The following is a 113,218-nucleotide window of genomic DNA, read 5'->3' on the forward strand; positions in this document are numbered from 1 at the left end:
ATTCGACGGCGTATCCGTCAGCACGAAAGCCAGCGTCTATTTCGACGGCAAGTGCGTCAGCCACGCCATCGTGCTGGCCGACGGCACGAAGAAATCCGTCGGCGTGATCCTGCCGGCCACGCTCACCTTCAACACCGGCGCGCCCGAGAAGATGGAATGCGTGGCCGGCGGCTGCGAATACCGCCTCGACGGCAGCAGCGACTGGGTCGCCTCCGGCCCCGGCGACATCTTCTCCATCCCCGGCAACTCCAAGTTCGACATCCGTGTCGGCGAGGCCTATCACTACATCTGCCACTTCGGCTGATCGGCAACCCACCATGGCCACCATCCTCCAGCACCTCCCCATCGGCCAGAAGGTCGGCATCGCCTTCTCCGGCGGCCTCGACACCAGCGCAGCCCTGCTCTGGATGAAGCAGAAGGGCGCCCTGCCCTACGCCTACACCGCCAATCTCGGCCAGCCCGACGAGCCGGACTACGAAGAGATCCCGCGCAAGGCCAAGCTCTACGGCGCCGAACTGGCCCGCCTGATCGACTGCCGCCAGCAGCTCGCCGCCGAAGGCCTGGCCGCGCTGCAGGCCGGCGCCTTCCACATCTCGACGGCCGGCATCACCTACTTCAACACCACGCCGCTGGGCCGCGCGGTCACCGGCACCATGCTGGTGGCGGCCATGAAGGAGGACGAGGTCAACATCTGGGGCGACGGCAGCACCTTCAAGGGCAACGACATCGAGCGTTTCTACCGCTACGGCCTGCTGGCCAATCCCTCGCTGAAGATCTACAAGCCCTGGCTGGACCAGCTTTTCATCGACGAGCTCGGCGGCCGCTCGGAAATGTCGGCCTTCATGACGGCCAACGGCTTCGGCTACAAGATGTCGGCCGAAAAGGCCTATTCCACCGACTCCAACCTGCTGGGCGCCACCCACGAGGCCAAGGACCTGGAGAGCCTGGGCAGCGGCATCCGCATCGTCAACCCGATCATGGGCGTGGCCTTCTGGAAGGAAGAAGTCGCGGTCAAGGCCGAGGAAGTGACCGTGCGTTTCGAGGAAGGCCGCCCGGTCGCCCTGAACGGCGTGGAATACCCCGACCTGGTCGAGCTGATGCTGGAAGCCAACCGCATCGGCGGCCGCCACGGCCTGGGCATGAGCGACCAGATCGAGAACCGCATCATCGAGGCCAAGAGCCGCGGCATCTACGAGGCGCCCGGCCTGGCGCTGCTGTTCATCGCCTACGAGCGCCTGCTGACCGGCATCCACAACGAGGACACCATCGAGCAGTACCGCGACAACGGCCGCAAGCTCGGCCGCCTGCTCTACCAGGGCCGCTGGTTCGACCCGCAGGCCATCATGCTGCGCGAAGCCGCCCAGCGCTGGGTGGCGCGCGCCGTGACCGGCGAGGTGACGGTGGAGCTGCGCCGCGGCAACGACTATTCGCTGCTCGACACCAAGTCGCCCAACCTGACCTATGCGCCGGAACGCCTGAGCATGGAGAAGGTGGAAGACGCGCCCTTCTCCCCCGCCGACCGCATCGGCCAGCTGACCATGCGCAACCTCGACATCGTCGACACGCGCGAGAAGCTGGCGATCTACAGCGGCGTGGGCCTGCTGTCGCAGGGCGGCACCTCCATGCCCAAGCTGCAGGGCGGCAAGGACTGAGTCCCGCCGGCTCGACCGTACCGTCGAGGTAAAGAAGCTTCAGCGCGGGGCCCGGACTGCCGATTCAACTGGCAGTCCATCCACGCCTGGAGCCTTCCATGCAGATCTCCGCCTCTTCCTCCACTTCCTCGGTCAGTTCCAGTTCGTCCTCCTCGGGGGCGAGCAGCAGCGCGTCGGACATCGCCAAGCTGCAGGCGCAGCTCAAGGACCTGACGGCCCAGCTGAAGGAAGCCGCCACCGACAGCACCCTGGGCGCGGAGGCCAAGCAGCAGAAGCAGCAGTTGCTGCAGGCGCAGATCGAGGCGATCCAGGCGCAGATCGCGGCGGCGCAGGCCAAGGCCACCCAGGATGCGCAGCAGAAGGCCGAAGCCAAGAAGCAGTCCGAAGGCGGCACACCCGCGGCGCCGACGGTGCGCAAGCCCGACGACAGCACGCTGGGCAACAATCTCGACGTCTACGCCTGAGCGGCCGCGCCCTCGACATCCACCAGCTTCATCCGCCCCGAAGCCCCGCTGCGGATGCTGACCGCGGCCTTGCGGCAGCCGAAGGCCTCGGCGACCAGGGCGATCAGCTCGGCATTGGCCTTGCCGTCCACCGGCGGCGACTTGAGCTGCGCCAGCCAGCTACCGTCTTCGGTCCGGCTCAGCTGACTGACCCGAGCGTTCGGCTTGACCTTCACCTGCAGGGTCAGGCGCCCCGTCGTCGCCATGCGGGCTCAGCCCAGCCGGGACAGCAGCGCGCGTGCGTGCAGATAGGCCGGATCCTTTTGCAGCGCATCCCAGGACAAGGCCTCGCCACGCGGTAGCAAGGACAGGCGGCGCCGCTCGCTCTCGGCATCCAGCACCGTGCCCGAGGCACAGGCCGCGGCCACGCCCTCGATCAGCGCATCCACCGCCTTGCCGTCGCCCAGGCTCTGGTTGCAGAGCAGCGCGAGGTCGCAACCGGCGGCGAGCGCCAAAAGCGCTGCATCGACATGGCCGATGGCGCGACCATCGACACGCCGGGCGCCTTCCATGCTGAGGTCGTCGCTGATGACGGCGCCGTCGAAGCCCAGACGGCCGCGCAGCACGTCCTTCAGCCACTTCTTCGAGAAGCCGGCCGGCAGGCCGTCCACCTTTTCATAGACCACATGCGCGGGCATCACCGCCGTGAGGGTGCTGCTGAGCCAGGCATAAGGCGCGCCGTCGTCGGCCAGGATGGTTTCCAGCTCGCGGTCGTCGCTGGGATGGCCGATGTGCGAATCGGCCTGCACATAGCCATGGCCGGGAAAATGCTTGCCGCAGTGTTGAACGCCCGCGCGCAGCAGGCCGTGGGCCACGCAGCGCGACAGCGCCGTCACCACATGCGGATCGCGGTGGAAGCTGCGGTCGCCGATGACGCTGGAAGCGCCATGGTCCAGGTCCAGCACCGGGGTGAAGCTGAAGTCGATGCCGCAGGCGCGCAGTTCCGAGGCCAGCACCTGGCCGGCGGCGCAGGCGGCGTCCATGGCGCGCACGGCGCCGGTGGGTTCGGGGCCGGCGGCGTCCTCGCCCCAGACTTCGCCGAAGCGGCGCATCGGCGGCAGGTGGGTGAAACCGTCGCTGCGGAAACGCTGCACCCGGCCGCCCTCGTGGTCCACGCACAGCAGGATGTCGGGGCGGATCTCCTTGATCTCGGCCGACAGCGCGGTGATCTGCGCCCGGTCGTGCCAGTTGCGGCCGAAGTAGATCAGGCCGCCGACCAGCGGATGGGCGATGCGGCGGCGGTCGTCGGCCGTGAGTTCCTTGCCGGCGATGTCGATGATGAGGGGCGAAGTCATGGCGGGTTCTGCTCCACGACCACGAAGGTCACGGCGTAGTCGGTCTCGTCGGTCACGGTGACATGGGCCGACAGGTGGCGGGCCTCGAACCATTCCTTGAGGCCCGCATGCAGCACGATGGCCGGCTTGCCGCTGGGCTGGTTGAGGATCTCGCACAGGCTCCAGGCCATCGGCGTGCGGATGCCCAGGCCGATCGCCTTGCTGAAGGCTTCCTTGGCCGAGAAGCGAGTGGCCAGGTAGCGGATGCCGCGGTCGGGCCAGCGGGCGCCGCGCGCGCGCCAGGTGGCCAGCTCGGACGGGCCGAGCACCCGTTCGGCGAAGCGGTCGCCATGGCGCTCCAGGCTGGCGCGAATGCGGCGGATGTCGCAGATGTCGGTGCCGATGCCGTAGATCATGCGGAAACCGGCCTCAGGCGCCCGCGGCTTCGATGGCGCGCAGATAGGACTTGATGGTCTCGGTGTAGCCCAGCTCCAGCGCATCGGCGATCAGCGCATGGCCGATCGAGACCTCGCGCACCTGCGGCACGGTGCGCAGGAAGGGCGTGAGGTTGTCGCGGTTGAGGTCGTGGCCGGCGTTGACGCCCATGCCGCAATCCAGCGCGGCCTGGGCCGCTTCGGCGAAACGCTTGAGCTGCACTTCGGCCTCGGGCGTGCCGTGCGCGGCGGCATAGGGCTCGGTATAGAGCTCGACCCGGTCGGCGCCCACCGCCTTGGCGGCGGCCATGGCGGAGGCATCGGCATCCATGAACAGGCTCACCCGCACGCCGAGCGACTGGCATTCGGCGATCAGCGGGCGCAGGCGTTCGGCGTCCTGCGGGAAACGCCAGCCGTGGTCGCTGGTGAACTGGTCTTCGCTGTCGGGCACGAAGGTGGCCTGGTTGGGCCGCAGTTCACGGATGAAGGCCATCAGGTTCTGGAAGGGATTGCCTTCGATGTTGAACTCGACACGCGGCCATTTCAGCAGCAGCTCGGCCAGGTCGTGCACATCCTGCTGGCGGATGTGGCGCTCGTCCGGCCGGGGATGCACGGTGATGCCCTGGGCGCCGGCCTCCAGGCACAGCGTGGCGGCGCGTGTCACGCTGGGGATGCCCAGGTGGCGCGTGTTGCGCACCAGCGCGACCTTGTTGAGGTTGACCGACAGGGCCGTGGCGATGGAAGAGGCGTTTTCGGTCATAGCTTTTGCAGGTCGATCATCATCTGGCGCGTCTTCAGGGTCGCGACGCCGGTATGGTAGTGCAGCAGGTTGCGCAGCTGCAGCTTGAGGTCTCCCACGGCGAGCGAGGCGGCCACGGCCCGCAGCGTGGGCAGGAAGGCGGCGCGCTCGGCCATCGCCGCATGCAGGTTCAGCCAGTGCTCGCCGGTGAGCGCGCCGCGCTCCTCGGGCGCCGCCGGGCGCAGGCCGCCTTCGGCGACCAGCAGGTAGCGGGTGGCGGCGGACAGGGGCTGCTGGGTGCTGGTCTGCTTGTCCAGGCCGGGCAGCAGTCCGACCTCGCGCAGCAGCAGCAGCTCGAAGGCGCGCAGCACCGGCTGCAGCGCCTCGCCGTGCTCGGAGGCCAGCACCCGCACGGCGACGGTGTAGGCATCGAACAGCCCCGGATGGGAGTCGTCGCGCGCCAGCAGGCGCAGCAGCAATTCGTTCAGGTACATGCCCGACAGCAGCGCCTCGCCGGTCGGCATCACATGGCCGCCCACCCATTCGGCGCCGCGCAGGTTGTGGATGTCGGCATCCTCGCCGCCGGTCACGGTCCAGCCCAGGCGCAGGGGCTGCAGCGGCAGCAGCACCGGGCGGAAATTGGAGGTCGGCCGCTTGGCGCCCTTGGCCACCAGGGCGATGCGGCCGTGGTGGCGGGTGAAGGTCTCCAGGATGAGGCTGGATTCGCTCCAGTCGTAGCGATGCAGGACGAAAGCGGGTTCGTCCGAGATGCGTTTCTTGGCGGCCGCCACGGGGTCCGGCTGCGGGCTTTACTCGTAGCCGAAGGAGCGCACGCGCGCCTCGTCGTCGGCCCAGCCGGAGCGGACCTTGACCCACAGCTCCAGGAACACCTTGGCATCGAAGGCCTTCTCCAGCTCCTGGCGAGCCTCGGTGCCGATGCGCTTCATGCGCTCGCCCTTATCGCCGATCACCATGGCCTTGTGGCTGTCGCGCTCCACCACGATGGTGGCGGCGATGCGCACCATGCGTTTGTGGGTCTTGCTGGCCTCTTCCTCGAACTTGTCGATGATGACGGTGGAGGTGTAGGGCAGCTCGTCGCCGGTGAAGCGGAACAGCTTCTCGCGCACCGTCTCGCTGGCGAGGAACTTCTCGCTGCGGTCGGTCAACTCATCCTCGCCGTACCACCAGGCCTGCTCGGGCAGGTACTTCTCGCAGATGCCGAAGAGGCGCTGGATGTCGCCCGCGTTCTTGGCCGACATGGGCACGAACTCGGTGAAGGGATGGCGCTCCTGCATGGTCTTGAGCCAGGGCGCGATCTCGGCGCGGCGGTGCACGTTGTCGAGCTTGTTGGCGATCAGCAGGCAGGGCACGCCGGGCTTGAGCAGGGACAGCACCTTGGCATCGGCCAGGGTGAAGCTGCCGGCCTCGACCACGAAGAGCACCAGGTCCACGTCGCCCACGGCGCCCAGCACCGTCTTGTTGAGCGACTTGTTGAGCGCGGTGTTGTGCCGCGTCTGGAAGCCCGGCGTGTCCACGAAGATGAACTGCGTGGCTTCCTGGGTGCGGATGCCGGTGATGCGGTGGCGCGTGGTCTGGGCCTTGCGCGAGGTGATGCTGATCTTCTGGCCGACCAGGGCATTGAGCAGCGTCGACTTGCCCACGTTGGGCTTGCCGACGATGGCGATCACGCCGCAGCGCTGGGTGCGGCCGTCGGCCGTCACGCCGCCACCGACGGTGGCGACACCGCCGCCCACGGGCGGGAACGGCGGGATCTCGGGCATGGGCGGCAGGGCCGCATCTTCGGGAGCGGCGCTGCCGTCCGGTGCTTCGCCCGGGGCGGAGGCCGCGTCATGCGGTGCTTGGTTCATGGATTCCTTGATTTCAGATAGGCCAGCATGGCGGCGGCCGCGGCCTGTTCGCCGGCACGGCGCGATCCGCCAATGCCGCGTTCGCTGCGTTCGATTTCGGTGACCTCGCATTCGACGTCGAAGGTCTGCCGGTGCGCCGCCCCCAGCACCGCGACCACGCGGTAGGCCGGCAATTTCATTTTGCGGCCCTGCAGCCACTCCTGCAACTCGGTCTTCGGGTCCTTCTCGGCGGCGCGCATCTCGGGCGCCAGCTCGAACCTGGCGAAGAGCCGGTGCACCAGGGCCACGGCCTTGTCGAATCCGGCGTCGCAGTAGACGGCGCCGATCAGGGCTTCCAGCACGTCGGCCAGGATGGACGGCCGCTGCTGGCCGCCGGAGCGGAACTCGCCCTCGCCCAGGCGCAAGGTCTCGGGCAACTGCAGGCCCAGAGCCAGCTCGTGCAGCGTCTCCTGGCGGACCAGGTTGGCGCGCACGCGCGAAAGCTCGCCTTCGGACAGCCCGCCCAGCTTCTGGTAGAGCAGGTCGGAGATCGCCAGGTTGAGGACCGAGTCACCCAGGAATTCGAGCCGCTCGTAGTGGTCGGTCGAAAAGCTGCGGTGCGTGAGGGCACGCAGCAGCAGTCGGGTATCGGAGAAGTCGTGTTGCAGCCGCTTCTGCAGGGCTGTCTGTGCCGCGCTCAGGACGGGCGTCATCGGAGAAGAGAAATCATGCAGCGCTTCAGTGCGCGTTACCCGTGTAGTCGAGGACCAGGGAGGCGGGGCCGAACAGGTGCATCTCCTTGCGGTAGGCGAAGGAGACGTTGAAGCCCGGCACGTTGGTGGGGTTGGGGGTGATCTCGAGATCCTTGCCGCTGATGGACACGATGTCGTCGATCTGCGCGGCCCGGTCGAAGGCCGAGCGCACCGCCGCCGGCGTGGGCTGCAGCTTGGAACGCTCGATCGCCTTCAGCACGGCCTGGTATTCGATGGCCGACGGCAGCACACGCATCGCCAGCAGCGCGGCCGAGCCGATCACGAACAGCACGAAAAGCAGGCCGATCAGGGTCAGGCCGCGCTGGGCCGCCGGACGTTGGTGCAATGCAGTCATCTTCGCCTCCACGAAAGTCAGGGCTTTCAATCGAAGCGGCCGATCCGCTTGAGATTGGTGAAGTTCATCCAGATCATGAAGGCCTTGCCGATGATGTTCTTGTCCGGCACGAAGCCCCAGAAGCGCGAGTCCAGCGAGTTGTCGCGGTTGTCGCCCATCATGAAGTAGTAGCCGTCCGGCACCTTGCAGGTAACGCCTTCGACGGTGTAGCGGCAGTTGCTGCGGAACTCGAAGTCGGATGCGCCGGGCACGTAGGCCGGGCGCTCGTCGTCGTTGAGCACCCGGTGCTTGTGGGTGCCGAGCTGCTCGTCGAACTGCTTGAAGTAGCGCATCGCGTCTTCGTCGAAGAAGTCGCTGGTGGGCTGGGTGGGCACCGGCTGGCCGTTGATGGTCAGGCGCTTGTTGAGGTAGGCCACCTCGTCGCCCGGCACGCCCACCACCCGCTTGATGTAGTCCACGCTGGGCTGCGGCGGGTAGCGGAACACCATCACATCGCCGCGCGCCGGCGGCGTGCCTTCGGTGATCTTGGTGTTGAGCACCGGCAGGCGGATGCCGTAGGTGAACTTGTTGACCAGGATCAGGTCGCCCACCAGCAGCGTCGGGATCATCGAGCCGGACGGGATCTTGAAGGGCTCGAACAGGAAGGAGCGCAGCACGAACACGATCACGATGACCGGGAACAGGCCTGCCGTCCAGTCCAGCCACCAGGGCTGGGCCAGGATGCGGCCGCGCGCCTGCGCCAGGTCGGCATCGTCGCTGCCGTCGACCTGGGCGATGCCCATGCGGCGCAGCTCCTCGCGGCGCGCGATGGCCGAGGCGGCCAGGGTCTCGGCGGCGCGGCGGCGGCGCGGCAGGAAGATGAAGCGTTCGGCGAGCCAGTAGCAGCCGGTGACGACGGTGGCCAGCAGCAGCAGCAGCGCGAAGTTGCCTTCGAGCATGCCGAAGTACCAGGCGCCGGCATAAGCGACGAAGGCCGCGAGGATCGCGGTGGTGAGAATCTGCATCCGGGTTCGTCCGATAGGGCTTTTTTTAATCTTCGACTTGCAGGATCGCCAGGAAGGCTTCCTGCGGCACTTCGACAGAGCCGATCTGCTTCATGCGCTTCTTGCCCGCCTTCTGCTTCTCGAGCAGCTTCTTTTTGCGGGACACGTCGCCACCGTAGCATTTTGCCAGCACGTTCTTGCGCAGCGCCTTGATCGTCTCGCGGGCGATGATGTTGGCGCCGATGGCCGCCTGGATGGCCACGTCGAACATCTGGCGGCTGATGATCTCGCGCATCTTGGCCACCACCGCGCGGCCGCGGTACTGGCTCTGGCTGCGGTGCACGATGATGGAAAGCGCATCAACCTTCTCGCCGTTGAGCAGGATGTCCACTTTAACCACGTCGGACGCGCGGTACTCCTTGAACTCGTAGTCCATCGAGGCATAACCCCGGCTGACCGACTTCAGCTTGTCGAAGAAGTCCAGCACGATCTCGCCCAGCGGCATCTCGTAGGTCAGCATGACCTGGCGGCCGTGGTAGGCCATGCTCATCTGCACGCCGCGCTTCTGGTTGGCCAGGGTCATGACTGCGCCGACGTAGTCCTGCGGCATGTAGAGGTGCACCGTCACGATCGGCTCGCGGATCTCCTGCAGCCGGCCCTGGTCGGGCATCTTGGACGGGTTCTCCACCATGATGACTTCGCCGTCGCCCTTGACCACTTCGTACACCACGCTGGGCGCGGTGGTGATCAGGTCCTGGTCGAACTCGCGCTCCAGGCGCTCCTGCACGATCTCCATGTGCAGCAGGCCGAGGAAGCCGCAGCGAAAGCCGAAGCCCAGCGCCTGCGACACCTCGGGCTCGTACTGCAGCGAGGAGTCGTTGAGCTTCAGTTTCTCCAGCGCGTCGCGCAGCGAGTCGTATTCGCTGGACTCGGTCGGGTACAAGCCCGCGAAGACCTGCGGCTGGATCTCCTTGAAGCCCGGCAGCGCCTCGCTGGCGGGGCCGAGGTTGTTGGGCAGCTTCTTCTCGAGCGTGATGGTGTCGCCGACCTTGGCGGCCTGCAGCTCCTTGATGCCCGCGATGATGTAGCCCACCTCGCCCGCCTCCAGCGAGTCGCGCGGCGAGTTGGCCGGCGTGAAAACGCCCAGGTTGTCGGCGTTGTAGACGGCTTCCGAGGCCATCATCTTGAAGCGCTCGTGGCGTGCCAGCCGGCCATCGACCACACGCACCAGCATCACCACGCCGACATAGGTATCGAACCAGCTGTCCACGATCATGGCGCGCAGCGGCGCATCCGGATTGCCCTTGGGCGCGGGGATCTTGGCGACGATGGCTTCGAGGATCTCGTCGATGCCCATGCCGGTCTTGGCCGAGCAGGGAATCGCATCGGTGGCATCGATGCCGATGACGTCCTCGATCTCGGCCTTGGCGTTCTCGGGATCGGCCTGCGGCAGGTCCATCTTGTTGAGCACCGGCAGCACTTCCACGCCCAGTTCGAGCGCGGTGTAGCAGTTGGCCACGGTCTGTGCCTCGACCCCTTGCGAGGCATCGACAACCAGCAGCCCGCCTTCGCATGCGGAGAGCGAGCGCGAGACCTCGTACGAGAAGTCCACGTGGCCCGGCGTATCGATCAGATTGAGGTTGTAGACCTGCCCGTCGAGGGCCTTGTAGTGCAGCGCGGCGGTCTGTGCCTTGATGGTTATCCCACGCTCTTTTTCGATGTCCATCGAGTCCAGGACCTGGGCTTCCATCTCGCGGTCCGCGAGGCCGCCGCAGCGTTGGATGAGCCGGTCCGCGAGGGTCGATTTGCCATGGTCGATGTGCGCAATGATGGAGAAATTTCTGATGTGCTTCATCAACGAGAGAACTTAAGTAATTGATTTATCTGGCGCGCACAAAGAAAAAAGGGCGCGTCGAGTGGCGACGCGCCCTGAACCAACAATCTATGGCAACTGCGATAGCTGGAATTTCATTGTAGGCAAAAAGGCCGGTTCGTACAGGTCGCCGTGCGGGGCACGAAGCCGTTGCGGAGCGACAACGGAAAAGATATCAACAGCTTAACAACAGGATGATCCAGGCTTCTCATGAACAACATGTGGGCGGCCTGTGGATCGCCTGTGCACGAATGGCTGCCGTACCGCATCGTGGATTCTCACCGGTTTCTTATACCGTGAGAGGCCGGTCACACGCGCGATTCTATCCAAATCATGCATGATGATTTTGACCCCATGAGTCAACACTCACTACCGAGTCGTCCGAAAACTGATGAAAAAACCAGGGAAAGACCCTTTGACCCGCTCGGATCAAAAGGTCTTGGCCCCTTTATTTGGTCGGGCGGATCAGCAGGTACTGGGCCCACTCGCCACGCCGCACCAGCACGCTGGCGACCTTGCTGCGGTCGAGCTTGGCCAGGGCCGCCTCGAATTCCTTGACGTTGGCGACCTCGGTATTGCCGACGGCCAGGATCACATCGCCCTCCTTCACGCCGGCGCGCGCGGCGCCGTCGCTGGCGGTTTCCACCCGCACGCCGCCCTTGAGCTTGAGGTCCTTCTTCTGCGCCGCGGTCAGGTCGCTGACGGTCAGGCCGAGCACCTTGCCGACGCTGGAGGCCGGCGGTTTCTCGGCCTTGGAGGGCGCGGCGGAGGCTGTGGTTTCGTCCGGCTCGATCTCGGCGATGGTCACCGCGATGTCGCGGCTGGTGCCGCGGCGGAACACGGTCAGCGTGCTGCGGGTGCCGGGCTTGGTGCCGCCGACCAGGCGCGGCAGGTCGCTGGTGCGCTCGATGGTCTTGCCGTCGAACTTCAGGATGATGTCGCCGGCCTCGACGCCGGCCTTCTCGGCGGGCGAGCCGGCCTGCACGCCGCGCACCAGGGCGCCGCGGGCGGTGCCCAGGCCGAGCGATTCGGCGACCTCGCGGCTCACCTGGTCGATCTCCACGCCGATGCGGCCGCGCGAGACACGGCCGGACTGGCGCAGCTGGTCGCTGACACGGATCGCCTCGTCGATCGGGATCGAGAAGGAGATGCCCATGAAGCCGCCGGAGCGCGAATAGATCTGGCTGTTGATGCCGACCACCTCGCCGCGCATGTTGATCAGCGGGCCGCCGGAGTTGCCGGGGTTGATCGCCACGTCGGTCTGGATGAAGGGCAGGTATTCGCCGGTGTCGCGCTGCTTGGCGCTGACGATGCCGGCGGTGACGGTGTTCTCCAGGCCGAAGGGCGAGCCGATGGCCATCACCCATTCGCCCACACGCAGGCGGCTCAGGTCGGGCGCGACGCGCACGGCGGGCAGGCCGGTGGCCTCGATCTTGACCACGGCCACGTCGGTGCGTTTGTCGGCGCCGACGATCTTGGCCTTGAACTCGCGTTTGTCGGTGAGGGTGACGATGACCTCGTCGGCGCCGTCGACCACATGGGCATTGGTCATGACATAGCCGTCGGCCGTCAGCACGAAGCCGGAGCCGACGCCACGCGGCTGCTCCTCGTCGGGCTGGGCCTGGGGCGAGGGCTGGTTGCGCGGCTGGCGCTGCTTGGGCGCGGCCTTGGGCACGGGGATGCCGAAGCGCCGGAAGAACTCCAGCATGTCCTCGTCCATGTCGCCGGGCTGGGCGTTGTTCGAGACACGCTCCAGCGTGCGGATGTTGACCACCGAGGGGCCGACCTGTTCGACCAGGTCGGCGAAGTCGGGCAGCGTGCGGTTGGGCGCCACCGCCACGGCGGGCGCCGGCGGCGCGGCCTGGGCCTGTGCCGGCATGACTGGCGCCAGCAGCACGGAAGCGGACACCATGGCCAGCAGGCCGCGGGCCGCGCCCGCACGCAGGTTCTTGCGATCGATCAGCAACGTCTTCATCTTGTCCAATCAGGGACGCCGCGCCAGGGTGGCGGCAAAAGCATCGAGGGTCTGGGGTGGCACTTCGCCCATGGCGGTGAGCCACCAGTCGTGGGCCACGCGGCGTCCGACCATCTGGGTCATGCCGGCCGTGCTGCGCCACTCCTGGCGGGGCTTGGCGCCATAGGGTTCGATGAACAGCGACACGGTCGCCAGTCCATCGGAAAAAATCCATTGGACGGCACCACGCGGCGCGCCCGGTGCCCGTTTGTAGCAATCCATGGCTTCGAAGCCAGGCACGCCGGCCCGCATCAGCCAGCCCTCGGCCTCGGCCGTGGTGCGGATGCGTTCGAGCTTCTCGACCTTGTAGGCGGCGGTGTTGCCCAGCGCCTGCTGCATCTTGTCGGCCTTGAGCGGCACGTCGAACTGCAGGTCGGAGAAGGCGGCCTGCTCCAGCACATGGCCGCTGCGGTCCATGGTCTGCAGCTGCACGGCGAAGCCGTTGCGGCGCTCCACCCACAGGCGGTAGCCGTAGCGCATGCCGTCGCGCGGCATCAGCTGGAAGACATCGGTATCGAAGCCGGCCACCCGCTCGGTGCCGGTGCTCTGCACCAGGTAGAACTCGCCGAGCGAGCCCTCGTGCATGCGCGAGAGGTGCGGGAACAGGCCGAAGGTCTCGCGCCGTTCGGAACGGGCGATGTGGCTCTCCGGCAGATAGGTGGTGACCTGATCGTTGCGGCGGAACACCAGCCGCGGCGTGCCGGTGAGCGACTCCATGCGCTCGACCTGCTGCCCGCCATCGGCCAGGTGCCAGATGCGCGAACTGGCCATGGCGCCGTTGGCCGAGAGCACGATGAAAGTGCCGGTGTAGGTCTTCCTGAGAGCGGCTTCGCGCGCCCGCTGCAGCACCACGGCGACATCGCCCGGCTCCGCCGCCACCGGCGGCCGCGCCTCGGCGCTGGCCGGCAGCGCTTCGGCCGCTTGTGCACCCGCGCCGACGCCGGCACACAGGCCCAGCAGGCAGACGACACGCAGGCGCGCGGCCAGCGCTCGCAGCAGGATCGGGGTCATCGACTGGACAGGTGGCTCGCCTGGCATGTGGAGGGGCTCAGCGGGCGATGTCTTCGCTGATGCTGACATTGCGCAGCAGGCGCGCCTGGCTCTGCAGCGCCGATCCGCCGATCGCGCGGTTGTGGGCCGCGAGCAGTTCGTCGAGCTGGGCATTGCGCATCATGACCGGCGGCGCTTCGGAGAAACCGCCGCTGGGCAAGGTCCCGCCCACGCTGACCGCCTGGAAGCCGCCGGGCGCGGCCGCGATGGACTGCATCGGCGCCTGGGCCTGCGCCATCACCGGCGCGGCGGCCGGCAGCTGCGCCTGCAGGACCTGCCAGCCGATCGCCGCCACGGCGGCCACCGAGGCGAAGCCCGCGGCGAGCTTCCAGCGGAACACGCTGGCATTGGCCGCCTCGCGGCGCACGACAGCCACGACTGCCGGTTCGGGCTGCGTCGCCAACACGACCGGGGTCACCGTCTCCTGCGCCAGGCGTGCCTCGAAACGGGCCAGGAAATCCAGGCCGCCGCTGCAGTCCGCCAGATCCTTGGAACGCAGCACATCGCCGACGAGGTGGTAGGTGTGCCAGCGCGCTCGCAGGCCGTCGTCGTCCTGCATCTGCGCCATGGCGCTGGCGAAGGCCTCGCCCTGCAGCGCACCGTCGGCCAGGGCCGAGACGGCATCGTCCGGGAGATTGCTTGTCGTGTGTTGCTTGCTCATGCTGTGAGTTCCTACCAACGTTTGCCCGACTGGTTTTCGAGCAGAGGCTTGACCTTGGCCGATATCGCCTCGCGCGCCCGGAAGATGCGGGAACGGACGGTTCCGATCGGGCACTGCATCACTTCGGCGATCTCCTCGTAGCTCAGGCCTTCGATTTCCCGCAGTGTCACCGCCTGCCGCAGATCGTCGGGCAAGGATTCCATGGCCGTGTTGACGGTCTCGGCGATTTCCTTGGCGGCGAAAACGGTTTCCGGCGTCTCGTCGGTACTTAGTTCGTAGCCGAAGGCGGAAGTTTCATCGTCATCCGCGCCCGAGCGCAATGCGTTCTCGGAAATCACCGGATTGCGGCGCAGGTCGACCAGCGATTTCTTGGCCGTGTTGACCGCGATCCGGTAGAGCCAGGTGTAGAACTGGGCGTCGCCGCGGAACTGGTGCAGGGCGCGATAGGCGCGGATGAAGGTTTCCTGGGCGATGTCCTCGATCAGCTCGGCATCGCGCACCATGCGGCCGATCAGCCGCTCGATGCGGCGCTGGTATTTCAGCACCAGCAGGCCGTAGGCGCGCTGATCGCCGGCGACCGTGCGCTGGACCAGCAGCAGGTCGCTGTCGCTGGCCAGCGCCGGGCCGTCCGGTATCTGCGGAGGGCCGACCAGCGGAGGGATTTCTCCGTTTTCGCTCACAGCGCGGGCTCCTGTGCGGCCGGCATGCATGCGGCCGGGGCGAAGGCTGCGCAGCGCAGGCCGTGCCAGCGTGCGGCCACGGCCGATCGGTCGACGAAAAGCCAGCGCGCACGGCCGCCCTGCGGAGCCAGCCGCAGCAGCATGAGCGATTGGAGATCGAGCGCCACGCTCAGACAGCCGTCCGCGACCAGCCAGCGATCGTGCGGGCCGTCGTCTTCCGAAAGAGACCAGGCCTGGCCATCCCAAACCAGCAGCAGCGCTGCAGTACGCCACCAGCCGATGCAGGCAGCGGCGATGGCGCCCAGGGTCCAGCCCGCCAGCGCGAGACGCAGGAGGCCTGGCGCCGGCACCGCGACCATCCACCAGGCCACGGGAAGCACACCGAGCCCGCAGAGCGCGGCCAGCAGCCATCCTGCCCTGCGCGAACGCCGCACCGGATAGGCGACCGATGCGGCGCTGTGCATGGGTGTAGGGCTTGCAGTGCGGGGCTCAGGATGCGTGCGTGCAGCTCGGGCCCGGATGCGCGATCAAGCGAAACGCTTGAACACCAGCGAGCCGTTGGTGCCGCCGAAGCCGAAGTTGTTCTTCAGCGCCACGTCGATCTTCAGGTCCCGGGCGGTGTTGGCGCAATAGTCCAGGTCGCAGGCAGGATCCTGCTCGAAGATGTTGATCGTCGGCGGGCTCTTCTGGTGGTGCAGGGCCAGGATGGTGAACACGCTCTCGATGCCGCCGGCGCCGCCCAGCAGGTGGCCGGTCATCGACTTGGTGGAGTTCACCACCGTCTTGTAGGCATGCTCGCCCAGCGCCGCCTTGATGGCATTGCTTTCGTTGACGTCGCCAATCTGCGTGGAGGTGCCATGGGCGTTCACGTAGTCGATCTGGTCGGCGTTGACGCCGGCATTACGCATCGCCATTTCCATGGAACGCTGCGGGCCGCTGACGCTAGGCGAAGTCACGTGATAGGCATCGGCGCTCAGGCCGAAGCCGCCGATCTCGGCGTAGATCTTGGCGCCGCGCTTTTTGGCGTGCTCGTACTCTTCGAGCACCACCACGCCGGAGCCTTCGCCCAGCACGAAGCCGTCGCGGTCCTTGTCCCAGGGGCGGGACGCGGTCTTGGGACTGTCGTTGCGGGTGGAGAGCGCGCGCGGCGCGGTGAAGCCGCCGATGCCCAGGGGCGAGACCGTGGCCTCGGCGCCGCCGGCGATCATCACGTCGGCATCGCCGTACTCGATCATCCGGGCCGACATGCCGATGGCATGCAGGCCGGTGGTGCAGGCGGTGACGACGGCCAGGTTGGGGCCCTTGAAACCGTAGCGTATCGAGACATGGCCCGAGATCATGTTGATGATCGAGGCCGGCACGAAGAAGGGAGAGATGCGGCGCGGGCCGCGCGACTCCAGCTCGGAATGCGTGCGTTCGATCAGCGGCAGGCCGCCGATGCCCGAGCCGATGTTGCAGCCGATGCGGGTGGCGGATTCCTCGTCCAGCGCATCGCCCGTGGGCAGGCCGCTGTCCTGGACCGCCTGCACGGCGGCAGCGATTCCGAGATGGATGAAACGGTCCATATGCCGCGCTTCCTTCTCGGGCATGTAATCCGTCACTTGGAAGCCTTTGACTTCGCCCGCGAACTTGCAGGCGAAATTGCTTGCATCGAACTGGGTGATGAAGTCGATGCCGGGGTTTCCGGCAAGGAGGTTGGTCCAGGAGTCCGCCACCGTGTTGCCCACGGGGGAGACGCAGCCCAGACCGGTCACGACGACACGGCGACGGCTCATGCGAGAAAGACCTTATTCAGGGGAAGCGCAAAAAAATGCTGGGGCCCGCAGGCCTTCAGGGGACTTGATTCGGCTGCCACCGGCCCAGGCGCTCAAAAAGGGGCCGGGCGATGCTGCAGCTGAATCGGCCGTCCTCAGGCCTTCTGGTGGGTGTTGGCGTAGTCGATCGCGTTCTGCACCGTGGTGATCTTCTCGGCGTCTTCGTCCGGAATTTCGATGCCGAATTCGTCTTCGAGCGCCATCACGAGTTCGACCGTGTCGAGCGAGTCGGCGCCCAGGTCGGCCACGAAAGCCTTTTCGCTGGTCACTTGGGACTCTTCCACGCCGAGTTGTTCGGCGATGATTTTCTTGACACGTGATTCGATATCGCTCATGGATTCCCTCTTAGGGTTGTAGATGAAACCGGGATTTTAGCCGGCGGGCCCTGGAGGCCCGCTCAGTCGCCGCCCGGATGGAACGGCGGGGTTTACGTGAAGGCTTCGCGCCTGCGGTCAGGCCATGAACATGCCGCCGTTGACATGCAGTTCCTGGCCGGTGATGTAGGCCGCCTGCGGGCTCGCCAGGAAGGCCACCGCATGGGCGACGTCGTGCGGCTTGCCCAGGTGGCCCAGGGGGATCTGGCCGAGCAGCGCCTTTTGCTGCGCTTCGGGCAGCGAGGCGGTCATGTCGGTATCGATGAAGCCCGGGGCGACGCAGTTGACGGTGATGTTGCGCGAACCCAGTTCGCGCGCCAGCGCCCGCGCCATGCCGGCCAGGCCCGCCTTGGCGGCGGCGTAGTTGGCCTGGCCCGGATTGCCGGACGCGCCCACCACGCTGGTGATGTTGACGATGCGGCCGTAGCGCTGCTTCATCATCGGGCGGATCACGGCGCGCGAGGCGCGGAAGACGGCCTTCAGATTGGTGTCGATGACGGCATCCCAGTCGTCGTCCTTCAGACGCATGGCCAGGTTGTCGCGGGTGATGCCGGCATTGTTGACCAGGATCTGCAGGCCGCCGTGGGCCGAGACGATGCCGTCGACCATCGCATCGAGCGCGGCGGCGTCGGTCACGTCCAGCACCCGGCCCTGGCCGCCGCTGGCCGACAGGGCGGCCTCGATGCGGTTGGCGCCGTCCTGGCTGGTGGCCGTGCCTATCACTTTCACGCCGCGGGCGGCCAGTTCGGCGGCGATGGCCGCGCCGATGCCGCGGGTGGCCCCGGTGACGAGCGCGACCTGGCCGGCGTAATGGATGTCGGACATGCTGAGAGGTTCCTTAAACTCGAATTCGCGAAACAGCCATCAGGCCAGCGCGGCGCGGGTCTCGGCCAGCGAGGCGGGATCGAAGATGGCGCTGGCGGACAGGCTGGCGTCGATGCGTTTGATCATGCCGCTGAGCACCTTGCCCGGACCGCATTCGACCACATGGCCGATGCCCCGGGATTTCAGCGCCGCGATGCACTCCACCCAGCGCACCGGGCCGAAGGCCTGACGATACAGGGCATCGCGGATCGCGTCGGGCGCATTCTGCACTGCGACGTCGATGTTGTTGATGACCGGGATCACCGGCGCCGCGATCCCGGTGGCCGCCAGGCGCTCGCGCAGCCGCTCGGCGGCCGGCTTCATCAGGCTGGAATGGAAAGGCGCCGACACCGGCAGGGGCAGCGCCCGCTTCGCGCCGGCCGCCTTCAGGGCCACGCAGGCCTGGTCGACCGCGGCCTTGGTGCCGGCGATGACGGTCTGGCCCGGATCGTTGAAATTGACGGCTTCGGCGGTCTCGCTGCCGCCCAGCTCCGCGCTGACCTGCGCGCAGACTTCCGCCACCCGTGCCGCGTCCAGTCCCAGGATGGCCGCCATGGCGCCGACGCCGACCGGCACGGCTTCCTGCATGGCCTGGGCCCGGAAACGCACCAGGGGCGCGGCCTGGGCCAGCGTCAACGCGCCGGCCGCCACCAGGGCGCTGTACTCGCCCAGGGAATGGCCGGCGACGGCCACCGGATCTGCACCGCCCTCGGACTTCCACACGCGCCAGGCGGCCACGGCGGCCACCAGCATCACCGGCTGGGTGTTGGTGGTCAGCGCCAGCGCTTCCTTGGGGCCTTCGTGGATCAGCCGGCCGATGTCCTCGCCCAGGGCATCGGAGGCTTCCTTCAATGTCTCCGCGACGACCGGATGGTCGCCCCAGGCGTCGAGCATGCCGACGGCCTGCGAACCCTGGCCCGGAAAAACGAAAGCGAACGATGTCATGGAACGAAATCCTGAACGAAAAATGGAAGTGAAGAGTCGGACGGCAGGCCGACCGGAGCGCCGATGCTAGAGCGTCAGCAGCACCGCGCCCCAGGTGAAACCACCACCCACGCCTTCGAGCATGACGGTGTGGCCCGGCTGCACCTTGCCGGAACGCACCGCCGCATCGAGCGCCAGCGGGATCGAGGCGGCCGAGGTGTTGCCGTGCTGATCGACGGTGACGACCAGCTTGTCCAGCGGCAGCTTCATGCGTTTGGCCGTGCTCTGCATGATGCGGATGTTGGCCTGGTGCGGAATCAGCCAGTCGATGTCGGCATCGGTCTTGCCGGCCTTGGCCAGCGCCGCCCGGGCCGCGCTTTCCAGCACGCCCACGGCCAGCTTGAAGACGGCCTGGCCGTCCATCTTGAGCAGCGGGTCGCCCAGCACGTTGCCGCCCGAGACATTGCCCGGCACGCACAGGATGCCGACATGGCGGCCATCCGCGTGCAGGTCGCTGGCCAGGATGCCAGGCGTTTCGCTGGCTTCGAGCACCACGGCGCCGGCGCCGTCGCCGAACAGCACGCAGGTGGTGCGGTCGTTGAAATCGAGGATGCGCGAGAAGACTTCCGCCCCGACCACCAGCGCGCGCCTGGCGGCGCCGGTCTTGATCATGGCGTCGGCCACCGTCAGCGCGTAGACGAAGCCGCTGCACACCGCCTGCACGTCGAAGGCCGGGCAGCCCAGGATGCCGCGCGCCGCGTCCGAGGTCTGCGCCAGCTTGTTCTGCAGGATGCAGGCGGTCGAGGGGAAGACCATGTCCGGCGTGGAGGTCGCCACGATGATCAGGTCGATGTCGGCCGGGCCGATATTGGCCGCCTCCAGCGCACGCAGGCAGGCCTGCAGGCCGAGATCGCTGCTGGCCACGTCGGGCGCGGCGAAATGGCGCGCGCGGATGCCGGTGCGCTCGACGATCCATTCGTCGGAGGTCTCGATGCCACGGGTGGCCAGTTCGGCGGCCAGGTCGGCGTTGGTCAGCCGGCGCGGCGGCAGGTAGCTGCCGGTGCCGACGATGCGGGAATAGGTCGTCATGTGATGGTGCCGAGCTCGGCGGCGGGCGAGGCGGCATCGCGCGGCCGCAGCAGCGGCGCCGCGTGGGCGATGCGCGCCTGCACGCGTTCGAGCAGGTTGTTGCGCGCCGCATCATAGGCGCGCTCGAGCGCCTGCTCGAAAGCCACCTCGTCGGCCGAGCCGTGGCTCTTGAACACCAGCCCGCGCAGGCCCAGCAGGGCCGCGCCGTTGTAGCGCCGGTAGTCCATGCGGCGCTTGAGCGCCGACAGCACCGGGTAGGACACCAGCGCCGCCAGCTTGGTCAGCGGATTGCGCGAGAACTCTTCCTTGAGGAAACCGACGATGACGCTCGCCAGCCCCTCGCTGGCCTTGAGCGCCACGTTGCCGACAAAACCGTCGCACACGACGATGTCGACCGTGCCCTTGAAGATGTCGTTGCCCTCGACGTTGCCGTAGAAGTTCAGGTCGCCCGAAGCCCCCGCGGAGCGCAGCAACTCGCCCGCCTCCTTGATGACTTCGCTGCCCTTGATGGCTTCCTCGCCGATGTTGAGCAGCCCCACCGTCGGCTGGTCGTCGCCGTTGATGACAGAGGCCAGGGCCGAGCCCATCACCGCGAACTGCAGCAGGTGCTCCGCCGTGCAATCGACGTTGGCGCCCAGGTCGAGCACCGTCGTGGCACCGCCCTTGGCGTTGGGCATGCGGGTGGCGATGGCCGGGCGTTCGATGCCGTCCAGGGTCTTGAGCAGATAGCGGGCGATCGCCATCAGCGCGCCGGTATTGCCCGCGGACACGGCCACCTGGGCCGCGCCGTCCTTGACCTGGCGGATCGCCACACGCATGGACGAATCCTTTTTGCGGCGCAGGGCGGTCTCGACCGTATCGTCCATGGCCACGACCTCGGTGGCGGCGACGACGGTGGCGCGCGGGTGCGAGAAAGCGCCCAGCTTGTCGGACTGGCCGACCAGCAGCAGGGCCACCTCGGGATGGCGCTCCAGGAAATTCCGGCAGGCGGGCAGCGTGACACGCGGCCCGTGGTCACCCCCCATGCAATCGACGGCGAGCGTGATCATGGGAGATACCCCTCGAAGCGGCGCCTGTGCACGCTGGGCACGGCGCACGAAAACCAGAAAGTGACGGCCATCAAAACAAAGGCCCGGGCTACAAGTGATGTAGCACGGGCCTAGGCGATCCGGGCGATCAGGCTTCGGACTTGTTCTTCAGCACCTGACGGCCGCGGTAGAAACCGTTCGGGCTGATGTGGTGACGCAGGTGGGTTTCGCCGGTGTTGGCTTCCACGGCGATGCCCGGCACGGTCAGGGCGTTGTGCGAACGGTGCATGCCGCGCTTGGACGGGGACTTCTTGTTTTGCTGAACTGCCATGATGGCTCCTGAATTCGGTAGGTGAGTGGGGATGCGCCTGAAGTCCGCCGTTGAAGGATCGCCTGTAAAGGCCAACCCGCATCCACAAGCTTCAAGATATTGCGCGCAGCCAACGATTATAGCCCGCGTCGCCGCGACTAGCCAAGCTTGCCCTTGTTGAGGCCCGCGAGCACGGCGAAGGGATTGGCTTTTTTCTCTTCCGCGGCGGTGAATTCCGCGTCCTCCACCGCGGTGGGCAATGCCACCGGGCAGACCTCGTGCACCGCCACCGGCGGCATGGCCAGCAGCAGTTCGTCCTCGACCAGTTCGCGCAGCGGGAAATCGCGGCGGATAACCAGCAGGTCCTCGTCGGACTCCTCGTCCTCGGTCTCGGCGGTGCGCTCGTCGGGGACGAAGCGGAAGTCGGTCTCGAAGCCCACCTCCACATCCACCGGCTGCAGGCAGCGCTGGCAGGTCATGGGCAGGGTCGCCTCGCCATCCAGGTGCAGCCAGGGCTGGCCGGCGCTGCCGGTGGCGGCGCGCCATTCGCCGGCGGCCTTCCAGCGGACTTCGAAACCGTCGGGCGAACCAGCGATGTCTTCGACCAGGCGGGGGTAGCGTGCAAGGGGGTCGGCGCCTGCGAGTTCGGCGCCGGCGCGTGCAAAAGCCGGGATGTCCAGGCTGTCGGGCGCAAAGTCTTTTTCCATGGGGTCAGTGTAAGAGAATCGGCCGCATGGCCTCCATCCCCACCCTGCCCTCCGCCAGCCTGCTGACCCGGCCCTCGGGCGGCCGCCGCCTGGTGCTCGGTTCCACCTCCATCTATCGCCGCGAGCTGCTGCAGCGGCTGCGCCTGCCCTTCGACGTGGCCGCGCCGGATGTCGACGAGACACCGCAGCACGGCGAATCGCCCGAGACGCTGGCCCGCCGGCTGGGCCTGGCCAAGGCGCGCGCCGTGGCGCGGCTGCATCCGGACGCCATCGTCATCGGCTCCGACCAGGTCGCCGACCTCGACGGCGAGCCCCTGGGCAAGCCGGGCGACCATGCCCGCGCCGTTCAGCAGCTGCGCCGCATGCGCGGACGCACCGTGATCTTCCAGACCGCCGTGAGTGTGGTCTGCGCCGCCTCGGCCTTCGAGGCTTCGGACCTGGCGAGCGTCAAGGTGCGTTTCCGCGACCTGTCGGACGACGAGATCGAGCACTATCTCCAGGCCGAGAAACCCTACGACTGCGCCGGCAGCGCCAAGAGTGAGGGCCTGGGCATCAGCCTGCTCGACGCCATCGACAACGATGACCCGACCGCTCTCATCGGCCTGCCGCTGATCCGCACCTGCCGGCTGCTGCGCGCCGCGGGCCTGGTGATCTGATGACGACGAGCAAACACGGCCGGCTCTACCTGGTGCCGGCGCCGCTGGATTTCGGCTGCGGCACCCAGGCACCGCTGTCGGACGCCCTGCCCGACGCCACCCTGCGCCATGCCGCGGCCATCACCCACTGGATCTGCGAGAACGCCAAGAGCGCCCGCGCCTATCTCAAGCGCATCGACGCCGTCCATCCGCTGGCCGCACCCCTGCAGGAACAGCAGATCACCGAACTGCCGCGCGAAGTCCACAAGAAGGGCGACCACCAGGGCGGCTTCGATGCGAAGCCGCTGCTGGCCGCAGCCCTGCAAGGCCACGATGTCGGACTGCTGAGCGAGGCCGGCATGCCCGCCGTGGCAGACCCGGGCTCTTCGGTGGTGCGCGCCGCGCACGACCTGGGCATCGAGGTGGTGCCGCTGGTCGGCCCGGTCTCGCTGCTGCTGGCACTGGCCGCGAGCGGCATGAACGGGCAGAACTTCGCCTTCGTCGGCTACCTGCCGCAGGACGCCGCGCAGCGCACCGAACGCATCCGCGCGCTGGAGGCACTGGCCCTGCGCACCGGCCAGACCCAGCTCTTCATCGAGACGCCCTACCGCAACGCCGCCCTGCTGCAGGGGTTGCTGGCGACGCTGCAGCCCAATGCGCGGCTATCGGTGAGCTGGGGACTGACACTGGCCGACGCCCGCACCCGCAGCGCGGACGTCAAGACCTGGAAACGCGCATCGGACGGCCCGACAACCACACCCCGGCCGTCTTCGCGATCGGTCGTTAACGCAAGGCCGGCAGGCGGCCCATGGTGTGCACCATGGTCTCGCCCATGGCGGCGCCGAACTTCTTGGCCAGGCGCTCGGCCACGTTGTCGTGGCGGGTGTAATCGACCACGTCCTCGGCCTTGACCACCTCGCGCGCCACGTAGTCCAGGCTGCCCAGCTTGTCGGCCAGGCCCATGGCCACAGCCTGCTGGCCGGTCCAGAACAGGCCGCTGAACATCTCCGGCGTTTCCTTCAGCCGGTCGCCGCGGCCCTTGCGCACCACGTCGATGAACTGGGCGTGGATCTGGCCCAGCACCTCCTGCGCATAGGCGCGCTGCTTGTCGCTCATGGGGCTGAAGGGGTCGAGGAAGCCCTTGTTCTCGCCGGCGGTGAGCAAGCGGCGCTCCACGCCGAGCTTGTCCATCAGGCCGGTGAAGCCGAAGCCGTCCATCAGCACGCCGATGCTGCCGACGACGCTGGCCTTGTCCACGAAGATCTGGTCGGTGCCGGCGGCGATGTAGTAGGCGGCGGAGGTGCAGCTCTCCTCCACCACCGCGTAGATCGGCTTCTTGTACTGGGCCTTCAGGCGGCGGATCTCGTCGTTGATCATGCCGGCCTGCACCGGGCTGCCGCCGGGCGAGTTGATGAGCAGCACCACCGCCTGTGCGCCATCGTCCTCGAAGGCGCTGCGCATGGAGGCGTTGACGAATTCGGCGCTGGCTTCGGCGCCATCGGCGATCTCGCCCTTGATGTCGATCACGGCGGTGTGCGGCGTGGTCTTGGCGCTGCTGGGCTGGGCGCGGTGCAGCAGCATCCAGCCGGCGACCAGGATGATCACCAGCCAGGAGATGCGCACGAAGTTCTTCCAGCGGCGGGCCGCGCGCTGTTCGGCGATGGCGGAGAAGGCCAGCTTTTCCAGCGTGTTGCGTTCCCAGTTCTGGCTGTCGCTGGCCCGGCGGCCGACCGGCGGGGGCGGCGGCGGTGGAGGCGGCGGGGCCGGCGGCTCCAGGGGGTCACGGAAATCAGGATCGGACGACGACATCGCGCTTAGAACTCGGCTGGTTGGAGGTTGTAGGCAGTATGCCAGCGCACCACGCCCGCACGTTCGCTCAGTTGTATCTTGACCAGGCCGCCGCGGCAGGGGCCGCCGGCACAGGCGCCGGTGGCCGGCTCATACGCCGCGCCGTGCACCTGGCAGAGCAGCCAGCGGCCGCTGTCGTCGAAGACGCGGCCGGGCCGGGCGTCGAGCTCCATCGCCACATGGGTGCAGCGGTTGAGGTAGGCCACGGGTTCGCCGCGATAACGCACGGCGAAGGCGGTGCAGGTCTGGCCGCCGTAGCGCACGTCGAAGGGGACCGCCATGCCGCCCTCCACCAGATGGGCGCTGTTGCACAGCGGGATGCCGGGGGCAGCGGGCTCGTCGTCTTCGAACATGCCACGCCCTGCTCGCCCGTCTCAGCCGTTGACGGCCAGCCAGGCGGCCAGATCGGCCACCGAATGCGCCACATGCAGCGGCCCGAGTTCGCCGAAGGCCTCCGGCGTGTGCGCGCCATAACTCACGCCGATGCTGGCGCAGCCGGCGTTGCGGGCCATCAGCAGGTCGTGGGTGGTGTCGCCGATCATCAGGATGCGGTCCTGCGGCACGTCGAGGTCGGCGGACAGCTCCTTCAGCATCAGCGGATCGGGCTTGCCGGCGGTCTCGTCGGCGGTACGCGAGCCGTCGAAGACGCCACGCAGCTCCACCGAATCCAGCGCCTCGTCCAGACCGCGCCGGCTCTTGCCCGTGGCCACGGCCAGCAGGTGGCCGCGCTTGCGCAGCGCATCGAGCATGGGCAGCACGCCGTCGAACAGGCTCAGGTCGTCGTGGTGCTTGCGGTAGTGGTGCTTGTAGCGCTCGCCGAGCTGCGGATAGCGCTCGGGCGGCACGTCCGGCGCCGCATGGGCCAGCGCCTGGTTCAGGCTCATGCCGATCACATAGGCGGCGGCGCGGTCGTCGGGCACGGTGCCGCCCACGTCGCGCACCGCCGCCTGGATGCAGCGCACGATGATGCCGGTGGAGTCGTAGAGGGTGCCGTCCCAGTCGAAGACGACCAGGGAGTAGCGCGGCGCGGTGGTGGGGCTCGGGGCGGATTCAGGCATGTGGCGCGACTATAAGACGGCGCGAGGCAGGGCTCACCCCGCCGCCGGCTCCCAGCGGGCCAGTTCCGGCGGCAGTTCGGCCTGCAGGGCGATGCGCTCGCCGCTGGCCGGATGGTCGAACTGCAGCCGCCAGGCATGCAGGAACATGCGGCCCAGGCCGGCCTTCTGCAGCCGGCCGTTGAGGTCGAAGTCGCCGTACTTGTCGTCGCCCGCGATGCCGTGGCCGGCCGAGGAAAGATGCACCCGGATCTGGTGGGTGCGCCCGGTCTTGATCGTCACCTCCAGCAGGCTGAGCGCCGGCAGGCCCTGCAAGGTGCGCGCCGGCGCGACCGAGCGCAGCTTCACGAGGGTGATCGCCCGCATCGCCTCCGGATCGTCGGCAGTGGTCACACGCACCCGCCGCTCGCCGTCGGGCAGCAGGTATTTGCGCAGCGGCTGGTCCAGCACCTTCTGGCGCGCCGGCCAGGTGCCCTGCACCAGGGCGAGATAGGTCTTGTCGGTGGCGCGTTCGCGGAACTGGTCCTGCAGCCGGGTCAGCGCCGAGCGCTTCTTGGCGATGAGCAGGATGCCCGAGGTGTCCCGGTCCAGCCTATGCACCAGCTCCAGGAAACGCGCCTCGGGCCGCGCCCGCCGCAGCTGCTCGATGACACCGAAACTCACCCCGCTGCCGCCATGCACCGCCGTACCGGCGGGCTTGTCGATGGCCACGAGCGCATCGTCCTCGTACAGAACAGGGAATTCGCGCGGCGGCACCGCACGCACCGCCTCCTCGGTCGGCGCGGCGGCGACACGCACCGGCGGCAGGCGCACCTCGTCGCCCTCCTGCACCCGCGTGTCCGCGGCCACGCGCCCTTTGTTGATGCGCACTTCGCCGCTGCGGATGATGCGGTAGACATGCGTCTTCGGCACCCCCTTGAGGTGCCGCATCAGGAAGTTGTCGAGGCGCTGCCCGGCAGATTCCGCATCGACCGTCACGATTTTTACCGCTGGCGTCACCGCCGCGGATTTGCCCCCTATAATGCCGTTCACCTTTTAGCCACCGTAAGTGTTTGATTTTTCTGGATTTTAGTCCAGTCACACTTGCAGGAGCGAAAAGGCAGGTCGATGCCACCTGCGGCTTTGCCGGAACGATCGCACCCTTTTTCCCCGGTGCATCGCCCCCCAGACCCGCCGGACGAGCCGGCTCCTTGAAACACCCGAACCGGAATACCAACCGGCCCGCGTCGCGCCCCAGGCCCGTCGCCGGTCGGCGGATTAGCGAGACTTCCCCCGTGTTGATCGCACTGCTCTCCACCTTCTGGCGCTGGCTGATGCCACCGCCCGTCGGCGTGCCTGCAGCTGACTCGACCGTCGTGTGGGCCGACGCCGCCCACCCTGCCGCACCCTCGCGGCAGCGACCCCTCCTCGCCCCCATCCACGAGCCCCCGCCCCGTCGACCGAGCTGACAAGTTCATCGGTCGGCAGGGCTTTTTGGCTTTTGCAGGTAGTTCCCCGTTCGTTTCAGGCGCCAGTTCGGCATCAGAAGGCCCACCCCAGGGCATGTTCCGGTCATCCGGTTCGGCAAGGCAGCCGCCATTCCAGGCTCGCCGCGCCGGCTGACCACTGATACGAAAAAAGGTACGCCTCATGAAGCGGATGTTGATCAATGCCACGCAGCCGGAAGAACGCCGCCTGGCCATCGTCGACGGGCAGAAGCTCCTCGACTACGAGATCGAAATCGAAGGGCGCGAACAGCGCAAGGGCAACATCTACAAGGCCGTTGTCACCCGGGTCGAGCCCTCGCTCGAAGCCTGTTTCGTGGACTACGGCGAAGACCGCCACGGCTTCCTGCCGTTCAAGGAAATCTCCCGCCAGTACTTCGCTCCCGGCGTGCCGGCAGGCCAGGCGCGCATCAACGAAGTGATCCGCGAAGGCCAGGAGCTGCTCGTCCAGGTCGAGAAGGAAGAGCGCGGCAACAAGGGCGCGGCGCTCACCACCTTCATCAGCCTGGCCGGCCGCTACGTGGTGCTGATGCCCAACAACCCGCGCGGCGGCGGCGTCTCGCGCCGCATCGAGGGCGAGGACCGGGCCGAGCTCAAGGAGAACATGGACCAGTTGGAATACCCCAACGGCATGTCCATCATCGCGCGCACCGCCGGCATCGGCCGCTCGGCGCCCGAACTCCAGTGGGACCTGAACTACCTGCTCAAGCTCTGGACCGCCATCGAAGGCGCCTCCAAGGGCACCAAGGGCGCCTTCCTGATCTACCAGGAATCCAGCCTCGTCATCCGCGCCATCCGTGACTACTTCAATCACGACATCGGCGACATCCTGATCGACACCGACGACATCTTCGAGCAGGCGCACCAGTTCATGGCGCACGTCATGCCCGAGCATGCCGGCCGCGTGAAGCGCTACCGCGACGACGCCGCCCTGTTCAGCCGCTTCCAGATCGAGCACCAGATCGAATCGGCCTACGCCCGCACCGTGCAGCTGCCCTCGGGCGGCGCCATCGTGATCGACCACACCGAGGCGCTGGTCTCGATCGACGTCAACTCCGCGCGCGCCATCAAGGGCAGCGACATCGAGGAAACCGCCACCCGCACCAACCTGGAAGCCGCCGACGAAGTGGCCCGACAGATGCGCCTGCGCGACCTCGGCGGCCTGATCGTCATCGACTTCATCGACATGGACGAGAGCAAGAACCGCCGCGAGGTCGAGAACCGCCTGCGCGACGCGCTGCGGCAGGACCGCGCGCGGGTGCAGTTCGGCACGATCAGCAAGTTCGGCCTGATGGAAATGAGCCGCCAGCGCCTCAAGCCCGCGCTGTCCGAAGGCTCCTCCATCCCCTGCCCGCGCTGCGGCGGCTCCGGCCACATCCGCGACACGGAAAGCTCGGCCCTGCAGACGCTGCGCATCATTCAGGAAGAGTCCATGAAGGACAACACCGCCGCCGTGCACGTGCAGGTGCCGGTGGAAGTGGCCTCCTTCCTGTTGAACGAGAAGCGCAACGAGATCACCAAGATCGAGATGAAGCAGCGCGTCAACGTGATGCTGGTGCCCAACAAGTCGCTGGACACCCCGCACTACCGCCTGGAACGCCTGAAGCACGACGACCCGCGCCTGGACAACATCGACGCCAGCTACAAGCTCGCCGACGAGATCGAGGACCCGACCACCATCACCCGCCGCTCGCAGGAGCCGACCAACCGCCAGACGCCGGTCATCAAGGGCGTGCTGCCCGATGCACCCGCGCCGCAGCCGGTGGCCCGGCCGGCCGCGCCGGTGGCGCAGGCACCGGTCGCCGCTCCGGCACCGGCACCGGTGGCAGCACCGGCCGCGACGCCGGTCGAGATCGGCTTCTGGGGCTGGATCAAGAGCCTGTTCGCCGCACCGCCGGCCGCGGCACCCGCACCGGTGGCAGCGCCCGCGCCCGCCGCGGCGCCTGCCGACGAGCAGCGCCGTGGTGGCCGTGGCCCGCGTCGCGATGGCCGCGGTGAGGGCCGCGGTGAGGGCCGTGGCGAAGGCCGCGGTGAAGGCCGTGGCGGTGAAGGCCGCGGCGACGGACGTGGCGGACGCCGCGACGGTCGCAACGGCGAAGGCCGCAGCCCTGAAGGCCGCGGCGACCGCAACGAAGCCAACGGCGAACGCGCCGAACGCAGCGAGCGCACCGAGCGTGGCGAGGCCCGTCCTCCCCGCGGCGGTGAACGTGGTGAACGCGGCGAGCGTGCAGACCGCGGCGAACGCGTGGAACGTGGCGAACGCGCCGAACGCGCTCCCCGTGAAGGCGGCCGCGGCGGCCGTCCCCCGCGTGACGGCGAACGCCTGGCACCCGCACCGGAAGCCGTGGCGGACGCAGCCGCCCTGGGTGCCGTCGGCGCCGACGCAGCCGTCGTGACCGAAGCGCCCCGCCGTGAACGTGGCGAACGCCCCGAAGGCGGCCGTGGCCGCGGACGCGGCGGCCGTGGCCCGCGCAGCGAAAACGGCGAACAAGGGCAAGCCGCCGGCGACGAGCCGCGTGCCGAAGGCAACACCGCCCCGGTCGACAACATCGACAACGGCGACGGCACCAACGCCCCGCTGACGGCCGAGGGCGAACGCCCCCGCCGTTCGCGTGACCGTTACGGCCGCGACCAGCGCCGTGACCGTGGCGAACGCGGCGAGCGCGCTCCCGCGGAAGCCGGCGAAGCCGCTGCACCGGATGCCGGCGAACATGCCGACTCCGGCCAGGGCGGCATCTTCGATGCCTTCCGTGCACCGGCCCCGGCAGCCGCCGAGCCGCAAGGCGCCGCATCGGCCCAGCCGGCCGACGCAGCCGAAGGCGAGGAAGCCCCGGCGGCCCGCCCGCCGCGTGCCCGCCGCGAACGTTCGGACCGTGGTGAGCGTTCGGAACGCGGTGAACGCAGCGAGCGTGGCGAACGCGCCCCGCAAGCGGCCGAACCCGCCGTCAGCACCGAAGCACTGCCGCTGGAAAGCGCCGTGGCCGCGCCGGCTCCGGCAGCGCCTGCCGTCTCCGAGCCGGCCCCCGCCGTGTACGCGGAACCGGTTGTGGCCGTCGCCACTCCGGTGGCGGCACCTGCCGTTGCTGCGGCTCCGGCTGCGCCGGTCGCACCGGTCGCGGAGGCCGCACCGGCTCCCGTCGCCGCACCGGCAGCCCCGGCGGTCGTCGCAGCGCCCGTGGCAGCCCCGGCCGCCACGGCCTTCGTCCTGCCGATCGACGATCTGCACCAGATCGCCCAGGGCAGCGGCCTGCAGTGGGTCAACTCCGACAGCACCAAGATCGCCGCCGCCCAGGCTGCGATGGCCGCCGAGCCCCAGCCGGTCCGCGTGCCGCGCGAGCGCCCGCCGGCCGTGGTGCTGGACGAGGGCCCGCTGGTGCTGGTGGAAACCCGCCGCGACCTCGCCGACATGAAGCTGCCTTTCGAGCAGCGCTGAGCCCGGCCACGGCGACAATCGCCGTGTGACGCCCGCCCGCGTGGCGGGCGTTTTGCATTCCGGGCCACGCGGCCCGACCCGATCAACGTCCAGCCCCTCCAGATCGCGATGCTCTTCCTGCTCTCTCCCGCCAAGTCGCTCGACTACGAAACACCGGCGCCCGCCGGCCTGCGTGCGACCACTCCGCAGTTCATCCCGCAGGCCGAGACCCTGATCGAGGTGCTGCGCGAATATTCGCCGCAGCGCATCGCCTCGCTGATGTCGCTGTCGGATGCGCTGTCGGCGCTCAACGTCGGCCGCTACCAGGCCTGGTCGCCGCGTTTCACCGCGGAGAACTCCAAGCAGGCGGTGCTGGCCTTCAACGGCGATGTCTACGAAGGCCTGGCCGCCGCCAGCCTCAGCGAAGACGAACTGGAATGGGCCCAGTCGCACATCGCCATCCTGTCGGGCCTGTACGGCGTGCTGCGGCCGCTCGACCGGCTGCAGCCCTACCGCCTGGAGATGGGCACCCGCCTGCCCACCAATGCCGGCGCCGACCTCTATCACTTCTGGGGCCGGCAGATCGCCGACCACCTCAACAGCCAGCTGCAGGCCGACCGCACGCCGGTGGTCATCAACCTGGCTTCGCAGGAATACTTCCGCGCGGTCGACACCAAGGTGCTGAAGGCGCGTGTCGTCGAATGCGTGTTCCAGGAATGGAAGGGCGGCCTCTACAAGATCATCAGCTTCCACGCCAAACGCGCGCGCGGCCTGATGGCGCGCTACGCCGTGCGGCACCGGCTGCAGACACCCGAGCAGCTGCAGGCCTTCGACCTCGAAGGCTATGGTTTCGACGCCGCCGCCTCCACGCCCGAGCGCCTGGTGTTCCGCCGCAAGACGGCCTGATACGAATATCCGCCGCCGCGCCGCTATCCTCGCCCGCCATGACGACGACCGACTCCGCCCATTCCGCCCAGGCCGTGACGCCCGAACTGCGCCGGTGGATCATCGAACAGGCCGAGGCCGGCTTCGCCGCGCCGGTCATCCTGCGCTCCATGGTCGATGCCGGCTGGCGCGAGGACACCGCCGCGCAGGCCATGGAATCCACGCTGCGCAGCCACCTGGCGGTGGGGCAGGAAGCGGCTGCCGACATGCCTGCGGGCGTGCAGGTGCCGGCACCCGCGCTGGACGACGCCCCGCTCTACATCGACGCCGGCGACCGGCAGGTGCATGTGCTGCAGTCCATGAGCTCGCCGCATGTGGTCGTCTTCGGCAACCTGCTGAGCGATGCCGAATGCGACGCGCTGATCGCCGATGCCCGGCCGCGCATGAAGCGTTCGCTCACCGTGGCCACCAAGACCGGCGGCGAGGAGGTCAATGCCGACCGCACCAGCGACGGCATGTTCTTCGCCCGCGGCGAGACGCCGGTGGTGCAGGCCCTGGAAGCGCGCATCGCCCGCCTGGTCGGCTGGCCGCTGGCCAACGGCGAAGGCCTGCAGGTGCTGCGTTACCCGCCCGGCGCGGAATACAAGCCGCACTACGACTATTTCGACCCGGCCGAGCCCGGCACGCCCAGCATCCTCAAGCGCGGCGGCCAGCGTGTGGCCACGCTGGTGATCTATCTCAACGAGCCGGCCCGCGGCGGCGGCACCGTGTTCCCGGACATCAACCTGACCGTCGCCCCCAAACGCGGCAACGCCGTCTTCTTCAGCTACGACCGGCCGCATCCCGCCACCCGCACCCTGCATGGCGGCGCGCCCGTCATCGAGGGCGAGAAGTGGATCGCCACCAAATGGCTGCGCGAACGCGAATTCACATGAGCACACCCCAGGCACCCGCCGCCAACACCCCGGAACAATCGCTGCTCGGCAAACCCGCGCCCTATGCGGCGCAGTACGACCCCGGCCTGCTGTTCCCCCTGCCGCGCGCGGACAAACGCGCCGAAATCGGCATCGAGGGCGCGCCGCCCTTCTTCGGCGCCGACCTCTGGACCGCCTTCGAGATCAGCTGGCTCAACAGCCGCGGCAAGCCGCAGATCGCGCTGGCGCATTTCACAGTGCCCTGCGAGACACCCAACATCGTCGAGAGCAAGTCCTTCAAGCTCTACCTCAACAGCTTCAACGACAGCCGTTTCGACAGCGCCGACGAGGTGCGCGCCCGCATCCGCGCCGATGTCTCCGAAGCCGTCTGGCGCGGCGCAGCCCAGCCCTCCACCATCGGCGTGCGGCTGGTACTGCCCGAGGAATTCGGCCGCGAACGCATCGAGGACCTCGAAGGCCTGAGCCTGGACCGGCTGGACCTCGACTGCGAGCGCTACACGCCGGCGCCCGAGTTCCTCACCGCCGCCTTCGACGAAACCCCGGTCAACGAAACGCTGGTCAGCCACCTGCTCAAGAGCAATTGCCTGGTGACCGGCCAGCCCGACTGGGGCAGCGTGCAGATCCGCTACAGCGGCCCGCAGATCGACCAGGCCGGGCTGCTGCGTTATCTCATCAGCTTTCGCAACCACCACGAGTTCCACGAGCAGTGCGTGGAGCGCATCTTCATGGACATCTGGCAGCGCTGCCGGCCCGGCAAGCTGGCGGTCTTCGCGCGCTACACACGCCGCGGCGGACTCGACATCAACCCCCTGCGCACCAGCCATCCGCAGGCCCTGCCCGGCACCGCGCGCACCGCCCGGCAGTGACCATGCGCACCGCCGGTTTGCCCCCTGCACGCCTGTGTCTTTTGACGCCAAAGTGCCCGTCACCCGCTGATACACTGGCCGGTTAATGCCTCCCCAGCCAACGCCGTCGCTTACTGCGCACATGCCTGCGCCATCGCCCGTGCCGTCCCAGGCTGTGCAGGCGGTCGATGCCCTGGCCGCGCTGCGTGCCGCCACCGCGGACCAACACGCCCGACTCGACAGCCGCCTGCCCATCGCCCGCGACGGCGCGCAGCCGGCCGACTATGCGCAGCACCTGGCCATCATCGGCGACTGGCTGGCCGAAATCGACCGGCTGCCCCTGGCCCGCACGGACCTGCCCGGCGGCTGGCCAGAAGCCCAGCGCGCCCGCCGCGAACGTATCGCCGCCGACCTGGCCGACTTTTCCGCCGCCCCCGCTTCCGGCACGCCCGCCAGCCAGCCGCCGGCAACGCCGCCCGCCGGCTTCGGCTGGGGCGTGGCCTATGTGGTCGAAGGCTCGCAGCTGGGCGGGCTGATGCTGTACCGCCGGCTGCGCGAATCGCTCCAGCCCCATGCCCTGCGTTATCTGCAGGGCGATGGCGGCAGCGGCGCCTGGCCGCGTTTCCTGGGCGAGCTGCGCGCGGCCATCGCCACGCCCGCCATGCTGGACGGCGCACGCACCGGCGCCGAATGGGCTTTCGCCAGCCTGGGCGAGCGCTTCGAAGATGTCGGAGCCATGGCATGAGCCTCGCCGTCACGCACATCCCGCAGCCCCGGGCGACCCTGGAGAGCTGCGACCGCGAGCCCATCCACATTCCCGGCGCGGTGCAGTCGCACGGCGTGCTGCTGGCCTTCGGCCTGGACGGCAGCCTGCGCTTTCGCAGCGCCAATGCGGCGCGGGCGCTGGGCCTTCTTCCCGAACTGGGCGAGCGGCTGGCGCCCGGCCATCTCGATGCCGACAGCGAGATCCGCGTGCTGATCGAAGAGGCCCTGGAATCGTCGCGGCTGGAACCGATCCAGCCCATGTCCAACGAGGTCTCGGTCGGCGAACAGATCTACGACCTGATCCTGCACCAGTCCGGCGATCTGCTGGTGGCCGAGTTCGAAAGCCGCGGCGAGGATGCCGACACCCTGGCCAGCTTCGCCCTGAAGGCGCACCGCGCCATGGACCGGCTCAAGCGCCAGCGCTCCATCGAGAGCCTGCTGGCCTCCGCCACCGAGGACATCCGCCAGCTGACCGGCTTCGACCGTGTCATGGCCTACCGCTTCCGGACCGACGAGAGCGGCGAGGTGATCTCCGAAGCGCGCAATCCGGCGCTCGATGCCTTCCTCGGCCGGCGTTATCCCGCCAGCGACATCCCGGCCCAGGCCCGGCGCCTGTACGTGGTCAACACCCTGCGCATGATCGCCGACGTGGGTTCGCAGCCGGTGGCCATCGAGGGCCTGGCCGATGCCGAGCCGCTGGACCTGAGCCATGCGGTGCTGCGCGCGGTCTCGCCGATCCACATCGAATACCTGGGCAACATGGGCGTGGGCGCCTCCATGAGCGTTTCCATCGTGGTGCAGGGGCGGCTCTGGGGCATGCTGGCCTGCCACCACATGACGCCGCGCCAGGTGCCCTATTCGGTGCGCATGGCCTGCGACGTGATCGCTCAGATCCTGGCCGCCAATGTGCACACGCTGATGGCGCGCGCCCAGGCCCAGCGCGTGGCCGCCGCCGCCACCCTGCGGGCCCGCCTGGTCGAAGACCTGCTGCATGCCGACGACTCGCTGGCCGCGCTGGCCCCGCATGCCGCCACCCTGGCCGCCAACTTCGGCGCGCATGCCGCCTTCATCACCGAGAACCACAACATCGCCGTCGAGGGCGAAGTGCCGGTCGAGACCGCCCGAGCCCTGGCGCGCTGGCTGGCGCGCCATCCGCACAACGACGATTCGGTGATCGGCATCAGCGCGCTCGCCGGCTTTCCCGGCTACCTGCATCCCCTGCTCGACATCTGGTGCGGCATGCTGGCCCTGCGTTTCGACACCAATGCCGACGGCTGGCTGGTGCTGCTGCGCAAGGAGCAGGTCGAGACCATCAACTGGGGCGGCAAGCCCGAGAAGCATTACGTGCACGGCCCCAACGGCCCGCGCCTGACGCCGCGCGGCTCCTTCGACCTGTGGCGCGAGACGGTGCACGGCACCTCCGAAGCCTGGGACGAGGCCGACTTCACCATCGGCCGCCAGATCAGCGACGAACTCGGCCGCGCCACCGCCACCCGCGTCGGCGAGATCAACCGTGCCCGCAACCAGCTGCTGGCGGTGCTCGGCCACGACCTGCGCGATCCGCTGCACTCGATCAGCATGGCCGCGCGGGTGCTGGAAAAGGCGCCGGAGCAGGCCAGTGGCCGCATCGGCCAGCGCATCCAGTCCTCCAGCAGCCGCATGCAGCGGCTGGTCAGCCAGGTGCTGGACATGTCCCGGCTGCAGGGTGGCCTGGGCCTGGGCCTGCAGCTGGAGCCCACCCTGTTGGCGCCGCTCATCGTCGACCTCAGCGAAGAGGCCTGCGTGGCCCATCCGGGGCTGACGGTGCACCACGAACTCGACGCGGGCGTGATGGCCCATGTGGATGCCGACCGGCTCTCCCAGGTGGTCACCAACCTCCTCAGCAACGCCCGCCAGCACGGCGTGCCGGGCGAGCCGGTGGTGCTGCGCCTGCGCGAAGCCGGCGACTCGGTCGAGCTGCAGGTGCGCAATGCCGGCGAGCCCATCCCCGACGACCTGGCCGACACCCTGTTCAACCCCTTCAAGCGCCAGTCGCTCGGCAATCCGCGCAACCGCACCGGGCTGGGCCTGGGGCTGTACATCGCCGACCAGATCGTGCGCGGACACGGCGGCAGCATCTATTATTCTTTCGAGGAGCCGCAGGTCGTTTTCAGCGTGCTCCTGCCACGCGGCAAGCCACAGCCGGCCGACTCCATTGCCTAGGGTTCTCACGTGACACTCAATATCCTCATCGTCGACGACAACCGCGAAGCGGCCGAGCTGTTCCAGGAGCTCCTGGAAATGCAGGACTACGCCGTGCGCTGCGCCTTCACCGGCCAGCAGGCGCTGGACCTGGCGCGCAACGAGAAGGCCGACGTCTACCTGGTCGACCTGACCCTGCCCGATGTGCACGGCACCGACCTGGCCCGCCAGCTGCGCGAGCTCGCCGGCGAGCCGCAACCCATGGTCATCGCGGTGACCGGCCTGGCCTCCGACGGCAGCGAGGAAATGGCGGTGTTCAACCACTTCCTGCAGAAGCCGGTCGATTTCGAGAAGCTGGAACGCATCCTGGCAGGCGCCGCAAAGCTATGAGCGATTCGAACAGCACCGCATGGCTGGCCGCGGGTGTGCGGCATGAACTCTTCATGCGGGTGCTGCCCGCCTTGCGCCACGACATGGCGGGACCGCTGTCGGTAGCGCGCATGGGTGCCACGGTGCTCAAGCGCTACATCGCGGCGCAGCCCTTCGATCCGGCGCTCTGCCTCAAGCGCATGGAGCAGACCGACGAGCAGCTCAACCAGCTGCTGCTGTCGATCCGCACCCTGTCGCGCTGGGACGTGGAAAGCACCGACCGGGTGATCCCCACGCCGGCGCTGCATGCCACCCTGCACCTGGCCCGCCCGATGCTCGACCTGCAGGGCATCGTGCTGGAGACCACCGAGGTGGATGCCCCCGCCAGCTGGCCGCAGCTGCAGCCGGCGCGCGCGCTCTACATGGTGCTCGGCGTGCTCAGCCAGCTGCAGGACAGCGGCCAGGGCCCGCGCAGCATCACCGTGGTGCCCGAGGGCGACACCCTGCGCCTGAGCATGCAGGCCGTCACCCCCACCCTGCCCGGCGACCACCAGCCGGCGCAGCGCCACATGCGTGTCGATGCCCAGGCCCTGCAATGGCTGGCCGACGACCTGCGCTGGCCGATCGAGATCTCCGCCGACACGGTCGTGCTCGGCCGCCCCGACGAGCAATAAGCCCCCCGCTGCGGACGACGGCATCCCGTGCCCCACGATCCGCAGCCTGGCGCCGACGCCTCCCCATCCAAGCGGCCCTCCGGCTGGCTGAGCCGCCTGGGCCCGGGCCTGATCACCGGCGCCGCCGACGACGACCCCAGCGGCATCGCCACCTATTCCCAGGCCGGCGCGCAGTTCGGCCTGGCCACGCTGTGGACCCTGCTGCTCACCTATCCGCTGATGGTGGGCATCCAGGCGGTCAGCGCCCGCATCGGCCGCGTCACCGGCCATGGCCTGGCCGGCAATATGCGGCGGCACTATCCGCGCTGGCTGCTGCAGGCGACCGTGGCCCTGCTGCTGGTGGCCAACGTGGCCAATATCGCGGCCGACCTGTCGGCCATGGGCGACGCGGCCCGGCTGGTGCTGGGCGGGCCGGCGCATCTCTACACCGTGCTCTTCGGCCTGGTCGCGCTGCTGCTGCAGGTCTTCGTGCCCTATGCGCGGTATGTGCGTTTCCTGAAATGGCTGACCCTGGTGCTCTTCGCCTATGTGGCGGTGCTGTTCAGCCTGCAGATTCCCTGGGCGGATGTGGCGCGGGCGACCTTCTGGCCGCGGCTGTCGACCGATACCGGCTATGTCACCACCGTGGTCGCCATCCTCGGCACCACCATCAGCCCCTATCTGTTCTTCTGGCAGGCCTCGCAGGAGGTGGAAGACATGCAGGGCAAACGCCCGCCGGAACGTTCCCTGCTCGAAGCACCGCAGGAGGCGCAGCAGAACTTCCGCCGCATCCGGCTGGACACCGGCTTCGGCATGGCCGTCTCCAACGCCGTGGCCTTCTTCATCATGCTGACCGCGGCGCTCACCCTGCACCGCCATGGCGTGACCGACATCCAATCCTCCGCGCAGGCGGCCGAGGCGCTGCGGCCGATCGCCGGCGAGCTGGCCTTCGGCCTGTTCAGCCTGGGCATCATCGGCACCGGCATGCTGGCGATTCCGGTGCTGGCCGGCTCCGCCGCCTATGCCATGGCCGGCGCCTTCGGCTGGAGCGGCAGCCTGGAATCCAGCCTGCGCGAAGCCAAGGCCTTCTACTCGATCATCGCGGCCGCCATGGTGGCCGGCATTGCGCTCGGCTTCTCGCCGCTGGATCCGATCAAGGCGCTGTTCTGGAGCGCCGTGCTCAACGGCGTGATCGCCGTGCCCATCATGGTGGTGATGATGCTGATGGTGGCCAACCGGCAGGTGATGGGCCGCTTCGTGGCCTCGCGCCGCCTGAAGGTGCTGGGCTGGGCCGCCACCGCGCTGATGGGCGCGGCGGTGCTGGTCATGCTGGCTTTTTGAGCTTGCGGCGGATCTCCCGCGCCAGCTCCTTGTGGTGCTCGCGCAGGAAGCCGAGCAGGCGGTGCTCGGCGGCATGCAGGCGGCGCGGTGTCTTCTGCTTGCCGGTCACCCGCTCCCAGAAGGCCATCATGTCGGACTCGGCGCCGGCCGCCAGGGTCTGGCCGACCTGCAGCACGGCCGGATGCACATAAGACTTCTTGCACACCGCCGGCGTGTTGCCCAGCTGGCGGGCCACTTCGGCCAGCACCGCCTTGGCGCTGTAGGCCTGCTCGCCGCAGCCGCCGCAGGCCAGGCGGGTCAGCTCCAACGCCTGCACCGTGCCGTGCCAGGTGCGGAAGTCCTTGGCGGTGAAATCGGCGCCGGCGGCCTCGCGCAGGTAGTCGTTCACATCCGATGAATCGACCCGGTGCGGCTGGCCGTCCTCGTCCTCGTACTGGAAGAGTTCCTGGCCGGGCAGCTGCTGGCAGACGCGCACCACCCGCGCCACGCGCGGGTCGTCGAGCTTCACCTGCTGCTCCACGCCGCTCTTGCCGCGGAACTTCAGCGTCAGCACGCTGCCGCGCACACCGGCATGCGGCGTGCGCAGCGTGGTCAGGCCGTAGGAGCCGTTGGTCTCGGCGTATTCCTCGTTGCCCACCCGCAGGTAGGTGGTGTCGAGCAGGCGCACCAGCGTGGCCAGCACCACGGTGCGCGAGGGCGCCTTGCCGCGCAGCGGCCGCAGGTCGCGCGCCACCCGGGCGCGGATGCGCGGCAAGGCCTTGCCGAAGGCCTCGATGCGCTCGAACTTGCCTTCGTCGCGCAGCAGGCGCCACTGGGCGTGGTAGCGGTACTGGCGGCGGCCGCGGGCATCCAGGCCGGTGGCCTGCAGATGGCCGTTGGGCAGGGGGCAGATCCACACATCGGTATAGGCCGGCGGGATCGCCAGGCTGTCGATGCGTTTGACCTCCGCCGCATCGGCAATGCGTTTGCCGTCCTGGCGCCGGTAGGCGAAACGCTTGCCGCTGCGCACCCGGGAAAAACCGGGCATCAGCGGGCTGACATACATCAGCCCGCCGGCCAATGGCGCGGGGGCCGGCACCGGTGTGTCCTCGGTCGGGGCGTGGGGGGCGGCGTCGTACATGGCGGCTTTGCGGGTATCGGTTGATACCGGGTGTAGCCCGCCGCCCGCCGCGCATTTGTAGGACGCCGGCAGCAGCCGCGGCGGGAGGCGCTCCGTTCAGCCGGCAGGCCAGCGATCGGTGAAGACGAATTCCTCCAGCGCCCTGCCCTGGCGCCAGCCCTCGATCTCCAGCATCGGCTGCGGATAGAAGGCCGGCACCGGGCCGATGCACAGCACCGCCACCGCCTGCGCGCCCTCCGGCAGGTCCAGCACCGCGCCGAGCCGCGCCGGATCGAACAGCGAGACCCAGCCCATGCCCAGGTTCTCGACCCGCGCCGCCAGCCAGAGGTTCTGGATCGCACAGGCCACCGAACACAGCGCCATGTCGCGCGGCATGGTGCGGCGGCCGAAGACGGTGCCGTCGTCCGGCGCCAGCACGGCCACCAGCAGCAGCGCGGCTTCACGCACGCCTTCCACCTTCAGGGCCAGGAACTCGTCGGAGCGCAGGCCCATGCAGTCGGCCGTGGCCAGGCGTTCCTGCTCGACCAGGTCGGCGATGCGTTCGCGCTGCGCCGCATCCTGGATGCGCAGCAGCCGCCAGGGCTGCATCAGGCCGACCGAGGGCGCCGTGTGCGCGGCCGCCAGCAGGCGCTGCAGCACCTCGTCGGCGACGGTCTGGCCGGGCAGGAAATGCCGCATGTCGCGGCGGGTGGACAGGATCTGGTGGAGGGTTTCGCGCTCGGCTGCCGTGAAGGCGGTGGCGGCGGGAGCGGCGGAATCAGCGGAATCGGCGGGGCACATCGGCCGAGCTTAAAGGCTCAGCGCGGCCGCCGCCTCAGAACAAGGCCGGTGTATGTCCGCGTTGCGGCTCGGCTTCGGACGGTGCCGCGTCCGCCTCATCGCCCCGCACCAGCGTGCCGGCGCGCACGCCCAGCAGGCGCAGCCGGCGCTCCAGCGGCACACGCTTCAGGCACTGGCCCGCCAGGCGGCGGATCTGCACCGCGTCGTCCACCGCCACTTCCACCGTCAGGTCGCGGGTGGCGATGCGGAAATCGTCGTAGCGCAGCTTGATGCCGATGGTCTTGCTGCGGTAGCCCTTGCGCTGCAGGTCCTCGGCCACCTTCTCGCAGAGCGCGGTGAAGATGCGGCCGAGTTCCTCCCGGTCGCGCACCGCGTGCAGGTCGCGCTCGAAGGTGGTCTCGCGGCTCATCGAGACCGGCTCGCTCTCTGTCGTGACCGGCCGGTCGTCCTGTCCCCAGGCCACGCGGTGCATCCAGGCGCCGGTGGACTTGCCGAAGTGGGCGATCAGCCATTCGGGCGTCTGCGCCGCCAGCTCGCCGATGGTGCGGATGCCGAGCGTCTCCAGCTTGGCATCCGCTTTGGGGCCGATGCCGTTGATCTTGCGTGCCGGCAGCGGCCAGATGCGCGGCTGCAGGTCGGCCTCGTACACGATGGAGATGCCGTTGGGCTTGTCGAACTCGCTGGCCATCTTGGCCAGCAGCTTGTTGGGCGCCACGCCGATCGAGCAGGTCAGGCGCGTGGCCTCGAAAATCTGCCGCTGGATCAGCCGCGCCAGCACCTTGCCGCCCTCGCGCTGGCCGCCCGGCACCTCGGTGAAGTCGATGTAGACCTCGTCCACCCCGCGGTCCTCCATCAGCGGCGCGATGTCGGTGACGATGCCCTTGAAGGTGCGCGAGAAATGCCGCACCCGCTCGAAGTCCACCGGCAGCAGGATTGCCTGCGGGCACAGCTTGGCGGCCTTCATCAGGCCCAGCGCCGAGCCCACGCCGAACTGGCGGGCTTCATAGGTGGCGGTGGTGGCCACGCCGCGGCCGGTGTAGCCGCGCAGGCGGGGGAAGGCGTCGATGGGGATGTCTTCCAGCGCACGTCCGTCGGGCGGCGTGACCAGGGCGCCGTCCACCGCCCGGCGCCCGCCGCCGATCACCACCGGCAGGCCTTTCAGCTGCGGGTAGCGCAGCAGTTCGACGGACGCGAAGAAGGCGTCCATGTCGAGGTGGGCGATGCGGCGCAGCGGAAGATCGGAAGACACGCCGGCGAGGATAAAGCCAGGCGCACCAGCCGAGGTGCACGGGGGCTTCCGGCGCTCAGGTTCTCCAGAGCCAGCCTTGATCGAGCAGCCGCCGCCCGAGCAACATCAGCGCCGCATCGCGGCCCCAGGCCAGCGGGCCGGTGGCGTGGAAGATGCGCGACTGGCGCCGCGCCCGCGCCTGCACCTGCCCCACCCGCTGCCAGCGGTGCAGGGCGTAGCGGGCCAGGCAGAGGCGCACATCGTCGATGTCCATGGCCAGCACCCGCTGCAGCTCGGCGGCGTCTTCCAGCGCCATGGCCGCGCCCTGGGCCAGGTAGGGCAGCATGGGATGGGCGGCGTCGCCCAGCAGGGCGATGCGCTCCCTGGCCAGGGCCTGCGGGCCGGCGACCGGATCGCGGTCGTGCAGCATCCAGCGGCGCCAGTGCGGCGCGGCCCCGGCCAGGTCGCGCAGACCGGTGCCGGCATGCGCCAGCAGCTGCGCCACTTCCGCCGGGGCGGCTTGGGCGTTCCAGTCCTGCGGCGCGGTGCCGCGGGCCGATGCGGGCAGGCCTTCGGCCAGCACCACCAGATTGAGCAGTTCGCCGCGGCGCACCGGATAGGCCACCACATGCAGGCGCGCACCCAGCCAGACATTCACGCCCGCGTATTCGCAGCGCAGCGGGGCCGGCAGGGCATCGCGCGGGATCAGCGTGCGCCAGGCGAACTGGCCGGTGGGAAGGGGCTCGCCGTCGCCCGCGCCGGTCACCTGCCGGCGCAGGCGGCTCCAGACGCCGTCGGCGACGATCAGGGCCTCGCCCTCGGACCGGCCGGCATCGCTCGACGCGCGCCGACAGGCCAGGGCCAGGCTTTCCGGCGTCGCGCCGGACGGCGCGGCATCCAGGGCCTCGGTGCCCAGGTGCAGCACCGACTCGCCGCTCGCTTCCACCGCGGCCAGCAGCAGGCCGTGCAGATCGGCCCGGTGCAGCGCCGCATAGGGCGCCCCGTAGCGCGCCGCCACCTCGCGGCCCAGCGGCATGCGGCCCAGCACCCGGCGGCCCGTCGCGCTGCGCACCGTGATCGAGTCGGGAAAGAAGGCCACCGCCTGCAGCGCATCCGACAGGCCCCAGTCCTGCAGCACGCGGGTGGCGTTGGGGCCCAGCTGCAACCCCGCACCGACTTCGCCGAATGCCTCGGCCCGTTCGAACACCCGCGCGCGCCAGCCGGCGCGGTTGCAGGCCAGCGCCGCCGCCAGCCCACCGATACCGCCGCCGGCGATCAACATCTCACGCGAATACGCAACCGCCATCGGTCAGTCGAGCAGGCCCTGCTGCTGCTCCATCTCGCCGATCGGCAGCGGCCGACCGAAGAGATAGCCCTGGAAGGAGCGGCAGCCGTGGCGCCGCAGGAAGTCGAACTGCCCTTCGGTCTCCACGCCCTCGGCCACCACCTCCAGCCCCAGGCTCAGCGCCAGGCCGAGCGTGGTGCGCACGATGGCGGCGTCGTTGGGATCGGTGAGCAGGTCGCGCACGAAGGACTGGTCGATCTTCAGCTGGTCCAGCGGCAGGCGTTTCAGGTAGCTGAGCGATGAATAGCCGGTGCCAAAATCGTCCAGCGAGAAACCCACGCCGCGCGCCCGCAGCCGGCCCATCTTGCCGAGGATGTCCTCGACGTCGTGGAACAGCAGGCTTTCGGTGAGTTCGAACTTCAGCCTGCGCGCATTGGCGCCTGTGGTGCCGAGCACTTCCTCGACCTGGTCGATGAAGTCCGGATGCCGGAACTGCCGGGCACTCACGTTGATCGCGATGTTGAGGTGCCGCGTGGCCGCGCGCCGGTCCCACAGCACCAGCTGCTGGCAGGCCTGGCGCAGCACCCATTGGCCCAGCGGCAGGATCAGCCCGCTCTCCTCGGCCAGCGGGATGAAGGCCAGCGGCGGCACCAGGCCGCGGGTGGGATGCATCCAGCGTACCAGGGCTTCCGCGCCCAGGATGCGGCCGCCGGCATCGACCACCGGCTGGTAGTGCAGCCGCAGCTCGTCCCGGCCCAGGCCCAGCCGCAGGTCGGCCTCCAGCACCGAGCGCTCGCGCAGCCGCGCCTGCATCTCCGGGTCGAAGAAACGCACGGTGTTGCGGCCGGCGGCCTTGGCCTGGTGCACCGCCAGGTCGGCGCGTTTGAGCAACTCGTCGGCCGGCAGCGCCGTGCCGCCGCCGAACAGGGCCACGCCGATGCTGCCGCTGGCATGGTGCTGGCGCTCGCCGATGGAAAACGGGCCGTGCAGCTGCGCCAGCAGTTCGGCGGCGATGCGCCGGGCCTCGGCCAGGGCCGGCTCGATGTCGCTGCCGAGGTTCTCGCAGATCAGCACGAACTCGTCGCCGCCGAAGCGCGCCGCGCTGCGGCCCGGCGCGGCGCGCTCCACCAGGCGGCCGGCGATCTGCTGCAGCAGCTGGTCGCCCGCGGCATGGCCCAGGATGTCGTTGAGGTCCTTGAAATGGTCGATGTCCAGGAACAGCACCGCGCCGTGGTGGCCCAGTTGGGCGGCCTCGTCGAGCGCGGCCTGCAGCCGGCTCAGCAGCAGGCGCCGGTTGGGCAGGCCGGTCAGGGCGTCGTAGAAGGCCAGGCGTTCGACCTCGTGCTCGGCACGCTTGCGGTCGGTGACGTCGCGGGCGATGCCGATCAGGCCGGAGACCTTGCCGCGCGCATCCAGCACCGGCGTCTTGATGATGTCGAACACGCCGCTGCGGTGAACGCCGCGCAGCGTTTCCTCGCCGCGGTAGGCCTGGCCGGTGCGCATGGCGGCGAGGTCCTCGTTGCGCGAGCGCTCGGCGGTGTCCGGGTCGTAGAGATCGCCGTAGCTGCGGCCGACGAGCTCGCCCTGGCGCAGTCCGTAGAAAGCCTCGAAGGCGCGGTTGCAGGCCCGGTAGATGCCTTCGGCATCGCGGTAGAAGACCATGTCGGGGACGGCTTCGAACAGGCCGCGCAGCTCGGCCTGCTTCTCGGCCAGGGCGATCTCGGCGCGGCGGCGCACGCTGTCGTCGATGGCGATGGACATGACGCCGCGCACGCTGCCGTCGGCCGCCCGCTCCGGCACCATGGAGTTGTAGCGCCAGTGCGTGACGCCGTCGCGCTGCAGCTGGTTCTCGAAGACGCTGGGCTGGCCCCGAAGCGCCGCCTGCAGGCGCGGCTCCAGGGCGGCGTAACGGGTCGGCCCGATGAACTCGTCGAGCTTGCGCCCCACCATCTCGGCGGCCGGCCGGCCGTACCAGCGCGCATGGGCATCGTTGACGAAATGCAGCCGCAGCGAGGTGTCGAAGAGGCTGACGCAAAAGGGCAGGCGGTTGAGCGCGTCGAGCCAGACGGCGTCCTCGCCCAGCCGGGGATCGGTCTCGTCCGGGCCGAGGTCGAGCAGCACGCCGTCCCATTGGGTGGAGTCGGAGCCGGGCAGCGGTACGGCATGCAGGCGCATCCTGCGCAGCGTGCCATCGGCGCGGCGCAGGCGCAGGGCCAGCGCCACACCCTCCTGGCGGGCCTGGGCCGCACGCAGGGCCTTGATCAGGGTGGCACGTTCGGAGTGTGGCAGCAGGCGCCAGCCGCGCCGGGCCTCGGCCATCAGCTCCGGGACCGTCACGCCGCAGGTCTGCGCCAGGCCATCGCCCAGGCTGAGGAAGCGGCCGGCGGGGCCGCCGCCCGCCTGCCAGCGGAACAGCACCGCACCCGGCAGGCCCTGGCCAAGCCAATGCGCCGTCGATGGAGGCGACGCTTCTGGTGTGCCGCGGTCCTTACCGCTGGCGGGGGCTTGCTTCATCCGGACGCTTCCTCGCTGGGCGGAACCGCTCAAAGCGGCCCCGGCCCGATGGAGTCTAACGCCGGAGTGCCCCGCCTCCTGCGGGGGTGGGCCTCAGTGCGACGGAAAGATCCGCACCGTCTTGCGCTCGCCGGCCTGGGTGCCGCCGGAGCCCGGTTTGCCGGGCGTGGCGCAGCTGCCGCAGCTGTCGCAGGAGCTGCATCCGGGTGCATCGGCCACCGCCCGCGCGATGCGGTCCGCACCGCTTTCGCCCAGGCCCACTCGCATGCCGCCACGGCCCAGCGCGGCCGCCAGCTTGCGCCGCCAGGGCGCCGGCATCCAGTACCAGGCAGCCCAGCCGAAGGCAAGCAGAACGATCAGGGTGACGATGGCCTCTTGAAGCATGCTGACTCCTAGCTCCTAGCCGCCGCCGAGTGCCAGCGTGACCCGGTAGGCGATGAAACTGGCGCCGTAGGCCAGGGCGAACAGATAGCCCGCCATGATCAGAGCGTAGCGCCAGGAATTGGTTTCCCGCTTCACCGTGGCCAGGGTCGACAGGCACATCGGCGCGAACACATACCAGACCAGCAGCGAGATCGCGGTGGCCATCGACCAACTGGCGGCGATCACCGGCTCCAGCTGCGCCGCAGCGTCGTCGCCGGTGGCCGACATGGCGTAGACCGTGCCCAGCGCACCCACCGCCACCTCGCGCGCGGCCAGGCCCGGCACCAGCGCGATCGAGATCTGCCAGTTGAAGCCGATGGGCGCGAAGATCACTTCCAGCGCCCGGCCGATCATGCCCGCCAGGCTGTACTGGATGGCCGGGCCGGTGGCGCCCTCGGGCGGGCCGGGGAAGGTGGAGAAGAACCACAGCAGCACCGTCAGCGACAGGATCATGGTGCCCACGCGCTTCAGGAAGATGCGCGCCCGCTCCCACAGGCCGATGGCCAGCTGGCGCGGATTGGGCCAGCGGTAGGAGGGCAGCTCCATCATCAGCGGCGACTGCGCATGGGTGCCGCGCATCAGCTTGAAGACCCAGGCCACGCCCATGGCCGACACGATGCCGCCCAGATAGAGCGCGAACAGCACCAGCCCCTGCAGATTGAAGATGCCGCCGACCTGGCGCGCGGGGATGAAGGCGGCGATCAGCAGCGCATACACCGGCAGGCGGGCCGAGCAGGTCATCAGCGGCGCGATCATGATGGTGACCAGCCGGTCGCGCCAGTTGGTGATGGTGCGGGCCGCCATCACGCCGGGAATCGCGCAGGCGAAGCTCGACAGCAGCGGGATGAAGGAGCGGCCCGACAGGCCCACCGTGCCCATCAGCCGGTCGAGCAGGAAGGCCGCGCGCGGCAGGTAGCCGGAGTCCTCCAGCGCCAGGATGAAGAAGAACAGGATCAGGATCTGCGGCAGGAAGACCAGCACGCCGCCGACGCCCGCGATGATGCCGTCCACCACCAGGCTGCGCAGGATGCCGTCGGGCAGGTGCGCCTGCACCAGCGCGCCGAGCTTGCCGGTGGCCGACTCGATCATGTCCATCGGCACCTCGGCCCAGCTGAACACCGCCTGGAACATCAAAAAGAGCAGCACCGTCAGGATGGCCATACCCCAGACCGGATGCAGCACCAGGCGGTCGATGCGGTCGTCCCGCGCCAGGCGCGAGACCGGCTCCACCACCGCGGCGGCGAGGATGCGGCGCACCTCCTGCTGGGTATCTAGCACCTCGGCGATGCCAGGCGCGGTCCAGTCGCCGGGGCGGCCGGCCTCGGTGTCGGGCTGGGGCAGGTAGTCGCTCAGCAGCGCCACCAGGTTGGCGGCGCCATCGCCGCGCACGCCCACCGTCTCGATCACCGGCATGCCGAGTTCGCGCGACAGCGCGGGGATGTCCACCAGCACGCCCTGCTCGCGCGCCATGTCGGTCATGTTCAGCGCCATCACCATCGGCAGGCCCAGGCGCCGGGCTTCCAGCACCAGGCGCAGGTTCAGGCGCAGGTTGGTGGCGTCGGTGACACAGACCAGCAGATCGGGCAGCGGCTCGCCCGGGCGCCGGCCGGTGACGATGTCGCGGGTCACCGCCTCGTCGGCCGACAGCGCGTTGAGGCTGTAGGCGCCGGGCAGGTCGAGCACCTCGATGCGCCGGCCCGCAGGCGTGCGCAGCAGGCCGACCTTGCGTTCGACCGTCACACCCGCATAGTTGGCGACCTTTTGCCGGCTGCCGGTCAGCAGGTTGAACAGCGCGGTCTTGCCGCAGTTGGGATTGCCCAGCAGGGCCACCCGCAGGGAGGAGGCAACAGCGTTCATGCCAGCACCACCTGCACCAGCGCCGCCTCGTGCGCCCGCAGCGCGAAGGTGCTGCGGCCGATGCGCACGGCGATCGGCTCGCGGCCGGGGAAACCGTAGGCGATCACCCGGACCGGCTCCCCGGGCACGAAGCCGATCTCGCTCAGCCGCAGCATGCGCTCGGCATCGTCGACCTGGCCCAGGCTGCGCAGCTCCACCACCACGGCGGGGGTGTGGCGCGCGAGCCGGGCGAGGGAGAGTGTCTGCCCGGAAGCAGGCAGGACGGGACTGGACGGTGCGGTCGGAAGCGTTACAGCGGACACGGATGGACAGGCGGCTACGGTGCGGACGGGGAAACAAGAATTATTCTTGAAAACGTCCGCCAGTGTAGCCCGAGGGGTCATGGCCGCCCGGCCGAAACCGGGGTTCCGGCGGGGCATAAAGCCAATTGTCAGGCGGCTTGCAGCAGCTGGCGCAGCACGTAGGGCAGGATGCCGCCGGCGCGGTAGTAATCCACCTCGACCGGGGTGTCGATGCGCAGGATGACCTTGGTTTCGGTGCGGTGGCCGTCCGGACGGGTGACGACCAGCGTGGCCTTGCTCTGGGGCTTCAAGTCCGGGTCGGCCACGATGTCGATGGTCTCGTCGCCCTTCAGGCCCAACTCCTGCCAGGATTCGCCGGCCGCGAACTGCAGCGGCAGCACACCCATGCCGACCAGGTTGGAGCGGTGGATGCGCTCGAAGCTGCGCGCCACCACCGCCTTGATGCCGAGCAGCTGCGTGCCCTTGGCCGCCCAGTCGCGCGAGGAGCCGGTGCCGTATTCCTCGCCCGCGAACACCACCGTCGGCTGGCCGGCGGCCATGTAGCGGGTGGCGGCGTCGAAGATCGAGATCTTCTGGCCCTTGGACTCGCCCTCGCCCTGGTAGAGCGTCACGCCGCCCTCCTCGCGCGAGCCGTCTTCCTGCGCCGGGATCATCAGGTTCTTGATGCGCACATTGGCGAAGGTGCCGCGCACCATCACGTCATGGTTGCCGCGGCGCGCGCCGTAGCTGTTGAAGTCGAGCTTGGCGACGCCGTTCTCCTGCAGCCAGGTGCCGGCGGGCGAGCTGGCCTTGATGTTGCCGGCCGGCGAGATGTGGTCGGTGGTGATCGAGTCGCCGAACAGCGCCATCACCCGTGCGCCTTCGACCTTGGAGCTGGGCGCGTCCTGCTGCCTGGCCGGATCGAGTTCGAAGCCGTCGAAGAACGGCGGCTGGGCGATGTAGGTGCTCTCGGGCCAGGTGTAGGTGTCGCCGGAGACGCCATGGATCTTGCCCCACAACTCGCCCGGATCGGACTTCACCCGGCCGTAGCTGGCGCGGAAGGCTTCGCCGTCCATGGCGAACTTCAGCAGGCCGTGAATTTCCTCGCTGCTCGGCCAGATGTCCTTCAGATGCACCTCGCGGCCGCCCGTGCCCTTGCCCACCGGTTCGGTGGTCAGGTCGCGCAGCATGGAGCCGGCGATCGCATAGGCCACCACCAGCGGCGGGCTGGCCAGGAAGTTGGCCTTGAGGTTGGGATGGATGCGTGCCTCGAAATTGCGGTTGCCCGAGAGCACCGCTGCGCACACCAGATCGCTCTTGGTGATGGCTTCGTTGAGTTCCGGCGCCAGGTCGCCCGCGTTGCCGATGCAGGTGGTGCAGCCGTAGCCGGCCAGGGCGAAGCCCAGCTTTTCCAGATAAGGCAGCAGGCCAGTCTTGACTAGGTATTCGGTCACCATGCGCGAGCCGGGCGCCAGCGAGGTCTTGATGTGCGGCTGCACCGTCAGCCCGGCTTCCACCGCCTTCTTCGCGAGCAGGCCGGCGGCCAGCATCACGCTGGGGTTGGATGTGTTGGTGCAGCTGGTGATGGCGGCGATCAGCACGTCGCCGTTGCCCAGCGTGATGCCGGTGGCGTCATGGCCGTCGTCGGGCGTGACTTCGGACTGCGCGGCGGCCAGGGTCGGCTTGTTGCCTTCCATCTCCACCACCGGAAGCGCGGCGCCGGGCTCGGTGGGTGGATTGCTCGGCACCTTGTCGGTGGGCTCCTCGCCGGCATGGTGCACCAGCTGGCGGGTCAGCAGCAGTTCGGACGGCCGGTTGAAACCGTTCTCGCCGATCGGCTTGCTGAACAGCGAGCGGAACTGGCTGGCCACATGGCCGAGTTCGATGCGGTCCTGCGGCCGCTTGGGGCCGGCGAGGCTGGGCGTGACGTCGCCCAGGTCGAGCTTGACCACCTGCGAATAACCGATGCTGCCGGCCTGCGGCACGCCGAACAGGCCCTGGGCGCGGAAGTAGGCCTCGAAGGCCTCCACCTCGGCATCGGTGCGGCCGGTGCCGCGGAAGTATTCGACCGTCTTCTCATCGACCGGGAAGAAGCCCATGGTCGCGCCGTATTCCGGCGCCATGTTGCCGATGGTGGCCCGGTCCGGCACCGGCAGGGTGCTGGTGCCTTCGCCGAAGAATTCGACGAACTTGCCCACCACTTTCTGCTTGCGCAGGATTTCGGTGACGGTCAGCACCAGGTCGGTGGCGGTCACGCCTTCGCGCAGGCGGCCGGTCAATTCGAAACCCACCACGTCGGGCGTCAGGAAATAAACCGGCTGGCCCAGCATGGCCGCCTCGGCCTCGATTCCGCCCACGCCCCAGGCGACCACACCAATACCGTTGACCATGGTGGTATGGCTATCGGTACCGACAAGGCTATCGAAATAATAAATACCGTCCGTGGACGCGTGCACACCGCGCGCCAGATATTCCAGATTGACCTGATGGACGATGCCGAAGCCCGGCGGCACCACGCCAAAGGTTTCGAAAGCCTGCATGCCCCACTTCATGAACTCATATCGCTCGCGGTTGCGCTGAAATTCGAGCTTCATGTTCAAGTCAAGCGCCGAGGGTGTTCCGTAGTAATCCACCATGACCGAATGGTCGACCACCAGATCCACGGGAACCAGCGGTTCGATGCGCTGCGGATCTTTTCCCAGCCGGGCGGCGGTACTGCGCATTGCCGCGAGATCGGCCAGCAGGGGAACACCGGTGAAATCCTGCAAAACCACACGCGACACCACGAATGGAATTTCTTCCGTGCGGTTTGCCTGCGGTTGCCAGCCGGCGAGCTGGGCCACGTGTTCGGCGGTGATCTTGCGCCCGTCGCAGTTGCGCAGCACCGATTCGAGCACGATTCGGATCGATACCGGCAGGCGGGCAATATTGGGAAATTGCCGGCTCAACTCGGGCAGCGAAAAGAAGCGGCCTTCGGTGCCGGAAGCGGTTTGAAAGGATTTGACGGTGCTGGAGAAATCGTGGGGGGCTGGGGCAGCCATGGGAACTCCTTGGACCTTGGTATGGAAACGACGGCGGCTTTTATTCTGTCAGGACACCCAAGGCTTGTCGCAACCTGGGGTTACCGCGCAGCCTCCCACCGCCCGTCTCCCCCGTGGCCGCCGCCCCCGAACGGGCGACGAGTAAAGACCAGGCAAAGAAAAACCCCCGGGCTCCAGAGGGCGACGGGGGTTTTGCTTTTGCCGGCAAGCCTGCCGGCAAAAGGCCCTGGCGGGGCTTAGATCGCGAACGCGGAGCGGTCGGTGGTGCCGGCAATCCAGCGCGGAGCCTTGCCGCGGCCGGTCCAGGTGGCACCGGTGGCGGGATCGCGGTATTTAGCGGCGACCTTGCCGCCTTTACCGGAAGAAGGACCGCGGCCACGTGCCGGCGGGAAAACATCATTAGCCGTCAGGCCGAATTCTTCGATAAGGCCGCGCACGCGCGAAACTGCGTCGGACAGCTCGCGTTGGCGGGCATCGGAGATTTGCGCTTCGAGGGCTTCGCGCTGCTTCAGGAGTTCTTTATAGGTCGTCATGCCGTTTCCACAGGAGTTGGTGGCGCGATTATAGGCACGTCGTCCCGCGGTTTCAGCGCGGCTGGATTAATTTTTACAATCCAGGCAAATTCTGAAGATTATCCGTGGGGCCGGCCTCGGCCAGCATCGCCAGGACCTTGTCGATTCGCCGTCCGTCCAGATCGACCACCTCGAATATCCAGGCGCCGCAGGGAATGCGCTCGCCCACCGCCGGCAGATGGCCGGACTCCGATAACAACAATCCGGCCAGCGTGTTGTACAGGCCGCGGTCTTCCTGCGGGAGTTCCCGAATATCCAGGCGGGATTTGAGCTCGGCCAGCGGCATCAAACCGTCGAGCAGCCAGGAACCATCGGCGCGCTGCACCGCCCAGGCTTCGGTTTCTGCACCGGGCTGGAGTTCTCCGGTGATGGCTTCGAGCAGATCGCGCGGTGTCATCAAACCCTGCACCACGCCATATTCATCGACGACAAAAACCATTCGGCCGGATTGCGCGCGAAACTGCTCCAGCAATTCCATGCCGGAGAGAGTTTCCGGCAGGAAGCTGGCCGGCAGCGTATAGGCCGCCAGTTCGGCCGAGGCATCGGCGCCGAGCAGGCGCGCCAGGCTCACCACGCCGATGACGTCGTCGAGCGAGCCGCGGCAGACCGGATACCAGGAATGCGCCCGGCCGCCGGAGGCCTGGCGCAGGCTTTCCGCCACGCTGCTGCCCGCCTCCAGCCAGTCGATGTCGCCGCGCGGCACCATCAGCGAGGTCAGCGGGCGGTCGTCGAGGTGGAAAACGTTCTGCACCATGCGGTGCTCCTGGCGCTCGATGACACCGGCGTCCAGGCCCTCCTCCAGGCTGGCGGCGATCTCTTCCTCGGTGACCGGGCGGTCGGCGTTGTTGTCGACACGCAGCAGCTTGAGCACGCCCTGGGTGCTCATCGACAGCAGGCGCACGAAGGGGCTGGCGATACGCGCCACCCATTGCATGGGCCGGGACACCCAGCGCGCGACCGGCTCCGGATGCAGCTGGCCGATGCGCTTGGGCACCAGTTCGCCGAAGACGATGGTGATGAAGGTGATGATGGTCACGACCAGCGCGGTCGCCAGGTATTCCGAGCCCTGCTGCGGCATGCCGGCGCGGCGCAGCAGTGCGGCGACGTCGTCGCTGAAGGCCGCCTCGCCCAGGATGCCGTTGAGCATGCCGATCGAGGTGATGCCCACCTGCACCGCCGACAGAAAGCGCGTGGGTTGCGCCAGCAGCGCCAGCGCCGCCTCGGCGCCGCGGTCGCCCGCCTCGGCCATGGCCGCCAGCCGGGACTTGCGGCTGGATGCCAGCGCGAGCTCGGACATGGCGAAAGCGCCGTTGAGCAGGGTCAGCAAGGCGATCAGCGCGAAATCCATGGAGGGGGAAGAGAGAATGGGGGAATGGCAATTTACCTGATGGGCGACCTGCAAGGCTGCGAGGCGCCCCTGGCGCAGCTGCTGCAGGAGACGGGCTTCTCGCCGAGCCGCGACACCTTGTATGTCCTGGGCGACCTGGTCAACCGCGGGCCGGACTCCGCCGGCACCCTGCGCCGACTGGCCGCATTGGGGGATGCAGCGCACTGCCTGCTGGGCAACCACGACCTGCATCTGCTGGCGGTGATCCACGGCGTGCGCAAGGCGGGCCGGCGCGACACGCTGGCCGACCTGCTCGCCGCGCCCGACCTGGGCACGCTCACCGACTGGCTGCGCCACCGCCGCATGGCCATGCGGCTGCGGCACGGCGCGCAGGACATCCTGATGGTGCATGCCGGCGTGCTGCCGGACTGGGATGCCGGCACGGTCCAGGCCCTGGCCGCGGAAGTGGAAGCGGTGCTGCGCGATGCGGAACTGCCCGGTTTCCTCAAGCAGATGTACGGCGACCAGCCGGATGCCTGGCGCGCGGACCTGCGCGGCGCGGACCGGCTGCGGGTGATCGTGAACGCCCTCACCCGGCTGCGTTTTTGCAGCGCCGACGGGCGCATGGATTTCGGCAGCAGCGATTCACCCGAGGACGCGCCGCCCGGCCTGATGCCCTGGTTCGAAGTTCCGGGCCGCAAGACCGCCGCGCAGACGGTGGCCTTCGGCCACTGGTCGCAGCTCGGACTGCTGCTGCGGCCGGGCCTGATGGGACTGGATACCGGTTGCGTCTGGGGTGGCTGCCTGAGCGCCGTGCGCCTGGGTCCAACCGCCGCGGACAACGAGACGATACAGCTGCGCTGCCCGCAGGCGCAGGCGCCCGGCTGAGCAGCGGGCGGGGGCGGTTTCAGCCTGCCTGCTCGGCCGGAGCAGGCGCCGGTGCGGGCTCGGCGGCCGGCATCGGCTTGAGCAGCATCGCCACCTTGCGCTTGGGCTTGATGTTGGCGGAGAAAGCGCGGGCGGCGGGCGCCACCGCCTTCTGGGTTTCCCAGGCGGGCGCGGCCTCGCTGCTGGATTCATAGGGCTGGTCGAAGAAAGGATCGCGTGCCGGCGCCGGTGCGGCCTGGAAGCCGCCACGGGCGCGCTGCGGCGCTTCGCCGAAACGCGGTGGGCGCGCCTCGCCGCCTTCGCTGTAGAGGCGGCGGCCGTCGTTGAAGCGGCCGCGCGGGCGCTCTTCCTCGAATTCGAAAGGCTCGTGCTCGATCTTCTTGTTGATCAGCTTCTCGATATCCGCCGCCAGCCGCGCATCGTTGCGGCTGTCGAGGCCGACGAAACTCACCGCCAGGCCGGAGGCGCCGGCGCGGCCGGTGCGGCCGATGCGGTGCACATAGTCTTCGGCGTTGAAGGGGATGTCGAAGTTGAACACCGCCGGCACGTCCTTGATGTCCAGGCCGCGGGCGGCCACGTCGGTGCAGACCAGCAGATCGACCTCGCCCTTCTTGAAGGCGTCCAGCGCCTTCAGGCGCTCGTCCTGGCTCTTGTCGCCGTGCAGCGCCGTGGTCTTCAGGCCTTCATGCTCCAGCGCGCGCGCCAAGCGGGCGCAGCCGAGCTTGCTGTTGACGAAGACGAAGGCCTGGCGGATGCCGCGCTGGCGCAGGATCTGGTGCAGCGCGCGGCGCTTGTCGGCCTCGTTGACGGCGAAGAAATGCTGCTCGACGGTGGAGGCCGTGGCATTGGAGCGGGCCACCTCGATGGTGACCGGGTCCTGCAGGTAGCTCGATGCCAGGCGCTTGATCTCGGGCGAGAAGGTGGCCGAGAACAGCAGCGTGGTGCGGGTCTTGGGCAGGTAGGAGAGGATGCGCTGCAGGTCGGGCAGGAAACCGATGTCGAGCATGCGGTCGGCCTCGTCGAGCACCACGTATTCGACCTGGTTGAGCACCGCGTTCTTGGCCTCGATATGGTCGAGCAGCCGGCCGGGCGTGGCCACCAGCACTTCGACGCCCTTCTTCAGCTCCAGCGTCTGCGGCTTCATGTCCATGCCGCCGAAGACCACGGCGCTGCGCATCTGGGTGTGTTTGGCGTAGAGCTTGATCTGCTGGGCGACCTGGTCGGCCAGTTCACGCGTGGGCAGCAGCACCAGGGCGCGCACCGGATGGCGGGCCGGCGACGTCGAGGCGTTCTCGTGCTTGAGCAGGCGCTGCAGCAGCGGCAGCGAGAAAGCGGCCGTCTTGCCGGTGCCGGTCTGCGCCGCGCCCATGACGTCGCGCCCTTCCAGCACCACCGGAATGGCTTGTGCCTGGATGGGCGTCATGTGCTCGTAGCCCATTTCGGCCACGGCTCGTGCCAGCGGTTCGGCTAGCTTCAGTTCGGAGAAAGATGTCGTCATGCAGCCGCGGATTGTCGCATCTGCGCGTAAATCGGGCAAAACCCGGGATCGGGGCGGCATAAAACGCCGTTTCCACGCCGCTTCGGCCGCCTGGCGCCAGTGCCCTACAGCGTGCGTGCGCCGAAGGTGTCGCAGCCCTGCACCGTGCCGCCCTGGAAGCCCTGCATGAACCAGTGCTGCCGCTGGGCGCTGGTGCCGTGGGTGAAGCTGTCGGGCACCACGCTGCGGCCGGCCGAGCGCTGCAGGGCGTCGTCGCCGATCTTCTGCGCGGCGTTCATGGCCGAGGCGATGTCGTCCGGGTCCAGCCAGTGCTTGGACTCCTGCGAGTGGTGCGCCCAGACGCCGGCGAAGCAGTCGGCCTGCAGTTCCACCCGCACGCTCATCGCGTTCTGCTGCTTTTCGTTCAACCGGCCGCGCATGCCGTCGACCTTGGCGGTGATGCCGAGTTCGTCCTGCACATGGTGGCCGACCTCGTGGGCGATCACATAGGCCTGGGCGAACTCGCCCGGGGCGCCGAGGCGGTCGCGCAGGGTGTCGTAGAAACTCAGGTCGATATAGACCTTCTTGTCGCCGGGGCAATAAAAAGGCCCCATGGCCGATTCGCCGGTGCCGCAGGCGGTGGGATAGGCGCCGCGGAACAGCACCAGCCGCGTCGGGTGGTAGGTGCCGCCGGCCTGCTTGAAGACATCGCCCCAGACCACCTCGGTGTTGCGCAGCACCGTGGAGACGAAGGTCGCCTCGCGGTCGTTGGCCGGCGGCTTCTGCGCCGGGCCCTGCTGCTGCTGGACCTGCGGCGCGCCGCCGCCGCTGAGCATGCTCAGCATCGTCATCGGGTTGATGCCGAAGATCCAGCCGGCGATCAGCGCCACCGCGACGGTGCCCAGCCCGACGCTGCGCCCGCCCAGGCCGAAGCCGCCACCGCCGCCGCCGCTTTCGCCCCGGCGGTCCTCGACGTTTTCGGATTGCTCGTTACCTTCCCAGCGCATATTTCCCCTTTGCGGACTGTGTACGGACACGCTTCGCGTTGCCTTCGCGCATCGTTACACGCCATCCTGTTCTTAATTCGCGCAGTGGACACGTGCCATACGACGTAGCATCGGACTTGTTGCCTTTGCTTGCAAATCTTCCAACTCCACTACTGTGAATCTTAGATTCTCGGAACGCAGCCTCGCCACCCAGATGGCGGTGGTCTTCGGCGTTCTGGCCACCCTGCTCGCGCTGCTGCTGAGCTTTTCCTTCGGGGAAATGCTGCGCGGCCGTATCCGCAATGATGCGGGCGCTGCGCTGCGCGTGGTCACTTATACGGTGGCCCATCAGTTCGAGGCGCAGCTGAGCAGCCGCAACGAGCAGGTCACCGTGCTCTCGCGGGCGCCCGGGCTGTGGGAGCAAGGCCTGGACAGCCCGGCGGTGGCGCAGCTGCTGGCGCGCATGCAGAACCTCACGCCGGACAACCGCTGGATCGGCGTGGCCGATGCGGACGGCGTGGTGCACAACGCCACCGGCCACCTGCTGCAGGGCGCCTCGGTCGCGCAGCGGCCCTGGTTCAGCAAGGGCCTCGAAGGGCCTTATGTGGGCGACATCCATCCGGCCGTGATGCTGAGCAAGCTGCTCGGCGCGCCGGCCGAGGGCCACGAGACCGCCGAGCCGCTGCGTTTCGTCGATTTCGCCGCCCCCGTCGTCGTGGCCGGCAAGACCATCGGCGTGCTGTGCGTGCACGCCAGCTGGGAATGGGCCGACCAGGTGGTGAAGCTGGCGCTGCCGCCGGAAGCGCGCAGCACCGGCTTGCAGGTTTTCGTTTTCGACCGCGACGGCCGGGTGATCTTCGCCCAGGGCCAGAAGACCAGCGCCCTGCTGGCCCAAGGCTTCCGCGGCCCGGATGTGCCCACCAACAACGAAGGCCTCTATACCGGCGTGCTCGCCTGGAACGACGGCGTCGAATACCTGACCTCGGCCGCGCCGGTGCCGGCCGCCTCGGCGGTGACCGACCTGGGCTGGCGCATCGTGGTGCGCCAGCCGATCAGCCTGGCCTATTCGCTGGTGCGCGATGCGACTTCCGCCGTGTTGCTGATCGGCGCCGTGGCCAGCGTGATCGCCTCGCTGCTGGCCTACCGCGCCGCCCGCAGCCTGAGCCGCCACCTGCATGGCATCGCCCTGGCGGCGCGTCGCGTGGAAGCCGGTGCGCCCGGCGCCGGCATGCCGGTGTTCGGCGGCAGCAGCGAGGTGACGGCGCTGTCCTCTGCGCTGCGCAACATGACGGTGCAGCTGCTGGCCTCCAACAGCCGCATGGAGCAGCAGGTGCGGGTGCGCACCCGCGAGTTGCTGTCGGCCAATTCGGCGCTGGACCGCCAGGCCCGCAGCGATCCGCTGACCGGCGTGCTCAACCGCCGCGGCCTGGAAGAACGCCTGCGCCTGGCAGTCGCCAGCGCCCGGCGCGGCCTGCGTCCGCTGTCCGTGGCCATGCTGGACGCCGACTACTTCAAGCGCATCAACGACCAGTTCGGCCATGAAGTGGGCGACGCGGTGCTGCGCCAGCTGGCCGAGATCCTGCGCACGCGGCTGCGCGCCTCGGATGCGGTGGCGCGGCTGGGTGGGGAGGAATTCATCGCCGTGCTGCCCGATACCGACCTGGAGGGCGCCATGGCCCTGGCGGAATCCTTGCGTCATGCCATCGAGACGCATATCGACAAGGTCTACGGCAACATCACCGTGAGCATCGGCGTGGCCGTGGGCATGGGGACGGAAGTGGACGGCGCCTCGCTGCTGCGCGCCGCCGACGAGGCGCTCTACCGCGCCAAGGCCGAGGGCCGCAACCGGGTCTGCGCGGCCAGCGGCTCGACGGCGGAAGCGCCGGCCTCGTCCTGAGCCGAACGGCTCAGCGCATCGCGACCGACTGGACCTGCGGCTGCACGCCGCGCGCGCTGTCTGCCTGGAGATTGCAGGCGGCGAAGCTTTCACGGCCCTGGGCACCCAGGCACTGCATGCGCGCCATGCGCTGTTCGCGCACGCCGGCCTCGCGTTGCGCGGCCCGGTCGACCTGGGATTGCACCAGCATGCCGAGCGCTCCGAGCTGAAGCACGATCAGCACGGCGGCCACACCGCCGACGACGATGGCGAGCGGGGCATCCAGGACTTGCAGAAGGGATTTGAGGGACATGGCGGCCTCTTGTTGAACTGCCGCCATGCTATGAATGTAACAATCGCTGCAAACCTGCCAAGCCGCTCAGTCGGCCGTAGGACAAGGGCTTGTACCGGCCCTCTCCAATGGAATCAGCCGAAGATTCAGGCCCGGGGCAAGGTCACGCCGTGCTGGCCCTGGTACTTGCCGCCGCGGTCTTTGTAACTGACGTCGCAAACTTCATCGCTCTCGAAGAAGAGCACCTGGGCGCAGCCCTCGCCGGCGTAGATCTTGGCCGGCAGGGGGTGGTATTGCTGAATTCCAGGGTCACATAGCCTTCCCATTCAGGCTCGAAAGGCGTCACGTTGACGATGATCCCGCAGCGCGCATAGGTGCTCTTGCCCAGGCAGATCGTCAGCACGTTGCGCGGGATGCGGAAGTACTCGACGGTGCGCGCCAGCGCGAAGCTGTTGGGCGGGATGATGCAGTAGTCGCCATGCATGTCGACGAAGCTCTTCTCGTCGAAGTTCTTCGGATCGACCACCGTGCTGTGGATGTTGGTGAACACCTTGAATTCCGGCGCGCAGCGGATGTCGTAGCCGTAGCTGCTGGTGCCGTAGCTGATGATCTTGCGGCCCTCGCGCTCCCGGATCTGGCCCGGCTCGAAGGGCTCGATCATGCCGTGCTGCTCCGCCATGCGGCGGATCCATTTGTCGCTCTTGATAGTCATCCCGGGATTCTAGGCTGGGGGCCCATTCGGGCGACTACCCGGCCTGCGAGATCACCGTGCGTTCGATCAGCCGGTCGTCGCCGAGCACGATCATGGCGAAGAGCAGCTCGTCGAGATTGCGTGCCCCGCGTGTCTTGCGCGAGAGCAGCGGCGTGGCGTCCGGGTTCAGCACGACGAAGTCCGCCTCGCAACCCGGCGCCAGGTTGCCGACTGTGCCGGCCAGGCCCAGCGCCTGCGCGCCGCCGCCGGTGTGCTGCCACCAGAGCTGGCCGGGCGTGAGCGACAGACCCGTCTTGGTCTGCCCTTCGCGGCCCACGTAGTAAGCCGCCAGCATGGTGTGGAAGGGGCTGAAGCTGGTGCCGCCGCCCACGTCGCTGGCCAGGCCGTAGGCGAAGCCGGCGCGGTCGGCGCCGGCGTAGTCGAAGAAGCCGCTGCCCAGGAACAGATTGCTGGTGGGGCTGACGGCCGCGGCCGTGCGACGCTCCTGCATCAGGGCGCGGTCCGTGTCGTCGAACCAGATGCAGTGGGCATAAATCGCACGCTCGCGCATCAGGCCGAATTCGTCGTAGACGGCGAGATAGCTGCGCGATTCGGGGAACAGCTGCCTGACCCACTCCACCTCGCCGAGGTTCTCGGCCACATGGGACTGGATCCACACGTCCGGATATTTCGCCGCCAGCTCGCCCGCGCCGCGCAGCTGCGCCGTGGTGCTGGTGGGCGCGAAGCGCGGGGTGATCGCGTAGCCCAGGCGGTCCACGCCGTGCCATTTGCGGATCAGGGCCTCGGTGTCGATCAGGCTCTGCTCGGTCTGGTCGCGCACGCCGTCGGGCGAATTCCGGTCTTGCAGCACCTTGCCGGTGATCAAGCGCAGCGAGCGCTTCTGCGCCTCTGCAAAAAGCGCCTCGACGGAGGACGGATGCGAGGTGGCGAAGGCCAGGGCGGTGGTCACGCCGTTGCGCAGCAGCTCATCGACGAAGACCGGCGCCAGCTCGGCGGCATGGGCCTCTTCGGCATAGCGGCTCTCGTGCGGGAAGGTGTAGTTCTCCAGCCAGGGCAGCAGGCCTTCGGCCGGCGCGCCGATCACATCGGTCTGGGGAAAGTGGATGTGCAGGTCGATGAAACCCGGGGCGATGATGCGGCCCGGCAGGTGTTCGACGGGAACTTGCGGGTACTGGCGCGACAGGGTGGCGTGGTCGCCGACGGCCAGCACCTTCTGCCGGCCCTCGGCGTCCGGCCCCACCACCAGCAGGCCGTCTTCGTCGAACAGGGGCTGCTGGCTGGCGGGGTCGAAACGCAGGATGCGGGAGCGATAGGCTTTCATGGGGCGAGAGCTTAAAGGCCCTGCCCTGCACCGCCATACGGCGGCGCGGATAAGCGCTATCGGATCAGGCTGCGGCGGTCAGGCCATCGACCTGGGCCAGGGCGGCGGCGATGGCCGCGTCGCGGGCTTCCGGGCCCATGCCGATGCCTTCGGCGCGGATCACCGTCACGTCCTTGATGCCGAAGAAACCCAGCACGCCGCGCAGATAGGCTTCCTGGTGGTCCAGCGCTGCCTCGAAGGGCATGCCGGCGTACTTGCCGCCGCGCGAGGACACGATCACCACCTTGCGGTCGCCGACCAGGCCTTCGGGGCCCGAGGCGCCGTAGCGGAAGGTGCGGCCGGCCTGTGCCACGCGGTCGATCCAGGCCTTGAGCTGGCTGGGCACGCTGAAGTTGTACATGGGCGCGCCGATGACGATGGCTTCCGAGGCGAACAGCTCGGCCAGCAGGGTCTCGTTCAGGGCCAGCTCGGCCTTGACGGCCGCGTCTTCGGGCGGCGTGGCGCCGGGTGCGGGACGCATGGCGGCGATCAGATTGCCGTCGAGGTGGGCGATCGGCTGGGCGGTCAGGTCGCGGTAGACCACGCTGCCCGAAGCGCCGGCCAGTTCGGCAGCGACGGCGGCGCCGATCTGGCGCGAGACGGAAACGGCGCCCAGGGAGCTGGAATCGAGGTGCAGGACTTTCATGGCGTTCTTTCTGATGGAAAGGGCGGCGGAATTCGCCGTCATGGGTCCCATGCTATTGCCACTCGAATTCAGGATAAAGACGGCAGCCAGCAAATCATCTTCCTGCCATTGCAATAATCCTGAGCATGAAAACCCAGGCCGCGCAATTGCCGGAAGAACTTCCGGACCTCAACGACATGGCTTATTTCGCCAAGGTGGTGGAGTACGGCGGCTTCAGCGCTGCGGCGCGCGCGCTGGGCCTGCAGACCTCCCTGCTGAGCCGCCGGCTGTCGGCGCTGGAGGCCCGGCTGGGCGTGCGCCTGCTGCAGCGCAGCACCCGGCGCATCGCCCTGACGGACGTCGGCCACCAATACCTGCAGCACTGCAAGGCGCTGATGGCCGAGGCGCAGTCGGCGCAGGCCGTGATCGAGGCCACGCACGAGACGCCGCGCGGCCTGGTGCGCATGTCCTGCCCGCTGGGTTTCCTGGAGAACGGCGTCGGCCGCATCCTGGCGCGCTACCTGGCCGACTGGCCCGAGGTGCGGCTGCAGGTCGAGGCAAGCAACCGCCGGGTGGACGTGATCGAGGAAGGCTTCGACATCGCCTTGCGGGTGCGCCGGCCGCCGCTGGAAGATTCCGGCCTGGTGGTGCGCACCCTGATCTCCGGCGGCGCCATCCTGGTCGGCAGCCCCGCCCTGCTGGACCGCTGCGGCCGTCCGGCCAGCCTGGAAGACCTGGAACGCATGCCCAGCATGGGTTTCGGCTGGGTGGCCGGCCGGCACAGCTGGCATCTGGTGGCGCCCGACGGCAGCACCCATGTGCACGCCCATACGCCGCGCCTGACGGTGGACGACTTCACCACCCTGCGCCAGGCCGCGCTGGACGGCGTGGGCATCGTCAGCCTGCCCGCCTATGTGGTGCGCCAGGCGCTGGCCGAGGGCACGCTGGAGCAGGTGCTGCCCCAGTGTCACCTGGGCGAAGGCATCGCCCATGCGGTCTTCCCGACCCGGCTCGGGCTCTCGCCGGCGGTGCGGCTGCTGATCGATGCGCTGGTGGAGGGTTTCGCCACCAGCATCCGCATCTAGCGGAAGGACTCGAAGACCGCGTCGAGCTGCGCGATATAGCCGCGCTTCAACTCATCGCTGGCGAAGCTGCCCTCGAAGGCGTTGCGGCCCAGCTGGTAGGCATGGCGTGCATCCAGGCCGGTGGCGGCGAAGACCTGCAGGAAGTTGTCGTTCATGTAGCCGCCGAAATAGGCCGGGTCGTCCGAATTGACGGTGGCGCATAGGCCGGCGTCCAGCAGTGCGCGCAGGTTGTGGTCGGCCAGGTCGGGGAAGACGCAGAGCTTCTGGTTGGACAGCGGGCAGACCGTCAGCGGAATCCGCCCGGCCGCCAGGCGCTGCATCAGCACCGGATCGTGCACCGCCTGCACGCCGTGGTCGATGCGTTCGGCATGCAGCACGTCGAGCGCGCTGCGGATATAGGCCGGCGGTCCCTCCTCGCCGGCATGGGCCACGCGGTGCAGGCCGAGTTCGCCGCAGCGGGCGAATACCCGGGCGAACTTCTCCGGCGGATGGCCGACCTCGCTCGAATCCAGGCCCACGCCGATGATCTTGTCGAGATGCGGCAGCGCCTGCTGCAGCGTCTCGATCGCCTCGTCCTCGCTGAGGTGGCGCAGGAAACACAGGATCAGCGCCGCGTCGATGCCGAAGGCCGCCTTGGCATCCACGCAGGCGCGGTGCAGGCCGTCGATGACGGTCGCCATCGGCACACCGCGCGCCGTGTGGGTCTGCGGATCGAAGAAGAGTTCGGCGCGCAGCACCTTGTCGGCCGCGGCACGCTCGAAGTAGGCCATCGCCATGTCGTGGAAGTCCTGCTCCTTCAGCAGCACGCTGGCACCGGCGTAGTAGATGTCCAGGAAACTCTGCAGATTGCTGAAGGCATAGGCCTGGCGCAGCGCCTCCACGCTGGCGTAGGGCAGGCTCACGCCATTGCGCTCGGCCAGGGCGAAGATCAGCTCGGGCTCCAGCGAACCCTCGATGTGGATGTGCAGCTCGGCCTTGGGCATGGCCCGCAGCAGATCGGGCAGGCGGGCGGCCGGCACGGCGGGAATGTCGAAGGCGGGCTGGTTCATCGTGGGGTCCGTGGTTCGCGAGTCGGTCTGTTCTCAGTAGGTGCCGCCGTAGGCGCCGCCGTCGGCCAGCACGTTCTGGCCGGTGATGTAGGCGGCCTGGGTGCTGCAGAGGAAGGCGCAGATCTCGCCGAACTCCTTGGGTGTGCCCAGGCGCCGCGCGGGGATGCCCTGCTTGCGTTTCTCGGCGATGGTCTCGATGTCGGTGCCGGCCTTCTTGGCCGCGCCGGCCATGGTGGTGCGGATGCGGTCGGTGTCGAAGGAGCCGGGCAGCAGGTTGTTGATCGTCACGCCCTTGGCCGCCACCTCGCTGCGCGCCACGCCGGCGACGAAGCCGGTCAGGCCGCTGCGCGCGCCGTTGGACAGGCCCAGCACCTCGATCGGCGCCTTCACCGAGCTGGAGGTGATGTTGACGATGCGGCCGAAGCCGCGCGCGGCCATGCCGTCGATGGTGGCCTTGATCAGCTCGATCGGCGTGATCATGTTGGCGTCCACCGCCTTGATCCAGTCCTCGCGCTGCCAGTCGCGGAAATCGCCGGGCGGCGGGCCGCCGGCATTGGTGACGACGATGTCGTAGTCCTTGCGGAAGGCGAACACGGCCGCGCGGCCTTCGGCGGTGGTGATGTCGGCGGCGATGGCCTTGATCTCGCCGCTGGAAGTGGTGCGCAGCTCGGCCGCGGCCTTCTCCAGCAGTTCGGCGCCGCGCGCCACGATCACCACGTTGACACCCTCGCCCGCCAGCGCGGTCGCGCAGCCCAGGCCCAGGCCCTTGCTCGCGCCGCACACCAATGCCCATTTGCCGGTCAAACCGAAGTCCATGCGATCCCCTTGTTGGAATGGTCGAAAAACTGCAAAACGAAAATCATACGGGCCGCGCGCCCGCCAGCGCCGCGCTCAGGCTTTCGCGCGGGTGAAGACCAGGATGCCGGCGATCACCAGCACCGTGCCCGCCGCCAGCCAGGCGGTGAAGGGCTCGTCCAGCAGCAGCACCCCCAGCAGGATGGTGGAGACCGGGCCGATCATGCCGCTCTGCGCCGTGAGCGCCGGCCCGATGCGCTCGACCGCCATCATCACCAGCAGCACCGGTACCACCGTGCAGGCCGTGGCGTTGAGCAGCGACAGCCACAGCACCGCCGGCGCCACCGCCAGCACCGAATCCAGCGGCCGCAGCAGCGCGAACTGCAGCAGGCAGCACAGGCAGGCCACCGTGCTCGCCAGCCCCACCAGCCGCAGCGAGCCCAGGCGCCGCACCAGTTGCCCGCTGTAGAGCAGGTAGACGGCATAACTCAGCGCGCTCGCGAACACCAGCGCCGCACCCCATACCGCCGCCCCGCCCGCGCCGTGCAGCTCCCGCCCGAAGACCAGCACCACGCCGCCGTAGCTGATCGCCATGCCCACGAGCTGTCCGCGCAGCACCATGCGCCGGTAGATCAGCCAGCCCAGCAGCAGCACCAGCGTGGGGTTGAGGTACAGGATCAGCCGCTCCAGGCTGGCGCTGATATAGGCCAGCCCGGCGAAGTCGAGAAAGCTCGACAGGTAGTAGCCGGTGAAGCCCAGCCCCAGCACCCCCAGCCAGTCGCGCCGGGTGAGCGCCGCAGGCCGCACGCCGCCCCGCTCACGCCCGGCCCACCAGGCCAGGAGCAGGAAGAAGGGCAGCGCGAACAGCATGCGCAGCATGATCAGCGTGACCGCATCCACGCCGTGCCGATAAGCCAGCTTGACGATGATGGCCTTGCCGCTGAAGGCGATGGCGCCGATGGTGGCCAGCAGCAGGCCGGCGGCCGAAGGGGTGGGACGAGGATTCACGGCAATGGTTGAAACGAACAAAAACGGCGCCCGAGGGCGCCGTTTTCAAAGGGAGAGGAGACCTCGCGGAATCACTCTTCGACGAAGGCTTCTTCGCGCTTGTTCTTCACCGCGGGCAGCAGCACGATGATCAGCAGCAGCAGGGCGGCTGCCAGCAGGCCGGCCGAGATCGGACGCTGCACGAACACCGACCAGCTGCCACGCGACAGCAGCAGCGCGCGGCGCAGGTTCTCTTCCATCATCGGGCCCAGGATGAAGCCCAGCAGCAGCGGTGCGGGTTCGCAGCCGAGCTTGTGGAAGATGTAGCCGATCACGCCGAAGGCACCCACCATCCAGATGTCGAAGGTGTTGTTGTTGGTCGAGTACACACCGATCGCGCAGAACAGGATGATCGACGGGAACAGGTACTTGTAGGGAACCGACAGCAGCTTGATCCACATGCCGATCAGCGGCAGGTTCAGCACGATCAGCATCGCGTTGCCGATCCACATCGAGGCGATCAGGCCCCAGAACAGTTCCGGGTTGCTGGTCATCACCTGCGGGCCGGGCTGGATGTTGTGGATGGTCATCGCACCCACCATCAGCGCCATCACCGCGTTGGGCGGAATGCCCAGCGTCAGCAGCGGGATGAAGGAGGTCTGAGCACCGGCGTTGTTGGCCGACTCGGGAGCCGCCACGCCGCGGATGTTGCCTTGGCCGAAAGGAACTTCGCCGGGTTGCAGCTTGGTCTTCTTTTCGATCGTGTAGGCAGCGAAGGCCGCCAGCAGCGCGCCGCCGCCGGGCAGGATGCCCAGTGCTGCGCCGAGTGCCGTGCCGCGCAGCACGGCCGGGATCATGCGCTTGAAGTCTTCCTTGGTGGGGAACAGGCCCGACACCTTGGCGGTGAACACTTCGCGGTCTTCTTCCGGGTTGGCCAGGTTGGCGATGATTTCGCCGTAGCCGAACACACCCATGGCGATGGCCACGAAGCCGATGCCGTCGGTCAGCTCAGGGATGTCGAAGGAGAAACGGGCGACACCCGAGTTCACGTCGGTACCCACCAGGCCCAGCAGCAGGCCCAGCACGATCATGGACACGGCCTTGAGCAGCGAGCCAGAAGCCAGCACCACGGCGCCGATCAGGCCCAGGATCATCAGCGAGAAGTATTCGGCAGGACCGAACTTGAAGGCGACTTCGGTCAGCGGAGGTGCGAAGGCGGCCAGGATGATGGTGCCCACGCAGCCGGCGAAGAACGAACCCAGGCCGGCAGCCGCCAGCGCGGGACCCGCCCTGCCTCGCCGCGCCATCTGGTAGCCGTCGATCACGGTCACCACCGACGACGATTCGCCCGGCAGGTTCACCAGGATGGCGGTGGTGGAGCCGCCGTACTGGGCGCCGTAATAGATACCGGCCAGCATGATCAGCGCCGACACCGGGGGCAGTGCGTAGGTGGCGGGCAGCAGCATGGCGATGGTCGCCACCGGGCCGATGCCGGGGAGCACGCCGATCAGCGTGCCTAGGATACAGCCGATCAGGCAGTACAGCAGGTTGATCGGCGTGAAGGCCACGCCGAAACCCAGAGACAGGTGATTAATCAGGTCCATGTTTTATCTCTCGCCGCTTCAGCCGGTGATGAAGGTGGGCCACACCTGCATCTGCAGCTTGAGGGCCCAGATGAAGGCGATGTAGCTGCCGATGGCGAGCACGGTGGCCAGGATGATGGTGGGCACGAGCTTGAACTCGTTGCCGGCCATGCTGCCGATGATCACCAGGGCATAGATCGCGATGATCAGGCCCATGGCCGGCAGGCCGATGCTGGGCAGGCCGCCGAGCAGGATGCCGAACAGCAGGTTGGCGACGATCACGAAGCCCAGCGGCTTCCAGGCCCACTTGCCGATCGGGTCGCCGGTCTCGGTTTCCACCGACATCGCCGTCATCGTCAGCACCGCGCCGAGGATGGCCATCAGGATGCCCAGCATCAACGGGAAATAGCCCGGGCCCATGCGGGCTCCCGAGCCAATCGTGTAGTTCGTCGCTCCCCACGCGAACCCGATGCCTACGATGAGGAACATCAGGCCGGAGAAAAAGTCTTTTTGACTCTTGATCTTCACAGCTCTCTCCAAACACAAAAATTTGAGAATGGCGGATTGTGGGTTCGCAAAGTCACTTTCCCGATGTGGATTCCACCTACCGTGGACCAAGGGAATTCCCGCAAGTTGGCGATAGGGCTATCGCAACGAGGGATGGGTTTCGCGCCGGCCGGCGGCCAGCAGGTGCGGGGCTTGCTCGACAAGTCGGCGCGGCTACGACCCTGGCCCCGCTGAGCTAGGCGGGCGGCTGAGCGGCCTTGCCAACGGGCGTCGAAGTGGGCCACGGCAAAGGGGAAGATCTTTGCTCCTCACGTGGGGCGGCCGCTTGCTCTTCACTTACAGCTATTCATCTTCAATCGCAAGACTTGGCTTCCCTCGGGATCAATCCACACTGGCCCGGCACCTCCACCAATTGACCATTGGCTTGCAGTTCCAAGCACGGCGTTTTCGGCATCAGCACTTCCACCGGAATCGAGAATCTCCGAGGCGTCAAGGGAATTTTGTTGGGCGTCTTGCGGCGCTCCTGCATGCAGATCACGCTTTTCTGCCGCTCATAGCCCGAAGGTGTGAATACCGGCGGGTCGGAGTTCTTGGCCTCCTGGCCCAAGGGCGCCGTCAAGGACTCGCAACCGCATAGTGCAAACAGCAGGCCCAGGGCGGGGCGGCGAAAAATAAACAATAAGAAATTCACGACGGACATTCACAAGCAGCCGATGAGACACGCAGGCATCATTGCTTCAGACGACAATTAACGCAAGTGAACACTCACAATTTATTCATCTCGATTCAATCTATATCTATCGCCTTTCTGCAATTTGCATGGAAGTCAATCATTCCCATTTTTGTAGCGCGGTTCGTTCGTAACCCGACCTGCGACGCAAGACCAGCACGTCGAAAACCATTTAGCGCCAATATCTGTTTAGGGTGGGCTGGCGGATCGCCAAATTCAGCGTCTCGAGCCCGAATTCGCGACCCGCAATAGCCCTGGAAAACGAGCGCCGGCCAGTTCGGTTTATTTTTGAATAATTTTATTCAGAAAGAAATGCCGGCTTGCCCCAGGACCTGTACTTAGCGCCCGACCGCTTATTCGCCCGTATCCAGCGGCGGCGTGGTCGCCAGTATTTCCGGCAGCGTGGTCAGCCCTTCGGCCACCCGCAGCGCACCGGCCAGCCGCAGGGGCCGCATGCCGTCGGCGATCGCCTGGCGCCGCAGCGCGCCAATCACCGGCTCCTTGTTGACCTTGTCCTTGAAGACTTCGCTGACGGTCAGCAGTTCGTACAGGCCCATGCGGCCGCGGTAGCCGGTCATGCGGCATTCCACGCAGCCCACGGGTTTGTAGGGCTGGTAGCCGCCGCTGAGTTTCCAGGGCTTCATGGCGGCGGCCAGGCTTTCGCGGGAGGCCGCGTCGTCGGGCTGGCGGCAGGCGCTGCACAGGGTGCGCACCAGGCGCTGGGCCAGCACGCCCAGCAGGGTGGCGTTGAGCAGGTAGGGCGGAACGCCCAGCTCCATCAGGCGAGTGACGGCCGAGGGCGCGTCGTTGGTGTGCAGGGTGGAGAAGACCAGGTGGCCGGTGAGCGCGGCCTGCACCGCCATGTCGGCGGTCTCCAGGTCGCGGATCTCGCCCACCATGATGATGTCCGGGTCCTGCCGCATCATGGCGCGCAGGCCCTCGGCGAAGCCGAAGTCGAGCTGGGGCTGCACCTGGGTCTGGTTGAAGGAGGGCTCGATCATCTCGATCGGGTCCTCCACCGTGGTCACGTTGACCTCTTCGGTCGCCACCCGCTTGAGGGTGGAGTACAGGGTGGTGGTCTTGCCGGCCCCGGTCGGGCCGGTCACCAGGATGATGCCGTGCGGCCGGGTCACCAGGTCTTCCCAGCGGCTGGCGTCGTGGGGCATGAAGCCGAGCGCTTCCAGGTCCTTGACGGCGGTGTCCGGGTCGAAGATGCGCATCACCATCTTCTCGCCGAAGGCGGTGGGCAGGGTGGACAGGCGCATTTCCACTTCGTCGCCGCGCGGGTTGCGGGTCTTGATGCGGCCGTCCTGCGGGCGGCGGCGCTCCACCACGTCCATGCGGCCCAGCAGCTTGATGCGGGCGGTCATGGCGTTGAGCACGCCCAGCGGCATCTGGTAGACCTGATGCAGCACGCCGTCGATGCGGAAACGGATCACGCCCTGCTCGCGCCGCGGCTCCAGGTGGATGTCGCTGGCGCGCTGGTCGAAGGCGTATTGCCAGAGCCAGTCGACCACCCGCACCACGCCCTGGTCGTTGGCGTCGAGCTGGCGGTTGCTGCGGCCCAGTTCCACCAGCTGCTCGAAGCTGGCGGCGCCGCCGTTGCCGCCGGCCTTCTGGGCGGCGCGCACCGACTTGGCGAGCGCGAAGAATTCGATGGTGAACTTGTGGATGTCCACCGGGTTGGCCACCACCCGTTTCACCGCCCGGCGGGCCTGGCGCTCCACCTCGGGCACCCAGTCGTTCATGAAGGGCTCGGCGGTGGCCACCACCACTTCCTTGGACGTCACCTGCACCGGCAGCACCCGGTGGCGCTCGGCATAGGCGGCGCTCATGGTGTCGGCCACCTTGCCCACCTCCACCCGCAGCGGGTCGATGCGCAGATAGGGCAGGCCGGCCTTGGCGGCCAGGTATTCGGTGAGCATCTCCACGTCCATCGGCTTGCCGTCGGACTGGCGGGTGATGGCGACGTTGGCCAGGCGCAGCAGCGCGGTCTGGCTGCTCTCGGCGCGGGAGCAGCGGGCGATGGTGCGTTCGGCCTCGTCAGCGCCGATGACGCCGTCGGCGCGCAGCCATTCGACCATCTGGCGCCAGGTCACCGGGCCGGCGGCCTGCACGGCGGCGATCGGGGGTGCGGTGGACGGTTCCATGGCGTTCACTCCAGCGATGCGATCACGGGCTTGAAGACGCGCAGCCATTTCTGCGCGGGCAGGCCCCAGCGTTCCTGGAGGGTGGCGGCGCGCGCCAGCAGCGTGGCCCGGTCGGGCCGACTCGGCGTGCGCTGGGCCAGCACCACGGTGTTGCCTTCGCGTGTGGGCCGGAAGGCCCAGACCGCCGTGTCGCCGAAGGCTTCGGAGATCTGCGCCAGGCTGCGTTCGTAGCTGGCGGCGCGGCCGAAGAGGTTGACGGTCATGCAGCCCTCTTCCGTCAGCAGCGCGCGGCAGTCGCGGTAGAAATCGGCGCTGTCGAGCACGGGGGCGGCGGCCTCGTCGTCATAAAGATCGACCTGCAGGGCGTCGATGGTGCCGGCCCACTTCGGCTTTTTGATTTCCGCGGCGGCGTCGGCCACGATCACGTTCAGGCGGGCATCGTCGGCCGGCAGCTTGAACCAGCCGCGGCAGGCATGCACCACGGCGGGATTGAGTTCCACGGCGGTCGTGTGCATGCGCAGCTTGCGGCGGCAGAACTTGGTGAGGGCCGCGGCGCCCAAGCCGAGCTGCATGGCGTGGCGGCGCATCACCGAAGGCGCATCGACGAAAAGCATCCAGGCCATCATGCGCTGGACGTACTCCAGCTCGATGTCGTCGGGCGCGTCCAGGCGCATCGAGCCCTGGATCCAGAGGGTGCCCAGGTGCAGGCTTCGGACATCGCCGTAGTCGGAAAAATTCACCTCGGGCAAGGCGGGTGCGCGGCGGGTGGGTCGGCTCATCGGGCAGGAGTGTCGCTGAAAGCGGTGGAAAAGCCGGCGCGGGGCACGGCGGGATTACACAGGGGATGCACGGCTTTGCATCCAGCTGGCCAGGCGCGGCATGGCGTCCCAGGCGTTGGCGCTGGAGGCTTCGGCCAGCGCCTGGGGCGTCAGGCCGCGCAGTTCGGCCACGGCCGCGCCGATGGCCGGCAGCTCCACCGGCGAATTGCGCGCCTGCGGCGAGCCGTCGGCGCGCTGGGCGGCGTCGCGGTAGAGCCAGTGCGGTGGAATGTCGGGCGCATCGGTCTCCATCACGATGGCTTCCAGGGGCACGGCCTGCACCACGCGGCGCACCTGCTGGGCCCGGTCGAAGGTGGCGGTGCCGCCCACGCCCAGCTTGAAGCCGAGGGCGATGAAGGTGTCGGCCTGCTGCTGGCTGCCGTTGAAGGCATGGGCGATGCCGCGCCACCGGTGGCGGCCGGCGCCGCTGCCGCCCACTTCGCGCAGGTGGCGCAGCACCCGGTCCACCGAGCGGCGGGTGTGCAGCAGCACCGGCAGGTCGAAGCGGCGAGCGAGCTTCAGCTGCTCGCGGAAGAAATGCTGCTGGCGGCTGTCGTCCAGGTCGGGCACGAAGTAGTCGAGGCCGATCTCGCCGATGGCGACCAGCTGCGGGTCTTCGCGCGATTGCTCCAGGCGGGCTGCCAGCAGGGCCAGGTCGTCGTCGCCTGCGCTGCCGGTGAAGAGGGGGTGGATGCCGAGCGCGTAGGTATCGCCGTGGCGCTGCGCCCAGCCCTGGACCGCATCGAAATTGACGGCGCCGATGGCAGGCACCACGCAGCAGGCCACGCCGCGCTGGCGGGCGGACTGGCGCATCGTGTCGCCATCGGCGCCGAACTCGGCGGCGTCGAGGTGGCAATGGGTGTCGATCCAGCGTTCCATCCGGACGATGATGCCCCATGCCGGGGATTGGCCGTTTACCCACACCCATCGTCAGCCTCTGGAATTGGAATCGTGCTAGGGTATGAGTCACAGGCGCGCAACGCCGCTGGCCGCCGCGCGCCCCATCCCGATGACCTCTTTCTAGGAAGCGTTCGGAATGCGCAGGCCCGCCCTCTACAGCAGTCCCCGACGTCCGCCGGAAGACCCGCCGGCGAACGTCGGCGCAGAAGCGGCCGCACCCATCGCGGCCACGGCGGTGCCCGAGCCGGCACCGCCCGTCGCGGCAACACCACCCACCTCCTCCACCCGCCGCAGCCGCTATCTCCACATGGCGCGCAACGCCGCCACGCCCGTGCTCGCCGCGGCCGCGCTCGCCGTGGCGCTGACCGTCGCCCTGCGGCCCGCAGCGCCGCCGGTCACCCAGAAGGATGTGGACAACGCCGTGCGCCACACGCTGGAAAAGGCCGTGCTGCCGTCCGCCGTGGCCCGCGCCGCCGACAAGGTCGCGCCCTCGGTCGTGCGAGTGGTCGCTTACGACAAGAGCGAGAAGATCGGCCGCGGCAAGTACAAACCCAAGGAAGAAGGCGAGATCGAGCGCGGCATCGGCACCGGCGTGGTGGTGGTCGACAAGGGCGTGATCCTCACCAATTTGCATGTGGTGGCCGGTGCCGACCATATCCGCGTGACCTTCGCCGACGGCCTGGAGAGCGTGGCCTCGGTCATCAACGTGCAGGCCGAAAACGACCTGGCCGTGCTGCAGGCCCACAAGATCCCGGACGACCTGGCCGCTGCCACGCTCAAATCCACCGCCACGCTGCGGCCGGGCGACGAGGTGGCGGCCATCGGTTTTCCCTTCGGCATCGGGCCCTCCGTCTCCTCGGGCATCGTCTCGGGGCTCAAGCGGGGTTTCCTGTCGCCCGAAGGCAAGCAGCAGCTGTCCAACCTGATCCAGTTCGATGCCGCGGCCAACCCCGGCAACTCGGGCGGCCCGCTGCTCACCATGGACGGCGAGGTGGTCGGCATCGTCACCGCCATCCTCAACCCGACCCAGCACCGCACCTTCCTGGGCATAGGCTTTGCCGTGCCGATCGAGAACGCCGCCGCCGCCGCCGGCATGCCGCCCTTCTGAGGCCCACCCTTTTTTCCGGAACACCCGACATGCCGATGGAAACCTCCAGCCGCGACCAGACCGCCAGCCTGATGGAGCAGGTGCTCTTCGAAGTCAAACGCATCGTCGTCGGCCAGGACCGTTTCCTTGAGCGGGTGATGGTGGCGCTGCTGGCCCAGGGCCATCTGCTGGTCGAGGGCGTGCCGGGGCTGGCCAAGACGCTGACCGTCAAGACGCTCTCTTATGCGGTGCAGGGCAACTTCCGCCGCATCCAGTTCACGCCCGACCTGGTACCGGCCGACCTGGTCGGCACCCGCATGTACAACCAGAAGACGGGCGAGTTCAGCACCTCGCTCGGCCCCGTCTTCGCCAACCTGCTGCTGGCCGACGAAATCAACCGCGCGCCGGCCAAGGTGCAGAGCGCCTTGCTGGAAGTGATGCAGGAACGCCAGGTGACGATCGCCGGCGAGAGCCACCGCGTGCCCTCTCCCTTCGTGGTGCTGGCCACCCAGAACCCGGTGGAGACCGAAGGCACCTATCCCCTGCCCGAGGCGCAGGTGGACCGCTTCATGATGAAGGTGCTGGTGGACTACCCGAGCGACGAGGAGGAATTCGTCATCGTGCAGCGCGCCATGCATCCGCCCGCGCCCGCCACGCCGGTCTGCACCACCGCCCAGCTGGCCGAGCTGCAGGCCATCTGCCGCCAGGTGTATGTCGATCCCTCGCTGCTGCAGTACGCCGTGCGCCTGGTGGCCGCCACCCGCCGGCCGCAGGAGCACGGCCTGGCCGACATGGCCCGCCTGCTGCAGTACGGCGCCAGCCCGCGCGCCACCATCAACCTGGCCGAGGGCTGCCGCGCCCTGGCCATGATGCGCGGCCGCGACTACGCCCTGCCCGAAGACATGATCGACCTGGTGCCGGACGTGATGCGCCACCGCATCTCGCTGTCCTACGAAGCCCTGTCCGAGGGCGTGACGGCCGACGCGCTGATCGCCAAGCTCATGGACAAGGTCGGCAAGCCCCCCAAGCCGCTGGCCCATGCCTATGAGAAAAAGGCCGCCTAGCCCCGAGGCGGCACCGGCCGCCCCGCCCGAGTCCGCCGCGGCCCTGCTGCGCCGCATCGAATGGACGGCCCTGCGCCGGCTCGACGGCCTGCTGCAGGGCGGCTTTCCCACGCTGTCGCGCGGCGCCGGCATGGACCTGGCCGATCTGCGCGAATACCAGCCCAGCGACGACGTGCGCCATATCGACTGGAACGTCACCGCCCGGCTCGACGTGCCCCATGTGCGTGTCTTCACCGAAGACCGCGAGATGAGCGCCTGCCTGATCGCCGACGGCAGCGGCTCCATGGACTTCGGCTCCAGCCCGCGCACCAAGCGGGTGGTGCAGACCGAGTTCGTCGCCCTGATGGCGCAGCTGCTGACCCGCCACGGCAACCGCGTGGGCGGCCTGCTCGGCGGCAGCGGCAATGCCGGCTGGCTGCCGGCGCGCGGGGGGCGCGAGCAGGTCATGCGCCTGCTGGAGCAGCTGCAGAAACGCCGCCCGCCCGCGGCGGACGACGGCGGACTGGCGCAATGGCTGCAGGCCGCCGGCCGCGGCCTGCGCAGGCGCTCCACCGTCTTCGTCGTGTCGGACTTCATCAGCCCGCCCGGCTGGGAGCGGCCGCTGGCCCGCCTGGTCGAGCGCCACGACGTGATCGCGGTGCGCCTGGTCGATCCGCTGGAACAGGCCCTGCCCGACGTCGGCCTGCTGACCCTGCGCGACGCCGAGACCGGCGAGCAGATGCTGGTCGACACCCACGACCGGGTCTTCCGCCAGCGCTTCGCCCGCGCCGCCGCCGCCCGCGAGGAGAAGCTGCGCGAGAGCTTCGCCGTGGCCGGCGCCGATGCGCTCGAACTCAGCACCACCTGCGACCTGGCCGATGCCATCGCCCGCTTCGCCGAGCTGCGCCGCCGCCGCGCCCGGCGCCTCGCCGCCCCCACCCACGCCGCCTGACAAGAGCCCAGACCGCCGATGCCGACGTCCACCCCGCATTCCTCCTTCACCACGCTGCTGGCGTCGTGGCTGACCCATGTCCGCCAATGGCTGGAAGCGCTGCCCACGCCGGACTTCCTCTGGCCGCAGTTCCTCTGGCTGCTGCTGGTGCTGCCGGTGCTGGTGCTGCTGTACGTCTGGATGCTGGGCCGCAAACGCAAGCTGGCCGTGCAGTACGCCAGCCTGTCGCTGGTGCGCGAGGCCATGGGCAAGGGCCCCGGCTGGCGCCGCCACCTGCCGCCGCTGCTGATGCTGCTGGCCCTGGCCGCGATGCTGCTGGCCGCCGCCCGGCCGGTGGCGGTGATCGCGCTGCCGATGCAGCAGCAGACCATCATGCTGGCCATCGACGTCTCGGCCAGCATGCGCGCCACCGATGTGCAGCCCAACCGCATGGTGGCCGCCCAGCAGGCCGCCAAGTCCTTCATCGCCGAGCTGCCGCGCCGGGTGCGTGTGGGCATCGTCGCTTTCGCCGGCAGCGCCCAGGTGGCGCAGCTGCCGACGCAGTCGCGCGAGGACCTGGAAAAAGCCATCGACGGCTTCCAGCTGCAGCGCGGCACGGCCACCGGCAACGGCATCGTGATGGCGCTGGCCACCCTGTTCCCCAACAGCGGCATCGAGATGTCGGCCCTGGGCGCCGACCGCAACGCACTGCGCGGCACCCTGTCGCTGGACGAATCGCGCCAGGCCAACCGCCCCGGCGCCGCCCCGCCGCCGCCGGTGGCGCCCGGCTCCTACGGCTCGGCCGCCATCGTCATGCTGACCGACGGCCAGCGCACCACCGGCGTCGATCCGCTGGAGGCCGCGCAGATCGCCGCCGACCGCGGCGTGCGGGTCTACACCGTGGGCGTGGGCACCCGCGACGGCGACACCATCGGCTTCGAGGGCTGGTCGATGCGGGTCAAGCTCGACGAGGACACGCTGAAGGCCATCGCCGCCAAGACCCAGGCCGAGTACTTCTACGCAGGCACCGCGGCCGACCTCAAGCACATCTACGACACCCTGAGTTCGCGCCTGTCGGTGGAGAAACACGAGACCGAGATCTCCGCCCTGTTCGCCCTGGTCGCCGCCGCCCTGGCGCTGGCCGCTTCCCTGCTTTCCCTCTGGTGGTTCAACCGCGTCGGTTGATGCGATGACAATAGCCGGGTGGCGCGTGTCCGCCCGCCCATCGCACAACCGTCCGGACCGTCCGTGAAAAGCATAGAACCCGACAGCGACGTCTACCGAACCCTGCTCGAATCCACCAAGGCCATCCCCTGGAAGATCGACTGGGCCACCGCCACCTTCGCCTACGTGGGCCCGCAGATCGAGCAGTTGCTCGGCTGGACGCCGCAGAGCTGGACCACCGTCAACGACTGGGCCGCCCGCATGCATCCGGACGACCGTTCGTGGGTGGTCGATTTCTGCATAGCCCAGTCCCAGGCCGGCACCGACCACGAGGCCGACTACCGCGCGCTGACCTCCAGCGGCGGCTATGTGTGGATCCGCGACGTGGTCCACGTCGAACGCAACCCCGACGGCACGCCCAAGGCCCTGATCGGCTTCATGTTCGACATCACCGAGCAGAAGAAGACCGAGCAGAAGTTGCTGGAACTGCAGCGCCAGCTGGAGGAGTTCTCCTTCAAGGACGGCCTGACCGGCGTGGCCAACCGGCGCAAGTTCGACGAGGTGTTCCAGAACAACTGGGCCGATGCCCGGCGCACGCAGCAGCCGCTGTCGATGATCCTGTTCGACATCGACTGCTTCAAGCAATACAACGACTGCTACGGCCATGTGCAGGGCGACGAGTGCCTGAAGATGGTCTGCCATGCCCTCAGCACCACCACCCGCGCCGAGGGCGACTTCTTCGCCCGCTACGGCGGCGAGGAGTTCGTGCTGGTGCTGCCCAACACCCATGCGCTGGGCGCCCAGGCCATCGCCGAACGCTGCCGCAGCGCGATCGCCGAGGCGCGCATCGCCCATGCGGCATCGCCGGTCGGGCCGCTGGTCACGGTGAGCATAGGCGCCGGCACCATCGTGCCGACGGCGGACGACGATCCGGTGCAGTTCCTCGACTCGGTGGACCGCCGGCTCTACCGCGCCAAGCAGGGCGGACGCGACCGCCTGGTGACCGACCCAGCCTGAAGCCGCTGCTTCTCCTGCCGCAGCAGGCGCCAGGCCAGCGCCTGCCCCTGCTCGACCAGCTGCGGCGAGATCCGGATCGGCGGCAGCCCGAACTGCTGGCGCCATTCGTTCACCGAGGCTTCCCAGTAGCAGGTGCCGGTCAGGGAGCTGGACTCCCAGCCGTGCATCATGCGGATCCGCGAGAGCAGCAAAGCGACGTCACGGTGTTTGAGATAGAGCGAGAACACGGCGTCGTAGTAGGCGGGATGCTTCATCACGATGCCGATGTCGATGCCGGTGGCGCGCATGATTTCCCAGCGGACCTGCAGATGGTTGACCACCGCCTCGTCCTCCAGCGACAACATCAGGTTGGCATAGGCCTGTTCGCTGGGGTACTGGCGGATGACGCCGGGTCGCTGCAGGGCGTGGCGCACCTCGTGGGCCAGGGCCTGCATGGCGTAGAGGGGCGATACATCGCCGCGCAGATGCAGGGTGCGCTGCGCCCAGTCGCAATACTCCGCCCCGCCCGCGGCCCATTCGATGCGCCAGCCGGTTTTCTGCAGCCGGTCCAGCTGGAACACCAGCGTGGGCGACTGCTGGATCAGCGGGCCCAGCAGCGCCCACATGGCCGGAAGATTGCTGGCGGGGTAGAGCAAGGGCGCTTTCTGCGTATCCGGCTCGGCGACGGCCGGTGTCGCAGAAGGGATTCCGACCTCGCGGGGCACCGAAAAATTCCTGCGGTTGAAGGGCCGGCCTGCGGCCTGCGGCAGATAGGCGCCGGTCCATGGTGCAGGCAGGGGAGCGGGCAGGAACTGCGGTCCGGTTTCGAGGCCGGGGAGACATAGCGCCCCGGGACAATGCCGTTGGATGAAAATTTGCATGGGCGCGAGCATTCCGAATGCGGCGCACGGCCAGCCAGCCGCGACCCGAAAGAAGCTCCGCGATATGCGAATGCAGCGCCCGGGCTCAGATCTGCCAGGCGGTCTGCCACGCCCTCCATGCCTGGCCGCCTTGCCACAGGCCCATCTCCAGCGCCTCGCGCTCCAGCAAACGCAGGGCCCGCTGCCGCCCCGCCTCCACCACCCTGCTGCGCGGGCGAACCGGCGCCAGGCCGGCGTCCTTGCGCCACTCGTTGCGGGCGTCGCCCCAGTAGCAGTCATCCGGATTGGCGCTGGGCGTTTCCCAGCGGTAGAGCCGGTCGATATGGTGCAGCAGCCTGCTCTTGTCGCCGTGGAGGAGAACGAGTTCCCAGGCAAGCTGGTAGTAGTCGGGGTGGCCCATGCCGATCCCGATGTCGTGCCCGGTGGCCCGGCGGATCTCGTCGCGCACCCACAGGTGGTTGAACACGGCATGGGCTTCGTCGATGCGGACCCGTTTCGCGAATGTCCACTCATCGGGAAACTGCCGCGATGTGATGGGCGGCTGGAAGGTATGCCGGGCCTCGTGCGCCAGCTTGCCGACGATCATGCCCAGGGGCTCGTCCGGCGAGAGCACCACCACGCGCTCGGTGACGTTGCAGAGGCTGGGTTCGTCGCTCGACCACCGCACGGCCCATCCTCCCTGGCGCATCCGTTCGAGCTGGTGGCGCAGCGTGGGCGAGTGGCGGATCACCGGGTCCAGCTGCGACCACATCGCGGTCCGGTCGGAGTCGGGGTAGCCCGGCAAGGACAGGCTCGCTGTCGGCGGCTGGAAGGTGCCCGCTTCCTGAAGGCCGGCCAGGCCCGCCGGGAAGTCCGCCGGCATGACGGGGATGGAACGCCTCGACGGCCGGTCCGGCAGCGCCCATGGCACGCCCATCAGCGCGGCGTTGGCTTGCTGCAGGAAGGTGATGAAGCCGGCCGGAAAGTGCATCGCCCGACTGTCGATCGCAGTTTCCCCGCAGGCCTGGCTCCAGCCGAAAACCTGCGGGCGGCGACGAAGGCCGCGCGCCGCGCTAGGCGCGCCCGTGCTCCAGGACACGCTCCAGGGCCGCACCCAGCGTCTCGACCGAATAGGGCTTCTGCACCAGCGTGAAGCCATGGCCGCCGTCCTGCGCCAGCACATGGCTGTAGCCGCTGGTGAGCACGACCGGCAGGCCGGGATGGGAAACCCGCAGCCGCTGCGCCAGTTCCACGCCGCTGATGCCCGGCATCATCACATCGGTCAGCACGGCATCGATGCGCTCGCCGGGCTCGGCGAGCCATTCCAGCGCCTGCTCGGCATGCGTCGCCCAGCGTGTGCGATATCCCAGCGCCTGCAGGACCTGTTCGGCAAACGGTCCCACTTCCTCGTTGTCCTCCACCAGCAGCACCAGCAGGCCCTCGCGCGCCGGCGCCGGGGCCACTTCCCGCGCGGCCAGCACCGCCACGGGCGCTGCCGGCGGCGCCGCCACGGCCGGCAGGTAGAGGCTCAGGCGTGTGCCCTCGCCCGGCGCGCTGCGCACCCGCGTCTGCCCGCCCGACTGCTGCACGAAACCGAAGACCTGCGACAGGCCCAGGCCCGTGCCCTTGCCCACGGGCTTGGTGGTGAAGAAGGGCTCGAAGATCTTGTCCATCAGCTCGGGCGCCATGCCATGTCCCTCGTCGGCCACGTGCACCACCACGAAGTCGCCCGACACCGCCGGATGCGCGCCCTGCGCGGGAATCGCATCGGTGCGCCGCACCTCGATGTGCAGCTCGCCCTGGCCCTGCATCGCATCGCGCGCATTGACCGCCAGGTTGACCAGTGCCGTGTCGAACTGGCTGGTGTCGGCATGGGTGTGCAGCGGCTGCGGCGTGCAGCGCACTTCCAGCCGCACCAGCGAGCCGACCATGGTGCGGATCATCTCGGCCACGCTGCGCACCCGCTGGTTCACCTCGAAGACCTCCGGCTGCAGCGCCTGCCGGCGAGCGAAGGCCAGCAGCTGGCCGGTCAGGCGCGAGGCGCGGTCCACCGTGTCGGAGATGGCCTCCAGGTAACGCCCGCGCCGGTCCTCGTTCATGCGCGGATGGCGCAGCAGGTCGACCGAGGAGCGGATCACCGTCAGCAGGTTGTTGAAATCGTGCGCCACCCCGCCGGTGAGCTGGCCGATGGCCTCCATCTTCTGCGCCTGGCGCAGGGCGTCGCGGGTGTGTTCGAGCTGGGCCTGGTGCTCGGTGGCCTCGGTCACGTCGCGTGCGCTGCAGTAGAGCAGGCCGCCTTCCATCACCGCCGTCCACGACAGCCAGTGGTAGCGCGCCTGGGTATCGCAGAAGCGGTTGACGAAGCGTTCGGTGACCGTGCCGGCGGCCAGGCTGCGCTCCTCCTGCCGGGTGCGTTCCTGGTCGTCGGGATGGATCAGCCAGTGCGAGGTCCGGCCGACGATCTGCTCGGGCCGCCAGCCCAGCAGCCGCTCCCAGGCCGGGTTGACGCTGATCCACACCCCCTCGGTGTCAGCCACGCCCATCAGGTCGCGGCTCAGGTTCCAGGCGCGGTCGCGCTCGCGCGTGCGCTGGGCGACGCGCAGCTCCAGGGATTCGTTGGCGCGGCGCAGCAGTTCCTCGGCGTTCTTGGCGGCGGTGATGTCCACCACGATGCCGGTGAAGACCAGGGGGCCGTCCGGCCCGCTGGCGGCACAGCGGGCGCGCACCATCAGCCAGCGCACGCTGCCGTCGGGGCGGCGCACCTTCACCTCGCGTTCGTAGTCGTCGGCACGGGCGGCGCTGGCCGCCACGCTGGCGGCATAGCTGTCGCGGTGCTCCGGATCGGCCCGGTCGACGATGGCCCGCAGCGCTATGCCGCGCTCGGCCTCCTCGGGCGCGAAGCCGTAGGCGCGGGCGAAGTTGGCATCGCCACGGGCCATGGCACTGCGCACATCCCATTCGAAGAAACCCAGCAGGCCGGTGGCCTGGGCCACGTCGAGCCGCCGCTCGCCCAGTTCGCGTGCCTGCAGCGACAGGATGCGTTCGGTCTGCTCGTTGGTGATGCAGAACACGCCGGCCACCGCCCCGGTCTCGTCGCGCAGGGGCGAGAACGAATAGGTCCACCAGGTCTGCTCGGGCACGCCGTGGCGTGCCATGGCGATCGGCACATCGACATGCTGGACGGTACCGCCGGCCAGGGCTGCCTCCACATCGGGCCGCACCGCCTCCCAGGCATCCGGCCAGAGCCGCGGCAGCGTGGTGCCGATCGATTGCCCCAGCCGCGGGCCGAGCATGGGGACATAAGGGTCGTTGTGGAAGAAATGCAGCGCCGGGCCCCAGCAGATGTAGATCGACTCGGGTACGGACAGGATCAGGTTCACCGCCGTGCGCAACGCCGCCGGCCACCGGGCGGGCGGGCCCAGCGCATGGGCCGACCAGTCGAAGGCGCGCAGGCGCTGTCCGGTTTCGCCACCGGCGATCAGCGCTTCGGCGCCGGGCAGACCGTCAGGGGCGGGGGTCGGTCGGGGCGGTACGAAGGCAGACATCGGGCGCCATTCTCCGTCACCGCCGGCACCGGCTAGAGCGCCGCGTAGAAGCGCATGAACCGCGAATCCTCGCGGCTGTAGCCGGGGCGGGTGCGCAGAAAACGCACCGGCACTTCCTGCAGGGATTCGACCGCATCCACCTTGCAGTAGACCCAGTCCTGGCCCGGCATCACCGAGTGGCCCGCCGTCTGGTAGGCACTGAGCCACACGCCGCCGTCATGCCCCACGCCGACCGCATGCGGCTCCACCGTACGCCGCGCACCGCGGTAGATGAACGATATGGCCTTCTTCGCTCGAACGGCGGCGATCAGCTCTGGCAACAAAACGGCTTCCCCGGGATTTGGACAGCGTGCAAGATACGTTGTCGCCCACTGACCGGCGTTACACGGTGCAACCCCGCGCGCCCCTGCCTCCATCCGCCCCGACATGAACCGCACCATCACCTGCCAGCCCGTCGCCTTCGTGCGCAGCCGATTCACCGACAAGGTCGGCATGCCGATCCAGACCGCCGGCGCACCCGCCGAGACCGGCCGCATCGAGCTGCTGCCCGCCTTCGTGCCCGGCCTGCGCGACATCGAGGGCTTCGAATACCTGATCCTGCTGACCCACCTGGACCGCGGCGAGCACGAGCCGCTGGAGGTCAAGCCCTTCCTGGACGACAAGACCCACGGCGTCTTCGCCACCCGGGCGCCGGCGCGGCCCAACCGCATCGGCCTGTCCATCGTGCGGCTGGAGCGGGTGCAAGGCGGCGTGCTGCACTTCAGCGGCAACGACATGCTCGACATGACACCGGTGCTCGACATCAAGCCCTATGTGCCGCAGTTCGACGTGCGCCAGACCGAGCGCATCGGCTGGTTCGCCGCCCGGGTGGCGCAGATGCCGACGCTGCTGTCGGACGACCGCATGGCGCCGCCGGCCGCATGAGCGCGGCCGACGACAGCCCTCTCCAGGCACTGGAGGAGCGCGCCTTCAACGCCTGGCCCGCGCGCCAGACGGTGTTTTTCGAAGGCTGGGTGATGCGCCTGTCCGACGGCTTCACCAAACGCGCCAACTCGGTCAATGCCGGTGCGCCGGGCCTGCGTTTCGATGGCGTGCAGCAGGCCGCCGAGGCCCTCTATGGGAGCCAGTCGCTGCCGGCGGTGTTCCGCCTGTCGCCGCTGGCCCCGGCCGACGCGGATCGGCGGCTCGAAGCCGCCGGCTACACCTTCTTCGACCCGTCCTGGGTGGCCCGCGCCGCGCTGGATGCGGCCGTCCCGGATACCGCGGTCGGGATCGCCGCCGCGCCGGACCAGGCCTGGCTGGACGGCTTCGCCCAGGCCAACGGCGTGCCGCCGTCCCGCCATGCGGTTCACCACGCCATGGTGCGTTCCATCGCCCTGCCCTGCGGCTTCGCCACCCTGCACGATCAGGGCGAACCGGTCGGCTTCGCGCTGGCCGTGCTGGAGCGCGGCGCGGTCGGTTTCTACGACGTGGTGGTGGCGCCGCGGCGGCGCGGCCAGGGCCTGGGGCGGCGGCTGATGCTCGCCCTGATGCACTGGGGCGCCTCGCAAGGCGCGGCCTGGGGCTATCTGCAGGTGCGGCAGGAGAACGAGGCCGCGCGCCGGCTCTATGCCGCCCTGGGCTTCGCGGACGTCTATCGCTACCACTACCGCATGCCGCCGGCCGCGTCGGTGAAAATGCCCGGCTCAGCAACAGGAAACCACACCGCATGATCGTGCGCATCGAAATCGAAGGCGGCCGCGCCGGCTTCTACGAATACCGGGTCGTCTACGACACCGAGGAACTCTATGCCGACGCCGGCCTGGACTCCGTGGCCGACTGCCTGGTCGGCGCCATCGAAGGCATGCCGCCGGACGCGCTGGCCGCCGAGATCTGGTACCGCGCCATCGTCTCCGGCACCTATTCGCTGCCGGTGATCGCCGCCAACCACGAGGGCATCGCCCAGCATGCGGTGAACACGTCCGAAGCCATCCGCGAAGCCCTCGGCGAAGACGACTTCAAAGACGAGTGATCCTGCGTCGCCCATAATCGCCCGATGCTCACCCAGCACACCGCCCGACTGATCGCCCGCTTCGTGCTGGCGTGGTTCGCGCTGTACCTGGGCGCGGCGGTGGCTTCGCCGCTGGTGCATCCCTCGGCCTCTTTCGAGCTGGTCTGCTCGGGCGCCGGCACCGCCAAACTCATCAAGAAAAGCGATACCGGCTCCGAGGCGCATTCCGCCAGCATGGACTGCCCGCTGTGCGCCCCCGGCAGCGCGCCGCCGCCGCTTTTCCCCACCCTGATCGCCGCACCCGCCCAGCCGCTGGCCTATGTGCTGCGCAGCATCCCGGCCGCGCGCATCGCCGGCATCACCGCCGCGCCGCTGCCGGCGCGAGGGCCGCCCCTGGTTTCCTGATTGCCTTTCGCAGTCCCGTGCGCGGCCCTTGCCGCACACGGTGCCCTGGCGTTCGCGCCGGTCCGCAGGAAAACCGCTCATGTTCCCCAAAACCCGATTGGCCCGCGCGCTCGCGCTGGCCCTGCCCTTTGCCGTTCCCGGCGCCTTCGCGCAGGACAAGGCCGACCCGGCCGAGAAGCCCGAGGTCCAGGCCCCCATCAAGACCCTGGGCGTGGTCACCGTCAACGGCGGCCAGCCCACCTCGCTGCCCACGCAGATCCCCACCACCATGGAGGGCATCACCCGCGAGCAGATCGAACGCAGCATCAACGCCACCGACAGCGAGGATGCGCTGAAGTACTTCCCCAGCCTGCTGGTGCGCAAGCGCTACGTGGGCGACTACAACCACGCCATCCTGTCGAGCCGCGCCTCGGGCACCGGCAACAGCGCCCGCTCGGCGGTCTATGCGGACAGCATCCTGCTGTCGAACTTCCTGGGCAACGGCGTGGGCGGCCTGTCCTTCCCGCCGCGCTGGGGCCTGGTCACGCCCGAGGAGATCGAGCGGGTGGACGTGATGTACGGCCCTTTCTCGGCCGCCTATCCCGGCAACTCGGCCGGCGCCGTGGTCGACTTCGTCACCCGCATGCCGACCAAGCTCGAAGCCCATGCCAAGGTGGGCTACACCTCGCAGCCCTTCGAACTCTATGGAACCGACCAGACCTTCCGCGCCTGGCAGGCCAGCGCATCGCTGGGCAACAAGGTGGGCGACTGGTCGTGGTGGGTGAACGTCAACCGCACCGACAGCCAGGGCCAGCCGCTGACCTTCCCGACCCGGCTGGTCTCCAACGGCGTGAACAGCGGCGCGGGCACGGCCGTCACCGGCGCGGCACCCAGCAGCAGCACCGCCAACGCCGCGCAGTACACGCTGGGTTCGGGCACGCAGTACAACACCCGGCAGGACCATCTGAAGACCAAGCTGGCCTACGACATCACCCCCACGCTGCGCGCCAGCTATGTGCTGGGGCTGTGGGAGAACCGCTCCAGCGGCAATCCCTCGTCCTACCTGCGCGACGCCGCCGGCCAGCCGGTCTACAGCGGTGCCTTCAACGTGAATGGCCTGGCCTATACCGGCAGCCAGGCGCTGTCGGGCAGCGACTTCGCCGCCACACGCGAATCGGCCCTGCATGTGATTCACGGGCTCTCGCTCAAGAGCCACACCGAAGGCATCTGGGACTGGGAACTGGCCGCCAGCCTCTACGACTACCGGCGCGACGACAAACGCCAGAACGCCGCCAGCAACCCGCCGCCGGGCGCCTTCACCGGCGGCCCCGGCACCCTGGCCCAGGGCGCCGGCACCGGCTGGCGCACCTTCGCCGCCAAGGGCACCTGGCGGCCCGAGGGCATGGCCGGTCCGCACATCGTGGACTTCGGCTACCAGCAGGAAAACTACCAGCTGCGCTACAGCACCTACAACGTCGCGGGCAACTACCTGAACGACGGCGGCGGGTCGCTGGCCTCCGACGTGCACGGCGACACCCGCCTGCAAAGCCTGTGGGCGCAGGACACCTGGCGTTTCGCCCCCGACTGGAAGGCGGTGCTGGGCGGCCGGGCCGAGCGATGGGAAGCGTCGAACGGCGGCACCGCCTTCTCCGCGGCCAGCGCGCTGGCCTATCCCGAGCGGCACGAAAACCACTTCTCGCCCAAGGCCGCCGTCTCCTGGCTGGCCCTGCCGGACACCGTGCTCAAAGCCTCGCTCGGCCGGGCGGTGCGCATGCCCACGGTGAGCGAGCTGTACGGCGCCACCTCCACCACCAACTCGCTCTACCTCAACGATCCGAACCTGCGCCCCGAGCGCTCCTGGACCGGCGAGCTGAGCGCCGAAAAGGACCTGGGCAACGCCCTGGCACGCCTGACCTTCTTCGTGGAGGACACGCGAGACGCGCTCTACTCGCAGACCCTTTTCGACAGCAACGCCCTGCGCAACATCAGCCGCGTGCAGAACGTGGGCCGCATCGCCACCCGGGGACTGGAGGCGGCCTACAACGGCAACGACGTGCTGACCCGCGGCCTGGACCTGAGCGGCAGCGTGACCTACGCGCACTCCGTCATCAAGGAGAACGACGGCTTCGTCAGCACCCCCGGCGACACCATCGGCAAGTGGCAGCCCAACATCCCGCGCTGGCGGGCCACGGCGCTGGCCAGCTACCGCTTCAACGAACGCTGGTCCACCAGCCTGGGCGCGCGCTACAGCGGCCGGCAGTACCGCACGCTGGACAACAGCGATGCCAACGGCTTCACCTACTTCGGCGTGAGCCGGTACTTCACCGCCGACCTGCGCATCGTCTACAAGCCCACACGCCAATGGACGGTGGCCTTCGGCATCGACAACCTCAACAACGACAAGTACTGGAACTTCCACCCCTACCCCCAGCGCAGCTACACCGCCGAGCTGAAATGGGACCTGTGAGCCCGGTCGCCCGCCCTTTCCATCCCTCTTCCAGGAGCCCTCTCATGAACCATCGCCTCACGCTGATCGCGGCCCTCGCCGCCGCATCCTCCTTCGCCGCCCAGGCCCACATCACCCTGCCGCCGGGCGGCGCCACCGCCGGCAGCCGCTACGACGCAGCCTTCCGTGTCGGCCATGCCTGCGCCGGCAGCACGGCCACCAATGCCGTCACCGTGCAGCTGCCCGAGGGCTTCAAGTTCGAATCGGCCGTGCCCCGCGCCGGCTGGACGCTGAGCACCAGCGAGCGCAGCGTCGCCTGGAAGGCCGAGTCCGCCCAGAAGGCCCTGCCCACCGCCGAGCGCGCCGAATTCATCGTGCGCGGCACCCTCACCGACCAACCCGGCCCGCTGTTCTTCAAGGTGCTGCAGGGCTGCGATGCCGGCAGTTCCGACTGGGCCCAGCTGCCCGCGGGCAGCAACGAAAAGCAGCCCCTGCCTGCAGCCCGCCTCGACGTGCTGCCCGCCGGTGTCGCGCCGGTGGAAGTGAAGGACGCCTGGATCCGCACCGCCGTGAAAGGCCAGAGCGGCACCGGCGCCTTCATGAAGCTGCAGGCCCCGTCCGGCAGCCGCCTGATCGGCGCCAGCACGCCCGAAGCCGGCCTGGCCGAGGTGCACGAGATGAAGATGGACGGCGACGTGATGCGCATGCGCCCCCTGGCCCAGGGCCTGGAACTGCCGGCCCGGCAGACGGTGGAACTCAAGCCCGGCGGCTACCACCTGATGCTGACCCAGCTCAGGCAGGCCCTGCCGGCCGGCACCACCGTGCCGGTGAAGCTCGACTTCATCGACGCCGAAGGCCGCCGCAGCAGCGCCCAGCTGCAGCTGCCCGTGCTGGCCGCGCCGCCGGCCAGCGCTGGCGGCCATGGCACCGGCCCCATGGCGGACATGCCGGGCATGAAGCACTGAACACTTCGGCTACGCTCGCCGCCCAGAAGGAGACAAACGAGCATGCCGCAACCATTCCAGTGGACGAAGAAGACCTCCCCCGGCCCCGTCGTCGCGCCCCAGGAGCGCCTGCCCTGGCCCCAGACCACGGCCATGGGCATCCAGCACGTGGTGGCAATGTTCGGCTCCACCGTGCTGGCGCCGGTGCTGATGGGGTTCGACTCCAACATCGCCGTGCTGATGAGTGGCATCGGCACCCTGATCTTCTTCCTGGCCACCGGCGGCCGGGTGCCCAGCTACCTGGGTTCGAGCTTCGCCTTCATCGGCGTGGTCATCGCCGCCACCGGTTATGCCGGCACCGGCCCCAATGCCAACATCGGCCTGGCGCTGGGCGGCATCGTGCTCTGCGGCCTGGCCTACACCCTGATCGGCCTGCTGGTGCAGCTGCTGGGCTCCCGGTGGATCGAGCGCTTCACCCCGCCGGTGGTGACCGGCACCATCGTCGCCGTGATCGGCCTGAACCTGGCGGCCATCCCGATCAAGAACATGGCCGCCAGCCACTTCGATGCCTGGATGCAGCTCGTGAGTTTCTCCAGCGTGGCCCTGGTGGCCGTGTTCACCCGCGGCATGCTGCAGCGGCTGCTGATCCTGGTCGGCCTGGTGGTGGCCAGCCTGGTCTATGCGGTGCTCACCAACGGCCTGGGCCTGGGCAAGCCGGTGGACCTCGGCGGCGTGCTGGCCGCGCCCTGGTTCGGCCTGCCGAGCCTGCATGCGCCGGTGTTCAGCGCGCATGCGGCGCTGCTGATCGTGCCGGTGGTGGTCATCCTGGTGGCCGAGAACCTGGGCCACATCAAGGCGGTGACGGCGATGACCGGGCAGGACATGGACCGCTACATGGGCCGGGCCTTCATCGGCGACGGCGTGGCCACCATGGTCAGCGGTTTTGCCGGCGGCACGGGGGTGACGACCTATGCCGAGAACATCGGCGTGATGGCGGCGACCAAGATCTATTCGACCGCGGTGTTCGTGGTGGCGGCGCTGGTGGCGATCGTGCTGGGTTTCTCGCCGAAGTTCGGGGCCTTGATCCAGGCGATTCCGCTGCCGGTGATGGGTGGCATTTCCATCGTGGTGTTCGGGCTGATCGCGGTGGCGGGGGCGCGGATCTGGGTGGATAACCGGGTGGACTTTTCGGACAACCGCAACCTGATGGTGGTGGCGATTCCGCTGGTGCTGGGGACCGGGGGGTTTGCCCTGCACTTCGGCAGCTTCGAGCTGGGGGGATCGGGACGGCTACTTTCGCTGCGATCCTGCTGTACTTCCTGTTGGGGCTGGGCTCTCGTCGGGGGATTCGTCCCTGGGGCGGGCTGGATAGACTGTTTGGCGATTTAGGCTTTCACTCTTTCTGGCTAAGGACTTTGTCATGGAACTGAGCAACCACCCGTTTACTGAATTGTTCGAGCAGCTGGGGCTGGCTTCGGATGAGGCTTCCATCTTGGCTTTTATTGCTGCGCATCGGCCGTTGGCGGCTGGGGTTTCGCTGCCTGAGGCGCCGTTTTGGACTGAGGCTCAGGTGCACTTTATTCGGGAGAGCATTGCGGCTGATGCGGATTGGGCTGAGGTGGTGGATCAGTTGAATCTGGCTTTGAGGGGATGAGTTTTTTCTTCTTCTCCTCTGCGGAGGGCGGAGCTGGGGCTGCGCGCCCCAGACCGCGCTCACTTTCTTTGCTTCGCCAAAGAAAGTAAGCAAAGAAAGGCGACCCGGCTGCGGGAGTCCCCCTCCTTCGGAGGGGGCACGCTGCGGTGCTCGCAAAAGCGGGGTCCACGACAACTCGCTTCGCTCAAACAGGTCGTGGCCCTGATCCGCTTTTGCTCCGCTCCTCGCTCACCCGCAGACGGGACCCGGATACGGGGACAGCGGCTGCTTCGCAGCGCAACGGGCCATCGCTGCGCTCGGCCGCTGGCTGATGAATACCCGCCCCAGGTTGTGCGCCGCATTTCAAGCCGATGCCGAGCGCAGCGACGGCCCGTCGCCCTGCGAAGCAGTGGCTGTCCCCGCTCCCCGGGTCCCGTGAGCCCGAGAGCGAGGAACGGAGCAAAGGCGGATCAGGGCCACGACCTGTTTGAGCGAAGCGAGTTGTCGTGGACCCCGCCTTTGCGAGTACCGCAGCGGTGCCCGAAGGGCCTCGGGTGTCGGGTCGCCTTTCTTTGCTTACTTTCTTTGGCGAAGCAAAGAAAGTGAGCGCGGTCTGGGGCGCGCAGCCCCAGCTCCGCCCTCCGCAGGAGAACCACCGCCCCGCCAAAGGCGAGCCCTCATTTACCGCCGTGCAGCACCAACCCAGACGACTCCAGCGAGGCCATCAGCACAGTCCCATGACTGGAGTCGGTAACGAACACAGTCTTCCGATCAGCACCACCAAACGCGAGGTTGGTAATGGAAGCCCCCACCGGCCCACGCAAAACAACCTCCGGCTCCGCCCGCCCGTTGAGCACCCACACATACCCCAGCCCAGGGTTGGCAACGAGCAGACGGCCCGAGGCATCGACCGCCAAACCGTCCGGCCCGCTGGGGCCATAGGACGTGAAGAACTGGCTGACCTTGGCCACACTGCCATCCACCAACAACGGCACCCGCCAGACACAGTTGCCCCGCGTGACCGCCACATAAAGCACCTTCTCATCCGGCGACAAAGCCACCCCGTTGGGACTGGGCACGTTGTCCAGCAACAGATCCAGCCGCCCATCCGGCCGCAGCCGATAGACCCGCCCCGTAGGGTCATGCAAACCCGTCTGCCCCTGGTCGGTGAAGAACAGATTCCCGACACTGTCGAAAATCAGATCGTTCACACCACGAAAGCGCTCGCTGTTGCGCCGCTGCAGAAAGGGCGTGACAGCCCCGCTGCCCACATCGACCTTCATCAACCCGTTCTTGTAGTCGGTGACTAGCAAGGTCCGCTCATCCAGGAACTTCATCCCGTTGGGCTCCCCGTCGTACTCGGCCACCAGCGTCCACTCATCGCCGGAAGCAGAAATCCGGAAGATCCGGCCAAAGGGAATATCGGCCACATACAGCCGCCCCTGGCTGTCGAACACAGGCCCTTCGAGGAAGGAATCGGTCGCATGCCCACCCCGGTTGGCCCGGCTCCAGTCGCTGTGCTGCCGCTCGCGAAAGCGGTCCGGCAGACGGCTGAAGGTTTCGAGTTCGACGACGCGCGGCGGCTGAAGCAGGAACATGGCGGGGTCCTCAAAAAACGGATGTGAATCGGATCAGTCGAGCTTGATATTGCCCTTGCGCACCACCTCGGCCCACTTGGCCGCCTCCTTCTGCAGGAAGCTGGTGAACTCGGCCGGGCTGTTGCCGATGGCCTGCGCGCCCATGTCGGCGAAGCGCTTCTTCATCTCTTCCTCCTGCAGCGACTCCACCACCGCCTTGTGCAGCTGCTTGACGATGGCGTCCGGCGTGCCGGCCGGCAGCAGCAGGCCGTTCCATTCATAGGCCTCGTAGCCGGGCAGCACACTTTCGGCGACCGCCGGGACTTCCGGCAGCAGCGGCGAACGCTTCGGAGAAGAGATGGCCAGGGCCCGCAGTTTGCCCGAGCTGATCAGCGGATAACTCGCCGCCATGGTGCTGAACATGAAATCGACCTGGCCGCCCATCACGTCCGAGATGGCCGGGCCGCCGCTCTTGTAGGGCACATGCACCATGTCCAGGTCCAGGCCCTGGCGGTACAGCTCGGCCGCCAGGCGCTGCACCGTGCCGCTGCCGCCGGAGGCGAAATTGAGCTTGCCGGGCTGGGCCTTGGCGCGGGCGATCAGGTCCTTCTGGTCCTTGATCGGCGATTCCTTGCGCACGATCAGCACGTTGGGCGAGAGCGAGACCAGGGACAGCGGCTGGAAGTTCTTGTCGGCGAAAGGCAGGTTGGAATAGAGCGCCGGGTTGATCGAGAACGGCGTCGCGTCGTAGAGCATGGTGTAGCCGTCGGCCGCGGCGCGGGCGACATAGCCTTCGCCGATGGTGCCGCTGGCGCCGGGACGGTTGTCCACGATCACGCTGGTGCCCAGCTTGGCACCCATGCGCACCGCCAGCTGGCGGGCCAGCGCGTCGGCCGCGCCGCCGGGGGCATAGGGCACGACGATGGTGATGGTGCGCTCGGGAAAGGCGGCGTGGGCGGCGGCGCCGGCCAGCACGGTGCAGGCGAGCAGCACGGATTTCAGGATCTTCTTCATGGGATGTCTCTTGGATGGGGAATGTCTGAAGGGGAAACCGCTCATTCGAGCTTGAGATCGAGTTCCTTGGCGATGCGTTTGGCGCTCTGGATCTCGCCGTCGAGCTGCTTGCCGAAAGCCGCGCCGCAAGTGCTCTCGGCCTGCATGCCCAGGCCGCGCAGCTTGTCGGCGGTGGCCGGGGCGCGGGCGAATTCGCTGGCCACCCGGGTCAGGCGGGCGACGATCTCGGGCGGCGTGCCGGCGGGCGCCAGCAGGCCGTACCAGGCGGAATCGGCATAACCCTTCACGCCCTGCTCCTCGAAGGTCGGCACCTCGGGCAGCAGGGCCGAGCGCTGGGGCGCGGCCACGGCCAGGGCGCGCAGCTTGCCGGTCTGCACCTGGGGCAGCACCGACCCCAGGGTGGCGAAGGAGCTGTCCACCTGGCCGCCCAGCAGGTCGGTCACGGCCTGGGCGGCGCCCTTGTAGGGGATGTGGTTCATCTTCGTGCCAGTGAGGCGCAGGAAGCGTTCGCTGGCGAAGTGGCCGCCGCTGCCGCTGCCCGGCGTGGCGAAGGTGCGGGCGCCGGGATGGGCGCGCACATCGGTGAGGAAGTCGGCCAGGTTCTTCGCCTGCATCGAGGGGCCCACCACCAGCACCGTCGGGCTGACGGCCATGGTGCAGATCGGCGCGAAGGATTTCAGCGCGTCGAACTTCACCCGGGCGCTGTAGAGCGCCGGGATCATGGTGTGGTTGGTGGCGCCCAGCAGCAGGGTGTAGCCGTCGGCGGGGCCGAAGCCACCGCCTCGGCGGCCAGGATGGTGTTGGCGCCGGGCTTGTTGTCCACCACCACCGGCTGGCCCATGCTGCGGGTGGCGAATTCGGCGAAGGCGCGGGCCACCACGTCGGTGGGGCCGCCGGCGGAAAAGCCCACGACCAGGCGGATCGCCTTGTCGGGATAGCCGCCCTGGGCCTGGGCGGCGGTGGTGCTGAGCAGGGCGAGGCTGGCGGCGGCCAGCGCCGCGGTTCGGAAAGCGGTCATGCGTGTCTCCTCGGATGACGGGGAAAAGTCCCGCCGCTCTTGTGTGGCGGCTGGGGACGGGGGCTGCGGACTCAGGCGATGGCAGCGGGCTCGACGCCCTCGATCACCGCACGCAGGTTGCGCGCGGCGGCCTTGCCCATGTTCACGTAGGCATCGCTGGTCACGCCGCCGATGTGGGGGCTGAGCAGGATGCGTTTCTCGGCCGAGAACATGTGGCCGGCCGTATAGGGCTCCACCGCGAAGCTGTCGAGTCCGGCGGCCATCACCTGGCCGCTCTGCACCGCCGCCAGCAGCGCGGCTTCGTCGATCAGGCCGCCGCGTGCGGTGTTGACCACGATCACGCCGCGCTTGCAGGCCGCCAGCGTGGTCGCGTTGAGCATGTTGCGGTTCTCGTCGGTCAGCGGGCAGTGGAAGGAGATCACGTCCGAGCGCTGCCAGATCTGCGCCAGCTCCACCCGCTCCACATAGGAGGGCAGCTCCTTGGCGTAGGGGTCGAAGCCGATGACCTTCATCTCCATCGCATCGGCCATGCGCGCGAAGCGCTGGCCGATGGCGCCCAGGCCCACCAGGCCCAGCGTGCGGCCGCCCAGCTCCAGGCCCTTGTGGGAGGACTTGTCCCAGTGGCCGGCGCGCATGCGCTCATCGAGCTGCACCACCGACTTGGCGCAGGCCAGCATGAAGGCCAGCGACTGCTCGGCCACCGCCGCCGCGTTGGCGCCGGCGGCGGCGCGCACCGCGATGCCGCGGGCGGCGGCCGCCGTCTTGTCGATGGTGTCGGTGCCGGTGCCGTGCTTGGAGATGACCTTGAGCGAAGGCGCGGCCTCCATCGCGGCCACGCCCACCTTGCCCATGCGCAGGATGATGGCCACCGGGTCGTGCGCCTTGCAGCAGGCCACGATGTCGTCGTCGGTCGGCGTCTTGCCGGCGTAGACCATCTCGTAGTCGCGCAGGATCTCCAGCGCGGCCGGTGCCAGGTCGGGGCCGGTCACCAGCACCGCGGGGCGCTTCGTGGCGGCTTGCGGCAGGGCGCTCACAGCGTCTCGCCTTCCTTGAGCATGCCGGCGGCGCGCAGGGCGGCGGGCAGCCACTTGGATTCGAGTTCGCCGCGGGCGATGGCCTCGATGCGGGCGGCCTCGTCGGCCACCTTCTTGACGGCCAGGGCCATCATGGCGGGGGCTTTGAGGCGCTCGATCACGACCACGCCGTCGGCATCGCCGACGATCAGGTCACCCGGGTTCACCACCGTGCCGCCGGCGGAGATGGGATGGTTGATGCGGCCGGGCACGTACTTGGTGGGGCCCGCGGGGTTGAAGCCGGCGCTGAAGACGGGGAAGCCCAGGTCCAGCAGTTCGAGGCGATCGCGGATGGCGCCGTCGACGATCACGCCGCCGAGGTTCAGCTTCTTGCAGGCGCTGAGCATCAGCGTGCCCATCAGGGCGGCCGTCTGGTCGCCCTTGCCGTCGATCACCAGCACGTCGCCGGGCTTGGCCAGGGCGATGGCCATGTGGATCATCAGGTTGTCGCCCGGCCGCACTTCCACGGTGAAGGCGGGGCCGGCGGCGATCATGTTGATCTCGACCGGCGCCACACGTGCATGCATGGTGCCGCGGCGGCCGGCCACGTCGGCCAGGATGGCGGCTTGGAAGGTCTTGGCCTGGGCGACGACTTCGGGGGAGACGCGGTCGAATTCGCGGATGACTTCTGGGAGCTGGCTCATGGGATATGTCCTGTGGGAGAAAAAGGGTGGGGAGGGGCTCAGTCGGCCTTGATGTTTCCGTCGCGGATGACCTTGGCCCACTTGGCCGAGTCCGCCTTCTGCATGTCGCCCAATTGCTTGGGCGTGCCGCCGACCAGGGTCACGCCCAGGCGGTCGGCCAGGGCGATGACCTCGGCGTCCTTGAGCGACTTGTTGATCTCGGCGTTGAGCCGGCCGACGATCTCGGCGGGCGTGCCGGCCGGCGCGAACACGGCCTGCCATTGCTCGACGACGAAGTTCTTCAGGCCGGCCTCGCCCATGGTGGGCACGTCGGGCAGGGCCTTGAGCCGGCTGCCGGAGGTGACGGCCAGCGCCCGCAGCTTGCCGCTCTGCACATGCTGCAGCGCGGCGGCGACCGGGGCGAACATGAAGTTGGTCTGCTCGCCCAGGGTGTCCTGCAGCGCCGGGGTGTCGCCCTTGTAGGGCACGTGGATGAACTTCACGCCGGCCTGCTGGGCCAGCAGCTCGCCCTGCATCTGCAGGATGGTGCCGCTGCCGCCCGAGGCATAGGCCAGCTTGCCCGGCTGGGCCTTGGCGGCGGCGATCAGATCGGCCACGGTATGGAAGGGCTGCCTGGCGCCCACCACCAGGATGTGCGGGATGGTGCCGATGGTGACCACCGGCTCGAAGCCGGCGATGGGGTCGTAGCTCAGCTTGCCCATCAGGTGCGGGGCGATGGCCTGCGGGCCGATGGAGGTGCCGAGCAGGGTGTAGCCGTCCGGCGCCGACTTGGCCACGTAGGCCGCGCCGATGGTGCCGGTGGCGCCGGCGCGGTTCTCCACGATGATGTTGGTGGCCAGGGCCGTCGACACCCGCTGCGCCACGTTGCGGCCCAGCACGTCGGTGCTGCCGCCGGGCGGATAGGGCACGACCCAGGTGATCAGCTTGCCGCCCGGCCACTTGTCTTCTGCATGGGCCAGCGGCGCCAGGCCGGTGGCGGCGGCCAGCGCCAGCAGGTTTCGGCGGGAAATGGACGTGCCGGTCTCTTTGATGTGCATCTTGCGTGTCTCTTCTGCTTAGGGGGAAATCGGTGCCGGCGCGGGGAAGCCGTACAGGGCGCGGGGGTTGTCCACCAGCACCTGGTGCAGCCGTTCGGGCGTGCCGGTCCAGCGGGCCAGGGCATCGACCTGCGCCGCGTCGTCGGGCATGGGATGGCGGCCGGCCGAGGCGGTGGCATGCGGCCAGTCGCTGCCCCACACCAGGCGATGCGGCGCGGCATCCAGATACGTCGCGGCCAGCGCGGCGACGGCGGGGTCGTCCGTGCGGTGCAGCGCGCTGACGATGTAGCCGCCCGAGAGCTTCAGCCAGGCCTTGTCCGCGCGCAGCAGCTCCAGCACCAGGGCATGGGCGGGATGCTGCCCGGCCTGCGCCGGCGCGATGCGGCCGAGGTGGTCGAAGATCAGCGGCACCGGCAGGCTACGCAGATCGTCCTGCACGGCCAGCAGCGTTTCGGGCGGCGCCAGCAGCTGGACATGCCAGCCCAGCGCGGCGATGCGTTCGGCCAGCGGCCGCAGGGAAGAAGCCGGCGGATGCCCGCCCAGCGAGAGATTGAAACGGATGCCGCGCACACCCAGGCCGTGCAGGCGCAGCAGTTCGGCGTCGCTCACCGATTCATCGACCACCGCCACCCCGCGGGCATCGTCGCCCAGCGCCGCGAGGCCGGCCAGCATGCAAGCGTTGTCGGTGCCGTAGGTCGAGGGCGTGACCAGCACCGTGCGCCGCGTGCCGATGCGCTGCTGCAGTTGCCGGTAGTCGGCCACCGAGGCATCGGGCGGCAGCAGCGCCGCGCCGGGCGCGGCCGGGAAACGCCCGTCGTACACATGCATGTGGCAGTCGCAGGCCCCCGCCGGCAGCACCGTGGCGGGACGCCCGGTGCCGGCCGAGAACGGCACGGTGGTGGAAGCGGCTGCGAGGGCGGACATGTGTGGCCTGGAGGGCGATCAGTCGATCGTCGCGCCCGAGTCCTTGACGATCTTGCCCCAGCGCGGGATCTCCGACTTGAGCAGCGCGGCGAAGGTCTCCACGCTGCCGCCCATCACGTCGCCGCCGTCGGACTTGAGCTTGGCCGCCACGTCCGGCAGCTGCATGGCCTTGTTGAACTCGGTGTTGAGCGTCTTGACGATGGCCGCGGGCGTGCCGGCCGGCGCCAGGATGCCGAACCAGGTCACCGCCTCGAAGCCCTTGTAGCCGGACTCGGCCATGGTCGGCACTTCCGGCAACTGCTCGGAGCGCTTGGCGGAGGTCACCACCAGCGCACGCACCTTCTGGTTGCGTACCTGGCCGATCAGCGTGGGCACCGAGGAGGCGTAGAGGTCGATCTGCGCGCTCATCAGGTCGGTCAGCGCCTGGGCGGCGCCCTTATAGGGCACATGCTGCAACTCGATGCCGGCGGTGTTCTCGGCCTGCTCCGCCGCCAGGTGGGCCACCGTGCCGTTGCCGGGATAACCGAGCGTCACGGTCTTGGGCTTGCCCTTGGCGGCGGCCACCACCTGCGCGAAGGTCTTGTAGGGCGAGGACTCGGGCACCGCGATCACGATGGGCGAGTTGGCCACCAGCACCACCGGCGTCAGGTCCTTCAGCGGGTTGTAGGGCAGCTTGGGGTAGAGGGTGGGGTTGATCGCCAGGTTGCTGGTCTGGCCCATCACCAGGGTGTAGCCATCGGCCGGGGACTTGGCGGCGGTATCCACACCGAGGTTGCCGCCGGCGCCGGGGCGGTTGTCGATGATGATGGTCCACTTCAGCGTCTCGGTCAGCTTCTGCGCGACGGTGCGGGCCAGCAGGTCGGTGCCGCCGCCGGGCGGGAAGGGCACGATCAGGCGGATCGGCTTGCTGGGGTAGGCGGCCTCGGCGTGCACGGCGCCGCTCAGCAGCGCGCTGAAGACGAGGGCGGCGGCGATGGCCGTGCGGCGGCCTGCGGTGATGCGTGTGTTCATGGTGTCTCCGACTTGTGGAATTCGGCCGTCGTGCTGCGGCTTGCGGCGGACTGTAGAGGCCCGTTTCGACTCGTACAATACCGTTTCGACAGTCGAAATCAGGACCGTGATGCGAAACAGCGCCAAGGGAAAACCCGAGGCTTCCAGTGGAATCGGCACCGTGCCGGCGGCGGCGGAAAGCAGCACCGGCAGCGTGGTGGCGGTGACCCGCGCCCTCGATCTGCTGGCGGCTTTTGCCCTCGGCGAATCGCAGCTCTCGCTGGCCGAACTGAGCCGCCGCTGCGAGATGCACAAGACCACCGTGCTGCGCATCGCCCGGACTCTGGCGATGGCCGGCTACATGGTGCAGTGCGAGGACGGCGGATGGCGCCTGGGCCCGGCCGCCGGATGGCTGGGCGCGCGTTACCAGTCGGGCTTCGACATGCAGGGCGTGATCGAGCCGATGCTGCGCGACCTGGTCCGCCTCACCGGCGAAAGCGCCGCCTTCTACGTGCGGGAAGGCGACTACCGGACCTGCTTGGTGCGGGTGGAAGGCCCGCATCCCCTGCGCCACCATGCCCGCATGGGCGAGGCCCTGCCGCTGGACAAGGGCTCGCCGGGACGCGTCATCCTGGCCTTCTCGGGACAGGCGGGCAAGGTCTATGAGGCGATCCGCTCACGCGGCTACCACCTGTCGATCGGCGAGCGCGAGAAGGGGGTGGCGACGGTGTCGGCGCCCGTCTTCGGCCTGAACTGGAAGCTGCTCGGCTCGGTGTGCATCTCGGGGCCGGCCTCTCGCCTGTCGGAGGCGCGGCTGCAGGAGATGGCGCAGGACGTGATGGGGTCGGCCAACCAGCTGTCGTACAGCCTGGCCGGGGCGCGCTCGATGAATACGCCGCAGGTGGTGAGCACGTGGCATCCCTGATCGGGCGGGTGCTGGTCACCGGGGCCGCGGGCTGCGGCACCACCACGCTGGGGCGTGCACTGGCGCAAGCTGCGGATGCGCCGTTTCTCGACGCCGACGACTTCTTCTGGCTGCCGACCGATCCGCCTTATCGGAGCCGAAGGACCGCGGCTGATCGCTACAGCCTGTTGACGGCCGAGCTGGCACAGCGCCCTCAGGCGGTGGTGGCCGGCTCGCTCATGGGCTGGGGCGCCGAGCTGGAAGACGCCTTCGATCTGGTCGTATTCCTCTACCTGCCGACGGCCTTGCGGCTGGCCCGGCTGCGGGCCCGGGAGGAAGCGCGTTTCGGCAAGGCCGATCCCGAGTTTCTGGACTGGGCCTCGCAGTACGACGCAGGAACCGCACAGGGGCGCAGCCTGGCCTTGCACCGGCAATGGCTGGCAGAACGCAAGTGCCGTGTGCTGCTTCTGGAAGGGGATATGACGACGGCGGCCAGGGTGCAGGCCGTCTTGCAGGCCTTGGCTTAATGCGACTCGTGCGCCGCAACATGGTTGCGCGCCGAGCCTGCTTTTTCAGCCATGGACACCACCACGATGCCTTCCCGACTTTCATCGAAACCCAAACACTCGTTCTTGCCCCCGGCCGAGCCTGAAATGGATGCGGCCCTCGCAGCCGAGATTCAGGCGCTGTCGATCCAGCTGGGCGCGGAAGTGCGGCGGCTGCGCGGCGAGCGGGGCATGACGCAGGCGGCCCTGGCCTCGGCCGCCGGGCTGGATCCGAACTACATCGGCATGGTGGAGCGGGCCGAGCGGCGCATCACGCTCTATAACGCCTGGCGGATTGCCGGCGGGCTGGGGATTTCGCTGGCGGACCTGACCGGTGCCTTGCCGGTTCGCGGGGCTGCCGGGCGGGCTTGAGGGCTCCGTCCCGGCCCCTGCCCTACTCCTGCGCCGCCGCCATGGCCTGGGCCCAGATGCGGCGCGGCACATGGCCCTTGAGGCGCTCGACCATCAGGTCGGCCACGCGTTTATCCACGCCATGGCCCAGCCGGGGCAGCACGTCGGCGGTGACGTCGCCGTCCAGCGCCACCAGGCGCTCGGCGGCGTCCACCGCGTGCTGGTAGGCGATCACGCCATCCTGATCGCCGTGGATGAAATGCAGGGTGGTCTCGGCGGGCGCCCGCTCGGGCAGTGCGGCGAAGCGGCCGGACAGGGACACCACCCGCCCGGCCAGCAGGCCGGCCGATTCCAGCAGGCTGGCCTCCAGCGCCATGATGGCGCCCTGCGAGAAGCCGACCAGCGCGGTGCGCTCCGGGCCGGCGCCGGTCAGTTCCTGGAAGCTGCGCACGGTGGCGACGAAACGGTCCATGGTCGCGGCGATGCGGGCGGCGCGGTTGGCCTCGGTCACGCCCTGCACCGAGAACCACTGGCGGCCGGCGCCGAAGTCCGATGCGTCGGGCGCGGCCACGCTGATGACGGCGGCCTGCGGGAATTCGGCGGCCAGGCGTTCGCCCAGCGGCGCCAGGTTCTCGGGCGTGCTGCCCACGCCGTGGAAAAGAAGAAACAGCTGGGCGGCTGCTTGCTGCGGCAGCTGCACGACGACATGCTCAGACATGGGCACTCTCCAGAATCGCGGCCGGCTCGGTGGCCGGCGGCATGGCACCAAAGACATAGGACTCCATCGCCAGCACCCCATGCGCGAAACCGCCATCGAGCACCTGGATTTCGCCCCCTTCATCGGATGCACCATACGCCACCAGTAGCGGCAGGAAATGCTCGGCCGTGGGATGGGCCCTCTGCGCCGAGGGGGCAATCTCCAGGGTGCGCAGCAGCCGGGCGGCGTCGTGGGCGCGCACCGCCTCGCGCACCCAGTTGACGAATTCGCGGGCATAGGCCGGCTCGGCGCTGTCGCCCGAGCGGAATTCGTAGAGGTTGTGGGTGAGGCTGCCGGAGCCGACGATGAGCACGCCCTCCCCCGCCAGCGGCGCCAGGCTGCGGCCGAGGCGCCAGGCGCCTTGCGCATCGAGCTGTGCCGGCATGGAGACCTGGAAGACCGGCACCGAGGCATCGGGATAGAGGTAGCGCAGGGGCACCCAGGCACCGTGGTCCAGGCCGCGGCCGGGGTCCGCCGCAGTGGGCCAGCCGGCGGCCTGCAGCAGGGCGAGGGTGCGCTGCGCGATCTCCGGCGCGCCCGGGGCCGGGTACTGCAGCTGGTAGAGGGCCGGTGGAAAGCCGCCGAAATCGTGCACGGTCTCGGGCCGGTCCACCGTGCCGACACGGACGTTGTGGGTGGTCCAGTGCGGCGAGACGACCAGCACCGCGCGTGGACGCGGCAAGCTGGCGCCGAGCGCGCTCAGCTGCGGGCCGGACAGGCCGGGGGCCAGGGCGAAGGTGGGTGCGCCGTGGGAGACGAAGAGTGTGGGGAGTCGGGTCATGATGTCCCCGACTCTATTGGCCATGGCGCATTGAATAAACTGGCATTCAGTGAATCAATAGTTCCTCATATCGGAACAAAAGCCATGGACAAGTTCCTGGAGATGAAGACCTTCGCCGCCGTGGTGGACGGCGGCAGCTTCGTGAAGGCGGCCGACACGCTGGGCCTGTCCAAGGCCGCGGTGTCGCGCCATGTGGGCGAGCTGGAGGCGCGGCTGGGCGTGCGGCTGCTGCACCGCACACCCGCAAGCTCTCGCTCACCGAGGAGGGCGATGTCTTCCATGTGCGCTGCAAGGAGCTGCTGGCCAGCGTGGAAGAGGCCGAGGCCGAGATCAGCGCCCGCAGCGGCGAGGCCAGCGGCCGGCTGCGGCTGACGGCGCCGGTGAGTTTCGGCGTGCAGCACCTGGCGCCGGTGTGGGCGCGTTTTCGCGACCGCCATCCGCGGGTGACGCTGGACCTGACGCTGTCCGACCGGGTGATGGACATCGTCGACGAGGGCTTCGACCTGGGCATCCGCATCGCCCGCCTGCCCAGCTCCAGCCTGATCAGCCGGCGCCTCACCGAGACCCGCATGGTGCTCTGCGCCGCGCCGGCCTACCTGGCGCGCGCCGGCACGCCGCGGCATCCCGGGGAACTGGCCGACCATGCCGTGCTGGCCTACAGCTACTGGGCCGGCGGCGACGAATGGAGCTTCGACGGGCCGCAGGGACCGGTCTCGGTGACCACCCGCCCGGGCATCCGCACCAACAACGGCGACACCTGCCGGGCCGTCGCCCTGCAGGGCCAGGGCGTGATCCTGCAGCCCACCTTCCTGGTCGGCGCCGACCTGGCCTCGGGCGCGCTGGTGGAGCTGATGCCGCAGTACCGCGCGGGCGCGCTCGGCATCTACGCGGTGTATGCCAGCCGCAAGCATCTGGCGCCCCGGCTGCGCCTGTTGATCGACCTGCTGGCCGAATGGTTCGGCGAGCCGCGCTGGCCGGACGGCGCCGCTACGCCGGCTGCGGCAAGGCCAGCGCCCGGCGTACCCGCTCGACCAGCACGGCGCTGTCGAAAGGCTTGAGGATCAGCTGCATGCCCGCGCCCAGGAAGGTGTTCTTGTGGGCGGCGCCCTCGGCATAGCCGGTCATGAGGATGACGGCGATGCCGGGGATGTTCTCGCGCGCCAGGTCGGCCACCTGCCGGCCGTTGGGGCCGGGCAGGCCGACGTCGGTCAGCAGCAGGTCGAAGTCACGTTCGGTCTCCAGCAGGGTCATGGCCTCGTGGCCGGTGCTGGCCTCGCGGATCTCGCAGCCTTCCTCGCGCAGCAGCTCGACGGCGAAGCGGCGCACGGCCTCCTCGTCCTCCACCACCAGCACGCGCCGGCGAAACGGGTCGCGCGGCGGCGCCGCCGGTGCCTGCAGGCCGTCGGCCGCACGCGCCACCGGTGCGCGCGGAAAGAACATGGCCACGCGGCTGCCCTGGCCGAGGGCGCTGTCGATGGCGGCCATGCCGCCGGACTGCCGGGTGTAGCCGTACACCATGGACAGCCCCAGCCCCGTGCCCTGCCCGATCGGCTTGGTGGTGAAGAAGGGATCGAAGGCGCGCTCGATCACGTCCGGCGCCATGCCGGAGCCGGTGTCGCCCACGGCCACGCAGACGTATTCGCCCGGCCGCAGGCCGGCCAAAGCGCCGCGCGGCCGGGTCTCGGGCGCGACATTGCGGGCGCTCACGGTGAGGGTGCCGCCGGAGGGCATGGCATCGCGTGCGTTGATGGCCAGGTTGAGCACCGCGTTCTCGAACTGGTTCACGTCGGTGACCACCGGCCACAGGGCGGCCGGCAGGTCCAGCGCCAGGGCGATGCGCGGGCCGCAGATGTTGCGCAGCATCGGCTCCAGGTCGGCCAGCGCGCTGCCCAGGTCGGCGGTGCGCGAATCCAGCGGCTGGCGGCGGGCGAAGGCCAGCAGGCGCTGGGTGAGGCCGGCGGCGCGCTTGGCCGCGGCCATGGCGGCGTCCAGGTAGTTCTGCAGGCCGGCCTCGGCGGCCGGGCCCAGGCGCTTCTGCAGGATCTGCAGCGGCAGCACGATGCCCTGCAGCAGGTTGTTGAAGTCGTGCGCGATGCCGCCGGTGAGCTGGCCCAGCGATTCCATCTTCTGCGCCTGGCGCAGCTGCTCCTCCAGCTGGCGGCGGGCGGTGGTCTCCACGCTCACGCCGGTGCAGCGTTCGGGCCGCTGGGCGGCGCCGACGTAGGTGTGGCCGCGCGACAGCACCCAGCGCAGCTGGCCGTCGGGATGGCGGATGCGGTATTCCAGCTCCAGGTCGGCATCGCCCGCCACGCCGCCGGGCAGCGCGGCCTGCAGCCGGGGCAGGTCGTCGGGATGGACATGGGCGAAGAAGGCGGCGCCGCTCACGCCGCGCGCGCCCTCGGCAACGTCGATGCCATAGAGCGCGGCGATGGCCGCGTCGCAGACGATGCGGTCGGCCAGGATGTCGTAGGTCCAGACACCAACGCCGCCGCTGGCGCTCAGGGCCAGGCGGATGAAGTCCTCCGACTCGCGCAGCGCCCGGGTGCGTTCGGCCACCTGCTGCTCCAGCGTGCGGGCCAGCGCCTGCAGGCTCTGCTCGGAGCGGCGGCGTTCGATGGCATGGCGCACCCGCTCGACGGCGTCGCGGGCGAAGGAGACCTCGGCGCAGGCCCAGTCGCGCGGCTGGCGGTCGTGGATGAAGAAGGCGCCGGTGAGGCGGCTGCCGTCCATCGCCGGCAGCACCAGCTGCGCGCGGATGCCGGCGGCCTCCATCACCCCGGCGATGGCGGTGAACTCCGGATGCAGGCGCACATCGGCCACCACCACGCCCCGTCCCTGGCGCAGCAGGCCGGCCATGTAGGCGTGTTCGTCGATGCGGTGGGTGCCGGTGATGCTGGGCAGGGCGTCCGGCCCGGGCCGGGACCAGTCGTCGGCCACGGTGAAGCTCAGGGCATCGGCCGACAGGGTGCCGAAGCCGACCCGGTCGGCCTGCAGTTCCGCGGCCAGGGTCTCGATGCCGGCGTGGATCAGGGCGGCGGTGTCGGCGCCCCCGCGCAGCCTTTCGGCGAAAGCGACGAGGGCGTCGTCCCAACGGTGGATATCGTCTTGCGGAAGTTGGATAGACGGCACTTAGATGGGTCAATCGCTGGGATCAAGCCGCCATTCTGCCGTTGCAAAAGCCCGTCGATGTGGTTTTCCCGCCGTCTTGCACGCACTATTTGGACGCGCGATCAGCGGGCCGAGGCGGCACCCGGCCAGAGCCGTACCGCCAGCGCGCCGGCCGCGGCCGCCGTGGCCAGCGCGGTGACCCCCATCCAGCCGTAGCCGGCCAGGGCCAGGCTGCCCAGCGCGGAGCCGGCCGCCATGCCGACGAACACCCCCACGAAGAGCACCGCGTTGAGCCGGCTGCGGGCGGCGGGCTCGATGCCGAAGACGATGGTCTGGTGCGCGATCAGCGTGGCCTGGATGCCCAGGTCGAAGCCGATGGCGCTGGCCACGATCAGCCACAGCCTTGCATGCGGCGCGATCCAGGGCGAAAGCGCCATGGCGGCGAAGGACAGCATGGTGACCGCCGCGCCCAGCCGCGTGACCAGTTCCGGCCCGCGCCGGTCGGCCAGCCGGCCGGCCAGCGGCGCCGCCAGCGCTCCGGCCGCGCCGGCCAGGCCGAAGGCGCCGGCCGCCGCGCTGCCCAGGTGGAAGGGCTCGCCGTGCAGCATCACCGCCAGGGTGGACCAGAAGGCGCTGAAGGCCACCGACAGCAGGCCCTGGGCCAGCGCGGCCCGGCGCAGCGCGCCGTGGCGCACGAAGAGCGCGCCGAGCGAGGCCATCAGCGCGCTGTAGCCCAGTGCGGTCGTCGGCTTGAAGCGCGGCAGGCCGCGCCAGGCGGCCACGCCCACCAGGGCGATGGCGACGGCCGCCGCCACGAACATGCTGCGCCAGCCGAAATGCTCGGCCACGAAACCGCTCACCACCCGCGACAGCAGGATGCCCATCAGCAGCCCGGTCATCACCGTGCCCACCACCTTGCCGCGGCTGGCCTCGGGCGCCAGGGTGGCGGCCGCCGGCACGATGTCCTGCGCCAGCGTGGCCGACAGGCCGATCGCCAGGCTCGCCGCCAGCAGCACGCCGATGGAGGGCGCGGCGCCGGCCAGCAGCAGCGCGGCGCAGAGGATGGCGGCCTTGAGCATGATGATGCTGCGCCGGTCGTAGCGGTCGCCCAGCGGCGCCAGCAGCAGCAGGCCGAAGGCATAGCCGAGCTGGGTGAGCGTGGGCACCAGGCCGACCATGCGGTCGCTCACGCCGATGGCCGGGCCGAGCACGCCCAGCATCGGCTGGCTGTAATAGAGCGAGGCCACCGACAGGCCGGCGCTGGCGGCCAGCAGGAAGATCAGCGCCGGGGACAGCGCCGAGGCGGGCCGGCCGGGCCCGGCTGCATGCGCGGCTTGAATGGAAGACATCGTGTTTACCCTTGGTCTATCTGGATTGGGATGGAGTGTCTTCAGTTAAAGGCCGGCTTGGTAGTGGCCTGAAGAGCAAGTCCGCTATACGCCCGGCGCATAAAGTAAGCTCTTTGCCGCCATGACACCCACGCCCCGACCGTCCGCACCGGCCTCCGCCGACCGCATCGAGCTGATGTCCACCTTCGTGCGTATCGTCGAATCCGGCAGCCTCTCGGCCGCCGCCGCGCAGATGGGCACCACCCAGCCCACCGTGAGCCGCCGCCTGCAGGCGCTGGAAAAGCAGCTGGGCCTGCGCCTGATCAAGCGCTCCACCCACGCCATGACGCTGACCGAGGACGGCCAGCGCTGCTTCGACGGCGCGCGCGAGCTGCTGGCCAGCTGGCAGGCCTTCGAGGCCGACCTGCGTGGCGCCGGCGACGAGCCCGAGGGCACGCTGCGGGTGGTGGCGCCGCATGCCTTCGGCCAGTCGCAGCTGATCGGGCCGGTGGGCGAATACCTGGCGCGTTATCCGCGGGTGTCGGTGGAATGGCTGCTGCACGACCGCACGCCGGATTTCGTGGCCGACGGCATCGACTGCGCCATCCAGGTCGGCGAGGTGAGCGATCCGAACGTGGTCGCCATCGCCGTGGCGGAGATCCCGCGCATCGTGGTCGCCGCACCGCAGCTGCTGCAGGGCCGCGCGCAGATCGCGCACCCCTCGGAGCTGGCCGCCCTGCCCTGGCTGGCGCTGCGCAGCTTCTACCGCACCGAGATGTCGCTGGTGCATGCGCGCAGCGGCGAGCAGAGCCGCATCGGCTTCAAGCCGCGGCTGAGCACCGACAGCCTCTATGCCTTGCGCAGCGCGGCGCTGCTGGGCATCGGCGTGGGCGTGGGATCGGCCTGGTTGCTGCGGGACGACCTGGCCTCGGGCCGGCTGGTGCAGCTGCTGCCGGACTGGCTGGCGGCGCCGCTGCCGATGTACCTGGTCTATCCGCATGCGCGTTTCTATCCGGCGCGGCTGCGGCGGTTCCTGGAGGTCATCCGCGAGGCGGCGCCGGCCGCCGTGCGCGGCGCGCTCTGGCACGCCTGAGACGGTGCGGGCTACAGGCCCAGGTCGGAGAGGCTGGCGTGGTCGTCCGGCCGGCGGCCCAGCGGCCAGTGGAACAGGCGATCAGACTCGGCGATCGGCAGGTCGTTGATGCTGGCGAAGCGCCGCTGCATCAAGCCCTGTTCGTTGAACTCCCAGTTCTCGTTGCCGTAGCTGCGGAACCAGGCGCCGGCCGCGTCGTGCCATTCGTAGGCGAAACGCACGGCGATGCGGTTGCCGGTGAAGGCCCAGAGTTCCTTGATGAGGCGGTAATCCAGCTCGCGCTGCCACTTTCGGGTGAGGAAACCGTGCACCTCGGCGCGGCCGACCGGGAACTCGGCCCGGTTGCGCCAGCGGGTGTCCTCGGTATAGACCTGCACCACCCGGTCGGGGTCGCGCGAGTTCCAGGCGTCCTCGGCCATGCGGGTCTTCTGCGCGGCGGTTTCGGCGGTGAACGGGGGCAGGGGCGGCTTGGTTTCCATGAAAGCTCCGGAGGGTTGGGCGAGGCCTGGACAGTTCTGTCTGCCCGCACGATAGCCGAGGGCCCATCCGCCGATCAAAGCACTGGAGAAGAAGAACTAACGCCCACGGGGCCGAAAGCTGGAAAGATGGCCGCCTCGTTCTTCGAGGCTCCAGCATGACCCAGCCCGCGCTCTTCCAGGACACGCCGACCGTCACCGTTCGCGACAACCGGGGCCTGACGGTCAGGACCGTCGAATACAACCGAGTCAGGGTGGAGGACGCCCGGCAGGCCTGCATCACCCGAGCCATCTTCAACCGCAGGGGGCAGCTGGTGGAGACGCTGGACCCGAGGCTTTGCGCACGACGGGAACAGTGCGAAACCGTCACGCCGAACCTGGCCTACGGCCTGAGCCTGTCCGGACAGGCCATCCGTGTGGAGAGCGTGGATGCGGGCACCCAGGTCGTCCTGGCAGACATCCGGCAAGCGCCGCTGCTCGGCGTGGATGCACGCATGGCCAGGACACGGACCGAATACGACGCCTGGGGCCGCCCGGCCGCGGTTTTCCAGGCGCTGGCCGACACGGCCGAACGTTGCACCGAACGCTTCGAATACGGCATGGATCCGCGCCGCAACAACTGCGGGCTGCTGATCCGGCACGACGATGGTGCCGGCAGTTTGCAGAACGATGATTTCAGCATCGGCGGCCAGGCCAAAACCCAAACACGCCGCCTGCTCCAGACCCTGAAAAAGGCGTCTTCCACCATCGATTGGCCAGCCGGGGAAAATGCTCGCGATTTATTGCTGGGCCCGCAGGCCTTTGAAACCCGCTGGCAGTTCGATGCACTGGCGGAGCTGGTGGAGCAAACGGACGCCAAAGGCCATCGGCAGGTTTTTTCGCACGATCTCCAAGGCCGGCTGTCCGGAGTTTCCTTGCAGATCCAGGGCGGACCCACCCAGATTCTGGCCGACCAGATCGTCTACAACGCGGCCGGCCAGCTCATTCGGGAACGGGCGGCTAATGGCGTCGTCACCGAATCGATTTTCGATGCACGCAGCCAGCGGCTGAGCGAGCTGAAATCCACGCGGGGCCGGGAAATCCTGCAGCACCTGCGCCACGAATACGACCCCGCAGGCAATATCGTGCGGATAGAGGATCTGGCGCAGGACAGCAGCCATCACGACAACAGCCGGATAGATCCGATATCGACCTATCGATACGATGCGATTTACCAGTTGATAGAGGCCACAGGCCGGGAAAACCTGAAAACCGGCCAGGACGACAGCCTGCTGCAGAACTATCGCCGCCACTGGTCTTACGACGCGGCTGGAAATCTGTTGAAAATGGTGCACGCAGCGGCATCCGGTTCCTTCACGCAGGAAATGGAAATCGCCTCGAACGCCAACCGTTCGATGATCAAAAGCGCGGGGATGACCCTCGCCGACGCCTTCGATGCGCACGGAAACCTGTTGGTATTGAATCCCGGCCAGATGCTGAACTGGAACGCATCGAACCAGCTGGAGCATGTATCGACCGTCCGGCGGGACGATGCGGAGGATGACGGCGAGTATTACGCCTACGGCGCCGATCGCCAGCGCGTCTGCAAGTCCCACCATTACAAGGTTCGCGGCGGCTCCCGGGAAGACCGGATCATCTACCTGCCGGGCATTGAATTGCGCACCGGCGCGGCAGAAGAACTGCAGGTCATCAAGATTCACACCGGCGGGCAGCAGATACAGGTGCTGCATTGGACGTCCGCGCCACCGCAAGGCGTTGCCAACGACCAGATTCGGTACAGCCTGGGCGATCACCTGGGATCGAGCCGGCTCGAACTGGACCAGCAGGCACGGATCATCAGCCGCGAAGAATATTATCCATTCGGCGCAACAGCGGTATCGACCGCACGTTCGGCCACCGAAGCGCAATACAAGTTCCTGCGTTATTCGGGCAAGGAACGGGATGCCACCGGGCTTTACGACTACGGATTCCGGTATTACGCCCCCTGGCTGATGCGGTGGACCAACCCCGACCCGGCAGGCGCCGCGGGCGGCCTCAACCTCTACCGGATGGTCCGCAATAATCCGCTCACCCTGGTCGACGGGAATGGATTGGCGCCCGCACCGATACCCAAGAATATCTTCCAGATATGGATCGGGCCCAAACTCATCCATCCCACCAATATGTACAAGATCAGGAAGGTCGGCGCCACCAACCCGGATTATCGGCACACCGTCCTGGTGGACAGCCGAATCCCCAACAGCGCCGCCGCGATCCAGAACCTGCAGGAAAAGCTTTCCCCTGCGGGCATACGGGTGCAGGACATTTCCCAAATGGACTGGCCCTCCGGCTTCAGAGCGCGCGACCTGTACGACGCCAGCGTCCGGGATTCGAAATACGCGCAGGCCGCCGATGTGCTGAGATACAACATCATCTATGAGCACGGCGGCGTGTATGTGGATGCCGACGACAACGCGGACACCGATCTGCCCTTCGGCGACATCGCGCCGGAGTTGGGCATCGCCACCGGAGGATGGGTGACCGTACCCGAAAGCCACCCCGTGGAAGTGGCGATGGCCAATACCGGATTCGGCGCGCAGCCGCACCACGAGGTACTGGAAACCGTGCTGGGCATGGCCGAGGAAAGATTTGCCGAAAGCCTGCGGGTGGCGGGCACCCGGCAGGAGGGCCATGTGTTTCACATGAGCGGCCCCTTCGTCTTCACCGAAGCCTTGCGCCGGTTCAACCGGGCGCAGATCGAAAGAGACCATCGCTCGGCCCTGCATACGGCGCGTTGGCGCGAAGCAGGCAGTGTGCGCGGCTTCCTGACACGGGTGGCGACGGGGGTGCGGGCCAGGCTGAACCTCCAGACGGAGCGCCCCGCTTCCTACGTCACACGAGACACCAGCAACTTCTACGCCCTGTACGGCAGGGTGAATTTCGGCAGCGACCACTCCTGGGCACGCGCCGGCAAGAAGGGGCGTTGATGCAGGCCGCTCTCTACCGGGACACACCTTCGGTCCGCGTCCGCGACAACCGCGGACTGACCGTTCGCCAGGTCGAATACAACCGCGCCGGCACGGAGGACGACAGGCAGGTCCTCATCACGCAATCGGTTTTCGACCGCAGGGGCCAGCTGGCCGCGACCTGGGATCCGAGACTGTCCGCGCGCCGCATGCGGGGAGAAACCGTCGCGCCCAATCTGGCTTTCAGGCGCATGCTGTCCGGCCAGGCGATCCGGGTGGACAGTGTGGATGCGGGCACCCAGGTCGAATTGAGCCATATCGCGCAAGGCGTGCTGCTCCGCGTGGATGCCAGAAAGACCCGTGTCCGCACCGAATATGACGCACTCGGCCGCCCGACCGCGATTTTTCACACGGCGGCAGGCCTTGCCGAGCGCCGCATGGAACACATCGAATATGGCGCGGACCCACGGCAGAACAATTGCGGCCAGGTGATCCGGCACGACGACGGAGCAGGCAGCCTGGAGACGGGAATTTTCACCATCACCGGGCATCCCTTGAAGCAGGCCAGGCGATTGCCGAAGGCGCTGGATCCGGCCGCGAGCATGCCTTATGAAACGCGGTATCTGTACGACGCATTGGGACATGTCGTCGAGCAAACGGATGCCATGGGTCATCAGCGGATTTTTTCGCACGACCTGCAGGGCCGCCTGTCCGCAGTGGCACTGAGCCTGCGGGGCGGCCCGTCCCGGACCTTGGTCGATCGCATCGTTTATGACGCGACGGGTCGGCCATGCCGCGAGCATGCGGGCAATGGCGTGGTCACCGAATCGATTCACGACCCGTGCAGCGGGCGGCTCGTCCGCCTGAAATCCACACGCGGCCAGGAGGTGCTGCAGGATTTTGTCTATCGCCATGACCCGGTCGGCAATATCGTGCGGATCGAGGATATGGCGCAGCACAGCCGCCACCATGACAACAGCAGGATCGATCCGGTATTCACCTACCGTCATGACGCGCTCTACCAGTTGATCGAAGCCACGGGCAGGGAAAGCCTGCAGGCCGGCGCGGATGACGGCCTCTTGCGCAACTACCGGCGCAACTGGTTCTACGATGCAGCGGGAAACCTGACGAAGATGGTGCACACCGCAGGCGCGGGCTCTTTCACCCAGGAGATGGATATCGGTCCCGGCTCCAACCGTTCCATCCTCCGGCAAACCGGCATGCATCTGGCCGACGCATTCGACCCCAATGGCAATCCCTTGCTATCGGGTCCGGGACAAGCGCTGCACTGGAATTCCTTCAACCAGCTGGACCATGTTTGCACGGTCGAACGCGAGCAGGGGGAAGACGACAGGGAGTCTTATTTTTACGGCGGCGATCGCCAACGTGTCTGCAAACTCCGCAGCCGCCAGTCACCTGCGCTGCGGCATGAGGAACGCACGATCTACCTGCCCGGTATCGAGCTGAGAAAAAATGCTTCGGAAGAATTGCAGGTCATCAAGGTGCAGGCAGGCGCGCACCATGTGCAGGTGCTGCATTGGGTGACGGCAGCGCCCGCCGGAATCGACAGGGACCAGATCCGCTACAGCCTGCGCGACCATCCGGGATCGAGCCAGCTGGAGACGAATCAGGAGGGGCGGATCTTGAGCCGCGAGGAATACTATCCCTTCGGCGGCACCTCGGTTTTCACCGCGCGCTCGGCCATCGAGGCCAAATACAAATTCGTGCGGTATTCAGGCAAGGAGCGGGACGCCACCGGCCTTTACGATTTTGGTTTCCGGTATTACGCCCCTTGGCTGATGCGATGGTTGAGCCCGGATCCCGGCGGCACCATCGATGGCCTGAACCTCTACCGGATGGTCAGGAACAATCCCCTCCGGTTCCGCGACGGAAATGGCTTGCAGCCCGACGCGATCGAGTCCGAGGCCACCGCTTCGCTGGCGACGCCGGAAGTGGGATTCTCGATCACCGATCTTTATCGGGCCGACCGGGGCGACCTGGTCTACGGTGTGGCCCAGGAGCGGGCGAAATACAACCGGGCGATTTTCCCGGCGTTCAGGCTGGATGCCCGCGACCATCCGCCGCTGGTGATCGATGTCTACAACAACGCGGTGACCGGCTCCATCTCGGAGGCCAATGCGCAGACGATCGGCGATTATTTCGACGACCCGCGAACACTGGCACGCAAGCTGCGCGTTCCGCAGAATTACCAGGAACTGGCCATGAACACCCGCAGAGGGCCGCATACCTTTCTGTGGGACAAGTATTTCGGAATCGGCGAACGCAACCGCAAATTCAACATACCCGCGCTGTACCGTGAAACCGCCAGGCATTACGGTTCGGATGAATATCACGCCCTGCATGTGGGCTTCGGCAATTCCGGCGTGGCGCCCAAGCTGCTGTGGAAACGCGGCAGCAAGCTGGGGATCGAAATCACCGCGAGCGAGGACAGTCCCAACCACCTGCACTTCATCCTCGATGGGATCGGCATGGAGGACGTGGTCCGCAAATCGGGCGGCAACCGCCAGGGCAGTTCCATCACCGCCTCAGAACTGAGGTATGTGTTCCGCAACCGCCAAAGACTGGGCGACAAGGTCCACTTCTACCGCGGCGGCGAAGAGGTGAACGCACCGTGGGCCGACGATCCCCGGCTCTGGGCGGAGTACCAGCCGCGACACCAGGGCGGCCGCAAAGCGGCACGGACGGGAGCGAGATCGCCGTCCGTTTTCTCCTGCCTGTTCAGGACACGCTGATTCAGCGCCTGCCCGCCTCGGCCAGTTCGAGCGCCAGACGGTTGTGGCGCTCCACCAGGGGCTCCAGTTCCACCGTGGTGAACCGGCCCTGGCGCACCACGACCCGGCCGTTGACCACCGTGTAGGCCGCGGGCGCGCTGGCGCACAGCAGCAGCGAACCCACCGGGTCGTGCACCGCGCCGCCAGCGAAACCCAGGCTGGACAGGTTGAACAGGGCCAGGTCGGCGCAGTAGCCGGGCGCGATCTGGCCGATGTCGTGGGACCGTCCCAGCACCCTGGCGCCGCCGCGGGTTGCCAGGGCCAGGGCATCGCGGGCCGTCATCTCGGCCGGGCCCCGGTCGCAGCCGAAGGGCTCGAGAGCGCGGCCGACTCGGGCCAGCAACATGGCCTGCCGCGCCTCGCCCAGCAGGTGGGCGCCGTCGTTGCTGGCGCTGCCGTCCACGCCCAGGCCGACCGGCACGCCGGCATCGAGTATGCGGCGCACCGGCGCGATGCCCGAGGCCAGGCGCATGTTGCTGCAGGGGCAGTGGGCCACGCCGGTGCCGCTGCGGGCGAAGAGGCCTATGCCGGCGGCATCGAGCTTCACGCAGTGTGCATGCCAGACATCCGCGCCCAGCCAGCCGAGCGACTCGGCGTATTCGGCCGGCGTGGCGCCGAACTTCTCGCGGCTGTAGGCGATGTCGTGGTCGTTCTCGGCCAGGTGGGTGTGCAGGCGCACGCCGTAGGCGCGGGCGAGTTCGGCGCTGTCGCGCATCAGCTCGCGGCTGACGCTGAAGGGCGAGCAGGGCGCGACCGCCACCTGGGTCATGGCGCCGTGGGCGGCGTCGTGCCAGGTTTCGATCAGACGGCGGGTGTCGTGCAGGATGGCGTCCTCGCGCTCCACCACCGCATCCGGCGGCAGGCCGCCCTGGCTCTGTCCCACACTCATGCTGCCGCGCGAGGCGGTGAAACGCATGCCGATCTCCCGCGCGGCCTCGATGCTGTCGTCCAGCCGCACGCCGTTGGGATAGAGGTAGAGATGGTCGCTGCTGGTGGTGCAGCCCGACAGCAGCAGTTCGGCCATCGCCACCTGGGTGGACACCCGCACCATCTCGGGCGTGAGCCCGGCCCAGATCGGATAGAGGCCGCGCAGCCAGGAGAACAGCTCGGCATCCTGCACCGCCGGAATCGCCCGGGTGAGCGACTGGTACATGTGATGATGGGTGTTGACCAGGCCGGGTACCACCAGGTGGCCGCGTGCGTCGATCACCTCGTCGGCCATCAGCGGCATCGCATCGGCCGCGCCGATCTGCTC

105 protein-coding genes and 4 pseudogenes (2 of these 109 cut by a window edge) are annotated in these 113,218 nt (G+C 68.6%); 38 read left to right on the forward strand and 71 right to left on the reverse strand.

From position 1 onward, the window contains the following. The 3 genes from ppnP to GT347_RS08485 all read left to right on the forward strand — a co-directional run. Nucleotides 1-304: the 3' portion of a pyrimidine/purine nucleoside phosphorylase gene (gene ppnP, locus GT347_RS08475; RefSeq protein WP_160551543.1), read on the forward strand. It extends 14 nt beyond the left edge of the window; the window shows 304 of its 318 coding nt (coding positions 15-318); its start codon lies off the left edge, out of view; the stop codon is at nt 302-304. 13 nt (nt 305-317) lie between these two features. Next, a complete protein-coding gene (gene argG / locus GT347_RS08480) occupies nt 318-1,652 on the forward strand; it encodes an argininosuccinate synthase (protein ID WP_160551544.1) in 1,335 nt (444 codons plus the stop codon). A 98-nt stretch (nt 1,653-1,750) separates the two neighbouring features. Then, a complete protein-coding gene (locus GT347_RS08485) occupies nt 1,751-2,116 on the forward strand; it encodes a FlxA-like family protein (protein WP_160551545.1) in 366 nt (121 codons plus the stop codon). Here GT347_RS08485 and GT347_RS08490 read toward each other — a convergent pair. The 23 genes from GT347_RS08490 to GT347_RS08600 form a co-directional block, all read right to left on the reverse strand. Continuing rightward, a complete protein-coding gene (locus GT347_RS08490) occupies nt 2,107-2,361 on the reverse strand; it encodes a DUF167 domain-containing protein (protein ID WP_195812406.1) in 255 nt (84 codons plus the stop codon). The two genes, GT347_RS08485 and GT347_RS08490, sit on opposite strands and share 10 nt — an antisense overlap. Before the next feature lie 6 nt (nt 2,362-2,367). Then, nucleotides 2,368-3,450 (reverse strand): beta-N-acetylhexosaminidase, encoded by a 1,083-nt coding sequence (gene nagZ / locus GT347_RS08495; protein ID WP_160551546.1) that lies wholly within the window; start codon nt 3,448-3,450, stop codon nt 2,368-2,370. Beyond that, on the reverse strand, nt 3,447-3,845 hold the full coding sequence (acpS, locus tag GT347_RS08500; RefSeq protein ID WP_160551547.1) for a holo-ACP synthase: 399 nt from the start codon (nt 3,843-3,845) through the stop codon (nt 3,447-3,449). Before acpS ends, nagZ begins: the two co-directional genes overlap by 4 nt. A gap of 13 nt (nt 3,846-3,858) precedes the next feature. Further along, on the reverse strand, nt 3,859-4,623 hold the full coding sequence (locus GT347_RS08505; protein WP_160551548.1) for a pyridoxine 5'-phosphate synthase: 765 nt from the start codon (nt 4,621-4,623) through the stop codon (nt 3,859-3,861). Continuing rightward, a complete protein-coding gene (gene recO, locus GT347_RS08510) occupies nt 4,620-5,393 on the reverse strand; it encodes a DNA repair protein RecO (protein WP_160551549.1) in 774 nt (257 codons plus the stop codon). Before recO ends, GT347_RS08505 begins: the two co-directional genes overlap by 4 nt. 18 nt (nt 5,394-5,411) lie before the next feature. After that, nucleotides 5,412-6,470: a GTPase Era gene (gene era / locus GT347_RS08515; protein WP_229722799.1), complete on the reverse strand. Its 1,059-nt coding sequence runs from the start codon at nt 6,468-6,470 to the stop codon at nt 5,412-5,414. Next, nucleotides 6,467-7,162, reverse strand: coding sequence for a ribonuclease III (gene rnc, locus GT347_RS08520; RefSeq protein WP_160551550.1), 696 nt, complete (start codon nt 7,160-7,162; stop codon nt 6,467-6,469). Before rnc ends, era begins: the two co-directional genes overlap by 4 nt. Nucleotides 7,163-7,187: 25 nt before the next feature. Then, a complete protein-coding gene (locus GT347_RS08525) occupies nt 7,188-7,556 on the reverse strand; it encodes a DUF4845 domain-containing protein (RefSeq protein WP_160551551.1) in 369 nt (122 codons plus the stop codon). A gap of 26 nt (nt 7,557-7,582) precedes the next feature. Beyond that, nucleotides 7,583-8,560, reverse strand: coding sequence for a signal peptidase I (gene lepB / locus GT347_RS08530; protein ID WP_160551552.1), 978 nt, complete (start codon nt 8,558-8,560; stop codon nt 7,583-7,585). Between the two features lie 25 nt (nt 8,561-8,585). Further along, the gene (gene lepA, locus GT347_RS08535; protein WP_160551553.1) at nt 8,586-10,394 is read right to left on the reverse strand and encodes a translation elongation factor 4; all 1,809 of its coding nucleotides are present in this window, start codon (nt 10,392-10,394) and stop codon (nt 8,586-8,588) included. A gap of 466 nt (nt 10,395-10,860) precedes the next feature. Further along, nucleotides 10,861-12,387: a DegQ family serine endoprotease gene (locus GT347_RS08540; RefSeq protein WP_160551554.1), complete on the reverse strand. Its 1,527-nt coding sequence runs from the start codon at nt 12,385-12,387 to the stop codon at nt 10,861-10,863. A 9-nt stretch (nt 12,388-12,396) separates the two neighbouring features. Then, nucleotides 12,397-13,437 carry a MucB/RseB C-terminal domain-containing protein gene (locus GT347_RS08545; RefSeq protein WP_160551555.1) on the reverse strand — a complete coding sequence of 347 codons (1,041 nt, stop codon included), beginning with the start codon at nt 13,435-13,437 and terminating at the stop codon, nt 12,397-12,399. 37 nt (nt 13,438-13,474) lie between these two features. Further along, entirely contained in the window at nt 13,475-14,137 is a 663-nt protein-coding gene (locus tag GT347_RS08550; protein WP_160551556.1) for a sigma-E factor negative regulatory protein, read from the reverse strand. Between the two features lie 11 nt (nt 14,138-14,148). Beyond that, nucleotides 14,149-14,817 (reverse strand): RNA polymerase sigma factor RpoE, encoded by a 669-nt coding sequence (gene rpoE, locus GT347_RS08555; protein ID WP_407704143.1) that lies wholly within the window; start codon nt 14,815-14,817, stop codon nt 14,149-14,151. Further along, nucleotides 14,814-15,281, reverse strand: a complete 468-nt coding sequence (locus tag GT347_RS08560; protein WP_160551558.1) for a hypothetical protein — start codon at nt 15,279-15,281, stop codon at nt 14,814-14,816. Before GT347_RS08560 ends, rpoE begins: the two co-directional genes overlap by 4 nt. Nucleotides 15,282-15,344: 63 nt before the next feature. Beyond that, the gene (gene fabF / locus GT347_RS08565; protein WP_160551559.1) at nt 15,345-16,592 is read right to left on the reverse strand and encodes a beta-ketoacyl-ACP synthase II; all 1,248 of its coding nucleotides are present in this window, start codon (nt 16,590-16,592) and stop codon (nt 15,345-15,347) included. Between the two features lie 134 nt (nt 16,593-16,726). Further along, the gene (gene acpP, locus GT347_RS08570) at nt 16,727-16,966 is read right to left on the reverse strand and encodes an acyl carrier protein (protein WP_160551560.1); all 240 of its coding nucleotides are present in this window, start codon (nt 16,964-16,966) and stop codon (nt 16,727-16,729) included. A gap of 117 nt (nt 16,967-17,083) precedes the next feature. Continuing rightward, nucleotides 17,084-17,830: a 3-oxoacyl-ACP reductase FabG gene (gene fabG / locus GT347_RS08575; protein WP_160551561.1), complete on the reverse strand. Its 747-nt coding sequence runs from the start codon at nt 17,828-17,830 to the stop codon at nt 17,084-17,086. Nucleotides 17,831-17,869: 39 nt separating this feature from the next. Continuing rightward, nucleotides 17,870-18,814, reverse strand: a complete 945-nt coding sequence (gene fabD / locus GT347_RS08580) for an ACP S-malonyltransferase (RefSeq protein WP_160551562.1) — start codon at nt 18,812-18,814, stop codon at nt 17,870-17,872. Nucleotides 18,815-18,880: 66 nt separating this feature from the next. After that, nucleotides 18,881-19,882 carry a beta-ketoacyl-ACP synthase III gene (locus tag GT347_RS08585; protein ID WP_160551563.1) on the reverse strand — a complete coding sequence of 334 codons (1,002 nt, stop codon included), beginning with the start codon at nt 19,880-19,882 and terminating at the stop codon, nt 18,881-18,883. Continuing rightward, nucleotides 19,879-20,931: a phosphate acyltransferase PlsX gene (gene plsX, locus GT347_RS08590; protein ID WP_160551564.1), complete on the reverse strand. Its 1,053-nt coding sequence runs from the start codon at nt 20,929-20,931 to the stop codon at nt 19,879-19,881. The genes GT347_RS08585 and plsX overlap by 4 nt, the downstream gene beginning before the upstream one ends. A gap of 127 nt (nt 20,932-21,058) precedes the next feature. Next, the gene (gene rpmF, locus GT347_RS08595; RefSeq protein WP_160551565.1) at nt 21,059-21,241 is read right to left on the reverse strand and encodes a 50S ribosomal protein L32; all 183 of its coding nucleotides are present in this window, start codon (nt 21,239-21,241) and stop codon (nt 21,059-21,061) included. A 137-nt stretch (nt 21,242-21,378) separates the two neighbouring features. Next, nucleotides 21,379-21,927 carry a YceD family protein gene (locus tag GT347_RS08600; RefSeq protein WP_160551566.1) on the reverse strand — a complete coding sequence of 183 codons (549 nt, stop codon included), beginning with the start codon at nt 21,925-21,927 and terminating at the stop codon, nt 21,379-21,381. A gap of 26 nt (nt 21,928-21,953) precedes the next feature. Between GT347_RS08600 and GT347_RS08605 the strand changes: the two genes are divergently transcribed. Beyond that, nucleotides 21,954-22,583 carry a Maf family nucleotide pyrophosphatase gene (locus GT347_RS08605; RefSeq protein ID WP_160551567.1) on the forward strand — a complete coding sequence of 210 codons (630 nt, stop codon included), beginning with the start codon at nt 21,954-21,956 and terminating at the stop codon, nt 22,581-22,583. After that, nucleotides 22,583-23,349: pseudogene (locus GT347_RS08610) on the forward strand (SAM-dependent methyltransferase). The gene GT347_RS08605 and the pseudogene GT347_RS08610 overlap by 1 nt, the downstream one beginning before the upstream one ends. On the opposite strand, the gene GT347_RS08615 reads toward GT347_RS08610, so the two are convergent. Genes GT347_RS08615 through GT347_RS08630 form a run of 4 tightly spaced genes read right to left on the reverse strand, consistent with a single transcriptional unit; the run spans nt 23,346 to nt 26,497 of the window. Beyond that, a complete protein-coding gene (locus tag GT347_RS08615) occupies nt 23,346-24,371 on the reverse strand; it encodes a S49 family peptidase (RefSeq protein ID WP_160551568.1) in 1,026 nt (341 codons plus the stop codon). The pseudogene GT347_RS08610 and the gene GT347_RS08615 sit on opposite strands and share 4 nt — an antisense overlap. A gap of 5 nt (nt 24,372-24,376) precedes the next feature. After that, the gene (locus GT347_RS08620) at nt 24,377-24,763 is read right to left on the reverse strand and encodes a Rieske (2Fe-2S) protein (protein WP_160551569.1); all 387 of its coding nucleotides are present in this window, start codon (nt 24,761-24,763) and stop codon (nt 24,377-24,379) included. Between the two features lie 21 nt (nt 24,764-24,784). Further along, nucleotides 24,785-25,468, reverse strand: coding sequence for an HAD family hydrolase (locus tag GT347_RS08625; protein WP_160551570.1), 684 nt, complete (start codon nt 25,466-25,468; stop codon nt 24,785-24,787). Nucleotides 25,469-25,501: 33 nt separating this feature from the next. Further along, nucleotides 25,502-26,497, reverse strand: coding sequence for an RluA family pseudouridine synthase (locus tag GT347_RS08630; protein ID WP_326830391.1), 996 nt, complete (start codon nt 26,495-26,497; stop codon nt 25,502-25,504). A 597-nt stretch (nt 26,498-27,094) separates the two neighbouring features. Between GT347_RS08630 and GT347_RS08635 the strand changes: the two genes are divergently transcribed. The 9 genes from GT347_RS08635 (at nt 27,095) to GT347_RS08675 (ending at nt 38,335) form a co-directional block, all read left to right on the forward strand. Then, nucleotides 27,095-30,382 (forward strand): Rne/Rng family ribonuclease, encoded by a 3,288-nt coding sequence (locus GT347_RS08635; RefSeq protein ID WP_160551572.1) that lies wholly within the window; start codon nt 27,095-27,097, stop codon nt 30,380-30,382. Nucleotides 30,383-30,490: 108 nt separating this feature from the next. Beyond that, nucleotides 30,491-31,267, forward strand: a complete 777-nt coding sequence (gene yaaA, locus GT347_RS08640; RefSeq protein ID WP_160551573.1) for a peroxide stress protein YaaA — start codon at nt 30,491-30,493, stop codon at nt 31,265-31,267. Nucleotides 31,268-31,305: 38 nt separating this feature from the next. Then, nucleotides 31,306-32,181 carry a 2OG-Fe(II) oxygenase gene (locus GT347_RS08645; RefSeq protein WP_160551574.1) on the forward strand — a complete coding sequence of 292 codons (876 nt, stop codon included), beginning with the start codon at nt 31,306-31,308 and terminating at the stop codon, nt 32,179-32,181. Continuing rightward, complete coding sequence (queF, locus tag GT347_RS08650) at nt 32,178-33,047, forward strand: NADPH-dependent 7-cyano-7-deazaguanine reductase QueF (RefSeq protein WP_160551575.1); 870 nt, start codon at nt 32,178-32,180, stop codon at nt 33,045-33,047. Before GT347_RS08645 ends, queF begins: the two co-directional genes overlap by 4 nt. A gap of 139 nt (nt 33,048-33,186) precedes the next feature. Next, nucleotides 33,187-33,771, forward strand: coding sequence for a biliverdin-producing heme oxygenase (locus GT347_RS08655; RefSeq protein ID WP_160551576.1), 585 nt, complete (start codon nt 33,187-33,189; stop codon nt 33,769-33,771). Continuing rightward, complete coding sequence (locus GT347_RS08660) at nt 33,768-35,993, forward strand: ATP-binding protein (RefSeq protein WP_160551577.1); 2,226 nt, start codon at nt 33,768-33,770, stop codon at nt 35,991-35,993. The genes GT347_RS08655 and GT347_RS08660 overlap by 4 nt, the downstream gene beginning before the upstream one ends. A 9-nt stretch (nt 35,994-36,002) precedes the next feature. Further along, complete coding sequence (locus GT347_RS08665) at nt 36,003-36,362, forward strand: response regulator (protein WP_160551578.1); 360 nt, start codon at nt 36,003-36,005, stop codon at nt 36,360-36,362. After that, entirely contained in the window at nt 36,359-37,015 is a 657-nt protein-coding gene (locus GT347_RS08670; protein WP_160551579.1) for a sensor histidine kinase, read from the forward strand. The genes GT347_RS08665 and GT347_RS08670 overlap by 4 nt, the downstream gene beginning before the upstream one ends. Nucleotides 37,016-37,042: 27 nt before the next feature. Continuing rightward, entirely contained in the window at nt 37,043-38,335 is a 1,293-nt protein-coding gene (locus GT347_RS08675) for an NRAMP family divalent metal transporter (RefSeq protein ID WP_160551580.1), read from the forward strand. On the opposite strand, the gene GT347_RS08680 is transcribed toward GT347_RS08675, so the two are convergent. The 11 genes from GT347_RS08680 to GT347_RS08730 form a co-directional block, all read right to left on the reverse strand. Beyond that, complete coding sequence (locus GT347_RS08680) at nt 38,319-39,455, reverse strand: DNA topoisomerase IB (protein ID WP_160551581.1); 1,137 nt, start codon at nt 39,453-39,455, stop codon at nt 38,319-38,321. The genes GT347_RS08675 and GT347_RS08680 overlap by 17 nt on opposite strands. A gap of 96 nt (nt 39,456-39,551) precedes the next feature. Beyond that, nucleotides 39,552-40,235: a 5,6-dimethylbenzimidazole synthase gene (gene bluB / locus GT347_RS08685; RefSeq protein WP_160551582.1), complete on the reverse strand. Its 684-nt coding sequence runs from the start codon at nt 40,233-40,235 to the stop codon at nt 39,552-39,554. A gap of 34 nt (nt 40,236-40,269) precedes the next feature. Beyond that, nucleotides 40,270-41,442 carry a Y-family DNA polymerase gene (locus GT347_RS08690; protein WP_160555269.1) on the reverse strand — a complete coding sequence of 391 codons (1,173 nt, stop codon included), beginning with the start codon at nt 41,440-41,442 and terminating at the stop codon, nt 40,270-40,272. Between the two features lie 97 nt (nt 41,443-41,539). Continuing rightward, the gene (locus GT347_RS08695; RefSeq protein WP_229722800.1) at nt 41,540-42,745 is read right to left on the reverse strand and encodes an FAD-dependent monooxygenase; all 1,206 of its coding nucleotides are present in this window, start codon (nt 42,743-42,745) and stop codon (nt 41,540-41,542) included. 27 nt (nt 42,746-42,772) lie between these two features. Continuing rightward, complete coding sequence (locus GT347_RS08700; RefSeq protein ID WP_160551584.1) at nt 42,773-45,262, reverse strand: putative bifunctional diguanylate cyclase/phosphodiesterase; 2,490 nt, start codon at nt 45,260-45,262, stop codon at nt 42,773-42,775. A gap of 93 nt (nt 45,263-45,355) precedes the next feature. Continuing rightward, complete coding sequence (locus GT347_RS08705) at nt 45,356-45,646, reverse strand: DUF6587 family protein (protein WP_160551585.1); 291 nt, start codon at nt 45,644-45,646, stop codon at nt 45,356-45,358. Between the two features lie 15 nt (nt 45,647-45,661). Next, complete coding sequence (feoB, locus tag GT347_RS08710; protein WP_160551586.1) at nt 45,662-47,542, reverse strand: ferrous iron transporter B; 1,881 nt, start codon at nt 47,540-47,542, stop codon at nt 45,662-45,664. Further along, nucleotides 47,539-47,844, reverse strand: a complete 306-nt coding sequence (locus GT347_RS08715) for a FeoA family protein (RefSeq protein WP_229722801.1) — start codon at nt 47,842-47,844, stop codon at nt 47,539-47,541. Before GT347_RS08715 ends, feoB begins: the two co-directional genes overlap by 4 nt. A gap of 128 nt (nt 47,845-47,972) precedes the next feature. Next, complete coding sequence (locus GT347_RS08720; RefSeq protein ID WP_160551587.1) at nt 47,973-50,864, reverse strand: aconitate hydratase; 2,892 nt, start codon at nt 50,862-50,864, stop codon at nt 47,973-47,975. A 236-nt stretch (nt 50,865-51,100) separates the two neighbouring features. After that, the gene (locus GT347_RS08725) at nt 51,101-51,397 is read right to left on the reverse strand and encodes an H-NS histone family protein (protein WP_160551588.1); all 297 of its coding nucleotides are present in this window, start codon (nt 51,395-51,397) and stop codon (nt 51,101-51,103) included. Nucleotides 51,398-51,470: 73 nt separating this feature from the next. Further along, nucleotides 51,471-52,784 (reverse strand): hemolysin family protein, encoded by a 1,314-nt coding sequence (locus tag GT347_RS08730; protein ID WP_160551589.1) that lies wholly within the window; start codon nt 52,782-52,784, stop codon nt 51,471-51,473. Between the two features lie 24 nt (nt 52,785-52,808). Between GT347_RS08730 and GT347_RS08735 the strand changes: the two genes are divergently transcribed. Then, nucleotides 52,809-53,651: a symmetrical bis(5'-nucleosyl)-tetraphosphatase gene (locus GT347_RS08735; protein ID WP_160551590.1), complete on the forward strand. Its 843-nt coding sequence runs from the start codon at nt 52,809-52,811 to the stop codon at nt 53,649-53,651. 19 nt (nt 53,652-53,670) lie between these two features. On the opposite strand, the gene GT347_RS08740 is transcribed toward GT347_RS08735, so the two are convergent. Further along, a complete protein-coding gene (locus tag GT347_RS08740) occupies nt 53,671-55,149 on the reverse strand; it encodes a DEAD/DEAH box helicase (RefSeq protein WP_160551591.1) in 1,479 nt (492 codons plus the stop codon). Nucleotides 55,150-55,253: 104 nt separating this feature from the next. Continuing rightward, a complete protein-coding gene (ypfJ, locus tag GT347_RS08745) occupies nt 55,254-56,135 on the reverse strand; it encodes a KPN_02809 family neutral zinc metallopeptidase (RefSeq protein ID WP_160551592.1) in 882 nt (293 codons plus the stop codon). A 154-nt stretch (nt 56,136-56,289) separates the two neighbouring features. On the opposite strand from ypfJ, the gene GT347_RS08750 reads away from it, so the two are divergent. Then, nucleotides 56,290-58,011 (forward strand): diguanylate cyclase, encoded by a 1,722-nt coding sequence (locus GT347_RS08750; RefSeq protein ID WP_229722802.1) that lies wholly within the window; start codon nt 56,290-56,292, stop codon nt 58,009-58,011. 10 nt (nt 58,012-58,021) lie between these two features. Here the strand turns inward: GT347_RS08750 and GT347_RS08755 are convergent, their stop codons facing one another. The 4 genes and pseudogenes from GT347_RS08755 to GT347_RS08770 form a co-directional block, all read right to left on the reverse strand. Next, nucleotides 58,022-58,303 carry a hypothetical protein gene (locus GT347_RS08755; protein ID WP_160551593.1) on the reverse strand — a complete coding sequence of 94 codons (282 nt, stop codon included), beginning with the start codon at nt 58,301-58,303 and terminating at the stop codon, nt 58,022-58,024. Nucleotides 58,304-58,428: 125 nt separating this feature from the next. Then, nucleotides 58,429-58,994: pseudogene (dcd, locus tag GT347_RS08760) on the reverse strand (dCTP deaminase). Between the two features lie 34 nt (nt 58,995-59,028). Next, nucleotides 59,029-60,315: a guanine deaminase gene (gene guaD / locus GT347_RS08765; RefSeq protein WP_160551594.1), complete on the reverse strand. Its 1,287-nt coding sequence runs from the start codon at nt 60,313-60,315 to the stop codon at nt 59,029-59,031. 64 nt (nt 60,316-60,379) lie between these two features. Next, the gene (locus GT347_RS08770; RefSeq protein WP_160551595.1) at nt 60,380-61,000 is read right to left on the reverse strand and encodes an FMN-dependent NADH-azoreductase; all 621 of its coding nucleotides are present in this window, start codon (nt 60,998-61,000) and stop codon (nt 60,380-60,382) included. A 125-nt stretch (nt 61,001-61,125) separates the two neighbouring features. On the opposite strand from GT347_RS08770, the gene GT347_RS08775 reads away from it, so the two are divergent. After that, nucleotides 61,126-62,064 (forward strand): LysR substrate-binding domain-containing protein, encoded by a 939-nt coding sequence (locus tag GT347_RS08775; RefSeq protein WP_160551596.1) that lies wholly within the window; start codon nt 61,126-61,128, stop codon nt 62,062-62,064. Here GT347_RS08775 and GT347_RS08780 read toward each other — a convergent pair. The 9 genes from GT347_RS08780 to GT347_RS08820 all read right to left on the reverse strand — a co-directional run bounded on the left by GT347_RS08780 (nt 62,061) and on the right by GT347_RS08820 (nt 71,562). Continuing rightward, nucleotides 62,061-63,113 (reverse strand): adenosine deaminase, encoded by a 1,053-nt coding sequence (locus tag GT347_RS08780; RefSeq protein ID WP_160551597.1) that lies wholly within the window; start codon nt 63,111-63,113, stop codon nt 62,061-62,063. The genes GT347_RS08775 and GT347_RS08780 overlap by 4 nt on opposite strands. Nucleotides 63,114-63,146: 33 nt before the next feature. Beyond that, complete coding sequence (locus GT347_RS08785) at nt 63,147-63,929, reverse strand: SDR family oxidoreductase (protein WP_160551598.1); 783 nt, start codon at nt 63,927-63,929, stop codon at nt 63,147-63,149. A gap of 75 nt (nt 63,930-64,004) precedes the next feature. Then, on the reverse strand, nt 64,005-64,916 hold the full coding sequence (locus GT347_RS08790) for a DMT family transporter (protein WP_326830392.1): 912 nt from the start codon (nt 64,914-64,916) through the stop codon (nt 64,005-64,007). Between the two features lie 71 nt (nt 64,917-64,987). Beyond that, complete coding sequence (locus GT347_RS08795) at nt 64,988-66,499, reverse strand: tripartite tricarboxylate transporter permease (protein WP_160551600.1); 1,512 nt, start codon at nt 66,497-66,499, stop codon at nt 64,988-64,990. Nucleotides 66,500-66,517: 18 nt separating this feature from the next. Then, on the reverse strand, nt 66,518-67,006 hold the full coding sequence (locus tag GT347_RS08800) for a tripartite tricarboxylate transporter TctB family protein (protein ID WP_160551601.1): 489 nt from the start codon (nt 67,004-67,006) through the stop codon (nt 66,518-66,520). A 331-nt stretch (nt 67,007-67,337) separates the two neighbouring features. Beyond that, a complete protein-coding gene (locus GT347_RS08805; RefSeq protein ID WP_160551602.1) occupies nt 67,338-67,685 on the reverse strand; it encodes a hypothetical protein in 348 nt (115 codons plus the stop codon). 383 nt (nt 67,686-68,068) lie between these two features. Further along, nucleotides 68,069-69,865: a GspE/PulE family protein gene (locus tag GT347_RS08810; RefSeq protein WP_160551603.1), complete on the reverse strand. Its 1,797-nt coding sequence runs from the start codon at nt 69,863-69,865 to the stop codon at nt 68,069-68,071. Between the two features lie 5 nt (nt 69,866-69,870). Then, the gene (locus GT347_RS08815; RefSeq protein WP_160551604.1) at nt 69,871-70,644 is read right to left on the reverse strand and encodes a class I SAM-dependent methyltransferase; all 774 of its coding nucleotides are present in this window, start codon (nt 70,642-70,644) and stop codon (nt 69,871-69,873) included. Between the two features lie 54 nt (nt 70,645-70,698). Beyond that, nucleotides 70,699-71,562 carry a TatD family hydrolase gene (locus GT347_RS08820; RefSeq protein ID WP_160551605.1) on the reverse strand — a complete coding sequence of 288 codons (864 nt, stop codon included), beginning with the start codon at nt 71,560-71,562 and terminating at the stop codon, nt 70,699-70,701. Nucleotides 71,563-71,719: 157 nt separating this feature from the next. On the opposite strand from GT347_RS08820, the gene GT347_RS08825 reads away from it, so the two are divergent. The 5 genes from GT347_RS08825 (at nt 71,720) to GT347_RS08845 (ending at nt 76,825) form a co-directional block, all read left to right on the forward strand. Continuing rightward, nucleotides 71,720-72,691: a S1C family serine protease gene (locus tag GT347_RS08825; protein ID WP_160551606.1), complete on the forward strand. Its 972-nt coding sequence runs from the start codon at nt 71,720-71,722 to the stop codon at nt 72,689-72,691. A 35-nt stretch (nt 72,692-72,726) separates the two neighbouring features. Then, on the forward strand, nt 72,727-73,734 hold the full coding sequence (locus GT347_RS08830; RefSeq protein ID WP_160555272.1) for an AAA family ATPase: 1,008 nt from the start codon (nt 72,727-72,729) through the stop codon (nt 73,732-73,734). Continuing rightward, nucleotides 73,715-74,665 (forward strand): DUF58 domain-containing protein, encoded by a 951-nt coding sequence (locus GT347_RS08835; protein ID WP_160555273.1) that lies wholly within the window; start codon nt 73,715-73,717, stop codon nt 74,663-74,665. Before GT347_RS08830 ends, GT347_RS08835 begins: the two co-directional genes overlap by 20 nt. Nucleotides 74,666-74,683: 18 nt before the next feature. Next, nucleotides 74,684-75,829 carry a VWA domain-containing protein gene (locus GT347_RS08840; protein WP_160551607.1) on the forward strand — a complete coding sequence of 382 codons (1,146 nt, stop codon included), beginning with the start codon at nt 74,684-74,686 and terminating at the stop codon, nt 75,827-75,829. A 63-nt stretch (nt 75,830-75,892) separates the two neighbouring features. After that, nucleotides 75,893-76,825, forward strand: a complete 933-nt coding sequence (locus GT347_RS08845) for a sensor domain-containing diguanylate cyclase (protein WP_160551608.1) — start codon at nt 75,893-75,895, stop codon at nt 76,823-76,825. Here the strand turns inward: GT347_RS08845 and GT347_RS08850 are convergent. The 4 genes from GT347_RS08850 to GT347_RS08865 form a co-directional block, all read right to left on the reverse strand. Continuing rightward, a complete protein-coding gene (locus GT347_RS08850) occupies nt 76,774-77,460 on the reverse strand; it encodes a hypothetical protein (RefSeq protein ID WP_160551609.1) in 687 nt (228 codons plus the stop codon). The two genes, GT347_RS08845 and GT347_RS08850, sit on opposite strands and share 52 nt — an antisense overlap. 310 nt (nt 77,461-77,770) lie before the next feature. Further along, complete coding sequence (locus tag GT347_RS08855; RefSeq protein WP_160551610.1) at nt 77,771-78,655, reverse strand: hypothetical protein; 885 nt, start codon at nt 78,653-78,655, stop codon at nt 77,771-77,773. An 82-nt stretch (nt 78,656-78,737) separates the two neighbouring features. Then, nucleotides 78,738-81,209, reverse strand: a complete 2,472-nt coding sequence (locus GT347_RS08860; protein ID WP_160551611.1) for a hybrid sensor histidine kinase/response regulator — start codon at nt 81,207-81,209, stop codon at nt 78,738-78,740. A 32-nt stretch (nt 81,210-81,241) separates the two neighbouring features. Next, nucleotides 81,242-81,529 (reverse strand): hypothetical protein, encoded by a 288-nt coding sequence (locus GT347_RS08865; protein WP_160551612.1) that lies wholly within the window; start codon nt 81,527-81,529, stop codon nt 81,242-81,244. A 106-nt stretch (nt 81,530-81,635) separates the two neighbouring features. Here GT347_RS08865 and tsaA point away from each other — a divergent pair, with 106 nt between their 5' ends. The 8 genes and pseudogenes from tsaA (at nt 81,636) to GT347_RS08905 (ending at nt 88,627) form a co-directional block, all read left to right on the forward strand. After that, complete coding sequence (gene tsaA / locus GT347_RS08870; protein ID WP_160551613.1) at nt 81,636-82,133, forward strand: tRNA (N6-threonylcarbamoyladenosine(37)-N6)-methyltransferase TrmO; 498 nt, start codon at nt 81,636-81,638, stop codon at nt 82,131-82,133. Then, a complete protein-coding gene (locus GT347_RS08875; RefSeq protein ID WP_160551614.1) occupies nt 82,130-82,921 on the forward strand; it encodes a GNAT family N-acetyltransferase in 792 nt (263 codons plus the stop codon). The genes tsaA and GT347_RS08875 overlap by 4 nt, the downstream gene beginning before the upstream one ends. Next, nucleotides 82,918-83,220 (forward strand): hypothetical protein, encoded by a 303-nt coding sequence (locus GT347_RS08880; protein ID WP_160551615.1) that lies wholly within the window; start codon nt 82,918-82,920, stop codon nt 83,218-83,220. Before GT347_RS08875 ends, GT347_RS08880 begins: the two co-directional genes overlap by 4 nt. A gap of 24 nt (nt 83,221-83,244) precedes the next feature. Further along, the gene (locus tag GT347_RS08885) at nt 83,245-83,604 is read left to right on the forward strand and encodes a hypothetical protein (RefSeq protein WP_160551616.1); all 360 of its coding nucleotides are present in this window, start codon (nt 83,245-83,247) and stop codon (nt 83,602-83,604) included. Nucleotides 83,605-83,683: 79 nt separating this feature from the next. After that, nucleotides 83,684-86,050 (forward strand): TonB-dependent receptor, encoded by a 2,367-nt coding sequence (locus tag GT347_RS08890; protein ID WP_160551617.1) that lies wholly within the window; start codon nt 83,684-83,686, stop codon nt 86,048-86,050. Nucleotides 86,051-86,094: 44 nt separating this feature from the next. Beyond that, entirely contained in the window at nt 86,095-86,994 is a 900-nt protein-coding gene (locus GT347_RS08895) for a copper chaperone PCu(A)C (protein ID WP_160551618.1), read from the forward strand. Nucleotides 86,995-87,036: 42 nt separating this feature from the next. Next, a pseudogene (locus tag GT347_RS08900) lies at nt 87,037-88,403 on the forward strand (solute carrier family 23 protein). Beyond that, the gene (locus GT347_RS08905) at nt 88,394-88,627 is read left to right on the forward strand and encodes a DUF2789 domain-containing protein (RefSeq protein ID WP_160551619.1); all 234 of its coding nucleotides are present in this window, start codon (nt 88,394-88,396) and stop codon (nt 88,625-88,627) included. The pseudogene GT347_RS08900 and the gene GT347_RS08905 overlap by 10 nt, the downstream one beginning before the upstream one ends. Nucleotides 88,628-89,283: 656 nt before the next feature. On the opposite strand, the gene GT347_RS08910 is transcribed toward GT347_RS08905, so the two are convergent. The 8 genes and pseudogenes from GT347_RS08910 to GT347_RS08945 form a co-directional block, all read right to left on the reverse strand. Next, a complete protein-coding gene (locus GT347_RS08910; protein WP_160551620.1) occupies nt 89,284-90,204 on the reverse strand; it encodes an SMP-30/gluconolactonase/LRE family protein in 921 nt (306 codons plus the stop codon). Nucleotides 90,205-90,237: 33 nt separating this feature from the next. Then, nucleotides 90,238-91,197 carry a tripartite tricarboxylate transporter substrate binding protein gene (locus tag GT347_RS08915; RefSeq protein WP_160551621.1) on the reverse strand — a complete coding sequence of 320 codons (960 nt, stop codon included), beginning with the start codon at nt 91,195-91,197 and terminating at the stop codon, nt 90,238-90,240. A gap of 41 nt (nt 91,198-91,238) precedes the next feature. Further along, nucleotides 91,239-92,215: pseudogene (locus tag GT347_RS08920) on the reverse strand (tripartite tricarboxylate transporter substrate binding protein). A 71-nt stretch (nt 92,216-92,286) separates the two neighbouring features. Next, a complete protein-coding gene (locus GT347_RS08925) occupies nt 92,287-93,249 on the reverse strand; it encodes an NAD(P)-dependent oxidoreductase (RefSeq protein WP_229722803.1) in 963 nt (320 codons plus the stop codon). Further along, nucleotides 93,246-93,932, reverse strand: a complete 687-nt coding sequence (locus GT347_RS08930; RefSeq protein ID WP_160551622.1) for an RraA family protein — start codon at nt 93,930-93,932, stop codon at nt 93,246-93,248. The genes GT347_RS08925 and GT347_RS08930 overlap by 4 nt, the downstream gene beginning before the upstream one ends. 38 nt (nt 93,933-93,970) lie before the next feature. After that, nucleotides 93,971-94,969, reverse strand: a complete 999-nt coding sequence (locus GT347_RS08935; RefSeq protein ID WP_160551623.1) for a Bug family tripartite tricarboxylate transporter substrate binding protein — start codon at nt 94,967-94,969, stop codon at nt 93,971-93,973. An 18-nt stretch (nt 94,970-94,987) separates the two neighbouring features. Continuing rightward, entirely contained in the window at nt 94,988-95,893 is a 906-nt protein-coding gene (locus GT347_RS08940) for an amidohydrolase family protein (RefSeq protein ID WP_160551624.1), read from the reverse strand. An 18-nt stretch (nt 95,894-95,911) separates the two neighbouring features. Continuing rightward, nucleotides 95,912-96,904, reverse strand: coding sequence for a Bug family tripartite tricarboxylate transporter substrate binding protein (locus GT347_RS08945; protein ID WP_160551625.1), 993 nt, complete (start codon nt 96,902-96,904; stop codon nt 95,912-95,914). Between the two features lie 109 nt (nt 96,905-97,013). Here GT347_RS08945 and GT347_RS08950 point away from each other — a divergent pair, with 109 nt between their 5' ends. From GT347_RS08950 to GT347_RS08960, 3 genes are read left to right on the forward strand one after another with little or no spacing between them, the layout of a single operon-like run. After that, nucleotides 97,014-97,808, forward strand: coding sequence for an IclR family transcriptional regulator (locus tag GT347_RS08950; protein ID WP_160551626.1), 795 nt, complete (start codon nt 97,014-97,016; stop codon nt 97,806-97,808). Further along, nucleotides 97,796-98,314 carry an AAA family ATPase gene (locus tag GT347_RS08955; protein WP_229722804.1) on the forward strand — a complete coding sequence of 173 codons (519 nt, stop codon included), beginning with the start codon at nt 97,796-97,798 and terminating at the stop codon, nt 98,312-98,314. The genes GT347_RS08950 and GT347_RS08955 overlap by 13 nt, the downstream gene beginning before the upstream one ends. A 51-nt stretch (nt 98,315-98,365) precedes the next feature. After that, nucleotides 98,366-98,704, forward strand: coding sequence for a helix-turn-helix domain-containing protein (locus GT347_RS08960; RefSeq protein ID WP_229722805.1), 339 nt, complete (start codon nt 98,366-98,368; stop codon nt 98,702-98,704). 22 nt (nt 98,705-98,726) lie between these two features. Here GT347_RS08960 and ypfH read toward each other — a convergent pair whose 3' ends face one another. Together ypfH and GT347_RS08970 are read right to left on the reverse strand one after the other, a co-directional pair. Beyond that, nucleotides 98,727-99,401: an esterase gene (gene ypfH, locus GT347_RS08965; RefSeq protein WP_160551627.1), complete on the reverse strand. Its 675-nt coding sequence runs from the start codon at nt 99,399-99,401 to the stop codon at nt 98,727-98,729. Beyond that, a complete protein-coding gene (locus tag GT347_RS08970) occupies nt 99,394-100,221 on the reverse strand; it encodes a dioxygenase family protein (protein ID WP_160551628.1) in 828 nt (275 codons plus the stop codon). The genes ypfH and GT347_RS08970 overlap by 8 nt, the downstream gene beginning before the upstream one ends. Nucleotides 100,222-100,305: 84 nt before the next feature. On the opposite strand from GT347_RS08970, the gene GT347_RS27935 reads away from it, so the two are divergent. Together GT347_RS27935 and GT347_RS08975 are read left to right on the forward strand one after the other, a co-directional pair. Then, nucleotides 100,306-100,593: a helix-turn-helix domain-containing protein gene (locus GT347_RS27935; protein ID WP_326830393.1), complete on the forward strand. Its 288-nt coding sequence runs from the start codon at nt 100,306-100,308 to the stop codon at nt 100,591-100,593. Next, nucleotides 100,503-101,279 carry a substrate binding domain-containing protein gene (locus GT347_RS08975; RefSeq protein ID WP_326830394.1) on the forward strand — a complete coding sequence of 259 codons (777 nt, stop codon included), beginning with the start codon at nt 100,503-100,505 and terminating at the stop codon, nt 101,277-101,279. Before GT347_RS27935 ends, GT347_RS08975 begins: the two co-directional genes overlap by 91 nt. Here GT347_RS08975 and GT347_RS08980 read toward each other — a convergent pair. Next, the gene (locus tag GT347_RS08980; RefSeq protein ID WP_160551629.1) at nt 101,209-103,350 is read right to left on the reverse strand and encodes a response regulator; all 2,142 of its coding nucleotides are present in this window, start codon (nt 103,348-103,350) and stop codon (nt 101,209-101,211) included. The genes GT347_RS08975 and GT347_RS08980 overlap by 71 nt on opposite strands. Nucleotides 103,351-103,451: 101 nt before the next feature. After that, nucleotides 103,452-104,678, reverse strand: coding sequence for an MFS transporter (locus GT347_RS08985; protein ID WP_160551630.1), 1,227 nt, complete (start codon nt 104,676-104,678; stop codon nt 103,452-103,454). 121 nt (nt 104,679-104,799) lie between these two features. On the opposite strand from GT347_RS08985, the gene GT347_RS08990 reads away from it, so the two are divergent. Next, nucleotides 104,800-105,750: a LysR family transcriptional regulator gene (locus tag GT347_RS08990; protein ID WP_229722806.1), complete on the forward strand. Its 951-nt coding sequence runs from the start codon at nt 104,800-104,802 to the stop codon at nt 105,748-105,750. 11 nt (nt 105,751-105,761) lie between these two features. Here GT347_RS08990 and GT347_RS08995 read toward each other — a convergent pair whose 3' ends face one another. Then, entirely contained in the window at nt 105,762-106,229 is a 468-nt protein-coding gene (locus tag GT347_RS08995) for a nuclear transport factor 2 family protein (RefSeq protein ID WP_160551631.1), read from the reverse strand. A gap of 155 nt (nt 106,230-106,384) precedes the next feature. Here GT347_RS08995 and GT347_RS09000 point away from each other — a divergent pair, with 155 nt between their 5' ends. Next, nucleotides 106,385-109,192 (forward strand): RHS repeat-associated core domain-containing protein, encoded by a 2,808-nt coding sequence (locus tag GT347_RS09000; protein WP_160551632.1) that lies wholly within the window; start codon nt 106,385-106,387, stop codon nt 109,190-109,192. After that, complete coding sequence (locus GT347_RS09005) at nt 109,192-111,924, forward strand: RHS repeat-associated core domain-containing protein (RefSeq protein ID WP_160551633.1); 2,733 nt, start codon at nt 109,192-109,194, stop codon at nt 111,922-111,924. The genes GT347_RS09000 and GT347_RS09005 overlap by 1 nt, the downstream gene beginning before the upstream one ends. Nucleotide 111,925: 1 nt before the next feature. Here the strand turns inward: GT347_RS09005 and GT347_RS09010 are convergent, their stop codons facing one another. After that, nucleotides 111,926-113,218: the 3' portion of an 8-oxoguanine deaminase gene (locus GT347_RS09010; protein WP_160551634.1), read on the reverse strand. It continues 102 nt past the right edge of the window; only the last 1,293 of its 1,395 coding nucleotides appear in the window; its start codon lies off the right edge, out of view; the stop codon is at nt 111,926-111,928.

The sequence above is a fragment of the Xylophilus rhododendri genome, assembly GCF_009906855.1.
In the GTDB taxonomy this organism is placed as follows: Bacteria; Pseudomonadota; Gammaproteobacteria; order Burkholderiales; family Burkholderiaceae_C; genus Xylophilus; species Xylophilus rhododendri.

Excerpts from the sequence above, each read along its gene's own strand:
- ypfH (WP_160551627.1), bottom strand. The coding sequence starts at position 99,401 with ATGTCTGAGCATGTCGTCGTGCAGCTGCCGCAGCAAGCAGCCGCCCAG.
- GT347_RS08635 (WP_160551572.1), top strand. The coding sequence starts at position 27,095 with ATGAAGCGGATGTTGATCAATGCCACGCAGCCGGAAGAACGCCGCCTG.
- GT347_RS08795 (WP_160551600.1), bottom strand. The coding sequence starts at position 66,499 with ATGGACCTGATTAATCACCTGTCTCTGGGTTTCGGCGTGGCCTTCACG.
- acpP (WP_160551560.1), bottom strand. The coding sequence starts at position 16,966 with ATGAGCGATATCGAATCACGTGTCAAGAAAATCATCGCCGAACAACTC.
- GT347_RS08970 (WP_160551628.1), bottom strand. The coding sequence starts at position 100,221 with ATGACCCGACTCCCCACACTCTTCGTCTCCCACGGCGCACCCACCTTC.
- GT347_RS08540 (WP_160551554.1), bottom strand. The coding sequence starts at position 12,387 with ATGAAGACGTTGCTGATCGATCGCAAGAACCTGCGTGCGGGCGCGGCC.
- GT347_RS08915 (WP_160551621.1), bottom strand. The coding sequence starts at position 91,197 with ATGAAGAAGATCCTGAAATCCGTGCTGCTCGCCTGCACCGTGCTGGCC.
- fabG (WP_160551561.1), bottom strand. The coding sequence starts at position 17,830 with ATGTCCGACATCCATTACGCCGGCCAGGTCGCGCTCGTCACCGGGGCC.
- GT347_RS08550 (WP_160551556.1), bottom strand. The coding sequence starts at position 14,137 with ATGAGCAAGCAACACACGACAAGCAATCTCCCGGACGATGCCGTCTCG.
- GT347_RS08705 (WP_160551585.1), bottom strand. The coding sequence starts at position 45,646 with ATGCTTCAAGAGGCCATCGTCACCCTGATCGTTCTGCTTGCCTTCGGC.
- GT347_RS08995 (WP_160551631.1), bottom strand. The coding sequence starts at position 106,229 with ATGGAAACCAAGCCGCCCCTGCCCCCGTTCACCGCCGAAACCGCCGCG.
- GT347_RS08805 (WP_160551602.1), bottom strand. The coding sequence starts at position 67,685 with ATGTCCGTCGTGAATTTCTTATTGTTTATTTTTCGCCGCCCCGCCCTG.
- plsX (WP_160551564.1), bottom strand. The coding sequence starts at position 20,931 with ATGATCACGCTCGCCGTCGATTGCATGGGGGGTGACCACGGGCCGCGT.
- GT347_RS08615 (WP_160551568.1), bottom strand. The coding sequence starts at position 24,371 with ATGTCGTCGTCCGATCCTGATTTCCGTGACCCCCTGGAGCCGCCGGCC.
- GT347_RS08690 (WP_160555269.1), bottom strand. The coding sequence starts at position 41,442 with ATGGACGCCTTCTTCGCGTCCGTCGAACTGCTGCGCTACCCGCAGCTG.
- feoB (WP_160551586.1), bottom strand. The coding sequence starts at position 47,542 with ATGAACGCTGTTGCCTCCTCCCTGCGGGTGGCCCTGCTGGGCAATCCC.
- GT347_RS08700 (WP_160551584.1), bottom strand. The coding sequence starts at position 45,262 with ATGAAGCAAGCCCCCGCCAGCGGTAAGGACCGCGGCACACCAGAAGCG.
- GT347_RS08840 (WP_160551607.1), top strand. The coding sequence starts at position 74,684 with ATGCCGACGTCCACCCCGCATTCCTCCTTCACCACGCTGCTGGCGTCG.
- era (WP_229722799.1), bottom strand. The coding sequence starts at position 6,470 with ATGAACCAAGCACCGCATGACGCGGCCTCCGCCCCGGGCGAAGCACCG.
- GT347_RS08780 (WP_160551597.1), bottom strand. The coding sequence starts at position 63,113 with ATGAACCAGCCCGCCTTCGACATTCCCGCCGTGCCGGCCGCCCGCCTG.
- GT347_RS08880 (WP_160551615.1), top strand. The coding sequence starts at position 82,918 with ATGATCGTGCGCATCGAAATCGAAGGCGGCCGCGCCGGCTTCTACGAA.
- GT347_RS08905 (WP_160551619.1), top strand. The coding sequence starts at position 88,394 with ATGGAACTGAGCAACCACCCGTTTACTGAATTGTTCGAGCAGCTGGGG.
- GT347_RS08835 (WP_160555273.1), top strand. The coding sequence starts at position 73,715 with ATGAGAAAAAGGCCGCCTAGCCCCGAGGCGGCACCGGCCGCCCCGCCC.
- GT347_RS08625 (WP_160551570.1), bottom strand. The coding sequence starts at position 25,468 with ATGCCTGAATCCGCCCCGAGCCCCACCACCGCGCCGCGCTACTCCCTG.
- GT347_RS08950 (WP_160551626.1), top strand. The coding sequence starts at position 97,014 with ATGCGAAACAGCGCCAAGGGAAAACCCGAGGCTTCCAGTGGAATCGGC.
- GT347_RS27935 (WP_326830393.1), top strand. The coding sequence starts at position 100,306 with ATGGACAAGTTCCTGGAGATGAAGACCTTCGCCGCCGTGGTGGACGGC.
- GT347_RS08645 (WP_160551574.1), top strand. The coding sequence starts at position 31,306 with ATGACGACGACCGACTCCGCCCATTCCGCCCAGGCCGTGACGCCCGAA.
- rpmF (WP_160551565.1), bottom strand. The coding sequence starts at position 21,241 with ATGGCAGTTCAGCAAAACAAGAAGTCCCCGTCCAAGCGCGGCATGCAC.
- GT347_RS08985 (WP_160551630.1), bottom strand. The coding sequence starts at position 104,678 with ATGTCTTCCATTCAAGCCGCGCATGCAGCCGGGCCCGGCCGGCCCGCC.
- ypfJ (WP_160551592.1), bottom strand. The coding sequence starts at position 56,135 with ATGCGCTGGGAAGGTAACGAGCAATCCGAAAACGTCGAGGACCGCCGG.
- GT347_RS08885 (WP_160551616.1), top strand. The coding sequence starts at position 83,245 with ATGCTCACCCAGCACACCGCCCGACTGATCGCCCGCTTCGTGCTGGCG.
- nagZ (WP_160551546.1), bottom strand. The coding sequence starts at position 3,450 with ATGACTTCGCCCCTCATCATCGACATCGCCGGCAAGGAACTCACGGCC.
- GT347_RS08820 (WP_160551605.1), bottom strand. The coding sequence starts at position 71,562 with ATGGAACGCTGGATCGACACCCATTGCCACCTCGACGCCGCCGAGTTC.
- GT347_RS08785 (WP_160551598.1), bottom strand. The coding sequence starts at position 63,929 with ATGGACTTCGGTTTGACCGGCAAATGGGCATTGGTGTGCGGCGCGAGC.
- GT347_RS08755 (WP_160551593.1), bottom strand. The coding sequence starts at position 58,303 with ATGTCCCTCAAATCCCTTCTGCAAGTCCTGGATGCCCCGCTCGCCATC.
- GT347_RS08620 (WP_160551569.1), bottom strand. The coding sequence starts at position 24,763 with ATGTTCGAAGACGACGAGCCCGCTGCCCCCGGCATCCCGCTGTGCAAC.
- GT347_RS08815 (WP_160551604.1), bottom strand. The coding sequence starts at position 70,644 with ATGAGCCGACCCACCCGCCGCGCACCCGCCTTGCCCGAGGTGAATTTT.
- GT347_RS08935 (WP_160551623.1), bottom strand. The coding sequence starts at position 94,969 with ATGCACATCAAAGAGACCGGCACGTCCATTTCCCGCCGAAACCTGCTG.
- GT347_RS08740 (WP_160551591.1), bottom strand. The coding sequence starts at position 55,149 with ATGACGACATCTTTCTCCGAACTGAAGCTAGCCGAACCGCTGGCACGA.
- GT347_RS08770 (WP_160551595.1), bottom strand. The coding sequence starts at position 61,000 with ATGAAAGTCCTGCACCTCGATTCCAGCTCCCTGGGCGCCGTTTCCGTC.
- GT347_RS08875 (WP_160551614.1), top strand. The coding sequence starts at position 82,130 with ATGAGCGCGGCCGACGACAGCCCTCTCCAGGCACTGGAGGAGCGCGCC.
- GT347_RS08560 (WP_160551558.1), bottom strand. The coding sequence starts at position 15,281 with ATGCACAGCGCCGCATCGGTCGCCTATCCGGTGCGGCGTTCGCGCAGG.
- GT347_RS08830 (WP_160555272.1), top strand. The coding sequence starts at position 72,727 with ATGGAAACCTCCAGCCGCGACCAGACCGCCAGCCTGATGGAGCAGGTG.
- GT347_RS08525 (WP_160551551.1), bottom strand. The coding sequence starts at position 7,556 with ATGACTGCATTGCACCAACGTCCGGCGGCCCAGCGCGGCCTGACCCTG.
- GT347_RS08695 (WP_229722800.1), bottom strand. The coding sequence starts at position 42,745 with ATGTTGATCGCCGGCGGCGGTATCGGTGGGCTGGCGGCGGCGCTGGCC.
- GT347_RS08735 (WP_160551590.1), top strand. The coding sequence starts at position 52,809 with ATGGCAATTTACCTGATGGGCGACCTGCAAGGCTGCGAGGCGCCCCTG.
- bluB (WP_160551582.1), bottom strand. The coding sequence starts at position 40,235 with ATGTGCCCCGCCGATTCCGCTGATTCCGCCGCTCCCGCCGCCACCGCC.
- GT347_RS08775 (WP_160551596.1), top strand. The coding sequence starts at position 61,126 with ATGAAAACCCAGGCCGCGCAATTGCCGGAAGAACTTCCGGACCTCAAC.
- GT347_RS08990 (WP_229722806.1), top strand. The coding sequence starts at position 104,800 with ATGACACCCACGCCCCGACCGTCCGCACCGGCCTCCGCCGACCGCATC.
- GT347_RS09000 (WP_160551632.1), top strand. The coding sequence starts at position 106,385 with ATGACCCAGCCCGCGCTCTTCCAGGACACGCCGACCGTCACCGTTCGC.
- queF (WP_160551575.1), top strand. The coding sequence starts at position 32,178 with ATGAGCACACCCCAGGCACCCGCCGCCAACACCCCGGAACAATCGCTG.
- GT347_RS09005 (WP_160551633.1), top strand. The coding sequence starts at position 109,192 with ATGCAGGCCGCTCTCTACCGGGACACACCTTCGGTCCGCGTCCGCGAC.
- GT347_RS08505 (WP_160551548.1), bottom strand. The coding sequence starts at position 4,623 with ATGACCGAAAACGCCTCTTCCATCGCCACGGCCCTGTCGGTCAACCTC.
- fabF (WP_160551559.1), bottom strand. The coding sequence starts at position 16,592 with ATGAGCCGTCGCCGTGTCGTCGTGACCGGTCTGGGCTGCGTCTCCCCC.
- rnc (WP_160551550.1), bottom strand. The coding sequence starts at position 7,162 with ATGACGCCCGTCCTGAGCGCGGCACAGACAGCCCTGCAGAAGCGGCTG.
- GT347_RS08670 (WP_160551579.1), top strand. The coding sequence starts at position 36,359 with ATGAGCGATTCGAACAGCACCGCATGGCTGGCCGCGGGTGTGCGGCAT.
- GT347_RS08725 (WP_160551588.1), bottom strand. The coding sequence starts at position 51,397 with ATGACGACCTATAAAGAACTCCTGAAGCAGCGCGAAGCCCTCGAAGCG.
- GT347_RS08720 (WP_160551587.1), bottom strand. The coding sequence starts at position 50,864 with ATGGCTGCCCCAGCCCCCCACGATTTCTCCAGCACCGTCAAATCCTTT.
- GT347_RS08960 (WP_229722805.1), top strand. The coding sequence starts at position 98,366 with ATGGACACCACCACGATGCCTTCCCGACTTTCATCGAAACCCAAACAC.
- GT347_RS08945 (WP_160551625.1), bottom strand. The coding sequence starts at position 96,904 with ATGAACACACGCATCACCGCAGGCCGCCGCACGGCCATCGCCGCCGCC.
- fabD (WP_160551562.1), bottom strand. The coding sequence starts at position 18,814 with ATGACATCGTTCGCTTTCGTTTTTCCGGGCCAGGGTTCGCAGGCCGTC.
- GT347_RS08730 (WP_160551589.1), bottom strand. The coding sequence starts at position 52,784 with ATGGATTTCGCGCTGATCGCCTTGCTGACCCTGCTCAACGGCGCTTTC.
- tsaA (WP_160551613.1), top strand. The coding sequence starts at position 81,636 with ATGAACCGCACCATCACCTGCCAGCCCGTCGCCTTCGTGCGCAGCCGA.
- GT347_RS08485 (WP_160551545.1), top strand. The coding sequence starts at position 1,751 with ATGCAGATCTCCGCCTCTTCCTCCACTTCCTCGGTCAGTTCCAGTTCG.
- GT347_RS08545 (WP_160551555.1), bottom strand. The coding sequence starts at position 13,437 with ATGACCCCGATCCTGCTGCGAGCGCTGGCCGCGCGCCTGCGTGTCGTC.
- lepB (WP_160551552.1), bottom strand. The coding sequence starts at position 8,560 with ATGCAGATTCTCACCACCGCGATCCTCGCGGCCTTCGTCGCTTATGCC.
- GT347_RS08660 (WP_160551577.1), top strand. The coding sequence starts at position 33,768 with ATGAGCCTCGCCGTCACGCACATCCCGCAGCCCCGGGCGACCCTGGAG.
- GT347_RS08860 (WP_160551611.1), bottom strand. The coding sequence starts at position 81,209 with ATGTCTGCCTTCGTACCGCCCCGACCGACCCCCGCCCCTGACGGTCTG.
- GT347_RS08825 (WP_160551606.1), top strand. The coding sequence starts at position 71,720 with ATGCGCAGGCCCGCCCTCTACAGCAGTCCCCGACGTCCGCCGGAAGAC.
- GT347_RS08930 (WP_160551622.1), bottom strand. The coding sequence starts at position 93,932 with ATGAGCCAGCTCCCAGAAGTCATCCGCGAATTCGACCGCGTCTCCCCC.
- GT347_RS08940 (WP_160551624.1), bottom strand. The coding sequence starts at position 95,893 with ATGTCCGCCCTCGCAGCCGCTTCCACCACCGTGCCGTTCTCGGCCGGC.
- GT347_RS08895 (WP_160551618.1), top strand. The coding sequence starts at position 86,095 with ATGAACCATCGCCTCACGCTGATCGCGGCCCTCGCCGCCGCATCCTCC.
- guaD (WP_160551594.1), bottom strand. The coding sequence starts at position 60,315 with ATGAAAGCCTATCGCTCCCGCATCCTGCGTTTCGACCCCGCCAGCCAG.
- GT347_RS08890 (WP_160551617.1), top strand. The coding sequence starts at position 83,684 with ATGTTCCCCAAAACCCGATTGGCCCGCGCGCTCGCGCTGGCCCTGCCC.
- GT347_RS08855 (WP_160551610.1), bottom strand. The coding sequence starts at position 78,655 with ATGCACTTTCCGGCCGGCTTCATCACCTTCCTGCAGCAAGCCAACGCC.
- GT347_RS08490 (WP_195812406.1), bottom strand. The coding sequence starts at position 2,361 with ATGGCGACGACGGGGCGCCTGACCCTGCAGGTGAAGGTCAAGCCGAAC.
- lepA (WP_160551553.1), bottom strand. The coding sequence starts at position 10,394 with ATGAAGCACATCAGAAATTTCTCCATCATTGCGCACATCGACCATGGC.
- GT347_RS08585 (WP_160551563.1), bottom strand. The coding sequence starts at position 19,882 with ATGACGACCTATTCCCGCATCGTCGGCACCGGCAGCTACCTGCCGCCG.
- GT347_RS08910 (WP_160551620.1), bottom strand. The coding sequence starts at position 90,204 with ATGTTCCTGCTTCAGCCGCCGCGCGTCGTCGAACTCGAAACCTTCAGC.
- argG (WP_160551544.1), top strand. The coding sequence starts at position 318 with ATGGCCACCATCCTCCAGCACCTCCCCATCGGCCAGAAGGTCGGCATC.
- yaaA (WP_160551573.1), top strand. The coding sequence starts at position 30,491 with ATGCTCTTCCTGCTCTCTCCCGCCAAGTCGCTCGACTACGAAACACCG.
- GT347_RS08680 (WP_160551581.1), bottom strand. The coding sequence starts at position 39,455 with ATGTACGACGCCGCCCCCCACGCCCCGACCGAGGACACACCGGTGCCG.
- GT347_RS08605 (WP_160551567.1), top strand. The coding sequence starts at position 21,954 with ATGGCCTCCATCCCCACCCTGCCCTCCGCCAGCCTGCTGACCCGGCCC.
- GT347_RS08600 (WP_160551566.1), bottom strand. The coding sequence starts at position 21,927 with ATGGAAAAAGACTTTGCGCCCGACAGCCTGGACATCCCGGCTTTTGCA.
- GT347_RS08810 (WP_160551603.1), bottom strand. The coding sequence starts at position 69,865 with ATGGAACCGTCCACCGCACCCCCGATCGCCGCCGTGCAGGCCGCCGGC.
- acpS (WP_160551547.1), bottom strand. The coding sequence starts at position 3,845 with ATGATCTACGGCATCGGCACCGACATCTGCGACATCCGCCGCATTCGC.